Below are 115,343 nucleotides of genomic sequence, written 5' to 3' on the forward strand. Positions count from 1 at the left end.
TCAATCCCAATAAAAAAATTTGTAGAGACAATCATCCTGTTATTTTTTATGTTTGTAATAGTTACCTAATTTTTACCCCATCGATCCTAGTCCTTAATAATGGGTATTGCCCTAATTGTTATCTGGTCACTAAGGGAAAAAACGGTAGCGGATTGCATCATGCTATAGGTATAAAAACCTTGACGAAATATTAATGTGCCGCTACCGCTTTAGGTAATCTGATAATTAAGCTAAGTAAAATAAATATTAGATTTTCTTAAATAATATATCAAAACAAATCTAAAGGACGATCGTCTTAGGAATATGTGCTAAAAACAAATACAGGCTAATGTAGATGTGTCCACACGATAGGCCTGCGCGGGAATGACGACCGTTCTTTGCAATCTGTCACCCCAATCGTTTGACCTCAAAGCCCAATATCATTAACTTAAGATAAGTGTTGGATTAAGGTTTAACGACTAATGGCGATCCATTTACCATTACGTTCTCAATTTTAACATCCTGATACCTGTTTTTTAAAAAAGGTGTTTTAGTAGTCACTTCCAGATCTTTAAAAAGAAACCCCGATACTTTATCTTCAGGATTCCCATCCATTTCGCCAAATTTTGTTGCCTCAACTTTAATGTTGGCTATCTTAATGTTCCTGATCGTACCAAATGGTTTTGCCGTACTACCGCCTAAATCGAAAAATTGTTTCCAGGGGTTTAAGTCAATGATGGCGCCGCATTTCCCTGTAATATTTTCTACTGTAATATTTTCGTAAAGCTGATAAGTATCTCCACGCATTTTCATTTTTAAAATCGGGCAATTATTTTCTACCTTACAGTTGCGCATGGTAATATTTCGCGCATGAATACACTCGCTTCCCATGGTTAAAGTAGCATGTGCTTCGCCAATGGTACAATTTTCAATTAAAATGTCTTCAACAATTCCATTTTCTGGCAATTTCTGTGCATCAGGTCCTTTGCCTCCCTTTATGCAAATAGCATCGTCGTTTACCGAAATATAACAGTTCCTGATCGTTACTTTTTTACAAAAATCAATATCTATGCCATCAGTACTGGGTGCTTTTACAGGCCTAAATGGCGAACGGATATCGCAATTCTCAATTAATACATTGTTAGATTGGTACAAATGGGTTGTCCAAAATCCAGAATTACGCAATTTTACTCCCTTAATATTCACATTGTTGCATCCCCAGATAAAAAGTAACCGTGGGCGGCTCACTTCAAGGTTTGTAGATTCTCTTCCTAACTTTTTAAGCGAATCGCGATGTGCCCAAAATGTTTTCCAGAATTTAAGGCCATTCCCATCAATAGTGCCTGGACCCGAAATACTAAAACCATCTACTTTTGTGGCATTAATTAACGCTGCAAAGTATTTAAGGCTCCTCCCTTCCATCCGCGATGGGATAAAAGGGTAATCTTTTATGTTATCAGATCCTTTAAGTACTGCGCCTTCTTGCAACAGCAGCTTTGTTTTAGGTTTAAAAAAAAGTGCCCCACTAAGGTAAACGCCCTTGGGAATGACAATCGTTCCTCCTCCTTTTTGATAAGCTTTATCTATTACACTTTGAATGGCTTTGGTATTCAGTTTGGTGCTATCGGCACTTACCCCAAATTTTGTGATGATATAGTTTTGAGCCGTGGCATTTATACCAATGGCGGTAAACAAAGTGAGTATAATGAGTTTTTTCATGATAAAATGCATATTGTGGTGCAAAGCTTTAAGATTCCCACCTGCGCGGGAATGACGGTATATGATTAATTGAAAGCTGTAATGCTTACTGGGCCGATTAATCCTGAGGGCATTACATTCCAGCTTGAAGCATCAAAATCCTTATAATTAATATTTACAAAATTGATTTCGTGGTAATTCCGCCATTGAATTTTCTTGATATCCATATCACGTATGCGGTTCGCCATCAAATTAACCACTTCAATTTTGATGGTATTATGGCCTGCTTTTAAGTATTTGCCAACACGGGCCTGAAAAGGAATACTCCATAAAATACCTACTTCCTGTCCATTGATCCACACCCTGGCACTTTCATCCACCTGGTTCAGGTTTAAAATATATTCTCTGGCAGTTTTCGAACTCAGATTAAAACTTGAGGTGTAAACACCAGTACCAGAAAAGGCCTGTAATTTAGGATCGTTCAAGGTTGTCCAGCTTACCAGTTTAGCTAACTGCTGATCTGCAGGAAGCTCAGGTCCACCTTCGGTAAAATGTAAATTCCATGGTTGGTTAAGATTGATCGAATTGGCAGCTTTGTTCAAATAAACCCAAGGAGTTTTGGTTGTTCCATTCTGATCGACCTTTAAAAACAAACTCTCTCCCGATTTAAGCTGTACGCGAACCTTTTTATCGCGTATTGCCGCTAACCCTACATTCGAGCTTTGTGGATCCATGATTAAAACCTGTCCTTCATCATTTAAGGAAAGTTCAGTATCAATATCTTTAGCGGTGTGGTTAACCAGATAATAGTATTTGCCAGTTGTTGTTTTCCTCCTGATAAACTGAAGGCCCGAATCGGTTAAAGTTTCTCTGTTAATGGCTACCAAACTTAATGCCTTTTGCACATCATCAGCAAGCAAAATTAGCCCTGCTCCAACTTTAAACTGTTTAATGCCATTTGCGCCATCCGTAAAAATCAATTTAGCCAAGGTAGCTTTTAGCTGTGCTCTGCGGGCTTCCAGATTGTTTAAACCTGGAACATCTTTAGGCAATGCTTGAAAAATGACTTTTGCTCCATTGTTGGCCAGATTTATCATCTGATCTAAAGTTTCCGGGCTGAGCAATTCGCATTGCGGAACAATTAGCACCTGATATGGTGCAGCCGCTGCGTTGGTACTGATCAATGCCTTATTAACAGTTGATTGCTTTAATAACCGATCAGACGCAAAATCAAAAGAATAACCCGATTTAGAAAGCGCTTTTGATAATTTATAGAAAGCCGTTGGATGTAACCATTCGTCAACATCATGCACTTTTAAGGCCATATCTAAGCCTTTAGCCTTGTTCCAAACATCATAAATTGGCCAATAGATTAAAAGTTCGTTATCTGGCTTTCCTGATTGAAGAATAGACTGGCAACGGGCTATATAATTGTTTAAGCCTTGTGCTTGCGGCCATAAACTGTTGTTTGGGTTCATTTCTACCGAAGCGTAAAACAACCATCCCGGCCAGGGGGCATTTGTTGGCGAATTGGTGGTACCATGATAAAAAATATGGTTTATTCCTGCCAAAAACAATTGCTCCGCTTCGGGTTTACATTGTGAGAACGATGTTTTAAAATGTTCGGTTAACCATGTAAATGTTTCAGAAGAAGCCAGTTTTTTACCACCTGTATGTGCCGCAGAAGATGCAAATTTGCACATCATAGGGTCTGGATCTACATTGCGGATATCTCCTGCATCACGTCTAAGGCCTGGGATCGGGAAGTAACTCGAACCAAAGGTTTCAGTCTCGGGAATATCTACCGCTCCATAAAGATCAAGCAAATTGCCCGGCGAACCATGCGACTGGTTTTTGGTCTCCGATTTAAGCTGATGTGCCCAATTGGTCCAGTTTTGCGTAAAATTATGGAGCAAAAGTTCATCCATGGTTTCCCGGTAATCAGATTTTAAACGGGCAATATTTGCGTTGGTAGAATCCTTACCGGTTAATTCTTTAATATGGGTGGCCAGGTCGTAACCCCTGTTTTTCTTAAATTCCTGGAATAAAGTAGGTGTCCAGGTAGCGCCATACACTTCATAACTATCGTTAAAAAACGAGCGAACGCCTTGCGGCTTGCCACCAAAAGCATCAGAAAATCTTTTCAGGTAAACATCAACTGCACTTTTATCGAGGTGATCTAAGGTAAAACCTTCTCCTCCTGGGGCCGCACGTTTAACCATTTGCCTGGTTTTACCTGCAAAAGCGGCATAAATATCCCAGCTGCCACTGTTGGGCGACCAATTTAAAGATCCATCAGCCTGAACTTTTGAAGAGAGATCGATTACCTCGCCATTGGTGCCATAAGCGGTTAAAGCCTGTAACTGTGCGAAATCCTGTTTGGCTTCTTTAACCTTAATGGCTTCAGTCAACTTCTCGCCCGCTTTAAGGGTATATTGTTGGGTAATCAGTTTAGTTGCAGCATTTTCGGGCTTAATTTGCGGACCACCAAAAGGCCAGCCTGTGCCCGTGTTCATATCAACCCCCAAACCTAAAGTATTTGCTTTATTTACCGTGTAGTGTAATATATTCATCCACTCGGGCGATAAAAACTGAAGATATTGTTTTTCAAAGCCCTTGGCGCCATAAATTGGTGTAATTTCTACACCACCGAGACCAGCATCGGCATATTTCTTTAAAACAAGGTTCAAATTCTGTTCGTCTACAGCATTTCCCATCCACCACCAGCGGGTCCAGGGTTTCATCTGCTTTTCGATAACAGGCCAGCTACCGGTATTTTTTACAGGCTTTTGCGCTTTGGCCAAACTAAAAGTTAGTGTACTAAGCAACAGAACAGAACAGAATCGTTGTAATTGCATATTTTTAATCTAAATGGAATACCATTTCTAAAGGGAATGTTTTTGGAGAATTATCGGCATTGGTTTCCATAATATCGGCCATATACGCCCACCATTTTTGCACAATCTGGGTACTGCCCAAATCTTGCGAGGAGCTTCCATTTTGTTGTTGCACAGCAAAAAGCGTATTGGTTTCTTCATCTAAAAAGATAGAATAATCACTGATTCCATTTTCCTTTAACAAAGTTGATAACTCTGGCCAGATCTCATCATGGCGCTTTTTGTATTCTGTTTCAAAACCGGGTTTAAGTTTCATCTTAAATGCACTTTTCATGTTTTCAATTTTATTTTTAATGGTTTTAATCTAGTTAAACCTATATTATTTATTGGCTCGCCATGGTTCGTGTCCTTACGGACCATTTCTTAATTAAGCCATTCAGTTTCGGTCTGTGAGGACACAGACCGAGGAATTTGAGCGTTCGTCATTCCCGCGTAGGCGGGAATCTTAATGCAACCTACAAACCCCACTAGGGCAGTACGATTCCCAATTAACCCAATAGCTATCGGGTTGGGAATGACGAAGGCGCCTGATGCATCCACCGTGGTTCGTGTCCACACGAACCACTAGTTATTATTCCCTGTCAAAAAACTGAAATTTCTCATTTTCAGTATGTTAAGACACAGACCGAGGCAGTTAATTTATCGTAAAATTCAAATCAGCACTGTTATCTCCGGCTGATTTAACCCAGAGTATTTTACTCTTTGCATCGTAAAACCAGCCCTCTGTTTTATCCAAACGATCAGGCGTTTTTAAAGCTTTCAATTTAAGGTTATTCTCTAAAACGCCATTAGGACCCGCTTTCCCCGTCCAATGTATTTTGGCCAGGTATTTATGATTACTGGGTTTAAAACTTCCTGTTGGTTTAGCCACCTTAAGGGTTAAATTCGATTCAGTTAATGAAGAAGTGATCTTCGTTAAAGCAAAATTTCCTGTTTTGTAGGCAGCGCTTAAATTATCGTCTTCATACATTTCATATTTAGATTCTCCATAAGGAAAAACATCCAACGTAATCACATCAACAGGTTTTTCGCCACTGTAGGCCATTTCTGGTTGCATTGGAATGATGCTGCCTGCTTTAACAAACAAAGGAATGGTATCTAATGGCGCCACAACATGGTGATAACTTTTACCTTCGTATTTTTCGCTTGTCCAATAGTTAAACCAAGTACCCTCAGGCAAATAAACCGAGCGGGTAATGGCGCCTTTAGTGGTTACAGGGGCAACCATTAAATTATCGCCAAACATATACTGATCGCCTATTTCGTATACGTTTTCATCATCCTGATGGTTAAGCACCAAAGCCCTCATCATGGGTAAACCTTTTTCGTATTGCTGATGCATGCTCGTGTACAGATAAGGAAATAGACGGTACCGCAGCAAATCGTATTTTTTGAAATTACGCAAAGCATCTTCACCATATCTCCAGGGTTCTTTATAACCTGGATGATCCATGCCAAAAACAAGTGCAATCGGACTGAACATCCCAAACTGCACCCAGCGGATATACAGCTCCGGATCGGCCTGATGTTCAAAACCGCCCATACAATGTGCCCAGGAACCTACGCCTGAAAGACCAACATTTAAACCAGCTTTAATTACAGGTGCGAAATATTGCCACTCGCTAGGCCAGTCGCCGGCAAAAATATAAGGATACCGTTGGATGCCTGAATAACCTTCTCTGGTTTGATTTAATCCTCTAAAACCGTTAAATTTTTCGAACTCTAAAAATGGCGCTTTGGCATAAGCTATTGAGAAAAGATTGTGTAAACGTTCTGCATCTTTTCCTGTTGGACCAACCTTCTCACTTTCGTTGGCTAAAGATCCAAACGCACTGCCTTCATCTGTTTTCAGAAATTTAGCGCCCAATTTTGCTACCCGCATTACCCCGTTATCCCACCACCATTGCGTTGCCTTTTCATCGAAAAAGTTTACAAATTCGCCGGGTTTACCATTTTCGGGATAGGTGTAACCCTGCGCTCTCGCCTGATCCAATAAGTTTAATTTTTTGGCATTATCGAACCGTGGGCGGAGGTGAAGCCCCACCATTTTATAATTCATGGCATAAATGCTATCGAACATCGATTTCGGATCTTTAAAGGTTTCCCTCCATTCGAAAGAAGTTGCGCCTTTACCTCCATTTTCGCCAAATAAGCGCCAGGTTGAGTCTAACCAAAGCAGATCAACCGGAATACCTAATGATCTGTATTCTTTTGCCAGTTCAACCACATAATGATCGGAAGTTTGTGCCTCATGGCCCCATGTACCACCGCTATACGTACCTGCATGTAGTCCTAAAGCAAATTGCGGTAACATTGGCGATTTGCCTGTGATACTGGTATAATGATCTAAAATAGCCGGGAAAGTCGGTCCGTACATGAAATAATAATCCAATTCACCATCTGCTGCCTTAAAACTATACTGATCTTTTTTAGAAGCGCCCATATCCCATTCGGTAGCAAAAGAATTATGCAAGAAAATACCGTAACCCTTTGTACTCATAAAAAACGGAACCGGACAATAATTGGCTTCCAGTATATTGTAAGCACCGATGGCATGTGGCAAACCTTTACCACGGCCCACATTTAAGGTTACTTTTTTAAAGCGGCGGTCCATAAAGTCCATTCGTTCGCCAAAGCCAAAGAAATGTTCATCGGCCTGCAGTTTTTTGGTAACCCCAACCTGAGTGTTTTCTTTGCTTACCGCTCCGTTTACTTCACCGCTCAAAAATTTGCCTTTGGCATCAAAAACATCAAGCCTGAACGGGGCTTTGTATAATTTAACCACCAATTTTGAGGTAGTAAGTAAGAAATGATCTTTTTTATCCGAAACTTTAACGGCTACATTGGCCCAGTTGTAATTAATCACCATCAGGTTTTCATTGGCTTCGAATTTACCGTTCCAACTGGTTCTGATCCTGAAGATTTCTGGTGTACAGAATTCGAATTTCACTTCTCCCCTTGTGGTTGAAAAGGAAATGATGTTGCCCGTTTTCTTAAAACCAGTTTTATAATCGCCAATGCTTTGTGCCTTGGCGACTGCAAGCATAAAAATTAAGGATAGCGCAAAAGCTAAAAGTTTCTTCATCATATTTATTGTATTTCCAACTGGTTAATCACCAAACCCGGATCGAGCAGATAGATTTTAACAGTCGACTTGCCTGTTTTATTAATCTTGTGTTTGGTTAAACCTGAAGCGTAACCTTGTAGTACATTCTGTTTCCAGATGTTATTTTCTGAGGCTGGAGAAATGTTTATGATCTGTGGCTTGTCGTTATTTACCGAAATAGCATACCGAACTTTAATGCCATTATTAACACCCTGGGTAGGTAAACATTTCACTTCGATCTGGTGTTCGCCTGGCGTATTAAAATCAACATTGTAAATGGCAAAAGCAGCATTTTGCAAGTCATTTTCGCTAATAGGTTTAAAAGTAAAGGGATAAACAGAAATACCATCACCACCTAAACCCAGTCCTTTTAAGGTTTGTAGTGTTACTCCTTTTGGAACTGATTTCTCCGCATATTTTGCGGCTTGAACAATGGTTTTATTTTCAGTTTTCTCTACCGCACCTGATAGCTTTGAGACTATAGAATCAGCCACTTTTGGCATTTTAAACACCGCCAAATCGCGTGGTTTCCAGCTCATCATTCCATTCCACTTGCCACCTGCAATTTCTTCATTGTATTTTTTGGTAATCAACTGAATCCGATCAAAGCTAGCTTTCGATTTTTTTGAATAGCTTAAGGCTGATTCATCTCCATTTGCAGCTAACGTCAAACTTTTCTTTGCATATAAAATCTTTTGGTTCATCAGCATGGCGCCTTCAACCGGATATAAAATTAATTCAAAATAAGCATCTTTTAAGCGTGCAGGAATCTGATCATTTAATTTTTTAGCCTGATTATAAATCTTTTCATAAGCAGCCAACCGTTCTTCTGCCTGCTCATCGGCGAAATTAACACTGGCCATGTGCTCGGGTTTAGCAGCCTGCGCCAAACGATAATAAACAGCTTTTATTTCGGCAATAGGTTTTGCAAATTCGGCACCGAAAGTCTCAGCAGCCCAGCTTTCGGCATATTTATCAGCATTTTCTGGTTTCCATTGGTTTACATTCCAGGCGAGATCCATCGCAAACTGCGTTTCCATTTCAGCGGGTTTAATATCACCAACATTTATGACCCAAAGTCTATCTGCTTTATATTGGTATGCTTTGGTTAACTCGTAAGAAATTAATGATGGAGAAATAGACGAAAGCCAAAGGTAATCTTGTGGGGCACCCCAGTAAGAAATGTGGTAATATACCCCACTTCCGCCAGAGCGTTTTTGCTCTTCAGGGTTTGAAAGCTGACGGATATAACCATGGTTATCGTCGGCCCAAACAATCGTAACATCATCAGGCAATTTTAAACCAGCCTGGTATAAAGATAATACTTCTTTGTAAGGGCAAAAAATCTGTGGAATGGAGCTTACCGGTTTAGTAATATTCTTGCTGAGAATGGTACGCTGATCGGTAATTACCTCGCCCAATAGTTTTACTTTTTCATTTTTATTTTTCGGTCCGGGCATGCTGCCATCGTGAATGCCACGCATACCAACAGTATAAACCGATTCGTAATTTTTGGCTTGTTTTACACGGTCGGTCCAGTAGTTTGCAATTTCATTTTTATTCAGGTCGTAGCGCCACTCTCCAGGCTTCTTGCCGTATTCGTGTTCGAAATTCTCAGCCCATTCGAAAACATTATTCCTTAACATCGGTTCACAATGGCTTGAACCTAATACAATGGCATATTTATCAGCCATTACGGGGTTATTGGCATAATAATAAAATGCTTTGGTTGAAGGATGCATGCCTGGCCAGATGTAATTGGCTTTTAAGCGCAACAGCAGCTCGAATATTTTGGTATAGGTTTTTGGGCCGATATCTTTCACATCGGTATCCATCATTTTAGCAGCCCAGGGTTGGATACCCCAATCTTCATCATTGATAAAAATACCGCGGTATTTAACCGATGGCGACTCCACCAAAGGCTTAGCGGCTTTAATGTATAACGATTTTTTTAGCGCAGGTTTCACATCAGCCCACCAACAAAGCGGAGATACGCCGAGCATCCGCGACAATTGAAAAACACCATAAGCTGTTCCTCTCCTGTCGCTACCAGCAATTACTAAAGCCCTTTTTATCCCTTTCAAAGGATTTTCGATCACTGAAACCGAAAATGTTTCCCATTTACGGGATAAACTAGCACGATTAATTTTCCCTGCTTTGATTAACTGATCGATATATAACGACTGCCCCATCGTACCAATAATAATGGGATAAGTACTTAAAGCAGGATTGCTTTTCAAAACCTTTGCAGTTGTTCCCGTTAATAATTGAATGTCATCTTTAAACGCTTCGGCAGCGATTCCAACTACTTCGGCATCTTTTTCATCGATATAAATCGAAGATGCCTTTCCTCCTTCCACAATGGGAAAAGATGAAACACTGTTAATTTCAGAAACAGCAATGCCTGCCCTTTGTGCCATATTTTGTTTGGGCAGTAAGAACAACAACATCAATACCGATAAGCCTGCTAGGTTTCTGAAATTCATTTTTATTACTTTTTAAGTTTGTAAACTTCAGTTCCGGCTAATAGGAAACAACCCAAACCATAATCTTCAAAATCAGGCACACTGGTATAACTAACGGGCTGCCCGTCTTTTGGTTCCTTGCCTGTTCCCTGCATAAAACCGATAAAACTATTTTTTTGAACAGCGTCTTTGGTCATGGCGTTCCAGGCTTTCGTAATGATAGGCAGGTAAGTGGCTTTATCTAAAATACCTTGATTTACACCCCAAGCCATGCCGTAAACAAACAATGCAGTCCCTGATGTTTCTTTACCACCAAAATGTGTAGCATCATTTAAACTTACGTTCCAGAAACCATCTGCACGCTGAATAGGCACCAGGGCTTTGATCATTTCGTGATAGGTTTTTAAATATTCACCGCGGTGGGCTTCATTTTCAGGAATAATTTCTAAAACACGTACTAATGCAGCAACCACCCATCCATTTCCTCTTGACCAATAACAATCTTCTCCGTTTGGTTCTTTGTAAGGCGGTACAAAATCTTTATCGCGCCACCAAAGGCCATCTTTGGCGTTATACAAGCCACCACCCTCGATATTTTTAGAATGCATATACATTTTGTACATGTAATTGTAGTAGGTTGTGTCGTTATATAATTTACCAAGTTTGGCAAAAACAGGCATACCCATTTGTATCGCATCAATCCATGTCCAATCGTTTACCTTGCCCGATTTTATGACCAGATCGATCGAAGCTTTAATGTCTTTAATGCGTTCGGGTTGTTTATCAATCAGATAAAGATCGATATAAGTCTGTCCGCAAGCTTGATCGTCGGCATTTTTTGTAGTAATACCATTTCTTAAGCCCCAGTTATGTTTTTCGCCCCATTGAACGGCATAATCGTAATATTCTTTTTTAGGGTTAATTTTATAAAGATTCATTAATCCTTCGTAGTACACAGCCCTTGTCCAGATGTTGCTTGGCCGCTCCCTGTTGGTTATGATCGACTTTCCGGCATCAGGCCACTTATTCATAAAATAAGCATTTGTTGATTTTAATACTTTTAAAACCTCCTTTTTCTTAGGAATTTTCTGTGCCAAAAGTAGTTGGACAGATATGCTTAACAGTATAGCGGAGCTGAATATAAATTTCTTCATGGTGGTATTTCGCTTATCGATTAATTGGATTTAGGTTTTGGTTTTAACTCATCCGGACTATCTTTCGTAAAAGTATCGAACTGAATTTTCGACGGACTTTCGAAGATATCTTTCACGGTATTAAAAGCCACTTCATATTTTGGATTAAACTGGGCAGATATCATGTATTGCTGTAAACTGTAATAAAGCTGTTGTGCAGCAGGAGCATCTTTTAAATCAGGCGAGAGATTGGCACTCGAAACCACTAATTTCCCCTTGCCTACTTTTGCTTCGAAAACCAGTGCCAAACGACGGTTCAAAAACCAGGTATCGATTGGCTGAACAATTGGTTTAAATCCTGAAGGAAAGTCTTCGAGGTTCATTACCTGCGATTTGTTTACGATTTCCCACCATTGCATATCGCTGTGATAATCGGTTGGAAAACTATTAAAAGCGGCATGTTTCGGGTCGCACAAAATACCCAGGGTATGTGGCGGGCGCATTTTAAACCACGATGTATTCCAAAAAACAGGGAGAAAGGTTTGCACTACTTCTTTCCCTTTTACTACTTTGCCTGATGCATTGAGAAAAACATTGCCTCCCTCAGCCAAAACAGACTGGGCTTTGTCATCTAAACTGGTGCAGTAATACACATTGCTTTTAACTTGTGGCAGTTGGGCAGGATAAACCCAGAAACTCCAATCGTTGGCAAATTCAGTTCCATCAATCGTAACCTCCAATTTCAGTTTAGTTGCTTTTGTAATACTATTTAGGGGGAATTTAATTTCTCCAATGGCAATACAATTGGTAACAGGCAAGTTTTTAGGACTGAAATTGCCTTTGGCTACATTTGTGCCGCTTTCATTTTTGAGTGTCCACGAGAGTTTTGCATTTTCAATTGGCGCTTTTCCGAAATGCGCCACTTCTACAGCAGCTTCTAAAGTCTCATTATTGGTAAAAACAAACTTCGAAACTTTTAGCAAAGGCACCGTGCTGTTAGAAAAACGTTTGAATTCTTTAGCGGTGATATAACCTTTTTCATCCCAGAAGGCATCTAAAACACCAACAAGTGCTGTTCCCTGGCCTGGATAATCATTTAGCGACAATAACTGATAACCATTGTAATTGGGCGTTCGCAATGCTTTTTCTATTTCATTTTTATAACAAAGGGCCTGCAATTTACCCGAAGCCATTAAAAAATCGTGTCCCTGATCTGCCATATCGTGGTCTTTAAGATCTTCCTGAAACATCTCAAAGTTTTTTGCGCGATAAACACCAGTGTATTTTTTTATTTCATCGAAATTAGGAAAGGCACAATACTGCCCCATTTCGTGTGCTACAAAGGGCACGGTAAACTGTTCGATCTGTTTGGCGTAAGTAGAAATACTTTCTGGCTTTCTGCTCCAATCTAATCCTCTGGCACCTGCGCGTACCATAAATTCGTTGTTGGGGATAACCGGCCAGCTACCGCCAACTGATGCACCAGTGTACAATCGTCTCGAATCTTTGGCTTTCCAGTAATTATTAAATTTAGTAAGGTATTCTACCTGCTTACCACGTGGTTCATTTCCATAGGCCATCATACAAAAGGATGCATAATTGCCATAGTTTTTGGTCATTCGGTTGGTTTCATCGTAAATAAACTGGTCGATTGGTTTCCCATCACCAATAGATGAACCATGATTGGCCCAGCTTGGTCCTTCTGGTTGAAGATAAAAGCCGATTTGATCTGCTGCAATAAAAGCAGCTTCTGGCGGACAAAACGAATGAAAACGCATGTGGTTTAACCCATGCGCTTTCGAAATTTTAAAAATACGTACCCAAGCAGCAACATCCATTGATGGATAACCTGTTAACGGAAATTCGCAATTGTTAACCGTACCGCGTAAAAAAACCGGGCGGCCGTTAATTTCAAAAGTTCTGCCTACAGCTTTAAATTCACGCATACCGAACTGTACCTTTTTCTCGTCTTTTTTGCCATCTTTCGAAATTAGCGTGGCTGTTAAATGATATAATGCGGGATCGAACTCATCCCAGGTGGCAATTTTATCGCCCATGGGTAAATTGATTTCTAAACTCCCTACACCATTTGTAATTTGGTAAGCTGCTGTTACAGGCTTAACCTGGAGTACATTTTTGGTATTAAAAGTTGTAGCAGCAAGCGTAATTTTCCCAGTAGAGAATTGGCTAGCATTGGCTTTAAGCTGGATTTTAACCTTCGCAGATTTATTTTTTAAATCGGGATAAACCTGAATATCTTCAAAATACACAGGCGAACCGGCCACCAGTTCCATTTTACCTACCACACCGTTCCAGTTTCCTTGAGTGTGATCGGTTAAACTATGTGAATCCTGCCCTACATTTATCGCCTTAATGCGGTTATCAATCAATAAAGTAATGGTATGTTTTCCTGCTTTTAAATTTGGTGGGAGTTCAAAGTTTTGAGCGACAACAAAGGTAAATTGGGTTCCTATTTCGATATCGTCTATCCAAACCCTTGTTTCTGAATGTGGGTATTCTAAGGATAAAACTAGTCTTTTCCCTTTCCAATTGGCAGGTATTTCGATATCTTTCTGATACCATGCCGCACCTGTATAATGTTTGGCAGGGGTTAACCAGAAAGGTATTTTTAAGTTATCGGGTTTACGGTATTTTTCTAAACGGGGGTGGTAAAAGTACGAGCTATCATAAATGCTTCCAGTCCATTTCGTTTTAAGGGTTATATCATCACCTTTTAAGTTTTCGGCCATCGATCCGGGAAGCTTAACGAATTCGGGAAGAACGGTTGAATACCATTTTCCTTTTATGCCTTCATCTTTAGCATCCATTTTGAAACGCCATTTGCCTGCAAGCGAAATGTTTTGGGCATGTGTTTGCGTAATGCTTAAAAATATAAAAGCAATGCCTATCAGCACTTTGAAAACTCGGTTAACCTGTATCTGCATAAAATTGAACGGTTTATCACCGTTTGTATTTGGTTAGGCTGTTAAAATAAGACAATATCAGCAGGAAAGCATCCTGTAGTATCCTGCTCGATGGTTTATTTTAGGTAGCTATTCAGTTTATTGTTTTTTAATTTCTTCAGGCATTCTACAACCGCAGCTGTATTTAACTTCGCTCCTGCTTCGTTGGTATGGGTGTGGTCTTTCTCGGTAAAAAAAGTTTTAACCTCAGCTGCGCCTAAAGCGGCATATTTATCTTTAATGATTTGGTTCAATGGAATAAAATCGATTTTTTCGGCTTTCGCCACCTCTTCGGCCCAACCCGCATAACTATCGTTGGTTAAAACTACCGCACCATCTTTAACCGGATTGCGTGGAATCGGTGAACACACAATCGCTGTTGCGCCTTTGGCTTTAATATCGCTGATGAATTTGCGCAGGTACCAGCCATAAGTATAAACCACTTCCTGTTTTTTCTTAATCGGGTTGTAAATTTCTTTACTTTCCGTTCCGATACCTTTTATGGTACCACGGGCACGGGCGGTGTCATCTAACGGGCTGCTATCGTTATGACCAAATTGCATCATCACAAAATCGCCTTTTTTTATTTTTGCCAAAACAGCATCCCACAAACCGTTGGTTTGAAAAGTACGACTGCTGGTACCGCCAAGTGCATTATTTTCGACATTGATTTTTTCGCTGTTGAATAAATCTTCGATAAAACTTCCCCAGCCCCATAAAGCGCCATCGCCTTTGCCTTTTCCATTTTTAACGGTCGAATCGCCAATGAGGAATAAAGTTGGTTTCGTCTGCTGTTTCAAGATGATGCAGGAAGAAAATATAATGAATGTGGTTAAGAGAATGAGGGGTAGATATTTAGTTGATTTCATATTATAACGATTACACCGATTGTTGGATTACACAGATTTATATTGCCTTTGGTCTTTCAGCTTTAGTCTTTCCGCTCCCTAAAGCAAGTACTTTTTCAGTTTACAATCTTTCAATTCTTTAATCCCTTCTACAACAGATGCGGCGTTAACTTTTGCACCTTCCAAATTGGTATGGGTATGGTCGCCAGGGAAATAGAGTTTTACTTTATCAGGACCGAGCGCATCATATTTATCCGCTGTAATTTTATTCAGGTCGACGAAATAGGCATTTTCTTCTTTTGCAACTTCAGCGGCCCATTTTCCAAAATCGTTATTGGCACGTGCCACTTTACCATCTTTAAAAACGTTCCTTGGGATCATCGACAATACAATAGGTATAGCACCCTTTGCTTTGGTTTCGCGCACAAATTTGCGAATATACCAACCGTAAGTATGTACAGTTTCTACTTTTCCATCTGGCCAGGTTAATACTTTGGTTTCTTCACCAGTTCCTCTTAGCACACCTCTTCTACCGGCTTTTGTGGTATCAGGCGCACTTCCGTCATTATGCCCGAACTGCATCGTAACGAAATCGCCAGGTTTTAATGTTTCCAAAACCTTGTCCCACCTGCCTTCCGACAAGAAAGTTCTGGTGCTTCTTCCGGCCATTGCATTATTTTCTACATGGATTTTTGTGGTATCAAACAGCGAAGCAATAGGCGTTCCCCAGCCCCAGGTTTCTTTGTTCGAATTGCGAACGGTAGAATCGCCAATGGTATGCAGTGCGGGTTTATGCTGAGCGATAAAGGCAAAAAAAGAAATGATGATGATCATTCCCGCCAGGATAAAGCTATATTTTTTCATTCTTGCTTGGTTAAAATTTATTTATGGTACTCAATTAGTTTAATATTTGGCTTTGCTGGTTTATTCATATCGTCGCCCATATAAAAACTGGTGTGAGGTGGCTGGTTATAGCCCACATTTTGCCAGGCAATACTCAAACGGTATTGGGGATCGTGCATAAAGGTATAAAAACGGTGAGTTGTTGGAATTGTAGTGGTAAATATCCTCAATTCGCTGGCATCAGCAGTGCGGTAAATCACTTCTTCACGCCAATCGCCTAAAATATCAGCCGATAAAGCTGGGGTTGATTTAGTTCCATTGTTTGATAAACAGTTATACATCCTTACATTTAGCAACCTAATGTTTTTAGCGTTTTCGTAATCCCATTTATCGATAGTCGTAGCATTTAAAATTTCACTCTGGCAATCCCCATCCCAAAAAACACCGAAGTTAACACTCGGGGTGATTGACGAAATTTTATTTCCCTTGGCATCAAACATTCCGGTTATACCTGCACCTGCAACCCAACATTCTGAACCTCTATACCTTGGATCGATATTTAAAGCCAGCCCCCTACCAGGACCTTCGCCATCTTCACCAGCCTTTACTGATGCTTTTTTCCATAATATTTCTCCGGTTTTGGCATCTCTAAAGCTCGCCCCAGCATCAGAAAATTTTTCCTGAATATCAAAAACCTCCAATCCTGGCCTGTCTGGATCCAGATCGCCAACATGTAATGCATCTCCGTGCCCTAACCGGGTAGTGTACAAACCTTTCCCATTATCATCAATGGTCATGGCGCCAAAAATAATTTCATCTTTGCCATCGTTGTCTACATCTGTAATGCTTAAATTATGATTTCCCTGTCCGCTATAACCTTTATTTTCGGGTTCAACACTGTCAAAAACCCACCTCTTGTGCAGGTTTTTACCTTTAAAATCCCAAGCAGTAATGAAAGTTCGGGTATAGTAGCCTCTGGTCATAATTAAACTGGGATGTTTTCCATCAAGATAAGCTATTGCAGCCAAAAAACGGTCCATTCTGTTTCCATATCCATCACCCCAGATTTTCTTTAATTCTTCCGTTGAGGGTTCCAGATTTGGCACACGTGGGGGATTAAACTGCGTGGTGGTAATTTCTGCTCCGGTTAAGCCATCAAAAACAGTTAAAAACTCCGGGCCTGCTAAAATATATCCATTTTTGTTCCGCCAATCTTTAGTGGTATCGCCTATAAACTTACCTGTTCCGTCCATTGTGCCATCAGCTGTTTTACAGGCAACCTCTGCCCTGCCGTCTCCATCTAAATCGTAAACCATAAATTGGGTATAATGCGCGCCCTCACGGATATTCTTTCCTAAGTTAATGCGCCATAAAAATGTACCATCTAATTTATAAGCCTCTAATAAGGGATCTGTTGTGATACCCGCCTGCGAGTTATCTTTTCCTATGCCCACCTGGTGCAAAACAATTTCATATTCCCCGTCGCCATCTAAATCCCCGACTGAAATATCATTTGGGGTATAACCTGACAGTGTTTTTAAGGGAATAGATAAATAAGGTTTTGCCTCCGTATTTTGATGCAATATGAAAGCAACACTTTCGGTTTTTTCTTTCCCATTGATAACCGGTTTTACAAACCATTGGTTTTCAACAGTAAAATCTATCTTTTTATCCGTAAAAATTGTTGCTCCGGTTATTGGATTTTGATTCAATTTTACAGGATCTGAATGGTTTGTTCTCCTGTAGAGATTGAAAGAAATATTATCAGGATCAGTGCCTAAAACCCGCCAGCTCACAAAAACACTATCGCCTGGCATGTGTACTGCAACAACACCTCTGCCAAGTGTTTCCATTTCGCGTTGAGCGAAAAGCTGAGTAGCGCAGAATAAGCTAATGATGAAGCACGATGCTATAATGGTTTTAAACATAACGGCTTATAATTCTAATTAAAAAATAGGTTGGGTTCATGAATGATGTAACTGGTTATTGAACTTTATAGGCTGTTTTGGCCGATACTGCCACTCCTTTATCGGTAATTCCATCGGCTTTGATCAAAATATCTGTTTTGTTATCACCATTAAAATAAGTAATGGTTGCTTCGCCATTTTCGTTGGTTTTTACAGATGGTGTCCAGAAAACAGTGGTACGTAAATCTTTATTTGGTGTTGCCGGACTGCTGTAATTTGGAGAATAAAAAGTTCTTGCGGCATAATAACCGTTTAAATTGAGGTTCAACAAGTCTAAATTTGGTCCGCGCAAAGCCTCATCCTTTAAATTAAGACTGATCAGGTATACATCTTTTCCGGTACTGTTTAACAAATGCTGAATTTTAACCTGATTAATCTGATCCATGGTTAAACTATAGTAATCTAAGCGCTCGGTAAAGAGTTCTTCCCTGTTGTTTACTCTAATAACCGGCCTAACTTTTTTTCCATTGGCAATAAAAGTGACCCCTTCACTGCCCAGACTATCATTTTCTTCTGCCGGATAACTTCCTTTAGCCTTGGTTAACAGAAAATGCTCCAATCCTTTATAAGAATAATCGGCTGCTGTAATGTTGAAAACTTCCTCTGGATAACCAAATGAGGTAAGTATATCCTGAAACAAAACCACCTTGTTATTCTGAGCGGCCTTAATTTCAATATCGTTAAGGCTGATCGAATCGCCAAACTTATAAGTCCGGTTATAATCCATGCGTTTTCCAATTTCTACGTTCAAGGTGTTAGAAATTCCAGATGAGATTGTTTTTAATGGCGCTAAATTTAAAGGTTTAATCAGTGTATCAATCTGTAGCCAACCACCTTTTTTACCTTTATCATCTTTTGATGAAATTTTAACTGCTTGATTGCCATACCAACTGAGCCCATCCAAGAAATAATGTCCATTCTGATCAGTTTTAGTAGTAAAAATTTTATCACCTGTAAAATTGGTGCCGAACAGGGTGATATTCATATTCGGAATGGGTTTATCGGCCAGTTTCTCTCTTACTAATCCTTTTATCGTGATGCCAGGCTCTGGCAAATAGCTTATTTTAATTGCCGAATCGGCCAGTTTTCTCCAGATATAATCTCTCCAGCCCTGGGTAAGCAACAATAAGTCTAGTTGTTTTAAACGAGATGGGTTTTTAGCATCAAAATATTGTGCTGCGTTTTTAATATCTCCTTTTACTTCCGATTGTAGCGTCAAATACGACACGATATCACTTTCATCATCCGGAATAAGGCCATCAACCGCAGCTAAAGAAAATGACGTTTTAGCCGGCTGACCAAGAAAATTGGTTGCTTTTACCTTGATAACCACTTTCTCTCTTGGTTTATAAGCTGCTTTGCTTGGGCTTATCGAGAAATTGACTTTATTTTCGTCCTGTATAAAAATTAGCCGTTCACAATTTGGCCTGTTCTGATCATCTAGCAGGGTTATGCTTGCAATACCGTTCGGAAAACCTTTTATTGGGATAGATACCGATACCGTAGCTTTACTTAATTTGATCGATCCGGAATAAATATTATCGCCTGCATGTTTAACTACAACTGAAATGGACCTATCCTTCAACTCACTGAACATTAATTCGTTGGCACTAATGTTTGCTTTAATATTTAAAGAATCGGTAGTAACATGTAAGGAGAGGCCTTTTTTAAGGCTTATAGGCATTTCTGACGAAAATTTTTCTTTGCCATAAAATCCCTCAACCTTATATTTCTCATCCGCTTTGGGCGTAAAAGCAAAAATGCCCATCCCCGCATCGGTACTTTGAAAAGTAGTTACGGTATCTCCTTTTGAAGAGATTACACTTCCTATGGCTTTAACCCCATTTCCAATGTCATCATTGGTTTTAAAGGCTACAATACTGGTTAATCCTTCAACCAACGAACCGCCCTCAGGGAAAAAGGCAATCGATTTTTTCGAATTGGAAACATCGGTTTTCTTAACCGGATTTCGGGTAAAATAAGAAGCGTTTTCGATAATATTATTGCTAATGTGGATTCGTTTTTGAAAAACAAAATCCTCGCCAAAATTCCGCATCCAATTGGTATAAGCCCTAATGGCGTACCAACCAGAAGGAATAGAATCTTTCAGCTTAAAATCACCCTTTCCCAGTCCGCCATCCAACCTGATCATTTTCCTTTCCAAAACTTCCGATTTTGGTGAAATCAGCTCAACATATAGATTATTGCTGGTGGATGTTAGACTACTGCTTTTTCCATTTACCAAATAGGCGCTAAACCAAACATCCTCGCCAGTGCTGTAATAACTGCGGTCTACCTGTAGGTATGATTTCTCAAAAAAGAGCTTAACCGATTGTTTATCTGTGGCTTTTTGTTGCGCCGAACTACAAAGTGTTACTGCACTTAAGAGGCTAAGCCAAATGTATTTTTTGAGATTCATAATTCTTTTGTCAATCATGTGAACCAGTTATTTTGCATACAAAAGCCCTACAAAAAAACATAGTCAATACCAGAATATTGGAGAAACGAAGGCTCATCATGTGTTATTGGTTAGTGGATCTTAACAGCTGCCGGGTAGCGGCCATTAAATGATTCATGTCGAATGTAAATAGTATATTTTTAAGGCGCATCCTGTAGTATCCTGCTTTTTAACGATGACAATATGTTACAAGAAAGGTTTTAAAGGTTTCGACAAAATAAATTTTAAACATCAAGTAAAAAGTTACTTTACTAAACCCTTTTACTACCTCAATCGATATTTGAGATGCTTGCATCGTTTTTCCTAATGCTAAGATTGTAGAATTTATGAAAAAAACATTGATGAATAAAAAAATAACTGTTCAAATAACGTTTATTATTTTAAATATTTTACTTTTACCATTAGATCTTCCAAATATTAAACCGTATGAAATTAAATTACCCTGTAAAAAGTGTGTTTTCGGCATGCATAGCCTATGCTGTAATTGGAATTGCAGATATCTCAGATGTGCAGGCACAAACTGCAAAAGTGATCAAAGTTAAAACCGACCAATCTATTGCCAAGGTGCAGCCGAATATGTGGGGTGTTTTTTTTGAGGATATTAACTTTGGTGCTGATGGTGGTATTTATGCCGAACTGATCAAAAACCGTTCATTTGAGTTTGCAAAACCGCTAATGGGCTGGACCATACAGCGGAAAAGACCACAGGAAGGTGAAATATTGGTGGTAAACCGTAAGGAAGTAAACACCGCAAACCCCCGATATTTACAGGTAAAAAAACAAACCGACGATTTCGAACTCCTAAACGAGGGTTTTAAAGGCATCGGTGTAAAAAAAGGCCTTCGCTACGATTTTTCGATGATGTACCGTCAATCGAAGCCAGGCATTAAACTCGTGCTATTATTAAAAGATGCGAACAATAAAATCATCGGACAAGGAAGTTTAACGCCTGACCAAACGGGTAGCGACTGGAAAAAACAATCGGCAAGTTTTACCGCTACCGAAACCGATCCTAAAGCAAAATTCTCTGTTCTGTTTCAGGGAAATGGAAATATCGATTTGGATATGATTTCGTTGTTCCCTGGCGACACCTGGAAAAGCCGTCCACAAGGATTAAGAGCAGATATGGTACAATTACTGGCTGATATGAAACCGGGGTTTATCCGCTTTCCAGGTGGCTGTATTGTAGAAGGAACCGATCTGGCCAACCGTTACCAATGGAAGAAAACCATAGGCCCGATTGAAAACAGGCAGCTAATTATGAACCGTTGGAATACCGAATTTGCACATCGCCCCGCACCCGATTATTACCAGAGTTTTGGCTTGGGCTTTTTCGAATATTTCCAACTGGCAGAAGATATCGGTTCGGATGCACTTCCGATATTAAATTGCGGTATGGCCTGTCAGTTTAACTCAGCAGAAGTTGCCTCACTTGACGAACTGGATCCTTACGTTCAGGATGCTTTAGACCTGATCGAATTTGCCAATGGCGATGTAACAACCAAATGGGGAAAAATGAGGGCAGATCTTGGTCATCCAAAACCTTTTAATTTAAAAATGATGGGTGTTGGAAACGAAAACTGGGGGCCACAATACCTGGAGAGAGTAGCAATTTTCACTAAAGCCATAAAAGCTAAATATCCCGATTTTAAACTGATCAACAGTTCAGGAACCGACCCTGAAGGCGATCGTTTTAATTTATTGAATACCACTTTAAGAAATAACAATGCCGATTTTATCGATGAGCATTATTACCGCCCTGCCGATTGGTTTCTAAAAAATGCTGGTCGTTACGATAACTACCCAAGAAATGGATCAAAGATTTTTGTAGGGGAATATGCCGTCCATGCCGATAAAAATCTAACAGGAAGCAGCAAAAACAATTGGCAAAGTGCCCTGGCATCTGCTTCGTTAATGACAGGTTTAGAGCGCAATGCCGATGTAGTACAAATGGCCTCATATGCTCCACTCTTTGCACATATTGATGCATGGCAATGGGCACCCGATATGATCTGGGTAGATAATTTAAAATCATATGGCACACCTGATTATTATGTTCAGAAACAGTTTTCTACAAATAAAGGAACCGATGTAGTTTCGATTACGCTTGATGAGAAGAACATTATCGGTCAGGATGGCCTTTACGCTTCTGCCGTAACCGATCAGGTAAAAAAAGAACTGATCATTAAAATTACCAACAATTCCGATCAGGCACAAAACATTGATTTCGACCTGGAAGGAAAAATGAAATTAAAAAGTAAGGCCAGCAATGAGGAAATAGCGAACAGCAACCTGAATCAACTCAACTCTTTCGAAAATCCTGAAGCGGTTAGTCCGCAAAAAAGCACGATTAACCTAAAAGGTAAAAAGCTCAACATCGCTTTAAAGCCTTATTCTTTTAATGTTATCAAAATTCCATTTAACCGATAGATTTAACGAGATCATGATGAAAAAACTTCTCTTCTCTGCCACAATGCTCTGCTGCTCCATTTTTGCGCAGGCACAAAACGAAACGCAGTTAACCATTAAACCCGCCGCCGATCAAATTGTAAGCAAGCACATTTACGGTCATTTTTCGGAGCATTTAGGCCGATGTATTTATGATGGTTTTTGGGTGGATGAAAATTCGACTATTCCCAATAAAGGAAGAATCCGTTTAGATATTGTAGATGCCCTGAAGAAAATAAAAGTCCCTAATCTGCGCTGGCCAGGCGGCTGTTTTGCTGACGAATACCACTGGAGAGATGGCATTGGACCAAGAAACCAACGTCCGAAAATGGTAAATACCAATTGGGGCGGCGTAACCGAAGACAATAGCTTTGGTACACACGAATTTTTAGACCTTTGCCAGATGCTCGATTGCGAGCCTTATATTGCCGGGAACGTGGGCAGCGGAACTGTGGAAGAAATGGCAAAATGGGTAGAATACCTGAACTTTGATGGTGTAAGCCCGATGACAGCCATCCGCAGCCAAAATGGAAGAGAAAAACCATGGAAAGTTACTTTCTGGGGTGTGGGTAACGAGAGCTGGGGCTGTGGAGGTAACATGACACCTGCTTATTATTCTGATTTATACCGCAGGTATGCCACTTACGCACGTAACTATCCAGGTGCTCCGCTAAAAAGGATTGCAAGTGGCGCAAATTCAGGCGATTACAATTGGACAGAAACCTGTATGAAAAACATCGGCAATCAGATGTGGGGATTAACTTTACACTATTACACCATCCCGACAGGAAACTGGGGCACAAAAGGATCGGCAACTAAATTTGATGAAGCACAATACTTTTCGACCATGAAAAACTGTTTAAAAATGGAAGAACTGGTAACTAAACACTCGGCGATAATGGATAAATATGATCCTAAAAAGAAAGTGGCTTTAGTGGTTGACGAATGGGGAATCTGGACAGATGTAGAACCCGGAACAAACCCAGGTTTCTTATATCAGCAGAACAGTTTACGCGATGCTTTAATTGCTGGTACTACTTTGAACATCTTTAATAACCACTCCGATCGTGTTAAAATGGCAAATCTGGCACAAACGGTTAATGTTTTACAGGCCTTAATTTTAACCGAAAAGGATAAAATGATCCTAACCCCTACTTATCACGTTTTTGATCTTTATAAAGTGCACCAGGATGCCAAATATCTGCCGATTGCCTTTACCAGTCCTGATTATACTGTAGGCGATCAAAAAATCCCTGCTTTAAATGTTTCTGCTTCGCAGGATGCAAGTGGTGCGATCCATATTTCATTGGTCAATTTAGATCCGAACAAAAAAATTGCGCTGAGTACGGTTTTAGATGGTTTGAAATGGAGCTCGGTAACGGGACAGATTTTAACTTCGACTAAACTTACTGATGTAAATACGTTTAGCGATTCGAACAAAGTGCACAATGCAAAATTTACCGGTGCAAAAAAATTGGGCAATGCACTTAAAGTAGAACTGCCTGCTCAATCAGTTGTTGTTCTCGAATTAAAATAAACTCATGAAATACAAAATCAAAAGCATTATCCTCTTATTGCTTTCGGCTACCCAAATAGTTAAAGCACAAACCGGCTATGAGATAAAAAGCCCGGATAAAGAACTGAGTGTTTCTGTTTTTCTAAAAGACAAACAGATTTTTTATACCATAAACAGAAAAAATGTGCCTGTATTGGCAAATTCTGCACTGGGTATAATCCGTGAAGATGCCGATTTCGCCAAAAACCTTTCTATGTTATCGGTTTCTAAAAATGAACTGGTTAAAGACAATTATACCTTAAAAAATGGTAAAAGGTTAAACAATCAATACCTGGCTAACAAAAGAGTTCTACACCTGCAAAATGCATCTTCAAAAAAGATGGATATTATTTTTCAGGTTTCGAATGATGGTATAGCTTTCCGTTATTATTTCCCTGATGCCGATACGCAACTTAAAAAAATCACCGAAGAAAAAACAGCTTTTCATTTCTTCGAAAGTACAAAAGCATGGATGCAACCCATGTCGGTAGCCAAAACCGGTTGGGAAAGCACCAATCCATCTTACGAAGAACATTATCAAAAAGAGATCAGTGTAGGTACGCCTGCGCCAACCGAAGCAGGCTGGGTTTATCCGGCGCTTTTCAACTACAAAGACACCTGGCTATTGGTTACTGAAGTGGGTTTGGATGGCAGTTATTGTGCTACACGCTTAAAGCAAAATTCTCCAGAAGGGAATTATCAAATCGGTTTTCCTGATGCGCGAGAAGCTTTTACCAACCAAAATGTAAATCCCGAATCTATCTTGCCATGGTACACCCCTTGGCGCGTAATTGCAGTTGGAAGCCTTAAAAAAATAACCGAATCTACTTTAGGTACAGATTTAGCTGCTCCTGCTAAAGCAGATATTAATCCCCATCTGTTTCAATTAGGGAAGGCTTCCTGGAGCTGGATCATGTTAAAAGACAATTCAATCATCTACGACATCCAGAAAAAATACATCGATTTCGCGGCTGATATGAAATGGGAATACTGCCTGATTGATGTGGATTGGGATACCAAAATCGGATATGAAAAAATGCAGCAATTAACTGATTATGCTAAATCGAAAAATGTTGGTCTACTGCTATGGTACAATTCTGCTGGCGATTGGAACACCGTAAAATATACGCCAAAGAATAAACTAACCACTCATGAAAACCGCTTAAAAGAATTTGCCTTATTGCAAAAAATGGGCATTAAAGGCATCAAGGTCGATTTTTTTGGCGGTGATGGCCAATCAATGATCCGTTATTACCTCGAACTTTTCGAAGATGCGGCCAAATTCGGTTTAAATGTAAACTGCCATGGGGCAACTTTACCAAGAGGATGGCAACGTACCTACCCGAACTTAGTGACCATGGAATCGATCAAGGGTATGGAATTCATCACTTTTGATCAGAATAATGCCAACGAAGAGCCTTTACACGTCACCACCATTCCGTTCACCAGGAATATCTTCGATCCGATGGATTTTACACCAATGAACCTGTCTAAAATTCCAAATATTAAACGTAAAACTACCCACGCCTTCGAATTGGCTCTGCCAGTAATTTTCCAATCTGGGGTTCAGCACCTGGCCGAATCGCCCGATGGAATGGCTACGGTACCAGGTTATGTTAAATCGTTCCTACAAACCTTTCCATCAAGCTGGGAAGATACAAAGCTGATTGATGGTTATCCAGGTAAATTTATAGTGATGGCACGTAAAGCTGGCTCAAAATGGTACATCGCCGGGATAAATGGAGAAGCAGGTACAAAAACAGTTACCTTCGATATGGCTGAATATAAAGGCAAAAAGGCAAGTCTGATTACCGATGGCGACGAGCCACTTTCGTTTACTCGAGTGGAAATGACGCCAAACGCTGATCTAAAAATAAATATGAAAGCTTTTGGCGGATTTGTAATCGTTATAGAATAAATTAAAGATCATGAAAAAACTAATATGCCTTTCCGTGTTGTTGCTATCAGCATTTTTTAATGCTGAAGCACAGTCTAAAAAGGAGGTTTATCTCTTTGCTTATTTTAAAGGTAATGGCGAAGATGGTTTGCACCTGGCTTATAGTAACGATGCCTACAAATGGACAGCACTTAAAAATGATCAATCATTCCTTACTCCTACTGTAAGCAAAGATAAACTGATGAGAGACCCTTGCATTATACGTGGGGCTGATGGCTTATTTCACATGGTTTGGACAGTGAGCTGGAAAGATAAAGGTATTGGCTATGCCAGTTCGAAAGACCTGGTTAACTGGAGCGAACAACAGTTTTTGCCTGTTATGGTTAAAGAAGATGGAGCCAGGAACACCTGGGCACCCGAAATCACCTACGATAGTCGCACCAAAACCTATATGATTTATTGGGCTACAACCATTAAAGATAAGTTTAATGAAACAGCATCAACTGAAGAAAGCGGCTACAACCACAGAATGTATTACGTCACAACTAAAGATTTCAAAACCTATTCTGAAACCAAACTACTTTACGATCCGGGATTTAACGTAATCGATGCCACTATCGTAAAAGAAGGCAAACAGTTTATCATGTTTTTAAAAGACGAAACCCGCGAACCAGCTCAAAAGAACATCAAAATGGCTTATGCCGATCAATTGATTGGCCCTTACAGCAAGGCAGGAAATCCGATTACGGGAAATTATTGGGCCGAAGGGCCAACAACCTTAAAAATCGGTAATAACTGGATGGTGTATTTCGATAAATACCGCGATCATAAATATGGAGCAATCCAGTCTACAGATCTAAAAAACTGGGTTGATGTTTCTGACAAAATCTCTTTACCAAAAGGGTTACGACACGGAACCATCCTTACCATTAAAGCAAAAGAATTAAAAACCTTATTAAATCAATAATATGTTGAAGAATTTTAAAATATACGGATCAGTTTTAATGCTTTCAATTGTTCATTTCACCATCAAAGCACAAGAGAAAGTCATCGTAGCTAAAGGCAATCCAATTATTACCGATAAATACACTGCCGATCCGGCTGCTTATGTTTATGGCGATTCGGTTTATCTGTATACCGGGCATGATGTAGCACCAAAACCAAAAAACACCTACGAAATGCACGAGTGGTTGTGTTATTCGTCAGCAGATATGGTTACCTGGAAAGAACATAAATCGCCGCTTAATGTAAAAGATTTTGCCTGGGCAAAAGATGATGCCTGGGCTTCGCAAGTGATTGAACGAGATGGTAAATTTTATTGGTATGTAGCCATTACCCATGGTACTATCCATGGAAAATCAATCGGTGTGGCAGTGGCGGATAATCCAAGAGGCCCATTTAAAGATGCGATTGGAAAAGCTTTAATCACGAATGACATGACCACAGATGTTAAAATCAGTTGGGATGATATCGACCCTACCGTAATTATTGATGATGATGGTCAGGCTTATTTATTTTGGGGCAATCAACAATGTTATTACGCCAAGTTGAAAAAAAACATGATCGAATTGGACGGGCCAATCCAGAAGGTTAATCTGCCCGAATTTACAGAAGCACCATGGGTACACAAGCGCAAAGGATGGTACTATTTGTCATATGCCTCACAGTTCCCGGAGAAAATTGTATACGCCATGAGTAAAAACATCAATGGCCCCTGGGAGTATAAAGGTATTTTAAATGAAATTGCCGGGAATTCTAACACGAACCATCAATCGATTATCGATTTTAAAGGCAAATCATATTTCGTTTATCACAATGGCGCTATTAATAACGATGGAGGTAGCTTTAGGCGCTCGGTTTGTATCGATTACCTGAATTATAACAGTGATGGAACGATGAAACGTGTGGTAATGACTTCTGAAGGCGTTAAGAAAGCGAAGTAATTGGTCTCCGTGGTCTGTGTCTCCACAGACCACTTACATAAATCCCCTCGCGCGTCATGTTAAACTTGTTTCAGCATACATCATGCTTGGCAATTATCCGTCATTGCGAGGCACGAAGCAATCCTACAACTATGGGTGTGCATTTCAGTAAATAATAAAACGTAGCTACCGCCTTAAGATTGCTTCGTGCCTCGCAATGACACTTTTATCTCTTGTGGTTTGTGGGTACACAGACCATGGGGAAAAAGGACGTCAACCAACTATTTCACCAACCTCACCTCATATATATTCGCAATAGCTGATCCCTGATCAGCAACAAATTTCACTTCTAAATCTGCTTTTAACAGCGCTTTCGGAATCGTGTATTGCTGTGTATAAAAAGTATCACCTTGGCTCCCATCTAGCTTTACATTTCCAATTGCAACATCATTGATCAGGATAGAGAAGTTTCTATTCTTTTCCTTTCCGAAATAAGTTAAACTCAGTTTATTTGCAGATAAATCTTTGTTTTTAAGCACATAGCTAAACCACCCTTTTCCATTTCTAAAATGTCTTTCCTGATAAGTTCCGTTATCGGTTTGCTCACCCTTAAAATTATGATCCGATTCTGGTTGTTGTTCACCTGTATTAACCAGATCGACCGTTTGGCGCTCAATCATCATCTGCGCTTCTTCTGCTACCTTAATTGCTTTTGCGCGCTCTGGCAATGCCTCTGTGCTACTGTAAGGAAAATATACCACATATCGCTTTTCGGCCAAAGTATAAAAAGGAACCAGTTTTAAAGATTTGTATTTTGACTGATAAATCGCATTTTGAGCACTAAAGGTTAAACTGTTTTTATCAGTCAATGTAATTTCGTTTGCTAAGGTGTTTTTAGTTCCTGTAACGAGTGGTGCATCGCTGATCGGGAATAATGATCCTGAAGCAATATGCCCCATCCTGCTGCCATCGGCTGTTAAATTAGGTTGATTTAAAGTATCCATCGCTGCAGCAAGTACAATCGGACCACGGAGAAAGGCTACCCAATCAGAACCATCTGGCATAAACTCCGTAGAGGTGTGCATCGGTAAGGAAATGTTAATCACATCACCAGTATCCCAAACACGATCGATAGTGGCATAACCATTGGTTTCGCTTTTAGCGGTTACTTTCTTTCCATTCACCAAAACAGTCATTTTTCCAGGCTCAACCCAAGATGGCCGACGGAAATGTAAAGCAAAACGCTGCTTGTTCTTTACCTGAAGTTTAAGTGTGGTATTTTCTGCATCAGGAAAAAGTGTTTGCTGCGTAAGCTGAATACCTTTTTCTTTCCAGTTTAAGGCAGAGGGGATAAAAAGATTTACATAAAGATCATTCGTGCTATGGGCATAAATCAACTCTCCATATTTGCCATGATTCTCCAACCCTGAACCTACACAGCACCAAAAACTTTCCTGTGGACTCGAATAAGTACGGTAATGCCCTGGTCGCATCGGCGTAAAATATACAAAACCACCTTCTGGCCGTTGCGAAGAAAGGATATGATTATAAAGTGTCCGTTCGTAATAATCGAGGTAAGTATTTGAAGGAGCAGCCAAAAACAACTGTTTGGTCAGCTTCAGCATATTGTAAGAATTGCAGGTTTCGGGCCCTTCACGCGATTCGATCATTGATGAAAAGTTATTGGCCGGATGAAAATGTTCCCTCACGCTGTTTCCACCAATGGCTACCGTTCGATGCTTGACCACAGTTTTCCAAAAGAAAGCGGCGGCGTTGGCCCAATCGGCATCTTTATTCTGCAAAGCAATTTCCTCGAAGCCGATTACCTTCGGAATCTGTGTATTTGCGTGCAAGCCGTTTAAAGCATCCGTGTTTTTCAATAATGGATTTAGAATAGATTGATCCGAAAACCGCTTGGCCAATTGAAGATACTTTTGATCACCCGTTATTGCGTAAACATGGGCGAACGTTTCATTCAACCCACCATGCTCACTTTTCAAAAGTTCCTGCACCTGTTGATCGGATAAATTGGAAACCAGATCTACACACCAGTCGGTTAGTTTGAGCAGCATCTGCTTTGCTTTTGCATTGCCTGCAACCGCATAAGCATCGTAAAGACCTGCGTAAATTTTGTGGATATTGTACAAGGGCACCCACTTTCCATTCAGCGAAAAACTTGACGACTTAATGTTGGCTGCTTTAATCTCCTTCCAGATTTCTTTTCCCCCTGGGATACCTGCCAAATAGCCATCACCATTTTTTACCTGGCATTTATCCAGTTCAGCAATCATGTATTCCATCCGCTCTTTCACCCTTGTATCGCCAGTTGAAGCATACATTAAAGCCAGGGCCGACAAATAATGTCCACCCATATGCCCATCTAAACCCGTGTTTTCCCAGTTTCCGTAAGATGCTGCTTTGGGTTTTAATCCTGCCTCCCTCAAATAAGGAGCTAAAAGCCTATCTGCATTTAGCGATAGCATGTATTCTTTATCGGTTTCCTGCGCTTGTTTAAAAGGTCCATCGAGCAAACGGACTTCATTTAAGCTGAATGGATGTAAGATTGCCTGTCCGAAAGCAGTGATGCATAAGATGGCAAAAAATACAAGGGTAATTATTTTTTTCATTGCTGAATGATGGTCTATTTTAAATGTTTATTCATCTCTTTGGCCATTCTTAATCCCAGTTCCCATGTCCCGTTGGTACCAAAATGAATATGATCTTTTGGATAATGCGTATTTTTATCATTCGCCCTCTGGCTAAGATCATCAGTGATTATCACATAAGCATTACGGACAGATAATGATGTTTTAGCGCTCGATGCCACTTCACGCTGTCCGGTTCGAACTTCATCTATTGCTATACTCTTATTCGGTGGTGGGTAAACATAACCGTAAACAAACAACATATTGACTGTTTTTAAATCTTGTCTGACCCGAGTAATGAATTGCTTCAAGTTTTTACCGTAACTCTTGCTTATTTCCCCACCTTTATCAGCATCGGATTCGCCCTGCTGCCACAACATGCCCTTAATAACAGGTTGATAACCATGTTTGACTAAACTATCCAATCCAGTTTTAACCGTACTCATAAATACTTTATATTGCAAACCTTGGTTTAATGTATCCTTTCGATCCTTTCCCGGATTCCATTGTTCATAAAGATTGGTACCACTATGTGCATGTTTTATAATGGCGATACGAGCTTTTGGACGAAGATTTTGTAATTGTGATCCAAAACCCAGTTCTGGACCAAAGCGGTCGGGCGATTCTGATGAAGCATGTAATGGAAACCATTGATTAGGTGAAAAATTACTATTAAGATGGGCTTTTCCTGAATGATAAATCAAAACCCTATGATCAACTTTCATCGAATCATCCATATTGGACAAATATCCTTGACCAGTTGCATTCGACTGTCCACCAATTAGATAAACTTCAATCACAGGCTTTTTTTGTCCGAAACAAGAAAAACCAATAAAAGTTAATAGTAAAATTAAGTTACCTCTCATTTTAATTCCCATCAGGCTTAACCACACTACTTTTGGGGCTCTCCGGCCAATGCCAATCTGCCGGGTTATCTGGTTTTGCAGGATCAAATTTTGGCAGATCATCTACCAAATATTTGGCAATTCCCAGTTTCTGTTCTTTAATCCCCAAGATGATACATTGTGCAATTTCATAAGCACCATAAGGATTAAAGTGCGTATTATCGGCCAATGCCTTATCCTGACCAGGATAACTATTAGCAGGATAATGAACAAAGGCTTTTTTCGATGGCTCCTCGCCCAAAGCATTAAACAAAGTCGAGGTCATGGCATTCAGATCAATTAAAGCAACTTTTTCTTCCCCGGCCACTTTACGTGCTGCAGCAGGGAAATCGCCAAGAGAGTTTACAATTTTTCCATCCGGGCCAAAAGATCTTCTACTGGTTGAGGTAACCACAACCGGGATTCCTCCTTTTTTCTTCACTTCTGAAATAAATGTTTTTAACCTTTCGGTGTACGATTTATAAGCGCCATCGTTTGGACCTTTATCTTTTTGATCGTTATGTCCAAATTCGATGAACAAATAATCACCAGGCTTCATCACACTTAAAACCTTCGCTAATCGTTTGCTTCCTAAAAACGAACCCAGTGTTAATCCCGATTCGGCATGATTGGCAATGGCAACCCCTGGTTTAAAAAAACGTGGAATCATTTGCCCCCACGATGCCCATGGCTCATCATCCTGATTCACCACCGTCGAGTTCCCCGCTAAGAAAACAGTAACCTGGTCATCAACCCTGGTAATTTCAAGGGCTTGTAGTGCCGTTTGGTGATCAAATTCTAAAGTCAACTTATCATCCCAATCAAGTTTGGTAAGTTCGCGTGGCTTTAACGAAACCAATTGCCCACCAGCAATGTGTTTATCCTTAACATTTACAATAAATGTTTTGGTTAGCGATTGCCCCGCTGTGATTTTTACATCTTCGAGCATTAACCTTCTCGATTCGGCTTTTATCGTGCTTAACGTTGCCCCCTTCGGATCGCCAAGTGTTACCGTGATTTTGTAATTACCTTCAGGAACCGCAACCGAAAAATAAAATGGTTTATTGCTTTTAACCAGATCTGAAGTTAAAAGATTCTTCCGACCATAATCTATCCCTTCAACTTTCGAATCAAAATCAAAACCATAGCCTTTTTCTTTACTGTAAGCATCGTTAGGTAAAATTTGTGTATAGCCTTTAGCAACCTTTCCAGGTCCGAAATCGAATTTGTAACTGGTTTTTTCCTGTGCTTGTGACAGATTGGCCATTAAACCAAGAAAAACAAATGGCTTAATAAACTTTTGAATGCTCATATAGTTTGGATTTGGTGCACAATCTGGTTCAAAGGTTTTATCCATTCAGATCGTTTTCTCATAAAATTTGAAATCTGGCTAATTAAACGTCATAAAGACGATTATCATACGAATATATAAAAACAATTTTCATTTAAAACGATAATGAACAGATGATTTAGAATTTAAGCATTTTTTATTCCGAAACATCTCCTCATCAAATATAAAAAACAACAAATACGAAATATTAAATACTAATTAAACATACACAATTAGACAATTTAGAATGCCAAAAAAAATTCAGCAATTCTAAATTAAAAATCCTCAATACAGACAAACGCGATCATATCATATTAAAAACGCTATTCCTTAAACTAAAACGGATAAAAATTTAATATTTTTTAGCTAAAAAATTAAAAAAAATGAACTTAAAGAATAACAAATCAAGCAATTACAAAAATAAATTCATAAATTAACCCATTATTAATATTAACCCAATGTGGGGCACCTTCTTTTGTATTTAAAATATAAATAAACTATAAAAGGAAGTATAATTGAAATTATTATTGAGAATTTTGTTCATAAAATTCATTTTTGAATGAAAAACAGATTGCTTTTAAAGCGCTTGTTCAGTTCATTCATTTATAAACTTTTAAAACAATTTGACTTAATCAAGTCGTATCTTAGTCTAATTAATCATACACACTATCTTCAGCGCTAAAAAGCTGTGTTATTGCGTATTACGGCCGACATAAAGAACCATTATGTTCCGCTTAAATCATCCACCAAACAGAAGAAGTAGAATCAAAATCTAAAGCCATGAACAAACACGCCATTATTGGAGTAACGCCCTTCGAAATCCCTGATAGTAGATTGGTTTCCAATTTACAAAAAGCAGATTGCTTTCCGGTTCTCAGTCTTGGACATAGCATAGTTGACGCCGAAAATGCCATTCAATCGCTTATAGCTTTGGGTATCTCCGATTTCGGTGTAAGTATCAACTTTGCAGAAATAGCTGATATTGATCTTCCTACCCAAGTAAGTTTAATTATCACACCTTACGATTTTGCGCTAACACGTAAAACATCAGCAAAAATCATCTATCAGGTTTTTGATCTGGAGTCGGCATTAAATGCACAAGCAAACGGCGCAGATGGAATTGTAGTAAAAGGAAATGAAGGTGCTGGCCGTGTAGCATACGAATCTTCTTTTGTGCTTTTTCAGCGGATTATTAAAGCAATTACTTCCATTCCGGTTTGGGTTCAGGGTGGTGTAGGCATCCATACCGCGGCTTCCTTAATGGCCCAAGGAGCAGAAGGAATTATTTTAGATAGTCAACTGGCATTATTCCCTGAATGTTCGGCTCCTGAAGAATTAAAAGTTATTTGCGGCAAATTAAGCGGAACAGAAACAAAACTGATCGATAACTGCCGCGTATTGGCCCGTCCAAATTCGCCTGCCCTTGCTGAAAACATTGACTACAAAGGTCTTCAGCAATATTTTAAAGGTTACGATCTGGAAACAAACTATCTTCCAATGGGTCAGGATATTGCTTTATCTATTGACCTGGTTAGCAAATACAAAAAACTCGATAAATTAGTTTTCGGCATAAAGGAAGCCATTTACGGTCATTTAAAACAAGCCAAAGCCATCAATATCATAAAGGCAAACAATTCGTTGGCTAAAGATTTAAATATCACCTATCCTATTGCGCAGGGACCAATGACCAGGGTAAGCGATGTCGCACCATTTGCTGATGCCGTTTCGGAAGCTGGTGCCTTATCATTTATTGCGTTATCCTTATTAAAAGGAACATCAGCAAAAAACCTGATTGATGAAACCAAAAAGCTTGCGGGCGAGAAAACCTGGGGTGTAGGCATTTTAGGTTTTGCACCACAGGAACTTAGAGATGAGCAACAGGAATATATATTAAATGCAAAACCTCCAGTTTTGTTAATTGCTGGAGGAAGACCATCGCAGGCTAAACCTTTTGAAAAAGCAGGGATTAAAACCTTTCTGCATGTGCCATCCGCTTCTCTTTTAGATATGTTTTTAAAAGAAGGTGCTAAACGTTTTGTATTCGAAGGGCGCGAATGTGGTGGTCACGTTGGTCCACTATCAAGCATGGTACTGTGGGAAAAACAGATCGAACGGTTATTAAAAGAAGAAAATCCCGAAAGCATCAGTGTTTTCTTTGCTGGTGGCATTCATGATGCTTTTTCTACAGCTTTTATTTCAGTAATGGCTGCTCCTTTGGCAGCCAAAGGAATGAAAATCGGCGTATTAATGGGCACCGCATACTTATATACCAAAGAAGCAGTAAGTACTGGTGCCATTTTAGATAAATTCCAACAGGAAGCAATGCAGGCGAACGAAACTGTTTTGCTCGAAACTGCCCCTGGACACGAAACCAGGTGTTTAAATTCTTCATTTGCCACTTTCTTTAATGAGGAAAAAAAGAAACTTCAGGTAGAAGGAATGGATAAAAAAGAAATCTGGGCAAAACTGGAAACGCTAAATGTTGGTCGTTTACGCATAGCTGCAAAAGGAATTGAAAGACGCGGCGATGAACTGGTAAAAATCGATGAAGCTGAACAAACTGATCTGGGTATGTACATGATCGGTCAGATTGCACCGATGCATAAAGAAGTGATGTCATTGCTCGATCTTCATCAAGATGTAGCCGACAATAACTATTCACATATTTTAAACGCCACACTTTCTTCACCTCCTGAAAATAAAGCCAAAGCACTGGATGTTGCCATTGTGGGTATGGCCTGTATTTTCCCTGGGGCCAAAAACCTCGAAGAATACTGGCGCAACATCATTTTGGGTAAAGATTCGGTAACCGAAGTACCAGATGAAAGATGGAATAAAGAGCTATATTATAATCCTGATTCTACTGCAGGCGATATGTCGCACTCTAAATGGGGCGGTTTTATCCCGAGGATAGATTTTGATCCTTTAGAATTTGGTATTCCGCCACAATCGCTTGCGGCCATAGAGCCTACCCAATTGCTCACCTTAATGGTGGCCAAACAAGCCATGCAACATGCAGGTTATGCTGATGGTGGTGTCGACAATGAAAATGTATCTGTAATTATTGGTGCCGAAGGTGGAAACGACCTCGCCAACAGCTATAGTTTTAGAGGTTTTTACAAACAGGTTTTTGGCGAAATGCCAGCAGAAGTAGATGCTGTATTACCAAAAACAACAGAAGATTCGTTCCCGGGTATTTTGGCGAATGTGATTTCGGGCAGGATCACCAACAGGTTAAACCTGGGCGGCAGAAACTATACGGTTGATGCAGCTTGCGCTTCATCTTTGGCAGCAATTGACCTGGCCTGTCAGGAGTTATTTTTAGAAAAATCGGATATGGTTTTGGCCGGCGGAGCAGATCTGCATAACGGTATTAACGATTACCTGATGTTCTCGAGCACGCACGCACTTTCTAAAAAAGGAAGATGTGCCACTTTCGATGCCGAAGCAGATGGAATTGCACTTGGCGAAGGTATTGCCATGATCGTGCTAAAAAGATATGACGATGCTTTGCGTGATGGTGATACCATCTACTCAATCATTAAAGGCGTTGGTGGCTCAAGCGATGGCAAAAGTCTTGGTTTAACTGCTCCACGCAAAAACGGACAGGTAAATGCTTTGGAAAGGGCTTATAGCCAGGCAGGAATTACCCCATCACTGGTCGGGTTAGTAGAAGCACACGGTACAGGTACTGTAGTTGGCGATAAAACAGAAATCAGCGCGCTGACCGATATGCTCAACCAATCAGGCGCTATCGCCGGACAAACACATTTAGGCTCCGTAAAAACGCAGATTGGCCATACCAAATGCGCCGCCGGAATTGCAGGTTTAATCAAAGCATCACTCTCGGTTTACCATGGCATTAAACCCCCAACAATCAACTTAAAAACACCAAATAGTTTCTACAATGCCCAAACCAGTCCATTTGCTTTCCATACCGAGGCTGGTTTATGGATGGAAGAAAAACGATATGCTGGCGTAAGTGCTTTTGGTTTTGGCGGAACAAATTTCCATGCGGTATTAGAAAGTGCTCAAAATACCGAAAGCAAAAATTCGATCTTAAAATCGTGGCCTTCTGAGCTTTTTGTTTTCAGAGGAGATACTTATGAGGAAGCTAAAACACGTATAATCTCCGTAAAAAACCTTTTAGAACTGAACGATCAGATCGAACTAAAAGATATTGCCTATAGCCTGGCAACTGCTGACACAAAACCTGTTCAATTAAGCATCGTTGCCAATCATGCTGAAGATCTGGTGATGAAAATCGACCTTGTTTTATCTGGCGTAGAAAGTAAAGACACTTACCTTACCCAAAAACAGGAGGGCAAGGTAGCCTTTATGTTTCCAGGTCAAGGTAGCCAAAGGGTAAATATGGCAAGAGATCTTTTCGTTGTTTTTCCAGAAATGAGAAAACTCCTGAAAGCTTATCCTGAATACGAAAAAGTCCTTTTTCCAAATACAGTATTTAATGATGCTGATGCAAAAGCACAAAAAGAGCGCATCAAAGATACCCGCATGGCACAACCGTTATTGGGTATTGTTGATCTGGCGATAGCTAACTTCTTAAAATCATTGGGCATTTTGCCTGATATGGTTGCTGGCCATAGTTATGGCGAATTGCCTGCACTTTGTTTTGCAGGTGCTTTTGATGAAGAAGTTTTGGTTCACTTAAGCGCAGAAAGAGCAAAATCTATTTTAAATGCAGTAGAAAACGGTGATCCGGGTACTATGCTTGCTGTAAGTGCAAAACAAGAAGACCTTGCCAAATACCTGGGCGACATCAAAGATGTGTATCCGGTAAACTTTAATGCGCCAACACAATGTGTAATTGCAGGTAGCACTGCAGCTATTGGCCAATTAGCGGCAGTTTTAAAAGAAGCCAAAATATCTTTCCGTCCGCTTGAAGTAGCCTGCGCATTCCATAGCCCTTTGGTGGCCAAATCGAAACAGCTTTACCAGCAAGTGCTTTCAGGTGTAAACTTTAATGATCTTACAATCCCGGTATGGTCTAACACTACGGCAAAAGAATACCCTGTTAAAGCTGCAGCAGTTAAAGAACGTTTAACCGACCATTTGATAAAACCTGTCCTTTTTGTTGAAGAACTAAGGGATATGTATGCTGCCGGAGCCAGGGTTTTCGTAGAAGTTGGCCCTGGCAAGGTGTTAAGCGGTTTAACCAAAGCTTGCATCGGCAAAGACGAAGTGATTTTACACACCGAAGATCAAGGTCAGAACAAACTCAGCAATTTGTTGGGTACTCTGGCGGGTTATATGGCAACTGGCCGCGAAATCAAGCTCGAAAAATTATTCGAAGGCCGTTCAGTTAAAGTCATCAAATTGGATGAACCTTCAATTTATAAAAAAAGTCCGGCAATCTGGTACGTGAACGGCCAACATGCTGTTCCATCAACAGGTAAACTTCCGGCAAATGGTGCCTCCCCTATCACTAAACCGATTATCCTTATGAATAACACCTCTACACCAACTGAAAATCAACAGGTTAATGGCTCAGCTAAAGATTTGATGATGCAGGAGTATCTGCACAGCATGAAAATGTTGATTCAAGCACAACGCGATGTGATGCTTTCCTTTTTAGGACAGGCACCTGCAATGCCTTCGCAAATCATTAGTCAACCTTTAACATCATATCAGGCACCTCAACCTGTCCGTATTGAAAATCAGATTACGATAAAACAGGAAGTACCACAAGCGCAAACTATCGAAATTACGCCAGTAATTGCACAAAAAGACTTAAAACTGGTGCTTTTGCAAATTGTGAGCGATAAAACTGGCTATCCACAAGAAATGCTGGGCATGGAAATGGATCTTGAAGCCGATTTAAGTATCGATTCGATTAAACGTGTAGAAATTATTGGTGCTTTACGCACCGAATTGGGTGGTTTTTCTCAACTAAACCTTCCAGAAGATAAAATTATGGAACAGCTTGCCGGCCTTAAAACCTTAAGCAGCCTGGTAAACTGGATTAAAGAAAACACTACTCAACCAGCTGCTCCTAGTGCGTCCGCTCCGGTAGCGATGCCAACAAGTCAGCCTGAACAGACGAAATTCTCATTAGATCAGTTAAAATCGGCCATTCTTGATGTGGTGAGTGAAAAAACCGGCTATCCAAAAGAAATGCTGGGCATGGATTTAGATCTTGAAGCGGATTTAAGTATTGATTCGATTAAAAGGATGGAAATTATCGCCTCTTTAAAAGAAAAAATCGGATTTGGTTCGCAAGGCGACCAGGCTGATGATTTAATGGAAAAACTGGCCGCAATCAAAACCTTAAATGCCCTGATTAACTGGATTGCCGATGTTGAAGCAGAAAGCTCGGAGGTGCTTACAGCAGCAAAAAAGCTTATTGAGGAGAGCATCGATGATCAAACGGCTAAAGAAAAATTATCCCGTTTAAGATTTGAGCTAACTCCTGCTGCGCTTACCGTTACAGAAGCAGCCATTTTAAAAGGTCAGCGTTTTGCCTTAACCAATGATGGTGGCGGGCAAGCGATTAAAATCAAGAAAGTTCTGGAGAAACATGGCGCCATTGCCGATCTGGTGAGCTTTGAAGATTCATTGGATGGCTACCAGGGACTCATCATTTTGAACATGTTCGAAGCACAGCAAAAAGTGGGCATACTTGATCATTTCGCAACCATTAAAAAACTAAACTTTGATACTGTAAAATGGGTTTACCTAATTGCAGATACCAAACAGTATTTTAACGATCAATCGGATATCTCTTTCTTAAGAAATTACCAGGGTTACTCGGGTTTCTTTAAAAGTTTAGACCGTGAATATGAGCATACCAAATGCCGTTTTATCAGTCTGGAAACAAAAATGTCTCCTGATGAAATTACCAATATTACCTTAAACGAGATCTTGAATCCGGATAAACCTTCGGAGATTATTTACAACGACCATAAAAGGCATATTATGGAGCTTGTGCCTCATCAATTAAGCACTGAAACTGATGCACACATCCATTTGGATAAAGATGCAGTAGTGATGGTTTTAGGTGGTGCGCAAGGCATTACCGCCGAATTGATGATCCATTTTGCGAAAGATTATCCTTGCAGGTATATTTTGGTGGGCCGTTCTGCAAATCCAATAGCTTCGGCAAACGAAGCCAGTTCTTCGCTGAAAACCAAAGATGAGATCAGGCAATATGTGATTAAACAGGGTGAAATTAAAAAACCTGCAGAAATAGAGCAAGAAACTAACAGGATTTATAAAAACAACCAGATTTTACGTTGCATCACAACCTTAGAAGAAGGTGGATCTACTGTGGTTTACGAATCTTTAGATCTTAAAGATGAAGAAGCACTGACCCGTTTGATCAACCAGGTTTACGAAGATTATGGCCGTATTGATGGTGTAGTACATGGCGCAGGTTTACTGGAAGATAAACTCTTCCATAGCAAAACTTCTGAATCATTCGGACGTGTTTTTGACACCAAAGTAACACCGTTAAGGGTATTGGCTGAGCAATTAAGACCAGAAACACAATTTGTGATCCTGTTCTCGAGTATCGCTTCTGTTTATGGAAACCGCGGACAAACCGATTATGCCGCAGCAAACAGTGTAATGGATAAATATGCCTGGGCCTTAAAACAGAAAATTCAAGGCAAGGTAATGGCCATTAACTGGGGGCCATGGAAAGGCGCAGGTATGGTTTCGCCAACATTGGAGAAAGAATACCAACGCAGGGGAATTGCCTTAATCCCTTTACAAGATGGAATGGAAACTTTCTTGAACGAACTTAAATATGGTAAAGAAAGCCAGGTATTAATCATGGCTGGAAACACCTGGACATAGAATCCCGTAACCAAACAGCAGATGAAGAAAAGCGATGTAGCAATTATTGGAATGTCATGCATTTTTCCTGGTGCGAAAGATATGCAGACCTTTTGGGAGAATATTATCAACCGGGTAGATTCTACGCAGCAGGTTCCGACCGACCGGATAGACCCTGTACATTTCGATAAGAACTTGAGCGGGGTAGATCGTTTTTATTGCAATCGGGGCGGTTTTATCCCCGATCATCAATTCGATCCACAACGCTTTGGCATTTTACCCTTAGCTGTTGAAGGTACCGAGCCCGATCATCTGTTAACCTTAGATCTGGTTCATCAGGCGCTGGAAGATGCTTCGGTATTTGAAAAAAAATACTCCCTCGATAAAACAGGGATCATCATCGGCAAAGGCAATTATGTGGGGCCTGGTGCAACACGTGCCATCGAAATTGTACGTACCGGCGAACAGATTTCAAGCGTTTTGAAAGATTTGATGCCACAACTTACCGAAGCAGAAATAGAAAAAGTAAAGCGCGAATTTCAATTGCGTAAAGGCCGTTTCAGTGCCGATACCGCTATGGGATTGATCCCTAATTTAGTGGCTTCATTAGTGGCTAATCGTCTTAATTTAGGCGGATTGGCTTTTACTTTAGATGCCGCATGTGCCAGTTCGCTTATCGCAGTTGATCATGGTGTACAGGAATTAAATAGTGGCCGTTGCGATATGATTATTGCTGGCGGTGTACATTTAGGTCAGAATGCGGCTTTTTGGAGCATATTCTCTCAGCTGGGTGCCTTATCCAAACAGGAAAAAATAAAACCATTCGATCAAAATGCAGATGGATTAATTATAGGCGAAGGTTGTGGCTTTGTGGTACTTAAGCGCCTCGAAGATGCCATCAGGGATCAAGATAAAATCTATTCGGTAATTAAAGGTGTGGGCATTAGCAGCGATGGCAGTGGAACCAGCGTAATGAGTCCATCGGTTAAAGGCCAGCTAAAAGCCATTACCGAAGCCTGGAAAAACGCAGAATTAGAAAGTAAAAATATTGGCTATTTAGAAGCCCATGGAACAGGTACCCCACTTGGCGATAAAACTGAGGTAGAAACTTTAAAACAGTTTTTTGGTCAGGATGCAGATCTGCCAAAAGCGGGTATTGGTTCTGTTAAATCGAACATCGGCCATGCCATGCCTGCAGCAGGAATTGCCGGTTTGATCAAATCGAGCTTGGCTTTGTACCACGGCATCATCCCTCCCACTTTACATTGCGATGAACCCGTAGCTCAATTGGCCGAAACTCGTTTTTCTGCCGTGCAAAAAGCAATAGACTGGAACCAATCGGGTTTACCAAAACTGGCGGCCGTAAATGCATTTGGCTTTGGTGGCATCAATGCCCATGTGGTGTTAACTGCCTACGATACGCCTAAAAAAGATGAAGTATTGGTCATCGCAAGACCAAGTCATGAGGCTTTGATCGAATCGCTCGAAAATGGAGATTATAGCATTGGTAATGGCAATTTCCGCTTGGTGTTGTTCAATCCAAATCCCGAAAGGATCAAAAAAGCCTTAAAAATTGTAGCTAAAAATTCTACCTGGAGAAATAAACAGGATATATGGTATACCAATTCGCCGTTATTGGCGAATGATGGAAAAATAGCTTTCGTTTTTCCGGGTTTAGACGGACTTGCAGGTGGAGAATTTAAAACCGTAGCCGATTATTTCAATATTAATATCGACGAAAACGACAAAGAGGATGGCCTTTTAAGCGAAGCACTCAACATACTGAACAAAAGCAGTGTTTTAGATCAGGCCTTAAAACAATTGGGTGTTAAATCTGATATGAACGCAGGTCACAGCCTTGGCGAATGGCTTGCAGCAAGATCTTCAGAACTGGCAGAAGAAAGTTCGGTAATGAATTTACTGAATGTGCTTAACCCCGAAACATTTGAACTGAAAGATTCGCGTTTTATTGCCGTGGGTTGCGGTTTAGATACACTTCAACCCATAATCGAAAGTATACCCGATTTATACCTTTCAAACGATAACTGCCCGCAGCAAGTCATCCTCTGCGGTAGTAAAATTGCATTGGATGAACTCGTACCGATATTAAAAGTGAAACAGATTTTTCATCAGATTTTGCCTTTTCAATCAGGTTTCCACTCCCCATTTGTAGCCGATAAACTAGGCTTGATCCTCGAAGGTATGCAGGATATGCAGTTCCGGAAAACCACCACACCGCTTTGGTCTGCCACTACATTAGAAACCTATCCCGAAGGTTTCGAAGCCATCCGCCAGTTAAGTGCCGAACATTTAATTAAACCTGTACGTTTCCGTGAGCTTACCGAAAAGTTATATGCGGAAGGCGCACGTGTTTTTATTCAAGTTGGTTCAGGTGGTTTGGTCGGTTTTATCGATGATACCTTAAAAGGAAAAGAGATCAGCACCATCAGTGCCAATGTGCCGATCCGTTCGGGCATTACGCAACTGCAAAGGGTTTTGGCTGCACTTTTTATCGAAGGAAAAGAAATTGGCTTGTCTTATTTGGGCAATATCAAATCAAATCCTCCACAAAAAAACAAAGGCATTAAACTCGAACTGGGTTCGCCGATTATTCATAACCTGCAAACACTTAAAGGCTTAACCATTAAGCAGCCTCAGCCATCACAACAAAAAACACTCGTTGAGGCCAAACATCCCGTTTTACAGGCTTTTAATGAGAATGTAATGGAGATGATCAACATGCAAAGCGAAATGATCGAACTATTCGAAAATGCTGCATTACAGGTTGATCAGCCAAGCAATTGGGCACCAGCTAAACCAACAAAACCAGCTAGGCAGCCTTTTAACAAAACGCTTGATGTAAGTTTGGATAACTGTCCTTACCTTATTGATCACTCACTATTAAGGCAGCCAAAAGGCTGGCCAACGGTTGAAGATATGGATCCGGTGATACCGATGACCATGATTTTTGAAGTGTTTGCTGAAATCGCCAACGAACAATCGCCCGAAGAAAAAGTGCAGAAAATCATGAACATGCGGGTTTTCCAATGGATGAATGTAGTTAAACCTTTTCAGGAAACCGTAACTGGCGAATGGAATGACGAGCAAAGGGTTTATCTTAATTTAGAACGTTTTGCCAACGCAGAAGTGCAGTTAGCTGCACAGTTAAATCCTGCTCCAAACAGAACTTTCGATATTGGAAAATTACTGGATATTGATCGTACTTCCGCACAGATTTACGATGCCCACATGTTCCACGGACCAGATTATCAAGGGATCAAAAAACTGACCGCAGTTGGTAAAAAAGGAATTACAGGCATCATTGAAGCATCAGGCGGAAAAGGTTCATTGCTCGATAATGCTGGTCAGTTATTTGGTTTATGGCTTCAGCTCACTTTAGAAAAAGATCGGATTGCTTTCCCGGTTAAAATTCAGGAAATCGAATTTTTCGGTGATATGGCCGATCAGAAAGGTACGTTCGAATGTACCTGCGTACTCACCGAAATCAACGATGAATTTGCCACTGCCGATATCGTCATGAAAAGAGACAGCATAACCTGGCTCATTATATCAGGCTGGCAAAACCGTAGATTGGAAATAGACGAACCGCTTTGGAATGTCTCGATGTCGCCACTGCACAACCGTTTATCAGAAGAAGTTGCACCAGGTGTTTTCCTTTTTGGCAATGCTTATTCGCGTGTGGTATCATGGGATTTTATCCTGAAGAGATATTTCAACCAGACAGAGAAAAAGCACCACCAGAACCTCTTACCCAATAAAAGAAAAACCTGGATGATCAGTCGAGTGGCGGCGAAAGATGCCGTTCGGAATTTATTGAATACACAGAAAAACCAGGCCTGTTATCCCATCACCTTCGAAATTTATTCGGATGAATTCCGCAAACCTTACGTTAAAGGTGGTTTAACAGATAACATCAATATCTCTATTGCCCATAAAGGTACCGATGCTGTTGGCATAGCACGTTTTAACGAACCGGTAGGCATCGATATCGAACATATTGAAGAGCGAAGTGCAGGCTTTTTCGATCTTGTGTTTAACGACCATGAAATGGCTTTGCTCGAAAGTCGGGATAAAATAGAATGGGCAACCCGCTTTTGGGTAGCTAAAGAAGCCTATGGAAAATACCTGGGCAAAGGTTTACAAGGCAATCCAAAAGCCTATACTGTTGAAACAATTAACGGCGAAGAATTGCGCATCAACAACATCAAAATCAAAACAATCAAACATAAAAACTATATCATCGGATGGACACTATAACTACAAAATTAAGCAGCGAAGAAATCTTTAACCTCATGAAACAATTCATCACCGAAGTAATCGGCGAAGAATTTGTTGAAGAAATGGATATCACCCCTGAAAGTTCTTTCACCAAAGACCTTGAAATGGACAGCATCGAAATTGTATCCTTCTCTGAAAAAATTAAAGCACACTTCGGCGAACAGATCGATTTTACGGGCTGGCTATCATCAATGGATCTAGATCAGCTGATCAACTTAAACCTGGGTATGATCATCTCTTATATCGAAGAATGCCAATCATAACGGTAAACGGCAAATCGGTTCACATTCAGGAGCTCAATAAAGAAGCTGCTGAAACCATCATCCTGGTTCATGGGATGTTCAGCAACCTGTCTGTCTATTATTTTAACATCGCGCCGCTCCTGGCCACAAAATATCATGTGGTACTTTATGACCTTAAAAGTCATGGCATGAGCGAAAAGGCTTTAATGGGATACGATCTGGAGAGCATGACTAACGACCTATTTGCATTAATGGAGGCATTAAATCTACAGCAGGTACATTTAGGTGGTTATAGTTTTGGTGGACTAATCGCCTTAAAAATGGCCATCCGCTTTCCCAAACGCATTAACAAACTGGCGATAATTGAAGCACCAGATCCGAATGACGATAAAACAAGGGGGATTATTGATGAGTACAGCCGTGAATTTTTGGAGCATTATGTCGAAAACTTTACCGATACCACAAAAGTGAAAATGGGTAAAAGGCAAATGGAGCGCAACCACCGTATGTACGAGTATCTTTTTTATCAAACTTCGATTAAAACCGACATGGAACTGGAAAAAGACTTTTTCGGCAGCCCTGCAATCGAAACCATAAAACAGTCTACCCTATTGCTATATGGCACCGATTCCAATTGCCTTAACGCAGGTAAACATTTAGATGGAATAATTGAAAATGCCTCATTAATTGCTTTACCTGGAGATCATAATATCCCAATACAACAACCATTGGTAATCGCCGAAGCATTGTTAAACTTCTTTCAGGAAATATAAAATTAAACACACATGGCAAAATTCGTATTTGTTGTTCCTCCCCTAACCGGCCATATTAACCCAACATTAAGTATGGGCACAGCTTTGCTGGAAAGAGGTCACCGTGTTGGGTGGATTACTTTAGATGAATCATTAGGCGATAAACTTCCTGTTGGAGGTGAATTGCTGTTGATCAGCTACGATCAAAACGACCAGCAGAAAAAAGATTCAGAAAAATACCTCGATATCATTACCAAAAAGATCGTTTACGGCATTGATAGCATTAAATTTTTGTACGAAGAAGTATTGATTCCGCTGAACAGGCACAGTTACGAAGGCATTGCTGATTTATTGGATCAGTTTAAGCCAGATGTGGTGATTACCGATCATCAGATGTTTGCCGGGGCCATTGCCGCAACCAATAAAAACTATCCATACGTAACCTCAGTTACCGCACCCGCAGCCATAAAAGTAATGGATGAACTGCCCAAAGTGCATGAGTGGGAAGTAAACCAGATTGTAGCCCTGCAAAAAGAATTCGGTATAGATACCACAGATTCTATTGCCTGCTCCGATCTGTTAACCATGGTATTTACCTCTAAAGATTTTTTTGGGGAGATGGATTTACCCGAACATTTTAAATTTGTAGGCCCCGTATTTAATCGCCGCAATACTACAATTCCATTTCGCTGGGAAACATTTCATACCAGCAAACCCAAAATATTGGTCAGCATTGGCACCACTTTCGATCATGAGCATAAGAAAGCTTTTTTTGCCAAAGTAATCGAAGCCTTTGCCGATGAAGACTTGCATGTAGTAGTGGTTTCAGATCCAGCCTTATTTGGGCAATGGCCTGATAATTTTACGGTGCAGCGCCAGGTACCACAATTAGAACTTTTACCACACCTCGATGCGGTGGTTTGCCATGGTGGGCACAATACCGTTTGCGAAACCCTAATGAACGGACTGCCTATGGTGGTTATTCCAATAGCTTACGATCAAAGCCATGTAGCCGGACGCGTTTTTAGGGTAGGTGCCGGAGAACGCTTAAACTTTAACCGTTTTAAAGCCAATCACCTTAAAGAAGCCGTAAACAAGGTGCTGCAAAACAATAGTTATAAAATTGCTGCAGAACAAATTAAACAATCCTTTATTGAGGCAGGAGGAACAGAAAGTGCCGCCGATTTACTGGAAGCATTAAGCAACAAAACATCAAACGTATTCATCACTTAAATTATACATTATGTCAAAATTCCTTTTCGTTGTCCCGCCTTTTTTCGGCCATATCAGTCCAACATTAAGTATTGGCGCAAGTTTATTGGCTCGTGGCCATGAGGTAAAATGGCTTGGCATCACTCCACTCGCACAGGTGCATTTACCTGAAGGTGGCGAATTTATTTACCCAGCTGAAGATTTGGCTGAGTATGCTGATGAAATACAACGCATTTTAAAACGTCAGGATGATGGCCCGGCCTGTTCAGGCCCTGAAGTGATGAAACTGGCCCTCGAAGAAACTTATGTGCCTTTTGCCAAAATGATGATGAAAGGGCTGAACAACTTTGTTGATACCTGGAAACCCGATGTAATCATTAACGACTGTATAACTTTCGCTGGTGCATTAAGTGCACATTTAAAAGGCATACCATCTGTTACCACTACCCCCGTGCCACCAGATGTGATGGGCGATACCGCCAACAGTGCACCTAAAATATTCGAATGGCAACAAAACCTGATTAAAGGTTTACAAAGAGAGGTGGGCATTTATAGCGATGAGATCCACATCCATTCTCACCAGCTTAATATGGTTTTTACCTCACAGGCTTTTGCAGGTTTTGAAGAAAAACCACCGCACATGCATTTTGTCGGCCCTGTAAAAGGAAGACCAAATTTAGCCCCATTCGATTGGGAAAGGTTAAGCCAGGCTACCACACCAAAAATATTTGTCTCATTGGGTACCTTGCTGGTTGATATCCGTAAGGAATTTTTCCAAAAGCTGATTACTGCTTTTGAAAACCAACCTGTAACCATTGTGGCTGCAACTAATCCCGATATTTTCGAACAATGGCCTGATAACTTTATCGTAAATGGCTTTGTTCCGCAATCAAAGTTAATGCCACACATGGATGCGGTAATCTGTCACGGAGGTTTTAATACCGTAAACGATACTTTCACCAATGGCTTACCGATGTTGATCACGCCTATTGCCTATGATCATTTTCATACGGCTAAATTAATTGAGCAAGCAGGTTGTGGGGTAAGTATCCGTTACAAACGACTACGCATCAGCGACTTAAGAGATACCGTTTTCGAACTTTTGGAAAACCCAAAATACCGTCAGGCCGCACAAAAAATAAAAGAAACATTCATCGCCGCTGGTGGTAACGATAAAGCTGTGCAATTGTTGGAAGATTTTGCTGAGGTTCATAGAGTTGTCAACTTTGATGGCCCACTTGCTTAGAAGTTGACAACTCTGGGCCTAAGTGAGTTATCAACTTTAATAATACTGTTGCCAAGAACGGTCGTCATTCCCACGCAGGTGGGAATCTTAAAGCACATGCATTACGATTCCCAATCAAGTTGGGAATGACGAACCGCATATACCACAAAAAAAATGAAAAGAAAATTGCTATTCGGTGAAAGAATGTTATACGGGGATGGGAACAGTCCGTTTAACATTGTAATACCTTTCAAAATCAGGGGAGAAATCAAGGAAGATGATTTAAGGTTTGCCTTATTTAAAATCCAGAAAAAACACCCTTGGTTAACCGCGGCAATACGTTTCGACGAAGATAAAAGGCCCTGGTTTGTAACCAACCTTACCGAAACTTTTAGAATTCCCATTCGCATTGTAAACCGGTTAAACGATGAACATTGGGAACAGGAATCTACCTATGAGTGGAAAACAGTTTTTGATGCTACAATGGCACCACTTTGCAGCATTGCATGGATTAAGGGCGAAGGTGTTTCTGAATTTTTGATGGTATATCACCATTGTCTTTGCGATGGCACTTCGGCACTTTCTATATTAACAGAATTGCTTCAGCTTTTGGATAATCCTGACACCGATATTGGGAAAGAGATTCCAATTATGGGTGTAAAGGATGTGATTCCTAAAAAGGTATTAAACAGCTACCGCAGCAGGGCCAAAAACGGACTAATCGGCAAAATTGCTATTTTAGCACTTTGGATTATTCCAATCAAAAAAGTAGCTGTAGCGCGAAAAAAAGATTTTATGCTCCGCTGGAAACTCGATCAGGATTTCACTACACAGCTAATCCAGTTTTGCAAAACCAATCAGTTTACGGTAAATACACTATTAAGTGCCGCGGTTTTAACCGCATTTAAAGCGGTAAGGAAAGAAAAAGCATTTAACAAAATATCATTACCGGTCGACATCAGGAACTTTAACCCGATTATTAAAAAAGACCACATTTTTGCTTTCGGATTAATGATTGTGCTTTCACTATTGCCAGAAAAAGACTTTTTAGAGAATGTTAAGGCCTTACAAAAGGATGTGAACGATAAATCGGCCAAACTAAATCCTTACAGCTTAATGATGATGATGGAAGCCTGCCATCCAGCGCTTAAGAATTTCACCAATTTCTTAAAATACGGAAAATCGAGCAACGACTGTATGTTTTCAAACCTTGGCAAAATCAATATCCCATACCAATATCAAAACTTCGAAGTAGAAACCATATTCAGCCCTTCTGTAATGGGGCCATTGGGCAACACCACCACCATGATCGCCTCCACCTACCGCAATCAAATGGATTTCACCTTTGTGGCCAGCGAAGGTTATGTTCCTTTTGTAGAAGCAGAAGCCATAAAAGAAAAAGTAATAGCCATCCTTAAAGAACAGATTGAAAAACCTATTGAGATTTTAACTGCGACCGCATGAAAAGAAGATTAATTTTAGGAGAAAGAATAATGCATGTAGATGCCAAAACACCATTAAATTGTGTTTTCGGCGCTAAAATTTCAGGCAAATTCAACGCAGAAAATTTGCACAAAGCTCTGTATAAAATCCAGCAGAAACATCCATTGCTGCAAATGAATATCGATGCTACAGGCAAAACACCATATTTTGTACGGAACGAAAACATTGGAAAAATACCCGTTAGAATTGCTGATCGTTTAACAGACGAGGATTGGTTAAAACAATCAAAAATAGAATGGTATAAACTTTTTGATGCCCCAAACGAGCCATTAGCGAGGTTAGTCTGGGTAAAAGGCGAAACTGAATCAGACCTTTTGCTCGTACTCCCGCACTGTATTTGCGATGGAACTACCATTTTAAATTTAATGCGTGAGCTAATGACCCTGATTGATAATCCTGAACAAGATCTGGCTCCTTATCCCTCGTTTCTTTCCGTTCGGGATCTCTTACCCAACGATTTTGCAATCACTAAAGTGGCCCATTTTAAAGGGAAAATTTTCGCAGCACTTGGCCGTTTGTTTTTCTTTTTTAAAGCTACTTCTAATAATAATGTCGACCGGAGCAATTACGCCGTTCATTGGAAAATCAGCCAAGAGGATACCAAAAACCTATTAACTAAATGTAAGGAAGAAAACACTACTGTTCATGCTGCAATCTGCGTGGCCTTTATGGAGGCTTTTAAACATGTACAAGGCACCAAAGCTCATGGTAAAGTGATCTGTCCTGTTGATATCAGGCGTTTTGTTGAAGCCATAAAACAAGACACCATGTTCGCCTTCGCACCCATTGTAGAGTTAAAACTTGATCAGACAAAGAACGATTTCTGGACAAAAACCCGAAAATTAAAAACTGATCTGGAAGCAAAAGTAGCTGAAATGAAAGTCTACGATCTGCTGAGTATGAGTGAGTATTTCCATTCATCCGTAAATAAAATGATTGGTTTTTTGAAAACAACGAAAGGCACACACGATGTAACGCTCAGCAACATGGGACTTTTAAACGTACCTAAAGACTATAAAAACTTCACCTTAGAAACCATTTATAGCCCTACGGTTGCTTTCCCATGGAAAAACGCCAATACTTTAGTATGCAGCACTTTTAACGGACAACTGGATTTCTCTTTTATGTCGAACGAATCGTTCCTTAGAGAATTTGAAGCCTGGCAGATAAAAGACAAAGCTATAGAACTGATTAAGGAAAATTTAAACGAGTTGGCCAATGTCTGATGATGTGGAATACGATGAGCAGACAAAGGTTTCTAACTGGCGGAAGTTTGTACGTAAAAACCTGCTTTTACACCTTATACCGAATACGGTATTAAATACTGTAGTGCCTTATTTTGCTTTTAAGGCACAAAATTCGGTTCATTTATTTAGTGGGGAGCAAAATCTGGCCAGGTTCTTATTGCCCATGTCTTTATTACTGCCGTTTATGATTACTCTCGATATTTTGAAGAAAATAAAACTAATGCAACACTCCGGTGCCATCAACTATAAAATAGATGAAAAAATTACAGGTTATCCTTTTATATTGAAAAAAGCAGGCTTAAATGGCTTGTACAGTATTGTAGCGGTATTTGCATTGATGCTCGCGCTACACTTCTCTTTCCCTAAAAATCACGATTTCGGGATTACCCCATCTGCTGTATGTGCGGGATTGTTGGCTGGCTTATATTCAATCACCTTTTTCTACCTCGCAATCAGAAGGTTTAAAGATGATGCAGTATAGTATTATTTTGAAAACTGCTGTCACTCTGAACGAAGTGAAGAATCTGTCTCACATCATCACTACTGTTTAATGAACATACCAACTTTACTTAGCGTACACGTCACAACTTGTGTTTCGTCGGTCAGCGATTCTTCGCTGCGCTATCAATGACAGAAGACAAAAATCCGACGTCATTTCGACTGAAGCGCAGCGCAATGGAGAAATCTTTGAACTATATTAAAAGATCTCTCCACTCCGGTCGAGATGACGATTCCTCGCAGCTATTGCTGCAGAAAAATCCCCCTTGTCACTCATATTGATTTTTATACAATAAATTATCCCTCAGAATGACAGCAGCACTTAAAACAACCATTATTCCAACCAAATCATTTGCGTAAAAGCACCATTGGTTGCAATATCCCAGGCCTCTACCCTTACCCAATGCCGACCTTTTAAATTGATCGCCCAACTAAAATCCTTTTTCCCAAAAGCCTGGGTAGCATTCAAATTAATGCGGTTACGATAAACCTTTGCCCCATCACCTGATACAATTTCGACAAAGCTTAAGGGAAATGTCCAGTTGAGTTGCACATTTATCTTTGCATTCCCATTATTATCAACTTTCAAAGTCTCTCCTGCACCTTTTCCATTAATATTAAAGCTCGGGATCAATACTTCACCCGTAGACACAAAAAACTTTCCTTTCCGCATTACATCTAATACAGGTTCCCAGCCATCAGCATAATTTGGCACCTTATCCAGCTGCAAATAGTTTACGTTTAAGTGTGCATACATTTCATTTTGCTCGGTAATGGTAAAGATATCGGCTTCAGAAATCACATGTTTTTTCAAACCCCAGTTGGCCATATCATCCATCAGGTTTAGCACTCTTTTACTTAAGGTTGGTAAAGAAAGATCGCCGGGAATGGCTTTCCAGGCAGCCCCCATAAAGGTTTCTGATTTAAAAAAGTCTTCTTCTTTATATTTGTCTGGATAACCTGTCGAAGCCTTTGTTCGGGCATGGGCAGTCCAGGCTAAGCCATGTTCTTGTTCCAATAGTTTAAGCATTTCTGCTTTATCATTAATCCGGTAAACTTTACCATATTTCGGATCGTTGGTTTCGAAAGGCAGATCGCTTTTTCTCGACATAATCCAATAAATTGGTTTAGGAAAAAATGCCAGCCAATGTCCTCCATAAAAATTATTGGCTTCTTCTCCCGGTAACATTAAAAAATTAGGATCAGATAACCTTTTGGTTTGTTTAAACAAAACATCTAATTCCTTTAAACGAACCGAATCCGGCCCCTTTGGGTGACCTGGTCCGTGAAATTCGGCAAGCTTAACAATATTTAAACCTGCCTTTTTCAGTACCTCAACAAATTCGGGCTTTTCTGGAACGGCTTTTCCGCTTAGCACTACATCCGAAATAAACTCATTATGGAAATGGCTAGCCATTGTTTTATAACCCGCCAACGGTACATACGTATCGTTATGCGTAAACTTTTTAACTTCTCCTAAAGCCGTATTTGCTTTTTCACCACTCAATAAACAGAAAAAATTAAGTCGCTGCTGGGTATTTGGCGGTGCATTGAACCAAGGCACATAACGTTTATCTCCCAAAGGATCCTGACGGATGCCTATACCAAAATCGGGAATCATATTTAAGTAGTTACTCCCTTTCCATGTAAATTTAAGGTTAAAAGCTTCATCTAAGGGATAGAAATATTGATGAGGTGCAGGAAAAACGGCCAAACTTCCGCCATTATTTTCGCCGATAACCGTTCGATATTTTACTTCCAAATTTTTACTCGGATCGGCTTTAGCTCCTTTTTCGCGCTGAATATCTCCCTTTACATCAGACCAAGCTACATTAGACCAGATATCTTTTTTACTAAGCAACCCGGCATCGTACAAAATAGCAGTTGAATCTTTTGGGGTAGATACTACAGCAGCCACATTAAATAAGGGGCTTCCATTGTAAAGGGTTATTTCTAAAGCACCGCTAAATGTTTCGCATTGAACTCCATTAATTCGCACTACAGTTTGTGAGCCCTTCGTAGAAACACTGGCCGCTCCTTTCTCGAACTTTACAACATTTGTAGTATATGGTTTTGTTGGAACCCGGTCGAAAAAAACATCCCAGCCTCCACTGTTTGGACTTAAGGCGCGTTTACCTATTCTCAGCACAAATGCAGGGTCAAGATGAGCAGCAACTTCTTTTAAAGCACCTTGTTTACCCAATAACAAACTTTTAAACAATGGTTTGGTACGATCAAGATCTAAAATCATTTTACCTAAAGTCCCTTTACCAGCTGGCCAGGTAAGTACAAGTTCTTTTTGATTGGAAGAAACGGTAGCTCCGTTTTTTTTAAATGCTTTTAGGTTTACCTGGCTTCGCGCACAAAATGAAGAAAAGCATATTATCAATAATATAGAAAGACAGTTTCTCATACAACTTAATCGTTTTAGTAAAGATATACCGCAAGATAATAATTAAGTGCAAAACATAAACTATTCTCAAAATTAGTAATGCATTTCGTTCATTATTTATTTTCTAAAATAAAACAAATAACATTACTTAACTTGATAAAGAATTAAAGCCAAACATTTTGCATCCTATACTCATCAGAAATAACGTAAAAATCCTTGGCGAAGGTAGCCAGGTAATTGTATTTGCCCATGGCTTCGGCTGTGCGCAAAGTTCTTGGAAATTTGTTACAGATGCTTTTCTCAATGACTACAAAGTAATACTATTTGATTATGTTGGATCGGGTGATTCAGACCTAAGCCAATACGACCAACGAAAATATGCTACACTCGAAGGATATGCCTGTGATGTAATCGATATTATAGAAGCGCTTGATTTGACCAACATTATATTTGTTGGGCACTCGGTAAGCAGTATGATTGGCATGATTGCCGCATTACAGATGCCTGAAGCATTTAAAAAATTAATTTTTATTGGCCCTTCACCAAGATATTTAAATGATCGCGATTATATCGGTGGATTTAATGCAGAAGATATTGAAATCATATTTGAGCACATAGCCGATGATTACATAGCCTGGAGCAAACAATTGGCACCAGTGGTGATGAATAGCCCTTTTAAACCCGAACTAGCTGATTTTTTACAGGAATGTTTTGAAGCTACCAACCCAAGTGTGGCCCTGGCCTTTGCAATGGCCACCTTTAAGGCCGATTATAGAGACAAATTAAAAAACCTCGAAGTGCCAAGTCTTACCCTACAAAGTTCGAACGATATAATGGCTCCTTTATCGGTCGGCGAATTTATCAATAAAAATACGCCAGAGAATTTTTTGGTTGTAATGAAAGCCACAGGTCACTTTCCGCACATTAGCGAACCAGAAGAAACAATAAGAGAAATAAAAGATTTTATTGAAGATATCAGTTTAAAATCAGCATCTGATCACCTGTATGCCTCCTGAAAATTTGACCCATTAATAGTTAAAAGCCTATAACAAAGAAAAGTACAGGTTATCGTTCTAAAAACACCTGTGCTTCTTCTTTAGCCTTTTCGCAGATCATGGCAATCAATTTTACCCGATACCTATATTGATCTGTAGTTAAATTATCATCCTCAATAGATTGCAGGTGTGCGCTCAGTTTTAGCCTCAAGCCCATTACATAAATGGTTGAAAGCATTTTATGTGCACACGTCTTAGCTTTTCATAGTCCCCAGCAGCTAAACACTTATTTAATTCATCAATTCTTCTGATACAATTTCAATAAATTTTTCTGTTATTTCCCGTTCATAAGTTATATCTCCCATACTTACTTCTTTCAGATAGCCTAATACCCTTCTCCCTCATTTTTAACCTGAATATTTTTGGTCGGCAATGCTTCTTTAGGTAAAAACTGGGTCAAAACACCAACCAGCTCGATTCTCGAAATTGGTTTAGTAAAACAGCCATTTAGCCCTGCAGTAAAGCATTTTGATTTTAATTCCTCTAAATCTTTTTCTATTATGGCTACAATGGAAATATCAGAAGACCAATATGTTCTTATTTTCTGTACAATATTATACGAATCATTTTCCAATAGGTCAGCAGCGATCAAGATGAGCTTGAAAGTGTAATCTGCTAAAGATTCCATAGCCTCATTAGCATTCCCAGCTACCGCAAAACTAACATCGTATTCTTTAAGATAATCTGATAAGCGCTTTTGATCCATCGCCTGATCATCCACAATTAAAACGTCAATTATGCTGTTCAACTTCATATCGTTTGTTTTATTCCTTTCTATCAATGGCTTTGGTCATAATATTTGCATTCTTTTATTCAAGATCATTTTATAAGCTTCGGATATAGTTGCAACTAAAACTAAGCATAACCCACAGGAATATTTTCACAAATAAATAATGAACAAAATGAATAAAATATATCTTTGTAAAAACCGATCCCCTTTTCATCACGTATATACGCCCGTTCGTCTAGGTTTTATGCCGTTCTAAAGACTAGATATAGTCAAAATAAATACCCAAAAGGTAAATTTGGGTAGCATTAAACAGAAAATCATCAATCATAAAAAAATAAAAAACAAAATGAACAGAATTAAAACAATTGCATTCGCTGCATTAAGTATCTTATCCGTTTATAGTGCGAAAGCTCAAAACTTTAAGGAGCCTGTTAGCTATAAACTTAAGAACGGCATGAATATTATTATTTCGGAGAATGAACGTTCGCCAAAGGCATATTCTAGCTTTACATTAGATACTAAAGCTTTTCAAGACAAAAAAGATGGTATAGTGGAGTTGTTAAATGCCGTGTTAAACGAAAACTTAAATAAAAACTCAAATATTAGCTTTAAGGATAACAGCGGTAAGCTGGCTACATTACATGCAGATCTTGATAAAGACCTGGCAACAATGGCTTCGGTAATTCAACATGCAAGCTTCGATCAAAAAACTTTTAATACCGCGAAAGCTAAATTAATTGCCAGTATAAAATTGCAGGATTACGATTATGACCAAACGGTAAATGAAAATTCGATTAATGCATTAACCCTGGCGGATGTTAAAACCTTTTACAGCCAGATTTCTCCAGAAAAAACTTTTTTAACCATTGCGGGAGATGTTGAATTAAATACAGCCAAAGCATCAGCTAAAAAAGCTTTTGGCAACTGGAACCGAACACAAGAGTTTGCATTAACTGTGTCAAGGTAACATTAAAATTAAGCATAAGCCCTTTGATTAGTTTCAAAGGGCTTTTTTATGCCCAAAATGTTACAAGGGATTAGATTTTAGTTATCCTTATTCAAAAAATCATTCAATATATTCGTTTTAAATAAAATCAATATTTCTGAAAAAACCTACAGATGAAAAAAATCTATATACTCATACTTTTTGTTGCAATAAGTTTATCTCTAGAGGCTCAAATTGTTGTTAACCGAAATCAGGATATTGATAAAATGGTTAAAGCTGTAAACCAGGATTCACTAAAATCATACATCAGTAAAATGGTTTCTTTCGGAACAAGAAATACGCTTAGTGATATTAAGAGTAAAACGAAAGGAATTGGAGCCGCAAGAAACTGGGTAGTGAATAAGTTTAATCAATTTGCAAAGCAAAGCGATGGCAGGCTTACCGCCTACCTGGATACCACTACATTTAAACCTGATGGCAAAAGAGTAGACCAACCTACACTTTTGGGCAATGCTGTAGCTATACTAAAAGGCACTGATGCAAACGACAAACGAGTTTATGTGGTGAGTGGACACCTCGACAGCCGTGTTACCGATGTAATGAACAGAACCAGTGATGCACCCGGCGCCAATGATGATGGCAGTGGTGTCGCAGGTGTAATTGAGGCTGCAAGGATTATGAGTCAATATAAATTTTCAGCAACTATAATTTTTGTAGCCGTTAGCGGTGAAGAACAATCCTTATTAGGCTCTGGTTTTATGGCTGCCAAAGCAAAAAAAGAAAACTGGAATGTAGATGCCATGTTAAACAACGATATGATTGGCAGCAACAACAGTAGCGAAACACAAATCATCGACAATACGAGGTTACGTGTATTTAGCGAGGGTTTACCCAGCCTCGACCTGGATAAAAATGCGAAGAGCATCCGCCAGTTTGGTTTAGAGAACGATGGCAAAAGCCGTCAGTTGGCACGATATGTTAAAGAAATAGGCGAGCGTTATGTAGATCAGTTAGAAGTTAAATTAATTTACAGAAACGACAGGTTTCTCCGCGGCGGAGACCATACCCCATTTGTAGAAAACGGATTTACTGCGGTGCGCATAACTGAAATGAACGAAAACTTCGATCACCAGCACCAAGACCTTAGAACGGAGAAAGGAGTTAGATATGGCGATCTGCAAGAATTTATGGATTTCGAATATTTACGTAAAAATACAGGTGTAAATATTGCGGTTTTAGCCAATCTGGCCAAAGCACCCTCAAGCCCTACCGAAGTAAAAGTTGATGTAAAAAACCTGAGCAACTCGACCTTTTTATACTGGAAAGCCCCTGTTAATGGCGCAGTAAAGGGCTATTATGTTTTAATGCGCGAAACCAGCAGCGCCGTTTGGGAAAAGAAATTTTTCACTTCTGCCACCGAATTAAGATTGCCTTACAGTAAAGATAATTATTTGTTTGCGGTTCAAAGTATTGGAAATGACGACAATGAGAGCCTACCTGTAGTGCCAGCTATTGGCAGATAATAAAACATTTAGGATTTGCCGTTGTTTAAACTCAAATTTAGCGCATGAAATTTAAACCTTTAGCTTTAATTGTTAATATAGCCATCCCACTGGGTGTTGGTGCTTTAGGAGGATGGGCAACCGCGCAGTCGGTTAAAACATGGTACCCAACCTTAAACAAACCATCCTTTAATCCACCAAACTGGCTCTTTGCTCCTGTTTGGACTACACTTTATGTACTTATTGGGATTGCAGCTTATTTGGTGTGGATAAAACGCGATAAAATTGTTCATTTCCCACGAACAGTTGCCATTTACCTTATTCAGTTAATTTTAAATTTAGGCTGGTCTTTCATTTTCTTTTACCTGCATGAGGTAGGCTTTGCCCTGGCTGAAATTATTTTATTGTTGATTTTCATTGTCATCAATGCATCCATGTTCTATAAAATAAATAAATGGGCGGGTTTAATATTTATTCCCTACATCCTTTGGGTAACTTTTGCATCATTTTTAACGTACAACATTTTCATATTGAACTAATTTAAAAGAAAACCTTATTTTTAGGGAGTGGTAGCTTTTAAAAGATCTTTGCTGATACTCTTCGTTTTGTGCTGTAACCAATTGCAGGCGCAAAAGGTAGGTCTTGTGTTTAGTGGTGGTGGCGCAAAAGGATTAGCGCACATTGGTACGTTAAAGGCTTTGGAAGAAAACCATATCCCTATCGATTACATTACAGGCACATCGATGGGTGGTATTGTTGGCGCCATGTATGCTGCAGGTTATAGCCCTAAGCAGATAGAAAAAATTGCACTAAGTAACGACTTCCAAAATTGGTTAAATGGGCGATACACCAGCGATTACACCTATTATTTCCAAAAAAATGCGCCCAATGCCTCCATGCTTACCGCAAAAGTGGCTATTGATACGGGTTTTCATTTTAGTTTTCGCTCTAACCTGATTAATGATATTCCATTAAATTTTGCCTTTCTTGAACTTTTCGCTCAGGCTTCTGCCGTTTCTAAAGATAATTTCGATAATCTTTTTGTTCCCTATCGCTGTATGGTTGCCGATGTGCTTTCGCAAAAAAGTATTACAGTAAGCAAGGGGAGTTTAGCAGAAGCAGTAAGGGCAACCATGACGGTTCCTATTATCTACCGTCCGATTAAACTAGATGGAAAATATGTATTTGACGGGGGCCTGTACAATAATTTCCCTGCCGATGTAATGGAAAGAGAATTTAAACCTGATTTTGTAATCGGCGCCAATGTTTCTTCAAAAACCTACAACGAATACCCTAAAAACATCGACGATCGTTTAATGAACCGTTTTTTGGTATACATGTTTCTATCCAAATCGGATTCTACCATGATCGGGAAAAATGGTGTATACATACAGCCCAATTTGGCTACTTACAGTGTAACTAATTTTGCACCGGTAGAAGAGCTGATAAAAAAAGGCTATGATGCAACAATAGCCGATATGCCAAGAATTAAAGCTTTAATCAGCAAAAGAGTGAGCGATGAGGAACTGGCACAAAGAAGGGAAAAATTTAATTCAAAAAAACCAGATCTAAAATTCAGCAACATCATCGTAACAGGTGTAAACAGCCAGCAAAAAAAATATGTAGAAAGGCTTTTTAAGAGCGATAAAGTTACTTTTAACCTGCAAGATATTAAACGCGGGTATTATAAGCTGGTTGCCGACCAAACTTTCGAAACGGTGTATCCTAAAATTTCTTATCAAGCTGCAACAGATAGTTATACTTTTGAGGTAGTAGCACAGCCGAAAAAGAGTTTCAAACTCGAATTAGGTGGCAATATCTCTACAAGACCCATCAGCAATGTTTTTTTGGGTGCCCAGTACAATTACCTCAACCGAAAATCTTACACTTTTGGAACTAGCTTTTACTCTGGCCGTTTTTACGAGTCGGTACAGGTAAATGGCCGGGTAGATTATCCAACCAAACTCCCCTTATTTCTAGCTGCCGAGTTAACGTATAATCACTGGAATTTCTTTAATACCAGCCAGATATTTATCGAAAACCCCCGCCCTATTTACATCGAACAATCAGACCGGAAAATTGATCTCATGATGGGAGTGCCCTTAAATTACAACACCAAAATTGTTCTTCATGCTACCTTTATCAACAACAATGACCGTTACAGCCCAAATAAAACTTTTGCCGTAGGCGATTTATTGGATCAAACCATATTTAATGGTTTCAGAGGCTCGTTAAACTTCGAAAAAAATTCGCTGAACAGAAAACAATATGCCACCAATGGTCAAAGCTTTTCGTTAAGTTTTAATTACACTACCGGCCGCGAAAATTATAATCCAGGTAATATTTTCCGCAACACCGCTGGTTTTGTGAAAATTCCGGGCAGTAGCCGGTTGCATCAATGGGGCAGCATAAAGCTTACTCAGGAAAACTACTTTTTACACGTTAAAAAATATACTTTGGGCTATATTGTTGAAGGCGTTATTTCGAACCAACCGTTATTTAGCAATTATTATGCAACACTTTTAACCGCTCCTGCCTTTTACCCCCTGCAAGATAGCCGCTCGTTATTTCTTGATAAGTTTAGAGCAACCACCTACGCGGCTGGTGGAATAAAAAACATTTATAATGTCAAAAAAAATCTAGACTTTAGATTAGAAGGTTATTTATTTTTACCGCATAAAGAGTTTGAGCTGAATAATTTCCAGGATATAAATTATGCGAAGCCCATTACAAAAATACGTTATGCAGGTACTGCTGGCTTAGTTTATCACTCACCTCTGGGGCCTGTTAGCTTAAGTTATAATTTATATAATGATGCCGTTAAAAGAAATGGTGTATTATTGCATATCGGTTATTTAATTTACAATAAACGTTCTATCGAATGAAACGAATCTTACTCATGCTTTCACTGTGTTTAATCGGGCTTTTCAGCTTTGCACAAACCGCAGCAATTAATAATTTTCTGGTAAAAGAGAATTTGCTTAAAAACAATAAGTTGGCCATTATAGCCGCCGATTCGTTAAACAACCCGAACGAAAATATAAACGGAACCTACACTTTTAGTGTAAGTGGTTTTACACAGGTATTAAAATTTAACGATGGCATAGCCGTGCTACCGTTGCCAATTGATAAATCTACTTTCGTTTATATTAAACATCAAAACGACTCTGGCACACACAGCAAACTGGTGTATGTTTACAAAAAAGATACCGATTTAAGTCCATATGCAATAAATAGTTTATGGCTCTTCCTCATTCCTATTGTACTGGTTATTATTGCCTTTGCTTTCCGCAAACTCATCATATTTGTGGTAATTGTTTTTCTGGTATTTGTGTATTTTAACCACAGCAATGGCTTAAACCTTTCTACCTTTTTCGAAAGTATATTCGATGGGTTAAAAAATCTCCTGTGATGTTTTTGAACTAATTTTTACCATGAATCGTCATTGCGAGGCTGGATAAGCGCGTGCCGAAGCAATCTTATTCCATAAATTCTATTATTTTTTTTAGGAAAGCAATACTTGTGTTACTTCGGTTATACCCGTCCCGCCCTTTGCTTAATCCCGATAGATAAACTGGTAAATAAAACTATACTCAAATCGGGATAACGCTGTCGGTCGGGTTTATCTTGGTTAGTTCCTTTGTCAAAACCGTCATCGCTGACGCTTTTTCAGCCGACGAAGCGATCTTATGCCATAAATCTTATTACTTTTTTAGAAAAGCAATACCTGTGGTGCTTCGGTTATATCAGCCCCGCCCTTTGCTTAATTCCGATAGATAAACTGGTAAATAAAACTATACTCAAATCGGGATAACGCTGTCGGTCGGGTTTATTTCACCACAGATAGCAGCACTATTGTAGCTTCCTAAGCCGGATCGAAGCGAGATGCCGATATTTCAATCGGCAGAAGCGGGAGCGGGACTACAGAGGATGAGTAGCTTCTGCAACTGCCTTCCAAAAAAATAAAAATCTAGTTTCATAGGCCTGCGCTCACGCTCGTTTCTAACGGGTGTGAAAATAACAAATCGTTTTTTAACGATTCACCATTACCTTTTTACTAAAATTTTTAGTAAATTTGATTTATGGAAAATCTATTTTTAGTGTGTTTAGTCCCTCCTGTTTCTATTACGGAAGACATCGATGAAATTAGAACATACATTTCAGAGAAATTTAACGTACATGAATCATTAAAACGGCCTGCACACATCACCTTATACCCTCCGGTAAAGCTGTCGGCATACGAGGCAGAAAAAAGCTTTTTTAAAGCTTTAACAGATGCTTCTTTCAGTCAGCCCTTTATACAGGTACTCAGAAACTTCAACTCATTTCCAGAGCATACCTTTTATCTCGACGTTGAGCAAAATGAGGGACTTATGACGCTGGAAAAACAGATAAGTAAAGCATTACAACCTTTAAAATTGCTAGAGAAAAAAGAAAAATTTAATCCGCATTTAACTTTGGCATTCAGAGATGTAAAACCACCCATTTTCAAACAGATTGCTACCGAATTTAAAGACCGTAAATTTAAACGCGAATTCTCGGTTTCATCCTTTTCTGTTTACAAACACATGGATAAAAAATGGCAACCCTTTAAAGAATTCTCTTTTAAAAATCCCGATACAAAACCTAAAGCATTAAGCCTTTTTGGTTAATTAGAATGGCATACCAATACCAAAGTTGTATTGTATAAAACGATAGGTATCAGGCCCGTGTGTTGAGTTATAACTATTTTTAAAATCTCTGGCTCCAGATAAAAATTTGCTGATTACCCATTGGTCTGATCCTACAAACTGAGGGTCTTTAAGTTTCAGTCCAACATCAAACCTGAAAACAAAATACTGCACGTCATATCTTAATCCAACACCAGTACCAATAGCAATTTGCTGGGCTAATTTACTCAGCTTAAACACGGTTAGTTCATCCAGTTCTGGAACTTCTAGCGTAATCGACTCACCCCTGCGGATATTCCAGATATTACCGGCATCAACAAACGCGGCTCCTTTTAAAGTTGCACCGAAAAATTTTCGGGCAACCGTAAATCGGTATTCGAAATTAGTTTCAATCCGTAAAGTACCCAATTGATCTAGTCCAAAAACTGCCTTTCGCACTTCATCACTTGCAAGTACCTGTCTATTATAGTTACCAGGACCAATCGTTCTGGCCTGCCAGGCCCTCAAGCCGTTTGATCCACCAGCGAAAAATTGCTTTTCGAAAGGAATACCAGTTAAAACTGAATTACCATAAGCATAGGCTATTCCAGTGTTTAAACGTGCAATAAATTGCCTTTCGCCACCCAAATGTTTATACCACCTAATATCTACCTCTGGCCTGGTGTACTGATTAAAAGGCAAGCCTAATATCTTTGCCGGATCTCCGTTTGCCGGATCATGTTTAGCACCGGTTAGTTTAGATATGCCTTGCAACATATTGCCTGCGATATCTATTCCTGCCCTTAAATAAACAAAAGTTCTCAGCTGGTTTAACTTATCAGCATTCAGCGTGTACGTATATTTCATCCCCAGTGTTAAATCTTTACGATCGAGCAATGACGAATAATAAAGGTTATTAAACCTTGTAACTGCATCCACATTTGTAGTATCGAGGTTACCAAAACGGTATTCAAAATTTAATGGGGTAAAGGAGTGCAGCTTAGATTTAGTTTCAAACCAATCATAAGTAATGGAGTTGATAAAAATCCTCCTTACCGAAACATCTTTTTGTAAGGCATAAATGTAACTCGTTGCAAAGGTAGTGTGCGGCATTCCATTTCCACCTAATACCGGGTTATAGAAAGGGATCATCAATCTTGGTACCGAAATACTGGCACTTATTGAAAAATCGCGCTGATAAATATCACTAAAAACCTTAGCCCCGTTACCGATACGCGATTGCAAACCACCCTTTACCTGAAGTTCAAATCGCTCTGCTCCTCTGAAAATGTTGTTATTGGTATAAGTATTTCCGATGGTAAATCCTACTGTACCTCCATTAAACGGTACCTCGCCCTCCACGCGGTTACTCATTACCTTTTGGGGGGTAAGCAAAATAATAGCGTTGATTTTATTAGAGGTACTATCTCTTCTGAAATAATCGATCTTTACATTTTTGAAAACATTTAGCTCATATAAGCGATCGTAAGTGAGGTTTTCATTGCGGATATCATAAAGGTCACCTTGCTTCAGAAAATCGTAACGAACGATCGGATTACGCCTGTACCGCTTAGAGAAATCGGTATAAATAATCCCATTCAAAGTATCTTTGCTTAATTTATATCTTGCCGAATCAGGCAAACCATCAGGATTTGGCGCAATTAACAAATGCGTATAACCAATGTTAAACTGCTTATGCGGGCCATTTGCTGGATCTGTTACATTAAGATTTAAATCTATTTTGTTAGTTTTAGAGCTTGGTTCGGCACCATATACATCAAAATTTACATAAGGTCTTAAGAAATAGAAGTACCCATTTTCTTTCATAATGCGATAAATCTGCTCTCTCTCATAAGTTAAAGAGTCTTCATCGTACTGCATTCCCTTGTGCAAATGCGTCATTTTAGCCTTATTCGATTCGTAAAGGTTTCTAATATTTGCATTTGGGATAGAATCGGAAAGTTTCTCAATAAAATAAGCAGGCCCAGGTTTTGCACTGAATACAACTTCGGCCTTTTTATCTGCAATCTTTATGGCAGAAGTTACTTCAGCCTGGCGGTAGCCCTTACTTTTTAAAAACTTCTGTATCTGTGTTCTGGAAATTTCGACCAATGTACTATCCAAAATAGCTGGCGGTGTACCAAATGGCTTAATATCACTGGTTTTATACCGACCATCTTTTGTATTAAACAAATTGTACAAAGGCACATTGATGCTCAACTTCGATGCTGGCCTGATATCTTTCTGAACATAATTGTAAGCCTGTTCTTCAAATTTAGTATCAACACTATCAATAGTTACCTTTTTCACTATCGATTGATAGTCGGCAATGTATTTAGTTGATGAGCAGGCCTGAATTAAAACAATAATAAATAGTAATATTGCAGTGCTTTTCAGTTTAATATTTATTGAGTTTTGGTATGCTTTCAAAATCACAGATTAGTTTTATAAAGTCGTTACATCAAAAAAAATACCGTAAAGAGCATGGTTTATTTATTGTTGAAGGTATAAAATCCATAAAAGAATTTTTTCAATCAAGCTACCAGATCCATACTATATTTTACAACAGCGAACAATACAATTTGTTACCCAAATTGCCTGCAAATATAAACTTATTTGAAGTAAAGAACGCTGAATTAGATAAGATTAGTACGCTGCAAACGCCACAAGGCTTTTTAGCGCTGGTACATATCCCCAAAAACAAAGAATTAGCATTAAAAGCGCTAAAAAATCAGTTCACTTTGGTTTTAGATGGTGTTCAGGATCCGGGTAATATGGGCACCATTATCAGAACGGCAGATTGGTTTGGCTTTAAAAATATCATCTGCTCTGCAGACTGTGTAGAAGTATTTAATCCAAAAACCGTACAAGCTACGATGGGCTCTCTGGCCAGGATAAATATTTACGAAGCAGATTTACCAGCATTATTGGAGCAAAATACCATTCCTGTATTTGGGGCATTATTAGATGGCGTATCGATTTACAAAACGCAATGGGGAGCTGAAGGATTGGTGATTTTAGGCAATGAAGGAAAGGGAATATCGGCAGAAGTGATCAAAAAAATAAATAAGCCGGTAACCATTCCGAGAATTGGCGAGGCCGAATCGTTAAACGTGGCCGTAAGTGCGGCAATCTTTTGTGCTGAGTTAGTGCGAGTTCGAAATTAAATTGAGATATTATTTGCGGGCTAACTAATAATTGCTATTTTTGCAGCCTTGAATTTAAGGGTCGAGTGGCCGAGTGGCTAGGCAGAGGTCTGCAAAACCTTCTACAGCGGTTCGAATCCGCTCTCGACCTCCATTTGTACAAATAAAATAATTAAAAGGTTATTACCATGGCAGTTACCAGATTAAAAAGAAAAGACAGAAGAAATAAAAATACAGCTCACCAAGAGGTAGCATTTTTAAAGAGAGCAACTAACATTGAGTTAGGAAGCCGCTCTGCACAACCTAAAAACGATCAATTAGCTAAAAACAATGCTGTTTTAGCTGCTTTGGCAAAATAGTTTTTAGAAATTTCTTCTTAAAGAATTTAAAGCATCCTTCTGATCAAAGGATGCTTTTTTTATGACTGAAAAATCGGGATAATCTTTAAATTTGAAAACAGCGAAAGGTAAAACCATGAATCTGACAGAAACGCTTTCAAAACTAGAATCGCTCGGCGAAGAGAAAATCCGTGCCATGCACATTAAAAATGGCGCAAGAGAAAACATTTTTGGCGTTAAAATGGGCGACATCAGGGCTATGGCCAAAAAGATCAAAACAGATCATGAACTTGCACTTCAACTCTGGGAAACTGAAAATATCGATGCAAGATTACTTGCCATCTTAATCTTGAAGCCAAAAGCACTATCTGCAGCACAAATAGAGCAGATGGTAGCCTCAGAAAATTTTACCTGGGCAGCTGATTGGTTTTACAATTACATCGTTAAAGAATACCCCGATAAGGAACAATTCAGGGAAAAGTGGATGAATTCGGGAAATATTATGCTGGCCCGTGCAGGCTGGAGCCTAACTAGCGGCAGGGTAACCAGAGCGCCTGAAGGAATAGACATCTCGGGAATTCTTGACCGGATTGAAACGGAAATTACAGATACTGCGCCTGAAGTACAATGGACCATGAATTCGACATTGGCTCAAATTGGAATTAACCATCCGGAATACAGAAAACGGGCCTTGGAAATAGGTGAAAAACTGGGCATATACCGTGATTATCCAGTTTCAAAAGGTTGCACCTCGCCCTTCGCCCCCATTTGGATTAATGAAATGGTAAGCCGGCAGAAGTAGTTATTTAGCCCGTAGCGCAACATGTTTTCGATTAGTGAAGGTCTTCGATAGGCTATCAATTACAGACTCCAATATAGTGGTCGTCTTTCCCGCGCAGGCGGGAATCTTAAAGCGCTTGCATTACGATTCCCAATCAAGTTGGGAATGACGAACCGCCAAAACCTGTCATCCAACTCCTTTGTTTTTGGCTAAAAACTGATCCCTGCCAACAACAAACCCACTTAAACAACTGAAAATCAAATGAATACAAAAAAAGCATTGTATTGATTTATAAAATAATTAACTACAAGGATGGCTTGAAAAGCATATTACCAGCACAAACCTTTCATTATAAACCCGATAGTAGCGTAAAACCCGCAGGCGAGGAACGAGCCAAGGCTTTGAAGCGATAGCGGGACTATCACAGCCCATGGAATGCTGACATTCATTTCCAAAACCTGAAAATTAAAAATAGTCTGGTTACAATGCTTTCAAATAATCAGTTTAAAGCATAGATTACGTTTAAACTAACTCTTTACAGATATTTTTGATCAAACCTGGTCCTTCGTATATAAAACCAGTATACAGTTGAACCAAAGATGCACCAGCATCTAATTTCTCTTTAGCATCTTTTGCTGAGTGTATTCCGCCTACACCGATAATAGGAAATGCTTTGTTCGATTTCTCTGAAAGATAACGGATTACTTCCGTAGCGCGTTCTTTAACAGGTTTACCGCTCAAACCACCGGTTTGGGTCGTCAGGTCTTTTTCTGTAGCTAAATTTTCTCTACTAATGGTTGTATTGGTTGCAATAATGCCTGCAATTTTGGTTTCTGCAACAATTTCGATGATATCATCCAATTGCGCATCAGTTAAATCAGGTGCAATTTTTAATAAAATCGGACGCGAAATATCGTTTTTACGGTTGCGTTGCTGTAAAGTATTGAGGATTTTTTTTAGCGGTTCTTTTTCCTGTAGTTCGCGTAAACCCGGGGTGTTGGGCGAACTTACATTCACCACAAAATAATCGACCACATCAAATAAGCGGTCGAAACATTTAATGTAATCGCTTACTGCATCTTCATTTGGGGTAGCCTTGTTTTTACCGATGTTTCCACCTACCACAATATCGGGATGTTTATCTTTTAGCAAGCGCAAACGCTCGGCCATTACATCTACACCTTTATTGTTAAAGCCCATACGGTTAATTAGGGCTTCATCATTAGGTAAGCGAAACATCCGGGGTTTATCATTTCCAGGCTGAGGCATTGGTGTTACCGTACCCACCTCGATAAATCCGAAACCTAAATTGCTAAGCGGCTCCACATATTCACCGTTTTTATCAAACCCAGCGGCCAAACCAACAGGATTTCTGAATTTTATGCCGAAAACCTCGCGTTCTAAACCTTTAATATGCACATCAAAACTGCTACGGATAATGGTTTTACCAAGTGGAAATTTATCATTAAACCATTTTAACCGCTTAACTACAAAATAATGTACGTTTTCAGGGTCAAATTTGAAGAATATTGGTTTAATTAGGCGATACATGGCACGAAGATAAGAACTTAATGGGAAAAAGGAAAATGAGACAGTCTTCAGTTATCAATTTTCAGTTCCCAGTGAACTAATGACCAAAGACCATACTCCACCAGACTATCGACCAAGAATCATCCAATTATGCCCTCTCATCCATTTTCCCTCTCCCATCTTCCATCATTTAGTATGCCGCTGTAAACTGCTCCTGGTGATGTGCGTTATTCTCCAGTTCATCAGCAATAACGATCGCCAAATCTTCTACTGATAAGATAGAACGGCCTTCTTCATTAAAAACAGGACTTGTTTTACCCAAACGGTATTTTCCGGTGCGGCCAGTAGTGATGCCCTGATGCATCTCAATAGCTGGACTAAAAAACAACCAATCCAATTCCTTCTCCTGCTTTAACGTATTAAAATAATCTCTTACTGCTGTTGCGCCTGGCTTGTATTCGGCAGGAAAGTTCGGCCCATCTACGATTTGGTGACCATCAATCTGCAAAGTACCCGCTCCACCGATAAAAATGTAACGTTTAACACCCGATGCTTTTACAGCAGTTTGAATAGCTTCCGCTCCCTGTACGGTATCGTTATATAAATTTGGATTGGTCCAGCCGGCGTTAAAAGCACTTACCACGGCGTCGGCACCTTTTAAAGCTGCTGCTAATATTTCAGTGTCCAAAACATCAATAGCAATTTTACTCACATGATCATTGTTATTTTCAATTTTAGCGGTATCGCGTGCAATGGCCATCACTTCATTTCCACGACTTACTAATTCGTTCAAAATGGCTTTGCCTACAAACCCAGAGGCTCCAATTAATGCTACTTTCATGTTATTTAATTTTTAAAATTTATTAATCTATTTAAATTGTAATATTTTTTGTTACAGTTATATTCAAAATTTTTTATTTAAAACCTGCACTAAAATCTTTTAATGTTTTAGATGATAAACTTTTAACTAAAGCGGTTTCGGCTTCATCATATAAATCGGTCAGGTGTTTAGTAATCTGTTTCCCTACCGGACAATCGGGATTGGGTTCATTTTTGCTTTCGCCCAACAGGCTTTTTTGTTTAACCGCCCTATACACATCGCCCAGATTAATATCTGCAGGATTTTTCGCCAAGGTAGAACCCCCACCCTTTCCTTCCTTGCTCTGCACAAAACCATATTTATGCAAATTGGCCAACTCCTTTCTCACCAGAACAGGATTACAGTTAATACTACCAGCAATGTATTCAGAATTCAATAGCTGCCCCTTCACCTGATCGAGGAGTGTAAGGATGTGAAGCGATATAGAAAAATGACTGCTATTCATACTGTAACTATTTTTATTACAGAACAAAGGTATGATAATTTTTATACTTCATAAAAATTTAACATCATTTAACCCTGCACTGACAATTGTAATGCCTTACTGTTTTATAGATCAATTAAAATTTTAGGATATTGAGCAGATAAGCGTTATATCGAGTATCAATTTAAAACAGTAATAATTATTAAACAGGCACTTAAAAGCTTTTGTTTTTACAAAAATTGATTTTTAATGTTACTGTGATACTAATTAGCAAGTATTGCTTTACTTAAGCACCCATTAATGTTGTTGGCTTATCCTATTTGACTTTCCATCTGAAAAAAGCCTTTAAATTTCGTACTTTTGCAGCCGAAATGATTTCAATAAATAATTTAACCTTCCTAATTGGCTCAAGGGCCTTGTACGATGACGCGAACTGGCACATTAAACCTGGCGACAGAGCTGGTTTAATCGGCGCGAACGGAACAGGAAAATCAACACTTTTAAAAATAATTGTAGGCGAATATGCACCGAGTTCGGGTACTGTTTCCATGTCTAAAGACCTGAAAATTGGCTACTTAAACCAGGATTTACTTTCTTACGATTCGCACCATAGCATTTTGCATGTAGCCATGGAGGCATTTGAGCGCCAAAACCAATTGCACGATGAGATTGAAGAACTGCTAAAAAAAATCGAAACTGATTATAGCGAAGAGGTTTTATTTAAATTAAGCGATAAACAGCAAGAGTTTGAAGCTTTAGACGGTTATAACATCGAATATAGGGCAAACGAAATTTTGGCTGGTTTGGGTTTCAGTACTGCAGATCAATTGCGTCCGCTAAATACCTTCTCTGGAGGTTGGCGTATGCGTGTAATGCTGGCGAAAATATTATTGCAAACACCCGATATCTTACTACTGGATGAGCCAACCAACCACATGGATTTACCATCTATTAAATGGTTGGAAAACTATTTAATGGGTTTTGAAGGTGCCATTGTAATTGTATCTCACGATAGGTATTTCTTAGATAAAATTGTAAACCGTACCGTAGAATCACGTAAAGGAAAACTAAACGTATACGCTGGTAATTATAGCTTCTATGTTGAAGAAAAAGCTTTACGTGGCGAAATACAAAAAGGCGAATTTAAAAACCAACAGGCTAAAATTAAGCAGGAAGAGCGTTTAATTGAGCGTTTTAAGGCGAAAGCGAGTAAAGCTAAAATGGCACAATCGCGGATGAAGGCTTTAGATAAAATGGAGCGTGTTGATGATGTAGATGATGATAACCCAACGGTAAACTTTGCGTTTAAATTCTCTAAACCATCTGGCCGGCACGTGGTGCGCATAGAGCATGCCAATAAGAGCTATCCTAATGTGCATATTTTAGATGATGCTGAAGGTGTGATTGAAAAAGGCGATAAAATTGCGTTGATCGGTGCAAACGGTAAGGGTAAATCTACTTTATTGAGAATGATTGCAGGTGCTGAAAAATTTGATGGTTTTTGCGAGACCGGTCATAATGTTACCACCACCTTCTTTGCACAGCACCAATTAGAATCGCTGCACTTAAACAATTCGATTTTAGAAGAACTGCAAGCATTTGCCCCAAAACATTCTGACACCGAATTGCGAAGCATTTTAGGTTGTTTCTTGTTTACCGGTGATGATGTTTTCAAAAAGATCAAAGTGCTTTCTGGAGGGGAAAAATCGCGTGTAGCATTGGCAAAATCTTTAACTACAGATTCGAATTTCCTGATTCTGGATGAGCCTACCAACCACTTGGATATCCAATCGGTTAACATCCTAATCCAGGCTTTAGATCAGTTTGAAGGTACTTTTATTGCCGTATCTCACGACAGGTATTTCTTAGATAACGTAGCCAACAAAATCTGGTTTATCGAAGGTGAAAAAATTAAACAATACCCTGGTACTTATGCCGAATATGAAGAATGGAATAGCAAAAGGATCATTCCGGTGGCCAAACCTATCCCGGTTAAAATGCCAGAAAAACAAAAGGAACAGCCAAAACCGATTACACCAAATACAGCTAACCAATTAAAAAAGCTGAACGACGAACTGCAAAAAACAGAAAAGTTAATTACCGAACTGGAGCAAAACGTTAAAAACATTGAAGCAGAATTGGCAGATGAAAATGTTTACGCCAAAGCCGATAAATTAGCAGAAGCCAACAAACGTTATTTAGCGACTAAACAGGAGTTAGACAATATCCAAAATAAATGGGAAAGTTTAGCTGCTGAAATTATGGAGCTGGAAGGTTAGTGTAATGAGAATTTATTTAGATATAATGGCCGTCCCGATTAAAATCGGAACGGCTTTTTTGCGTCATGAATATTTTTTACCACGGAACACGGATTAATATCTGGGTTATATCATGCTGAGGCGCGGAAGCATCTGTTTCATTGACTGTAGATGCTTCGTATCTATCAATGACAGACACTTCATTTATCTGATAATAAGAATTTTACATATATCAGTTACGAATCTGTCATCAACCCTCCATTGTATTTGAAAAATTCTAACCTCTACCATTGACGTTATTTCACAAATCGTTATTAATTAGAATCTATCTGTTTCGCATTTCCATCCAGCTAGGCCATAGCACGGTATCCCCGTTCTACTTTAATCCGGCCTAACAAATTTTTCGGGCTACACTGTTCTTGCCGCACAACTGGCTTCAAAAGAAAAATTTTCAGCCGGCATTTTTTGTTTCTTTTTGATGCCAAAAAGAAAGAGCCCTTCGGCGGCGGCGAGCCGAAGCAAGACCGTGGAGTATCGCAAAAGAATCAATTATTCGTCACTAATATTGATTTATACAATAAATTATCCCTCAGAATGACAGCGTATTCAAGGTTGCTGTAAACAAAAAAAAATCATTGTATCATTAGCAATTACTTCCTTCCTAGATAGATCCCTCCACTACGGTCGGGATGACGGCACGCTGGGAATCTTCCGTGTCAATCCGTGCCTCCGTGGCCAAACTTAAAGATGTGATTTTGCCACTTCCCAATAAAACTTTACTTTTAACCATGCAGAAAATACTATTCCCGATTTTATTTTTCATCTCTACCCTGGCCTTTGCGCAAAACGACAAAACGTTTACCAACGAGAATAAAATTTATCTTCCAAATATTAAAACTGTACTTTGTTATAACAGCAATAAAGAGCAGAGTTTACCTGTAATTATGCTCAATTCGTCAGAAACGATAACTTTTTCGTTCGATGATCTACTGGCGGGCACCCAAAATTATTGGTATACCATTGAGCACTGTACCGCAGAATGGGAGACTTCGAAAATTTCGAGCATCGATTATTTAGGAAGTTTTAATGATGACCGCATCATTAATTATCGTTATTCTTCTAATACCACCCGAAAATATACACATTACGAAATCAGCTTACCCAATTCCCAGATCCAACCCAAAATTGGGGGCAATTATGTGTTAAAAGCCTATTTAGATGGAGACAAAAACAAACCTGTTATTTCACAACGCTTCTACATACTCGATAGTCAGGTTGCTGTAGCAGCAGAAGTAACCAATTCCATGCAGGTTGAAAACAGGAATTATAAACAAAAAATCAACTTTACCATTAATCATGCCTTCCCTATCCCAAACCCCTACCAGGATGTAAAAGCTGTGGTGATGCAAAACTTTAATGCCAATACTATTCAGGTTAATACCAAGCCCTCCTTTGTAAGGCCAAACCAATTGGTTTATAACGACCTCAACACTAATGATTTTTGGGGAGATAATGAATTCAGGAAATTTGATACCAGGAGTTTAAGGTACAAGGCTGATAATGTTAAAGATATTTACCGCGATAATCAATCCGTAAACGTGATGCTTTTTCAGGATGCAACCAGAACAGTCGGTGCGTTTGCCAACCAGTACGATGAAAACGGAAACTTTTTTATCCGCAATACCGATGGGCGGGACGACAAAACAGAAGCAGAGTACATGAGTGTTTTATTTACCTTAAATGCCCCGGCACCCAGCCCGAATGGCGATGCTTATGTTATTGGCAGATTTAACAATTATACCATGAGCAACGAAAATAAACTGCTCTATGATGTCAACAGGAAACAGTTTTATGGCAATGTGATACTTAAACAAGGCCTCTACGATTATGAATTTGCCTGGTTTAATAAAGATACCAAGGTAATGGAAACCAAGCCTTTTGAGGGTGCATTCTTCCAGACCGAAAACAGCTATCAGATTTTCGTTTATTACAGGCGCCCAGGCGCTCGTTGGGATACCCTCGTTGGTTACACCAATTTAAGCAATAAGGTTTCAGACAGAAGATAACCACCTGAACCGAAGCTTAGTATTAATTGTCGACTTGACTTTTAATATTACAATACTTACCTTTATTGTTACATAAATTTTCTTTGTTTTAGATGTGGTTATTTACTTTAGCGTTTCAGAAAGCAACCAGATAAACACCTAGAAAATAAGTGTATCTAACCAAAAATTATGTTTAAAAAGTTAATTGCCGTAGCATTAATAGCCTATCCTTGTGCACAGATTTCAGCACAAACTTCTAGTGATTCGTACACCCAATCCATTAATGGAACAAAATTAAAATTCGATATGCAGGCTATACCAGCAGGCAAATTTAAGATGGGAAGTAAAACTGGGAAACCAGATGAGCAACCCGTTCACGAGGTTAAACTCGATGCCTTCTGGATTGGAAAACATGAAGTTACCTGGGATATTTTTGAGCCTTTCCTCTATCGCGATTATGAAAAACAAGCCAGCGTAAGTGCTATTCCAGCTGAAGTGGATGCCGTTACCAGGCCTACAAAACCCTATCTCGATATGACTTTTGGCATGGGCAAAGAGCATCAACCAGCGGTTGCAATGACCCAATATAATGCCATCCAATTTTGTAAATGGCTATATGTACGTACAGGTATTTTTTATCGTTTACCAACAGAGGCAGAATGGGAATACGCCTGTAAAGCAGGTACGGAAACCAATTATTCTTTTGGCAATGATGCGGCCAAGTTAGGCGATTATGCCTGGTATAAAGATAATAGTGATAACAAAACACACCAGGTAGGACAAAAAAAACCAAATGCCTGGGGTTTATTTGATATGTACGGCAACGTTAGCGAATGGACCTACGACCAATATATCGCTGACTTTTACAGTCAAAGCAAAGATAAAACTGCAGAAAACCCAGTGGCAATACCCGAAAAACTTTATCCAAATGTAGTTCGTGGTGGCTCTTATGATGAAACACCAAACAACTTAACTTCAACGGCTAGATTAGCGTCTGATCCATCCTGGAAACAATTAGACCCACAAATCCCTAAAAGCAATTGGTGGTTCCCTGAAGCTCCGTTTGTAGGGATGCGCCTGGTACGACCAGCTAAAACACCATCAAAAGCAGAAATAGACACTTATTACAATAAACAACCTATAAAAGACTTTTAAACAACACAACCAAACCACAACATGAAAACACCAAAAATTAATCTACAAGAACGCCGCGATTTTTTAAAGGCAACTGCAATGCTCGCAGGTGGAGCAATGTTAAGCAGTATCCCATTAGCCGGCGCCTATGCTTCAGGATCAGACACCATTAAAATAGCCTTAATTGGCTGTGGCGACCGTGGAACAGGAGCCGCTTTCCAGGCGTTGAGCACTAAATTCAATATTAAATTAGTAGCTATGGCCGATGCTTTTCAGGATCGCTTAGACAGCAGTTACCAATCGTTAAGTTCGAAATTTGCAGCAAAGATGGATGTTCCAAAAGAACGCCAGTTTGTAGGTTTCGATGCTTATTTAAAAGCCATTCCATTAGCCGATGTAGTGCTATTAACTACCCCTCCGGGCTTCCGTCCTATCCATTTCGAAGAAGCTGTTAAACAGAACAAACAAGTTTTCATGGAAAAACCTGTTGCAGTAGATGCACCGGGCATTAGAAAGGTATTGGCAGCAGCTGAAGAAGCAAAAAAGAAAAAGTTAAATGTTGTAGTAGGCTTACAGCGCCGTTACCAGACCAACTATCTCGAATCGATGAAACGCATTAACGATGGTGCCATTGGCGATATTATGTCTGGCCAGGTATACTGGAACAGTGGTGGCGTTTGGGTACGTCCGCGTAAAGCAAATCAAACCGAAATGGAATACCAAATGAGAAACTGGTATTATTTCAACTGGTTATGTGGCGATCATATCGTTGAGCAACATGTACACAATATCGATATTGCCAACTGGATAAAAAATGGACATCCGGTTTCGGTACAGGGAACAGGTAGCCGCGCCTGGAGAACAGGGAAAGATTATGGAGAGATTTACGACAATCACTCTATCGAATTAACTTATGCAGATGGCGCGATAATCAATAGCCAGTGCAGACATTTCGAGGGTATCAGTAACCGTGTGGATGAATCTTTCCAAGGTACCAAAGGCAAGATTTATCTTTCAGGCAGCAATCAGGCCATTATGAAAGATTATAGTGGCAAAGAACTATATAACCACAATACCAAAGGAAACGCAAATCCTTACCAAACAGAACATGACGAACTTTTCGATGCTGTTTCTAAGGGAGAATATAGATTTAGTAATGTAGACTATGCCGCAACAAGTACATTCTCTGCAATTATTGGTCGTTATGCTACTTATTCTGGTCAAACCATTAAATGGGATGAGGCTTTGGCTTCGAATATCAGTTTAATGCCAGAGCGTTTTGCATGGGATGCCAACCCAAGGTTAATGCCTGATGAAAAAGGACTGTACCCTATCGCCATGCCTGGACAAGCAAAGGTGATCTAAAACTAAATTGATGCGTTATAGGTTTTTGCTTTTCCTTTTACCACTGATTTCCGCTTTCTCCTTCAAAAAGGAAGTTAGGCAATACAAAATTAATGGTTTTGCACAGGGAACTGATTATGCTATAATGTACTATGCGACTGATAGTTTAGCCACTAAGGCAGGCATAGATAGTTTATTAAACGAAATTGATTTATCGATGTCGCTTTACAAAAAGGGATCATTGATAAATCAATTTAATTCGGCAGAAAAAGAAATCAAAACCGATCGTTTGATAAATGACGTGCTCAAAAGGAGTTTCGAGATCAATCAGGATACAAAAGGTGTTTTCGATATTACCGTTGCCCCATTAGTACAGGCCTGGGGTTTTGGGCCAAAAGAAGCAAAAGTCGATCCAGGTCCATCAGTCATTAAATCGATACTGGCCTGCGTAGGCATGAAAAACCTAAAACTAAAGAATGGCTTGTTGACCAAACTAAAACCCTGTGTGCAAATCGATTTAAACGGAATTGCCCAAGGTTATAGCGTCGATTTAATTGCCGCTTATCTCGAAAAAAAAGGAATTAAGCATTACGTAGCTGAATTAGGAGGCGAAATTCGCATTTCAGGACCTAAACCCAATGGCGAAACCATGAAGATCGGTATTGAAGGCCCCGATAAGGATGGAACTCCTGTGATCAGGCATATCGCCGCCATAAATTCAGGGGCAATTACCACCTCTGGTAATTACCGGAAATTCCACCAAAGCGGAAAGAAAAAGATTTCTCACCTGATCGATCCTAAAACAGGTTATCCTTTAGATAATGAGATGATCAGCGTAACGGTATACGCCAATGATGCCATTACAGCCGATGGATATGACAATGCCTTAATGGCGATGAACCTTAGAGATGCTATTGCCTTTGTAGAATGCAGAAAAAACCTCGAAGCTTATTTCGTATACCACCAAAAAGATGGCAAAGTAGCTGATACCTTAACTACGGGTTTTAAAAAATTAATTACACAAAATACCTATCGTTTAAAAACAAACCGATGAAAAGAAGTGAATTTATAAGAAACAGCTTATTAACTGCTGGTGCAATAACTACAGGAGCCGGAATTACCAATACTTTTGCAGCCGAAAAACCAAATGCAGCATTAAGTGATCAGGTTTTTAATATGGATTATGCACCACACCAGGGCATGTTCGAAAATCATGCAGGCAAGAGTTTTTTAGATCAGATCCAATTTATGTACGATAAAGGTTTCCGATCTATCGAAGATAATGGCTACCTAAACCGCTCTATAGAAGAGCAGGAAAAAATTGGAAACCTACTCGCTAAACTGGGCATGCGCATGGGTGTTTTTGTAGTAGATGGTGGCGATAACTGGAAAACCTCTTTAACCACTGGCAAAAAGGAATTTAAAGACAAATTTGTAGAAACCTGCAAAAAATCGGTGGAAGCGGCAAAACGCTGTAACGCCAAATGGCTTACCGTAGTGCCTGGTTTTTATGAACGTAATTTACCTTATGGCAATCAATTTGCCAATGTAATTGATGCCATGCGTGCCGGAGCAGAGATTTTTGAACCCCACGGTTTGATTATGGTTTTGGAAACTTTGAGCGATACCCCAGAGCTTTTCCTTCAAAAAACAAATGAAACCTACGCAGTTTGTAAAGCAGTAAAAAGTCCTTCGTGTAAAATCCTGTACGATATTTACCACATGCAACGTACAGAAGGCGATTTAATTAAAACCATCGACCGTTGCTGGGATGAAATTGCTTACATCCAGATTGGTGATAATCCGGGCCGAAAAGAACCTACAACCGGAGAAATCAATTATAAAAATCTATTCAAACACCTGCATAAAAAAGGTTATAAAGGGGTTATGGGTATGGAGCATGGCAATTCAAAAGGTGGAAAGGAAGGCGAACTGGCTGTTATTTCGGCTTATAGAGCGGAGGATAACTTTTTGTAGATAATAAAAAATCGTCATTGCGAGAAGGAACGACGAAGCAATCTTTCATACTAGTGATCCTTACTATAAAGATTGCTTCGTCGGCTGAAAAAGCCTTCTCGCAATGACGATTTATCGAGGGTACTGCAAAGGAAATGACGAGCTACCTACCCCACTTTCAACACCCACACCGATACACTTCCGGCATTGCAGTGAAACTCCGCCCAGCCATTTTCATCAATGGTTACTTCCTGCTCCCTATAGCCTAACGCATCAACAAACGTCTTTCCGGCAAAATGTTTACCAATTTCCATTTCTTTAAAGCCTTCTTCTCCTGTGCTCAGCAATACAGCCAGGCCACTATTTTCATGTTCCTCATCACCTGCACGTGTCCACCCTACGCAAATGGCATGATCAAAATAATCGCGCTGCTCACCGTAGGCTAAGGTTGTACGGATTTTACTCATGGTTTCTACTACAGGAATTGCGACCAACTCCACATGTACCTCATCGCCTTCTTTGTCTTTATCATCATAAATTCCGCCATACAGATCAGGAAAGAACAAACACGGAATACCCTGTACACGCAACAGGATCATGGCATAAGCTAAAGGTCTGAACCAAAAATCTACATAAGATTCCAGTGCCTGCAAAGGTTGCGAATCATGATTATCAACAAATGTTACGGCCAAATCTGGCTTCACCTGAACCAGGGTTCCATCAAAAATCGTCCGCATATCAAATGTTTCATCCTTACTGGCCAGGAAAAAATTATGGTGCAAAAGCGAATCGAATATTTGCGTCCTGCCGCCAGTAGTCTCAATATATTTCAACTGCCCCTCTCTATCCACCACATTCCAATCTTCGGCCACGATAAAAAATTCGCGGTTAAATTTTTGATTTAGGTGATCGATCCACTCTACAATAAAATCCGGATTGATGTGTTTAACTGCATCTAATCGAAAACCGTCTACTTTGGTGGTTTCGACTATCCATTCGCCCCAGTATTTTAACTCTTCAATTACAGCCCTGTTGCGGTAATCAATATCGTTGAACATCAGATAATCATAATTACCAAATTCAGTAGATGGAACCTCTTCAAAACCTTCTCCTAAATAATTCTGAATCGAATAAATAGCAGTTTTTTTGAGGTCTTCAGCCCAATCTACCCCACTAAAGCACTCATGATTCCATATAAATTCAGAATATTTTCCCTGCCGCCCAGGGAAAGTAAACTTCGTCCAGGCTTCTATTTCAAAAACATCGCTGGTAAATTCGTTTCTATCTTCTGGATTTACAGTTCTAACCGCTATTTTTTCGAGTTCATCGCCACCTGCTTTGTGGTTAAAAACCGCATCGGCTAAAGCACCAATCCCATTATCGTGAAGTGCTTCAATAGCTTTGATATACTCATCTTTCGAACCATGTTTGGTATTTATACTTCCTTTCTGATCGAACTCGCCCAAATCGAATAGGTCATAAACCGCATAACCAACGTCATAAGCCGCATTGTTCGATTTATATGCCGGAGGTAACCACACAGACGTTATCCCAATTTCTTTTAGATGACTGGCTTCGGCAGCTACTTTAGTCCACAAATTTTGTTCTTCGTTATAATACCAATGAAAAAATTGGATCAGGGTCTGATTTTGCATTAATTCGATTTTTTTTAAGGATAACATGATTTTTTACGAATTGTTTTTTTGGATTTACAGGAAAAACCTTGCATGCTCGTTTCCCACTGATTTCGCTGATACCCGCAGAAAACTAAAATAATAAATCTGCGAAAATCTGTTGAATCTACGGGAACAATCTTGCACATGCTTTTCCCGCTAATTGCGCAGATCACCGCAGAAAAACATCATTTTAATCCGCTAGAATCCATTTACAATACCATTTTAACCACATTTTACTTACTTTTGCGCTTAAATGAGTTTAAAAAAGAAATTTGCCAGAGAAAGTTTTACCATCATGAATGAATTGGTATTACCAAATGATACCAATACATTAAATAACCTAATGGGTGGGCGTTTGCTTCATTGGATGGATATTGCAGCGGCAATTTCGGCTCAAAAACACTGTAACCGTATCGTGGTAACCGCTTCGGTTGATAACGTTTCTTTTAAACATCCCATTAAATTAGGCGATGTTATTACCATTGAGGCCAAAGTGACCAGGGCTTTTAATACTTCAGTAGAAGTTCGTTTAGATGTTTGGGCAGAAAACATTCCAAGTGGTGCACGCCAAAAAAGTAACGAGGCTTATTATACCTTTGTTGCGGTTGATCAGAGTGCCCGTACCATTCCGGTACCAGAACTTTTTCCCGAAACGCCTGAAGAAGTGGATTTGTTTGATGGTGCTTTACGCCGCAGACAATTGCGTTTGGTTTTAGGTGGAAAAATGAGTCCGGATGATGCCAGCGAACTAAAGGCACTTTTCTTTAAAGCATAATTTTTACATTAAATCTCTTTCTGCTTAGCACGATTGTTTTATTTTAGCGGTTTACCCTACGCTGAAAAATATGACAACTTATACCATTCTTATTGTTTTAAGCGGATTAGTAATTTTCTCTTATCTGTTTGATTTAGTGGCGAGTAAAACCAAAGTACCATCGGTTTTATTGCTACTTCTTTTAGGCATTGGTTTACGTTTGCTGGTAGATAACCTGAAGATACATACCTTCAATTTCCTTTCTATCCTGCCAACATTGGGTACGGTAGGCTTAATTTTAATTGTTTTTGAAGGCTCTCTCGAACTTAAATACGACCGGCATAAAAACAAGGTAATTCGCAGTGCCTTTTTCTCTGCCTTAAGCATTTTATTGGGCACCATCGTCGTAATCACAAGCATTATTTACCAGATCACCCACCACAATTTATATACCTGTATTGCAAATGCCATTCCTTTCAGTGTAATCAGCTCTGCTATTGCCATCCCTTCCGCAGCGGCATTAAACAATACCGACAAAGAATTTGTAATTTATGAATCTTCTTTCTCTGATATTTTAGGAATTATCATCTTCAATTTTGCCATTACCAACCATTCGATAAATACATCTGCTTTTATTGGCTTAGGTTTAAGTACATTCCTGATCCTTTTACTTTCGGCCATTGCCTGTGTCGTTTTGCTGTACGTAATGGGAAAATTGGTGCATCACATTAAATTCTTTTTAATTATAGCCATACTGATACTGGTTTATGCCATTGGTCAGTCTTACCACCTATCCTCACTGGTGTTGATTTTAAGCACAGGCCTTTTCCTCAACAATGCCGACACCATTGAGAATGCCTGGTTTAGAAGTGTCTTTTTATATAAAAATTTAACAGCCGATTTATCCCAACTCTACCAATTATCGGCTGAAAGTGCTTTTATTCTGCGTACTTTTTTCTTTGTTATTTTTGGCTTTACCATGAATATTGGCGACTTGAACAACAAAATTATATTAGCCAATGGTTTTTTCATTTTGATATCGATATACCTCATCAGAGTAGTATTTCTCAAAATATTCAAAAAAGAAAACCTTAGTCCAATTTTATACATTGCACCCCGGGGCTTAATTAGTATTTTGCTTTATTTCAACCTGCCAGCTTCTTTAAAAATACCTGAGGTAGGCACTCCATTTTTGTTCCTGGTGGTATTGGGATCGAGTATAGTAATGACGTTGGGAATTACCTTGAGCAAGAGAAATATTGTGGTTCATTAATTATTGGTTCATTGGTCATTAGTTTATTGGTCATTAGTTTATTTGGTTAATTGTACAAACTGTTTAACCGGTTAATTGAGGCCAGGGCATTAGTTCATTGGGCATTAGTTTATTTGGTTAATTGTATAAACTGGTTAATCCTCCAAACGCCCAGCGCAATACGCCCTACACCAAACGCCTAAGGTTTAAATGAAGATGAAATGGTTTTTAGTTGGTGCAGTTCGGCCAGAACATTTGGGTTGGCCTGATAGTAGATGGAATAATAACTGAGTTCGTTTAACTTATTTTCATCTATCTTATTCAAGTTAAAACGTGCAAGATTCGGATTAATGGCATGAATGGGTAGTGCAACAGCATTTGCAAGTGCTGTAAAAACAACAGAAAATACAGTGGCAGAAGCATACCCTTCTAAATCTGGCGCTTCATGTCCCCATTTATCTACGCTTTTACCATGGGCATTTATTTTATATTCATCTGGATTATCATCTCCTACTTTAATAAAATTCGTTCCTTTATAGCCTTTTTTAATCGTTCTTATCTGTGCTGTTTTAATTTCATTTATCGGAACCTTAATAAATTCGCCATCATGATTTAAAATAGCATTTACCGAGTCTACTTTATACAAAATCCCTTTGTATTTGCCATTTTCGGTTTTAAGAATGGCGATGTAGGGTTTTATACTTTGAGCCTTTGCTAACGTAAGGGAGAGGAAAAAGAGGAGCGTAAAATAGATGGTTTTCATATTGAAGTATTAAGAGACAGTTTAAATTTAATGCAATATTTTAATATTTAACATTTCTGTCACGGTGAGGGCTTAAAAATCAATACAAATAACAGATGATTTTTATTGCAGTGATTTTTGAGAGGAATCGTCATTGCGAGAAGGCTTTTTCAGCCGACGAAGCAATCTTACAACTATCGCTAGTAGCGACCGCATTAAGATTGCTTCCCCGAAAAAGTCGGGGCAGGCTCTCGTTCCTCCTCGCAATGACGATTCTTTTTATTGTAATCTGTTAATGCCGGGGAATCGAAATGCTAGGACAAATAGAATACCCCTCGGATAAATCGGGGAAGAATTATACAGACGCTAAGGTTTATCAGTATAATAAGCTTTTGAATATTTTTGAAGTTTCTGATACTCGGACGCAAAAAGCTTTGTGTCTTTATTGATTCTGAGCATCATTTTATTGGCCAAAACCTCACAAGCTAATCCATAACCTACACCAGCTATAACCCCAGCAGATGTTATACTCGCTAAAATAGTCAACTGCGAATCATCATGAAGGTCGCTCAAAAATGCTGCAGAACCAATAGCTGCCCCGCAAATGGTTCCGTACAATAAACCCTGCGCGGTTGTAAAACTATTTTTCTTCAAACGAATACTCACGATGTTTTGCGCCTTGATCACCACAGATTTTCCATGATGGTTAACCGTAAGTCCTTCAGGGTTAATTTGTTCCAGAACACCTTTATGCGTACCTAAAGAATCGGTTCTTACCTTTACCTGATAATTGATATATTCCTGCGATCTGCTTTCGCTTACAAACAGGCAGGTAACCAGAAAAATTATAGTGGCGATTATTTTAAACTTCATATTGAGGGCGTTATAATTAAATTGTCAACTGAAAACTGCTAACTGAAAACTGATCAGCTTCCCATTTCCAAAATCTTATCAAACTCAGCAGCTTTAAGCGGCATTACCGATAAACGTCCTTGTCTAACCAATGAAATATCAACCAAACTTGGCTCAGCTTTGATCTGCTCTAAAGAAACCGGATTTTTCAGGCTTTCTACAGGCGATAAATCAACCACTACCCAGTTAGCATCATCGGTAGTTGGATCCTGGTAAAACTCCCTTACTACTTTTGCAATGCCCACTACATTTTTACCTTCGTTACTATGATAAAAAAGCACCAGATCGCCTTCTTTCATGGCTTTTAGGTTATTTCTGGCCTGGTAATTACGAACACCATCCCAAAAGGTACGGCCATCCTGATTAAATTTTTCCCAACTGTACTTAAAAGGCTCTGATTTTACTAACCAATGATTCATCTTATTCTTTATTTAAAGCTCAAAACTAACAAAACAGAACGGATTAGAAAATAGGTTGGAAAGAATGGAGGAGGTATAAGGATATTAAGCGCTGCGCTTCATCCTGGATAAATCTAGTCAGGCTCCACTTCTCAGCTCATCTGCGTAATCGAAAATGCTGCGCTGCGCTTGTGTTAAAACATAGATCGAACTCGCTGCTTCGCAGCTGCCAGTTCTCACACATTTTCTCAGTTCGCAGTTGGTGAGCATATAATTTTTAGCTTTGCAGATAATTGATTTACATCTATTTTAGCTAAATTGAATAATTCTTAGACACTATTTCACAGCCCTAAAATTAGATGATTTTTTGAGAGTCTAGAAATGCTTAGAAAGTAAAAACATTTCAAATTTCACTACTTTACATGGGATATCAAATAAATGAGCAGTAATTAATGAGGCGATTCTTCAGTATATTAATTTTAATTGTCTTGACTTCGTGTCAAGAGAACAACTCAACCTTTGTTTTTGACCCTTCAGTTCCATACCCCCTCTTAAACCCAGGAGACTTTTGGCTAGACAAGTTTGATCAAAGAGGATTGCAGCATGCAACTATCTATCAGGATAGAATATATTGCAACACAATTAACATTGGAGGCGACAATTTTCTTTATTGCTTAAACCCAAAGAATGGACTCGTTGAATGGCGTGGTAGCATTGACGCTTTTGCAACCCAATCAGCATCATTTATAAATGATAGGGTGGTTTATTGCTCGTACCTGGGCAACATTTCTACTTTTAATAAGCAAGGAAAAGTTATTTGGAAAGCCAAGTTCAATCATCCTTATGGAGGTCATTGCCTTGACACAATCAATTCAAAGGTATTGGTTAAGACTGTTTATTGGAAGAACGTTTCTGAGTACGATTTAAAATCGGGAAAACTAATTTCAGACAATGAAAACGACTCTTTAACAAAACTTATTGAGAAGAATGTAGATCAAAAAAGATTTTTAGAAAAACATGAATATCGGTTTAAAAGAAATGGCAAAACTTACACCATTAAATCCAGACCGTCCAGATCTGATGAAGTCATAATTAAAATAGAATATAATTAAAACATAGATCGAATCCCGTTGCTATGCAACTGCTGATTCTCACAAATTTTCTCAATTCGCAAGCGGTGAGCGTTGCTAAAATACTTATCTTACGGACATAATCAATTAGCACAAATATGACTTTGGAGTACTTTAAAAGACAAGTGGCAAGCCCGATAGTCTCACTAAATAATTCATTGACATTCACATTTATCTACAAAACAGATATTACTGGTATAGTCAATGCCCATGATTCTGACCTAGGAGTAACCTTAAAAAGCGATTTTGAACTCCTCTATGATGAGGCGAAAAACCTAATTATATATTTAAAGGATTATAATGTTAAACATGGCAATTGGGTTGGCCGAGGTCTTTCATGCAATGTAATCTTTCTTGTGGATAACTTGAAGAAGTTTGAGTCTGCTTATGACCTAGTTGGAGAATAACCATATACTGATAAACATATCGTTGCACCGTTCTGCGAACTTTACTGCAACAACCTTCGTTCCATACACATGTCGGTACGCAACCAGTTTAATGTCTCTTTTATTTCCAAAATAGATCCTCTATTGATTTTTATGTTATCTTTTATCACTAGCCAAAGCCTCACTAGCGCAAGTCTTAGCGGGCAAGGCGGTGCGCTGTATGACTTGTGCTTTTAAATGCTTTATTATCTCTTGTAATCATTTATCTTTAATCATGAGTATAAAATATAAGTTTCATGATTCAACAGCAATATACTTTGTTTCTTTTGCAGTTGTGGGCTGGATTGATGTTTTTACACGTACGGTTTACAGAGACCTCCTAGTGGAAAGTTTAACTTATTGTAGAAGAGAAAAAGGCCTTAACCTGCATGCCTGGGTAATTATGAGTAACCATGTACATTTAATTGTGAGTAGCAGAGAGGGATACTTATTGGCCAACATTATGCGCGATTTAAAGAAGTATTCGGCAGTTAGGATCTTAAAAGAAATAAAAGACTGTGCGATTGAAAGCAGAAAAGAATGGATGCTTTACTTGTTTGCTAAAGCCGGGCAACAAAACAGCAATAATAAAAACTTTCAGTTTTGGCGGCAGGATAATCATCCCATCGAATTAGATCCTTATTCGAATATGTTCGAAGAACGGATTAATTATCTGCATAATAATCCGGTTGAGGCTGGGTTGGTGGCAAATGCCTCAGACTATTTATACTGTAGTGCTATAGATTACGAAGGAGGGAAAGGATTGATTGGCATTGATCTATTGGTTTGACCAAGGCACAAGTCGGGCCGCTGCTTAGGGCCGGGACGCTAAGACTTGCGCCAGAATGGGGAATCCCCAGCCATACCCTAAAATCTGTTGATGGTAGAATCCGAAGCAATTAACATGAAGTTTTAATTCCGAAAGCCGTAGACAAAAAGCACATGAGTAATACTATGGGGACAATGAACGTGACGATACAGCTGGGGAGAGACCAGAGGGAAATCAAGAAAAAGACGACTTTAACATACGGGAAAAACCAACCGTTGGAACAGACAGAAAAACTAGAGAAACAGGAGAAACAACAGAAAGAGAAAGTTGTGGAGAAAAAAGAAACGGAGATAGAACTTATGTAAAGAAAAGTTTATACTTTTGCTAATGATTCGGAAACAGGAAAGACCTGGAATAATCAAGGATGCAGCGGCGTCAAAGTCCTTGCACTATACAACCACTTCCACGTGGAGTTACCCTAATTATCCAAGTCTGGCGAGAACCTAAATCCTGAATTCAAAAATGTGCTACTGGAGGTGTTTCTCCTTACCCAGACATCATCTTCGGTATTAAAGTAAGCCTATTAGTAGTAGGCTTATTTTATTTTGTAAATATAAGGCTTTAAAACCTATAAGTTTTAACAGACCTTAAATTGTTGATAAATTGCATCATAAATCCACAATAATTTCAACCTATAGGCTGAAATTTATTTCATTAGGCTCAAATATTGACATGTGCCCAACCAATATCTTAGCGTCACTAAGAGCCGTTAAGGTCGAATCCAGATCATTCCCAAAGTTTGGCGTTTCAATCACCTTGTCTCCGACGATTGCCATATACTTCCTGATATCAACCTTGGTCCCATTTTTCAGAATTTTTAAAGTGAAAATTATTTTTTCATTTAGCATCCCATTAAAAGGATAATCATACACACCCAGGGTTATATTATTCACCAATGAGTTCAGCGAATCGAAATCTTTTGGCTTAGCTTTTTCCATCAATAATTCCAATTGCTGCACCTGCTTCATCAGGCCAGCTTTTATTTTGTATAAATCAATATAGGTCACTAAATCGGTTTCCATCTAACAAATATACAAATAAATCAGAAAAATGTTACACAAAACATTTTTTTTGTAACAAAAATTGTTTTTAATGTTACAATATGGTTCGCAATAGTTAGTAACCCAACTGATTCGCAAACAGAATACTTAATTACGAAGTACTAACCACACTTATACTTTCTGTTGATAAACAATACAGTCAAGCCATAACCTCTAAACTATCACTGCAAAGTCTGAACTACCGACCGCAACGTCTGAACTATCGACTGCAAGTATAGAACTATGAACCGCAAGTATAAAACTATCAACTGCAAGTATAGAACTATGAACTGAAAGCATAGAACTACGAACTGCAAGGTCTGAACTATCGACTGCAAGTGTAGAACTATGGACTGCAAGTATAGAACTATGGACTGCAAGCATAGAACTACGAACTGCAAGTACAGAAATATGAACTGCAAGTATAGAACTATGAACTGAAAGCATAGAACGGCGAACTGCAAGTATAAAACTGCCTTCATTCATGCATTATTTGAGCAACATATTTTGTAGATTGATTTATTGTGCCTATATTGCCTATGCAGATTAATAAATAACATATTTTTTCACCTAACTAAGAGAGATCAATTTTCACAATTAAATTCTAAAAATATTCCTGGACGAGCGTTTTAGAAACGCATTTTCTAATTTCTCTGAAAAGAGTTATTTGTTAGTCTGCAGCGTCCAGGAACTTTAATTTTAATGTTATGCAGACTAACAATTGTAAAAACCCAAACACACAGCTCCCAAATCAGGTAGCAGCTGTAACAGAATTCCGGAAACTGATTGAAGCCTATTTCGATATGATTAGTTTATCGGATGTGAATCAATTCCTTACTGAAATGCTTAGCGCAGCTATCGGGCCTGATCCGCGCTCTGGCAAGCACAAACCCATTACCATTGCCAACGCCCTTTATGATGTAAACAATATCATCAATCTGCTTACGAAAACAAAACTTTTGGCCAATAAAGAAACCTTTCAGCGTTATGCCATAAACCTGGATTATCACCTACAAGCTGTTGGCCAATTTGATGTGGAGCATCTATCTGAACTATTATATGTTGGATTAAATGTCTACATCTTTCAGGATGATGATTTTGAAGGCGCAACCTTAAAATTTTCTGCCGAAATTACTGCTGCATATAAAATGATTTATGATTGGTTGTCAGACTGCTATGCCTGGTGTAATGCTGTTGAGTGTTATGAATATAATAAAACTGCCGGTTTAGCAGCTACACAATAAACGTTCAAATTTTAATTGGCCATTTAACTTATACAGCTATGAGGGAAAACTCCCCTCCTAATTTAGGAGGGGTGCCTTAGCCTCTTCATAAGTTTATTATTCATCACTTCCAGTTGTTGCATTGGTATTCATGAGCTCGCAAACTCGGTTCATTGTGTTTCGCGAGGTAAACTCATGATGGTATATCTTAATTCTATAACTATTTTTAGTAAAAATTTAAAGTTTTGCCATAATGTCTTTGGCATCCTGGTCTTCATATTGATCAATTAGATTATTTAATCTGCTCTTTAATTGAGCCGTAATATTTTCGTATCCTTTTTTGCCGTATAAATTATTTTCCTCTGAAGGGTCATTTTTTAGATCATACAATTCCCAGGTATTCACACGTTTGTAAAAGCGGATTAACTTATACCTTTCGGTTCTGACGCCAAAATGAGGAGATACCGAATGTTCTCCATTTTCATAATAATGATAAAACATGGCATCTCTAAACGCCACTTTTTTTGATTGAAACAAAGGCAGCATCGATTTCCCCTGCATAGCCTGTGGTATTTTAAGTTTTGCGGCATCAAGCAAAGTTGGCGCAATATCAAGATTCATTACAAATGCTGCACTTTGGCTTCCTGGTTTAATTACACCAGGGTAACTCATCACCATTGGTGTTCTGAAAGATTCTTCATACATAAAACGTTTATCAAACCAACCATGTTCGCCTAAATAAAAACCTTGATCTGAAAGGTAGATAACAATGGTATTTTTGGTAAGGTTATGTTTTTCAAGGTAATCAAGTGTACGTCCAATATTTCGATCGAGTGATGCTGCCGTGCTTAAATAATCGCGCATATAACGCTCATATTTCCACGCTACTAAAGCTTTGCCTGTTAAATTCCGGCTTTTTAAATCTGCTTCAATTGGTTTATAGTAGGCATCAAACCTGGCTCTTTGTGCTCCGTTCATTCGGTTAACGCTACCCTCTCCATTTTTACTATAAGAAAGCATTTTCAGATCGTAGCCCATTATCATGGTTTTATCAATGGTCATATCCTGAACTTTTGCAGCTTCACGGTTTACATAATTGTCGTAAAAATTTTTAGGTATAGGAAATTTCACTTTATCGAATTTTCCCATATCAGCCGTATCAGGAAGCCAGGTACGGTGCGTGGCTTTGTGGCCAATAACCAAACAGAAGGGCTTCGCTTGGTCTCTATTATCCAACCATTGTTCAGCCGCATCTTCAATTAAATTGGTTACATAACCTTCCTTATGCACAGTTTTACCATCCATATCGATAAAATCGGGGTTGTAGTATTGCCCCTGATCTGGCAGGATGCTGTAATAATTAAACCCCTGAGGCTTGTTACCCAGATGCAACTTGCCTATCCAAGCGGTTTCATATCCCCCTGCCTGAAGGTGTTTAGCAAAATTATCCTGACCATGATCAAAATGAGAGGTTTCATTATCTTTAAAGCCATTTTTATGACTATACAATCCTGTTAATATGACTGCCCTGCTTGGCCCGCAAATAGAATTGGTTACATAAGCTTTGTTAAAGGTTACACCAGATTGAGCAATACGGTCGATATTTGGTGTTTTAGTTAATTTACTACCATAACTACTAATCGCCTGAAAAGCGTGATCATCAGAAATAATGATTACAATATTAGGTTTTTGCTGGGCATAGCTTAGTTTGCAGAGTAACAGGCAACTGATTAATATTATTTTTCTCATTGATGGTTTAATTGATATAAAAGGTTTGTTATTAACGTTTTGCGTATTACTAAAGCTGGCTTATCGTTATGTTGCTTAAAAACGATCTTTTTTACATCTCCAAATACTGTAACGTGTGGTACAAAATATACCTTAATTTATACCGATGCACCGTATTTTGGGCGTGCCCCCAAGCTGAGCAAGGGGTCGGGCTATGCGCTGCAAGTCCTCGCTCGTGCCTCGCTGTGGGCTTTCCCCTTCTATCCCTCACGCTTAATAACATCAGTAATAGTCATTTACTTACTTTGCGAAACCTTTAGCGTTCTTTGCGGTTAATTCATTATTCTAATAACGAAATTATTCATATCCATTTTCAAAAACGATGGTCTGTTGTTTTTTCAGGTTCACTTCGGCAATTCCATCATCGCCCATTTTTACACTTCCGGCAGGTACATCTTTTGCCACATAGGTTTTAAAAGGAAGTTTAATTCTAAGTACACCTGCTTTTTCTGCGTATACTTTTACTTTTGTCGGCACACCGTTTTCTTTATTTCCACTTACTAAAAAGGCACCTTCAGCACGTAGGTTATTAAAAGTAACATCCTTCCAGCTTCGCGGTACAGCCGGAAATACCTGTATATAACCATTTCTGCTCTGTAATAATAGTTCCTGTACACCTTGAGCAAAAGCAAAATTGCCTTCTAAGGTAAACGGACGATAGGTAAAGTCAGAGTATTGCCCTCCTTTTTGATCGCCATTTAAATGAAAGCTATTTGGAGAGCAGAAATTTGAAGCAAAAATTTCCAATTGTTTTACCGCTTTATCAGCTTGGTAAGCCCTGGCATATAAAGAAGCCATCCAGCTGAAGGAATAACCACACCAGGCGCGTGTACCAATTTCTTCTATACGCTTTAAGGAATTATCAATAATGGTTTTATCTTTTTCGTGGTTAACATCTAGCAAATCGAGGGGATAAATGGCCATATATTGCGACATGTGCCTGTGTGAGCTGGTTAGATTCAATCCATTAGCAATGGCAAAACCTGTTTCATTCGTTTCATAATCCGGTAACTGATTTAAGATCTCTAACCAGTGTTTATTTTCTTCAACCTTCCCATTTGCCTTACTTACTTCGGCCGCCGCTTTAAATAAAAATTTAGCCAGCGATAAATCGTAATTGGTCCAGCTTAAAAACCATGCTTTTATGCTGTTATCGTTAAATTCCGGACTAGAGCTCAATGGCAATGTACGTTTACCACCCTTTAATCGGGTTATATTTTCCAGATAGGTTGCAGCTTCGTGGATATAGGGGTAAGCTCTGGTTTTAAGAAACACATCATCCATACTATATTTCCACTGCCAATAAAAATGCTGCGAAGTCCAGGCACTTATAGTTGGCGAGAACGAGTATTGGATCCACCCGCCCATCGGATCGCCATTTAAGGTTATTACCCCCGGAACATTTAAACCCGCTACCCCAAAATATTGTTTAGTATAATTAAGGTTCCGTTCTCTGATTTTCCACAGCCAATCGGTAAATGTGGCACCTTCTGCAAGGCGATTAGCCGTGTAAGTAGGCCAATAACTTAACTGCGTATTTAAGTCATTATGAAAATCGCCTTTCCAGGGTGGTAAACTTCCGTTATCTGCCGTCCAAACGGCTTGCAACGTAATGGCTGGTGCACCTTTTCTGGCCACGCAGCCCAATTTGTACATTTCCAGATAATATTGTTTTTGAATAAGCTGATCAGGCACTACAATGCTCGATTTACTCCAGAAATCTTTCCACCATTTGCTATGCGTGGCCCACCCGGTTGGTTCTTTCGCAGTGGCAGAAATAGCAGGTAATGTAGCGGTTTTATCGTCACTGATTGTCCAGGAGCCAATAATCTTGCCATTAGCTGTCTTTTTCCATTGCACCAATACTTCATAATAATGCCCCTGGTAAGTAGGTTGATGATAACGGATGCTGTTTGCGGTATTGGTAACAGTTCCTTTTGCATAACCTAATTTTTGCAAACCTTCTCCCGCATGGCTATTATCTCCTTTTTCTGTTAGCCCATTACTATAGTTGTGAACAATTAATGCAGGTAATATTGCAGTAGATTTAAGGTTTTCGAAACTAAAATAACCCTGCGCTCCTACCGCATGTATGTAACAGTTAAAAATAGCTCCATTTTCGAATTTTACCGTGTTTAGGGCAGTTTCGATATCCAATTCATTCGACACTACTTTTCCTAATTTGGCAATATCAAATTCCATTGCCGCTGCAGGCAGTTTGGTGGGATACGGACTTGTATCGTAAGGCTCATCACCTACTTTTTGCACCGCAGCATAGTTATTTTTGTGTACCTGCTCTTCTACCCATTTAAAATTAAGTTTTGAAATATCCAGCGCTTTCCTTTCGTCCCATAAATCGGCACGGTCTAAAGAAAGGCGAAGTTTATTGTTCTTTTCCCAGATTAGAACGCCCAACATGCCATTTCCCAGCGGCATGGCTTCATCCCACTTATTAGCGAGTTTAGGGAAGGATAGATTATAAGGTTTTAATGATTGCGCAAAGCTTACCGTAGAAAAGCAAAGGAGTAATAATAGGATGGTAATTTTAGTTTTCATTTGTGTTTAGAAATGGTTAGCACTTGTATGGTGTATCAATTTCTAAAATAATGATATTAAACTACAATAAAACCCCTAAAAATTGCGCAAACGTTTGATGGGTAATATAAAACAGGCTTTTGCAAAAATAAGATTAGTGCACAATTTTGAAAACGAGTTCTTTTAATAATTCTCCATCATCAACATTGCCAGTACTATCTAAACCTTTGCTTTTTAAATCGTATTCTCGGAGTAAGCTGATCACCTGGAAAACTTTTCCTGTGTTATAATTTCTTGCCGCTACCTCATAATCTTTGATAAAGAATGGAGGCACCCCCAAAGCTGATGCCGCATCGGCCTTATTTGGGATATAGTGGTATTTTAAAAGTTTGGTAAAATAACCGCCTAAATTGGCCAAAACCATTACTGTTGGATTGGCTTTAGGGTTGCTACCAAAGTAGTTGATAATTTTATTGCATTTTAGCACATCGCGGATGGCCAGTGCTTTCTGCAATTCGAAAACGTTATATTCTTTACTAATGCCTATATTTTTCTGAACCAGATCGGTATTAATGGTTACCTCCTTGGGAACATTGAGCATTAACTTTTCGATCTCATTGGCAATTTTAGAGAGGTCGGTCCCTAAATATTCGGCCATTAATGCCGATGCCTGCTGATCGATCTTGTAACCTTTATCTTTAATAAATTCCTCAATCCAAGGCACCAATTTATAATCGCGAACAGGATCTGACTGAAAAATCAGTCCACTTTTATTAATTGCCTTATAGATTTTTTTGCGTTTATCGAAGTTCGCATACTTAAAAGCCAAAACCAAAATGGTACTCGGTAAAGGTTTTTCAAAATAATTAAGCACAAATTCGCCCTCTTTACTACTCGAATCTTCTTTACCCCATTTTAAATCCTGCGCTTCTTTAACAATTACCACCTGATAATCAGACATCATCGGGTATCGCTTCGCAGCGCCCAAAACTGTAGCCATATCCGTATCTTTTCCGTATAAAACAGTTTGATTGAAGCCTTTTTCGGCATCGTTCAATAGTTTATCCTCAATATAATCCGTTACTTGATCGATATAGTAAGATTCTTCTCCATGTAATAAGTACACAGGTTTGAATTTTCGGGCTTTAATATCTTTAATAATTTCGGCAGCAGTCATTGCCCGTAAAATTACGATTTAGGTTTAACGATTTGGTTAAATGTTTATAATTTAGGAGATATGAGATCTGAGACGTTAGATAGGAGATTTTCTTGGATATCTTAAATTTAAACTAACTTTAAAGCCGCTGGGTTTTATAATGGATCAGGATACTGCAAAATACATCGTGGATTATTTTTCTAATCTCCTTACGACAGAAGAGAGGTTAGCAATTCGGCATACGCATTCCATAATTAAGCTGGGTTTAGATACAGCCCAAGTAAATAACCCAAAGGCTATTAATGTTTATAAAAAAGCTGGCTGGCTAAGCGAAGATCAGAATATTTTAATGCTGTTACAAGATGGATACGATGCGTTTGAGCTTAATGTTGCCGAAAGAATTTTACTCCAGAATCCAGAAGCAGTATTCCTAAATAAATGTCCTAATTGTGGTAAAGTAGCAAGAACACCTTTAGCCAAACAATGTAGATTCTGCACGCATAACTGGCACTAAAATATCCGAAAGCTATCACCGAAAACCGCTAATTGATAAAATGTTTACCCCTACTCCGCTTAACCTTCCACCCTATCCTTTTAAAATCAGCAAAAAAGATGATGTGGTTTTTATTTTCGATGAACTCAGAAAAAAACACCTTGTACTTACGCCTGAAGAGTGGGTACGTCAGCATTTTATACAGCACCTGGTTTTGGAAAAGAAATTCCCCCGCACATTGATCCAGATTGAAGGTGGTTTAGTACTTAACCAATTACAAAAGCGGAGTGATATTTTAGTGTACAATACTGCTGGCGAAAAGCTGATGTTAATTGAATGCAAGGCACCTAAAGTAAAGATTACGCAATCGGTTTTCGATCAGGCATCACGGTATAATTCTATCCATCAAGCGAAATGGATTGTGTTAACCAATGGTTTGCAGCATGTTTATGCAAAGATGGACATGGAGAAAGGCAGCTTTAACTTCGTGCAGGAAATGCCTGATTTTTTGGGGTTGTAGCGCAGGGGGTTGCCATGGAAATAAGCTTCCTTATGTCATCCTGAGGCACAAAGGATCTTTATAGAATAATTTTTGGATTCTTTTTTGGAAAGCAGAAACAGAGCATTTAGGTTTGTTCCTGCCCCGCTCCCGCTTCTGCCAATTGATCCCGATGTAAAATCGGGAGGCATCTCGCTTTGATCGGGTTTAGGTGGCACGGCCAGCAAAACGATTAGGGGTTGCAGGGAGCGGGAATAACATCTTTTTTCTGAATCATGCTATTCAACCTTCAATAGTTGCAAAAACCCTCCAATTTTAAACCTGATTGAAATGTAAAGCCCACAGCGCAGCGAGGACTTGTAATGAAAAGCAGGACTAACTTTAAAACAAATTACAACAATTGCTTTCCAATAAAAATTAGAAGCATTAAAAATTCTTTCTTTTTCCGTCACTGCGAGAGCCTGCTCCGATTTCTCGGAGAAGAACGACGAAGCAATCTTTATCTATCGGTTGGTGTCCCACCGACCGAAACTTAATCGGCATACACAAAATGAAGTAGAATAATAGCTATCTTCTTAGTCGGTAAGACACTAATAGAAAAACGCGACCTACAAGCCTAACCAAAGCATTACGATTCCCAATCAGGTTGGGAATAACGAATCTTACCTAAACACTATATTATCTTCTTGGTCGGTGAGACACCAACCAATAGAAAAATAAAATTAAGGGCATTAAAATTCTTTCTTTTTCATCTATCGGTTGGTGTCCCACCGACCGAAACTTAAACGCAAACGACAAGCCCAATCAAAGCATTACGATTCCCAATCAAGTTGGGAATGACGAAATCTATCTACACACTATATTCCGACTTCCAGACCTGTTTATTACCGCTATAAATCGCCTCATTACACATGGCAACGCAAATAGCCGCCTGGGTTCCGGTATTGATATTTGAGGCTGGTTCTTTCTTGGTTGTTATCGATTTATAAAATTCATCCAAGGCATAATTTGTACCGTCTATGGTACCTTTATCCAAAATCGGGATTCCACCGTCTTTGTTCACTACAATCTTTGTAGCCCCAGTTACCCCATCAACTATGCCCAATTCTTTTTTAGCACTTTCTTCAGGATAAAACAACCCAGTATTGGTGAGCAAAGAAACAGAACCTTTGGTGCCTTTTATTTTAAACAGGTAACCATCATGTGCATTGCCGCAGGTGGCGCCAAAGTTGCCAATCATGCCTTTTTCGTTGTAGCGGAGAATAGCTTGAATATTATCGTATGTTTCGCGCCCATCTTTAAATACATCTATCCCACCCGATCCCATAATTTCATCAGGCTGCGTTTCGAAAGCCCAATTAATAAAATCAATCTGGTGCGATAAAAGTTCGGCGGCTAATCCGCCAGAATACTCCTTATACATCCTCCAATTGATCTTACGTTCTAAAGCTGGCTCTGGCACCGCCCTACGCCAATTGCCATTACGGTCCCAACGGCAATCGATCTGGCTAACCTTGCCCAAATAACCACTTTGGATCATATCCTTAACCTTAAAATACAAAGGCGAATAGCGATACTGATAACCCACCTGAAAAACCTGATTGGGATATTGTTTTACCAGTTTTTTAAGTTCGAGTGCCTGTGCAATATTATATGTCATGGTTTTTTCTACATACACATGTTTGCCAGCCAATACCGCATCTTTCGCAATTCTGAAATGTTCACTTAAAGGTGTGGCAATAAAAACCGCGTTAATTGTTTTATCGTCTAAAACTTTGTGATAATCTTTTATGGCCTTTGCATCAGCAGGAACATACTTTTCGGTTTCCTTAAGCCTAAAGTCGAGTAAATCGCAATAAGCTTTTATTTTATACTTTGCAGGCATTGATTTAATTACCGACAAAACGCCTTTACCGCGATCGCCACAACCAATCATTGCCACATTAATAATTTCATCGGCTACTAAATTGGCAAAGCCCTGATTGCCTAAAAGTAAACCAGAGCCTAACAAAGCCGATGTTTTAACGAACGATCTCCGCTGCATCTATAACGTTTTAATTTTAATGGTTCTGAAATCTACTTTATTACCATGATCTTGAAGGAGAATATGCCCTTTTGGTGCTTCACCAAAGTTTTTCCAATCTTTATATTTACTAATGGCTACCAGTTTTTTAAATTCTTCTGAACCACGCGTATATTCCAAAACTTTTACGCCATTTAAATAATGTTCTACTTTGTTATTTGGGTATACTACCAAACGGCCATTGTTCCAGCTTCCAATTGGGCGCAGGAAACGAGCTTCTTTTTTCGAAGTCATTAAATCGTATAATGAGGCTAAAGTGCGGTTTCCATCTCTGCCTAATTTTGCATCGGGATGTAACACATCATCTAAAACCTGATACTCAAGACCAATAGCGGAACCTGTATTTTTTTCGCTCAGGGTAACAAAATATTTTACGCCACTGTTGGCACCAGGGGTAAGTTTAAACTCGAAAGATAGATCAAAAGCCGTGTATTCTGCTTTGGTTACAATATCACCTCCATTTGTCGACTCAGCACCTCCTGATGGCTCTACACTGATTACACCATCAGCAATTTTCCATCCTTTGGCAGGGAAAGTAGTTTTATAAGCGCCAACCCAACCTGCATTACTTTTACCATCGAACAATAGTTTATAACCTGCTGATTTTTCGTAGGCCGATAAAGTATTCGGTGTTAAATTAACGGTATAAATTCCTTTTGGAAAAGCTTTGACTTTTAAACCTTCTGTTTGTATGTTGATATTTTTGAAATAAACTTTCTTACCGTCATTATCGAGGTTACTGCCAATGCCATGAACCTGCAAACCGATAAAACCAGATTTATCCAAGGTATCGATCACATAGGCAACTGGCGTTCCATTTACCCAGGTTTTGGTTTCATTACCAATACATTCGATTTTGTAATGGTTAAACTCATTCTTTTTATACAATGGTTTTGCTGATGGATTAAGTTCTAAAGGATACAGCCACAATCTTCTGGCTTCGTCGTAAATTCCACCTGTCCATGCCCGTGGTGTAGGGTCTATATCTAACTGCCGTCCAAAAACCAACCCTTTACCATTATTTCCTTCTGGTTTAATATGGCTGCGTGTTTGTACACCTGAGTTGGTGGTTTCACCTTCGAGTTTTACATCCAGTTCTAAAACGAAATCGCCATATTCTTTTTCAGTGATTAAGAACGAATTTGGTGTGCCTTTGGTCATCGTTCCGATAATCATTCCATCCTCAACTTTGTACGGAGCAGCACCTGCAACGGCTTTCCAACCGGTAAGCGTTTTACCGTCAAACAATGGTTTTGCTTTTTGGGCAGCGGCTGATAAACTGATTAGCGAAAGGGCTAGAATACTATATTTTTTAAAACTTAACATGATTGGTTTAGGGATTTGTTTCGTCATTGTTCATTCTTCACAATGATGAGTTTATTATTAATATTTAAATACTTTTCCGTTTGCGATTACTTCTTGTCTGTTTTCATCGAAAATTGCTTTTGCACCCGTCCGCACCGCAGCATTGGTCATGATATTGGCAATAGAGTGTGAATAACCAGCTTCAACAGGTGCATTCGGTGTTTTACGACTACGCACACATTCCATCCAGTTGCGCATATGGCCAGAGGTTAACGCATCACCGCCCATATTGGCTCCTGTAGCCGCTTTAATCTCGGTTTTACTTAAATCAAACTCAGGCAAAAGATTGGCTTTCAATCCCATGGCTGCAGCCTCTTTTTCCTTTAAACCACCTTTTGGCGATACTTTATTAGTAATTAAATTCAGCTCGCCACCGTTCGAATAGTAAACCTCGCCAACATCACCCACACTATTCTGCATTCTTGAAGTAAAAGTAACCTGAAAACCATCGGTTGTATCGGGCTGACCATAATCGAATACGGCAACCATCGAATCCCAGTTTCTGCGACCATCTTTCCAGGTGTAAATACCTCCGTTTGCCACTACACTTCGTGGATGTTTTAAATTGGTAAACCAATGCACGGTATCAATCTGGTGCGACATCCATTGCCCTGGCATTCCCGATGAATAAGGCCAGAACAATCTGTATTCTAAATACTTTCTTGGATCGAAGGCTTCAGTTGGGCGGTTCAACAAGAATCGTTTCCAATCAATATCTTCTTCTTTTAATTTAGCTACCAAATCTGGTCTGCGCCACCGGCCCGGCTGGTTTACATTCCAAACTAAATCTACTGCGGTTATCGGCCCAAATTTTCCATCCTGTATAAATTTTGCTGCATTGGTATAATTCTCTCCACTCCTTCTTTGCGAGCCAATTTGTACAATCTGCTTGCTTGCTTTAACGGCTTTAAATGCCGCTTTGGCATCGTCCATGGTTTCGGCAAAGGGTTTTTCTACATACGCATCGCAACTGGCTTTTACGGCCTCAATGGTGTGAAGCGCATGCTGAAAATCGGCGGTGCTGATAATTACCGCATCAAGATCTTTAGTTGCATAAAGCTCATCATTGTTCCGGCAGGCTTTAATATCGTGACCAAACTTCGCTTTTAAATGGGCAATCCCTAAATCTCTCCGATAGTTCCATAAATCAGAAAGGCCAACAATATCGAAGTTTAGCTCCTTATTGTGGTTTAAAAAACAAGGCAACAGCGTTTCTTTAAAACGATCAGAAAACCCAACAACACCAACACGTACCCGATCATTTGCGCCAATGATACGACCATAACTTTTAGCACTCATACCCATGGTACCCGCATAGGTTGCTGCAGCAAATATTGCTGATTGTTTAATAAATTTTCTTCTGGAATTTTCCATTTGGGGATATTAGGTTAGATTATATCTTAGTTTGCTAATCTGACAAACCGATTTAATAAACCTAAAATATGGTTAATAAAAACAAACCTTAAATTTTAACAAGTAATATTTTTGAAACCTTATATTAAAAATAATGGCTAACGATCATGCTAACCTCAAATAAATAGCCAGAAGGCCAGTATTTAAGGCAATAACACATTTTTATAGATATGTAGGAAAACGTTTGAAATAATTTATTCCTAATGAGATAATTTTAATTAACTACTAAATAAAAAGAGGTTGTATCATAAATATAGATTTGTCATCCTGTCCAAAGGACTCCTACGGAGAGCTTGTCGAAGGACCTGTTTAAATACTCTTTGAGGTGTTTCGACAGGCTCAACATGACAGCATCTGGGCTGAAATCGCCTTTATGACACACCCTCTTTTATGGAGACTCGTCACCCTGTCCCGAATGTTCGGGATCAGGGTCTAAATATAATAGCAGGAAAGATACTGATCCCGATGCAAAAATCGGGACAGCATGAAGATCGCAGTGTTTATAGAGTTATTATTATCCTAAAATAGCCAAACTTTCTTCAATAATCTTGATTTTTGCTTCAGCATCGGCTTTTTTATTACGCTCGTTAGCTATAATTTCAGGCTTTGCATTTTGTACGAAACGTTCGTTGCTCAGTTTCGAATCAACTGATTTTAAGAAACCTTGTAAATAAATCAAATCGGCATTTAAACGTTCGCGTTCTGCTTCTATATCCACGTTTTCGGTTAATGGAATAAAGAATTCATCTTTACCGGCCATAAAAGCAGTTGCACCAACAATTTTATCATTTATAATTTCAGCTTCTGATACATTGGCCAATTTAAAAACAATGTTTAACCATTTCTCGTAATCCAGATCAGAATTTACTTTGATACTTAACGGTAATGCTTCTTTAGGAGAAATCTGTTTCTGGTTCCTTAAATTTCTAATTTCGGCTACAACCGTTTTAATTACCTCTGCATCTTTCAACAATTGCTCATTAAAGGCTCCTCCTTTCGGGAATTCGGCAACAATACAACAGTCCATTTCTCCACGTTCGGCAAACAGATCATCATGCCACAATTCTTCAGTTAAGAAAGGCATGTTAGGATGCAATAATTTGATAATGTTTTCGAAGAAGGCAATAGTCGCTTTATAACTCTCCGCATCAATCGGTTGTTGGTAAGCCGGCTTAACCATTTCTAAATACCAGGCACAGAAATCATCCCAAACCAATTTGTAAGTGATCATTAATGCTTCTGATAGGCGGTATTGCTTAAAGTTAGCTTCAATTTCTACCAAAGCTTCGTTAAAGCGGTTTTCGAACCAGGATATAGCCTGGGTATTCGGATTTATTAATTTTTCGTCAACTTCCCATCCTTTTACTAAACGGAAAGCATTCCAGATTTTGCTGGCGAAATTACGCCCCTGTTCGCAATAACTTTCATCGAACATTAAATCGTTACCGGCAGGTGATGACATTAACATACCCACGCGAACAGCGTCGGCGCCATATTTTTCGATCAATCCAATCGGATCAGGTGAATTACCTAATGATTTAGACATTTTACGGCCTAATTTATCACGTACAATACCCGTTAGATACACATTCGTAAATGGTTTTTTGCCCATAAACTCATGTCCGGCCATAATCATACGAGCCACCCAGAAGAACAAAATTTCAGGCGCTGTAACCAGATCGTTGGTTGGGTAATAATAGTTGATATCTTTATTTTCAGGATTTTTAAACCCATCGAAAACCGAAATTGGCCACAACCATGATGAAAACCAGGTATCCATTACATCGTCATCTTGCCTTAAAAACGGTTCCAACTGATGTTTGAATCCAGCTTTTTCACTCTCTGCGCAGCTTTCGTCCAGGTGTTTTTTCTTCCAGAATTCTTCTAATGCTTCATCTTTAGTTTTGGCAACAACCCAATTTCCTTTGTCATCGTACCAGGCTGGGATTCTCTGTCCCCACCATAACTGTCTGCTTATGTTCCAATCGCGAACATTTTCCATCCAGTGGCGGTATGTATTTTCAAATTTATTTGGAATCAGGTTTACTTCTCCATTCAATACATCATCCAAAGCTGGCTGGGCCATTTCTTTCATCTTCACAAACCATTGCATCGAAAGTTTAGGTTCGATAGCGGCATCGGTACGTTCAGAAAAACCAACCTGCGATTTATAGTCTTCAACTTTCTCTAAATGACCAGCCTCTTCGAGCATTTTGGCTATTTTTTTACGGGCAACAAACCTGTCTTCGCCCACCAAAATAACTGCCAATTCATTTAAAGTTCCATCATCATTTAAGATATCAGTAACTGGTAAATTGTGTTTAACACCCAGTTCATAATCGTTTAAATCGTGCGCTGGTGTAACTTTTAAGCAGCCTGTACCGAATTCGATATCTACATACTCATCTTCAATAACCGGAATTTCGTGGTTAACCAAAGGCACGAAAACTTTTTTGCCTTTTAAATGCGTAAAACGTTCGTCGTTCGGGTTGATACAGATTGCCGCATCAGCCATAATCGTTTCAGGACGTGTAGTCGCAATTGTTAAAAACTGATCTTCCGTTCCCGAAATCAGGTATTTAATGTAATATAGTTTTTGATTTACTTCCTTACGGATTACTTCTTCATCAGAAACAGCAGTTTTACCTGCCGGATCCCAGTTTACCATACGAATACCACGGTAAATCCATCCTTTTTTATATAAATGGATAAACGAATCGATCACCGCTTCAGAAAGATCCTCTTCCATGGTGAAACGGGTACGGTCCCAATCGCAACTTGCACCTAATTTCTTTAACTGTTCTAAGATAATACCTCCGTATTTCTCTTTCCACTCCCAGGCATATTTTAAAAATTCTTCCCGCGAAAGATCTTTTTTGTTAATCCCCTGCTCCTTTAACATGGCCACAACTTTTGCTTCTGTAGCAATAGAGGCATGGTCAGTCCCAGGTACCCAGCATGCATTTTTACCCTGCATACGGGCTTTACGGATTAAAACATCTTGAATGGTATTGTTAAGCATATGCCCCATGTGCAGCACACCCGTTACATTTGGCGGTGGAATTACAATAGTGTAAGGCTCGCGTTCATCGGGTTCGGAGTGAAAAAATTTCTTCGATAGCCAATAGCTATACCATTTATCTTCTGTTTCTGCAGGATTGTACTTGGTGGATATGCTCATGAATGATATTAAAAGTCCAAAAATAGCTAATTAAGCTGAAAGACCAAAGCAGACTAAACCGAAAGGTATATCAATGTGATTAATTAATTCCCCTCTTTTAGAGTGCCTGTTCCGATTTTTTCGGAAGGTGTCCATAAGACGAGGTGTTTCTTTTTTGGAAAGCAAGGACAGCATTTCATTTTAAGGTTAGTCCTGCTTTCCATTTTACTTCTCCCGATGAAGAATCGGGCTCGTATTAACTACAATCAGGTTTAGAAACACTGGTTTGTGCTACTTTATATGCTAATGCTTCAATAGCTTGTGTTTTTAATACTCCTGATCAAAATAGAGAAGTAAACTAACCCAGATCATCAAAAACATCATCCAAAATCAATTCAAAGCCTGGCAATACCGATGAAGTGATTTTTTCGCTGTGGGTAAATATTTTAGAAGGCTGAAATTTGCCCGTATCATTAAGGGTGTAAATGAGGATGCTTTGATCACTTTGGCTAACCACCCAATATTCTTTAACGCCAAATTCTTCGTAAACCTTATACTTATTGAGCAGTTCCATTTTTGTATTGCCAGGAGACAAGACCTCTACAACAAGATCGGGTGCGCCTATACAACCGCGGGCATCTAATTTACTTTTATCACAAATCACACAGATATCAGGTTGTAATACGGTAAAGACATCCTTATTAGCTTTGCTTTCTTTAGGAAAACGGACATCAAACGGAGCGGAATAAACCTTACAAGGTTTGCCATCTAAAAAATTACCTAGTTTCAAGAAAATATTACCAGCAACTTCCTGATGCACTCTTGATGGCGCAGGACTCATTTTAAAGATTTTACCTTTAATCAGTTCTACCCTTTCAGGAAAAAGCCAGTTTAAATAATTTGCATAGCTATATGTTAATGATGCATCAAGTTCATTGAACTGCCTAACGGGCTCATCATCTAATATTGGATATGGAATAGGTTTAGACATAAACGAATATACTAATTTTTATAGTAATCTGCCTTTCTATTTATCAACATATCATACTTACCATTAAGAAGTTTTCAGTTGGCAATTGGCAGTTATCATTGAACTAATAAAGAAGGAAATCAATGTTTTAATCTAAAGTCGCTACACCAAGGTCAGTTAACCGATTACCCAATTTAAACCATTAACCAATTAAGGAAACTTCATTTTCTGTATCCTCACTGCATTCAAAATAGCCAAAAGCGCAACACCAACATCAGCAAAAACGGCTTCCCACATGGTGGCAATACCACCTGCCCCTAAAATCAAAACCAGCGCTTTTACAGCGAATGCCAATGAGATATTCTGAATCACCACATTTTTGGTTGCCTTACCTATTTTAACTGCAGTTACAATTTTAGAAGGTTGATCGGTTTGAATAACTACATCTGCTGTTTCAATAGCAGCATCGCTACCCATTGCACCCATGGCAATACCAATATCGCTGATGGCTAATACAGGGGTATCATTAATTCCATCACCAACAAAAGCTACCACCTTACTTTTGTCTCTTTTAATTTCTTCTAGCTTGGCTACTTTATCTTCAGGCAATAAATCACCAAAGTAAGTATCGATGCCTAAACCTGTTGCTACTTTTTTAACAATTGAGGTTTTATCACCGCTCAACATCACTACTTGTTTTATTCCGTTTTCGTGAAGCTGTTTGATGGCTTCGGCAGCATCTTCTTTTATTTCATCGGCAATGAGAACATAGCCAGTATATTTTTGGTCAACAGCAACCACAACAATGCTTTCTTCGATATCCTTTATTGCAGCATCAAAATCAATATTAAATTTCTCCAACAGTTTAATATTGCCAGCTAAAACCTCTCTACCATTAACCAATCCCTTTAAACCCATTCCGGCTATTTCCACAATGTTTTCGGCCGGATGAATTTCTTTTTGGCCTGCATATTCTACAATAGCCTTAGCAATTGGATGGGTTGACTTGGCTTCAATAGCGGTTAATAAGTTCAGAAATTCTGCTTCATCGATATTACTTTCTACTTTTTGAACGTTAAAAACACCTTTTGTCAAGGTTCCCGTTTTGTCCATTACAACAGTATTCAGTTTAGTAATTAAATCGAGGAAATTAGAACCCTTAAAAAGAATACCATTTGCAGATGCTGCGCCAATTCCACCGAAATAACCCAAGGGGATAGAAATTACCAACGCACAAGGGCAAGATATAACCAGGAAAACCAGCGAACGATATAACCAGGTTTGGAAGTGATATTCGCTCCCTAAAACCAAAATTGGAATAGTAACCAATGCAAGCGCTAAAAAGAAAACAATTGGTGTATATATTTTCGCAAACTTGCGGATAAAAAGTTCAGTTTTAGCTTTACGCGTAGTGGCATTCTGAACCATTTCCAAAATTCGCGACAATGCACTATCGGCAAAAGCTTTGGTCACTTTTACTTCAATTACTTTATCCAGATTAAGCATCCCCGCTAAAATCGATTCGCCTTTATTAATCGTACGCGGTTTGCTTTCGCCTGTTAAAGCGGCGGTATTAAAACTGCTTTTATCACTAATCAGTTCTCCATCCAAAGGGATTTTCTCACCAGCCTTTACTTGTATGGTTTCGCCAATTTCTACCTTTTCGGGATTAAGATCTTCGTATTTTCCATTGCGGAATACGTGCGCTGTATCTGCACGAACATCGAGTAATGCTTTAATATTCCTTTTGGCACGGTTTACCGCAGCCATTTGAAACAGCTCGCCAATAGTATAAAAAAGCATCACCGTTACCCCCTCCGGATATTCACCAATGGCAAAAGCACCAATAGTAGCGATAGACATTAAAGAGAATTCGGTAAAGAAATCTTTTGCCTTAAAAGTTTCCCAAACCTCGCGTAAAACCGGAATACCCACAGGCAAATAAGCCACGATATACCAATAAGGCCGGATGATCTGAAATGCGGGAACCGTAAAAAGATTGTCAAATGCAATTCCGATCAACAGCATAACCAATGTTATTATTGCTGGCAAATAAGTTTTAAATACCGATGGATCTCCACCATGGTCGTGGTCGTGTTCATCGCCTTCTCCATGAGCGTGATCATGATTATGTTTTGGTGCTGAATGTACTTTACTGCTGCAACAGCTATCTTCTTTATCGTGGGAGTGGCTCATTATTATATTATTATAACATCATTTATCAATTGATTAAACCTCATATATTTCTTAAAACCTGTGAGGTTTAGATAACCATTTTCAAATTTATGGAAAATATAATGCTTTATCCCGAATCATTCTTGATAGCAATAATTTTTACAACAACACAATAAATAGTGTTAAAAAATGTTAATAGTGTATAAAAGATTTAAAATCATGAAATCTATTAAAATTTCTTTTTCAGCGTCCGAACTTATCAGACGGCTTGGTTTAGCAAAAATTTACTACTGGTTTAACAAGTAATATTCTTAATATATAGCACCAGTATTAATTAGTATTTCATAAATTTCGCACAATTACTAACTTATTAAGCGAATGAAATACCAAAATTTGAAAAGATGTTTTGCGGCGCTAGGTATAGTCGCTGCTGGCTTTTCTGCAAATGCACAAACCAAAAAATTTATCGACCCTGCTAACATGGATCTTTCCGTTAAGCCGGGTGATGATTTCTATACCTACGCAAGTGGTACTTGGGTAAAAAACAATCCAGTTCCTGCTAAAGAAACACGTTGGGGTTCGTTTAACGAACTTCGCGATTTCAACATCAATGCAGTAAAGTCTTTAGTTGAAGATGCAGCTGCCGATAAATCTGCTCCTGTAGGTTCGGTTAAGCGTAGGGTTGGCGATTTTTATACGGCTGCCATGGATAGTGCAACCATAGAAAAGCTAGGCTATACACCAATAAAAACCGATTTAGAAAAAATTAAACAGGTTAAAAACATTCAGGGCGTGCTAGACCAGGTTGCTTATATGCGAACCAATGGTTTAGGCGGTGGAATGTTTGGCCTGGGTGTTGGCCAAGACCGTAAGAATGTAAACAAATACATGGTGAATATTGGTCAGGGCGGCACAACACTTCCCGATCGTGATTATTATCTGAAAGATGATACCCGCAGTGTTAAAATCCGTGAGGCTTATAACACTTATATGGTTACTTTATTTACCTTAACTGGAAGTACTCCGGATGAAGCTAAACAAAAAGCAGCAACAGTTTATAAAATTGAAAAAGCTTTTGCCGAAGCGCAGATGAGCCGTTTAGAAATGCGTGACCCTTACGCCACCTACAACAAACTTACTGTTGCAGAACTGAACAAAAAAACTCCAGATATTAACTGGACAACTTACTTACCGAAATTCAAAATTAAAAATCAGGATACCGTATTGGTATCGTCGCCTAAATTTATGGCGAGCTTGGATGGAATGTTAAAATCGGTTCCAGTTACCGATTGGCAAACTTATTTAGAGTGGAACATTTTAAAAGGTTCTGCTTCTAGTTTAAGTTCTCCATTTGTTAAGGCAAGTTTCGCTTTCACACAAGCACAAACTGGTCAGAAAGTACAAACACCACGTTGGCAACGGATGTCATCTTTAACAGATGGCACGATTGGCGAATTATTGGGTCAGCTTTATGTAGCCAAGTATTTTAAGCCAGAAGCTAAAGAACGCATGAACCAGATGATTGTGAACTTGCGGAAAGCATTCGAAATCAGAATTAATGGTTTAGAGTGGATGAGCCCTGAAACCAAACAAAAAGCATTAGCTAAATTACATGCATTTACGCCAAAAGTGGGTTATCCTGAAAAATGGAAAAACTATGATGGTTTAGTGGTTAATAAAGATACTTATTTCCAAAACTTACGTAATGCAAGTGTTTGGGGTTATAACGAAATGGTTGATCAGTTAGGTAAGCCTGTCGATCGTGAACGTTTTGGCATGACACCTCCAACGGTTAATGCTTATTATAGCCCCACTTTAAACGAAATTGTTTTCCCTGCCGGTATTTTACAGTTTCCTTTCTTCGACCCAAATGCTGATGATGCCGTTAATTACGGTGGTATCGGTGCAGTAATTGGTCACGAAATGAGCCATGGTTTTGATGATAGCGGAAGCCAGTACGATGCTGCCGGTAACTTAAAAAACTGGTGGACAGCCGAAGACAAAGCAAAATTTGATGCTAAAACAAAAGCTTTAGGCGAGCAGTTTGATGGCTATACCGTATTAGATACTGTTCATGTAATCGGTAAATTAACTATGGGCGAAAACATTGGCGATTTAGGCGGCTTAAATGCTGCTTATACCGCTTTTAAAATGACCAAACAAGGCCAAAGCAACGAGAAAATTGATGGTTTTACACCAGATCAGCGTTTCTTCCTGGCTTGGGCGCAGGTATGGAGAGGTAATATTTTACCAGAAAGTGCTGCTCAGTTAATTAAAACCGATCCCCATTCTCCAGGCCCGTACCGTACGATTGGTGCACCTGTAAATATGGATGCCTGGTACAATGCTTTTGATGTTAAACCTGGCGATAAATTATATAAAAAACCAGAAGACAGAATTAGAATGTGGTAGGTTGAGGTAGAAGGTTGAAAGGTGGAGGGTGTAAGGCTTTTCCACTTAATAGTTAAAATCAATTATTTATCATCCCTATATTACAAGCGCCTCGATTTATTCGGGGCGCTTTATTTTATAAGTGTGCTGTCAGATGTTGCCGTTTGACACTGGCTCAAATTATCAATTCAATTCGGCGAATTAATCAATTCTTTATAGATATTAAACAAATCAGTCAGATGGTAACATCCGACTGCACGATTATTCACGCGCCTTGGTTCGTGTCTTCACAAATCAATAATTAAACTAAGCTTAATAGTTCTCCCAAATCAAAAATTAATCAATCTCCCTTCAACAATTCTTAATTATCATTATATCTTTGGAAAAACATAAGCCCCTTTTTCATGAGAAGCGCATTCAAAACAATCTTCATCTTAAGTTTAACTTTATTCTCTTCAATAACCTTTGCTCAAGATAATAAGTTAATCAGTCTTGAAGCATTGGTAAATAAAACCGATCCGGCCTGGCCGTTGGTGAAAAAATGGATCGACTCTGCAAAAAATAAGGTGGAGATCCTGCCTGTTGATTCTGTAAAAGCAAAGGAAGTTTTATATCACTCGCAAATGACTACCTATGCTACCCTGGGATCGGTAATTTACAATACCGGGGGCATTATGGTTGATAATGGCTGGATTAGAATTTTAGGTTCTGGCAGCGAAAGATTGAGCCGAAATGTTGCCGAATGGAACAAAGGAAAAACCATAAAAGAGTATGGCGATAATATTCCTTACCTTTTAATTGCCGATGATGCGGTTGGCGGTTTCTTCGCCATTAATTACGGAGGTTTGGGCAAAGACATTAAAAATGTGTATTACCTGGAGCCTAACAGCCTAACCTGGCAACCACTTGGTGCTGGCTATGGCGAGTTTCTTGTTTTTTGTTTCGATAGTGATCTTTCTAAATTTTATAAAGGTTTACGTTGGAGCAGCTGGAACCAGTTTATTGCAAATCTAGATGGCACCAAAACCTATAGCTTTCGCCCTTATTTATGGGAAGAGGGAACCGACATCGATAAGTGCACCCGGAAACTTGTAGGGATTGAAGAAATGTACCGTTTTAATATTATGAAATCGAAAGAACTGAATGCTGATAAGGGTATAAAAAAAGACGAATCCCAAAAGGACGAAACGAAAAAAGAGGAAACCAAAAACGAGCAATAAGTCATCGAGTATAAAATAATTAAATGCCTAATACACCCGCTATCATTGCCCAGATTAAAAACACCAGGGCTTTTGTTTTAGAATTGGTAAAAGATCTAAGTACCGAACAGTTAAATAAAATTCCCTCAGGATTTAACAATAACATCATCTGGAATATTGCCCATTTAACCGCTGCGCAGCAAAATCTGTGTTATGTAAGATCGGGCTTAAGGGTAACCATTAGTGAAGAACACTTTTCGCCATTTTTAAGCGGAACAAAACCAGTTAAATTTATCGAAAAAGAAGAAATTGATTCGATTTTCGAGGTACTGTTAAATAGTATGGAGCGTTTGGCAGCAGATTATACCAGTGGGATTTTCGTAGAATTCGATCCTTGGGACAAACGTTACGGCATGAAGTTAAACACGATAGAAGATGCAATAAATTTTATTCCCTTTCACGAAGGGATGCACATTGGCTACATTATGGCATTGAAGAAATTGGTGTTAACCTATCTTTAGTTCTAAAAAATTTAAGCGTACTTTGCCTGTGTTTTCTTAGGTAATTTAGCTAAAACCATCGCTCTCGAATCGGCAACTCTGCTTTTCAACTCTTTATCGTTCAAAACATCTAGGTTTTCGATCTGGATCCATTGCCTTTTCGCCATATGGTAGGCCTGCGCAATGCCATCTCGGGCAGTGAGCTCTTCAAATTCATCGGGATCACATTTAATCGAAAAACGATTACCCTCATCAATAGCAATGATGACATAAATTTTTTCCTCTATCATAAAACATAAATGTTCCCATTTCATCCCTTCTGTGGTGCCGGGCAAACTCAAACAATATTCTCTGAAAGATTCGATATCCATTTTTAGGGTTTAGGGTAAGATCAAAGCTAATAACAAAAGATTAAAGCTGAAAGGCCAAAGAGAAAAGTCAGAGGTCGGGAGTCTGAAGTCCGAAGATTAAAGCGAATTAACTTTTCTCTCCTATCCCTGGCTAATTTATCTTGAAATTCAAAAATCATTTTGATGCTATGTCTATATTTGCACCACGATCTTAAAATCCAAAAATCATATTAATCCTATATCTATATTTGTGCCTTGATTTTGAAATCCAAGCATCCCTTAAAATCCTAGCTCATGAATATTATAACGCCTACTGCTGATGGTTCGAATACACTCTATAATGAAACTATAGGCGAACATTACCACAGTAAACATGGCGCATTACAGGAAAGCAAACACGTATTTATTGATGCAGGATTAAAATTTGCCTCCACTAATTTAACTGAGATTTCCATTTTGGAAGTTGGTTTCGGCACCGGCTTGAACTTTATTTTAAGTTTCGAATATTGTGCGGCAAACAGCCTTAACCTTAATTATACCAGCATTGAGGCCTTTCCGCTTACTACAGATCTAATTGAGCAAACAGGTTATGCAGCATATGTGCCAGAGACAATCTGGGGCGATTTTATTTCAAATTATCCTGAGGCATTAAAAACACCTCAAAAATTAACTTCGCTTTGCACATTAGAAATTCCGCATACCACCTTAGCCGAATATCAGAGCGAACAAAAATTTGATCTGATTTATTATGATGCTTTTTCTGTGCAACACCAGCCCGAAATGTGGAGTGATGAAATAATTGCTCATGCCTGCAGTTTCTTAAAGCCCGGTGGAACTTTTGTAACCTATGCCATTACCGGAAAATTGAAAAGAGCCGTTAAAGCCTGTGGATTTACCATTGAAAAATTACCTGGTGCCCCCGGAAAAAGAGAAATGCTGAGAGCGACCAAGGCGGAGGTAGGAGGTTTAGGGCTTAGCATGTAAGGGTTAGGCAATCTGTAAAAAAACGTTAATAGTTGCACCTCCAGAAGTACCTAAACCTGGGTGCAGCGGCAGCCTCCGTTTTTTCTACGGAGCTACAGCGTAACACAGGATTAACGATAAAAGAAACTATTGATTGCTTTCCAAAAACCTTCCTCATCATTTGACATAATTTCGATCTCGCCAAAAAACCGCTGGCTCCAAGAATCACAGCGCCAATTGCAAGTGTTACCCATTTAAGCCAGTTAAACTCCTTCGCTGAGGCAGCAAATCTAAAATTAACCGCTGAAGACCTTTCTCTTTTAGCTAAAGCAACTATCTATTAAAAAATAATCTCTTATATTTAAATGCCCGATTAATGAAACAATTAATCGGGCATTTTGTATTAAACAGAATTTAAAATATATGAAAGACAAATTATCGTTTCTACCAAAGCTTGCGCTGGTTCTTTTCTGTTTAATTAGTTTAACCTACATCGCCATTTTAGGACAATCGCTGTTAGCTCCTTTACTTTTCTCGTTTTTGATGGCGATTTTATTATTGCCTATAGGTACCTTTTTAGAACGGAGATTAAAGTTTAAACGAAGCTTATCTACCATTGTTTCGGTAATCCTGATGATCGCGGTTATTGGAGGCATTATCTATTTCTTTGGCAATCAACTAAGCGATTTATGGGCAGATTGGCCTTTGCTTAAAGAGAAAGCCAATGTTTCGTACCATGAACTTCAAAAATGGATTTCACACACTTTTGGCGTAAATTCTCAGAAACAACTCGATTATTTAAATGATAGCACAGAGAAAGCTTTGGCTACTAGCGCTGCAATTGTAGCTACCACCTTGGCCACCCTATCTTCTACCCTGTTGTTTTTAAGTTTCACACTACTTTTCACGTTCTTTATTTTAAACTACCGCAGGGTTTTATTTACATTTTTAACCTCGGTTTTTAGAGAAGAGCACAAAGAAAAAGTTTCCGAAATTGTCAGTCAGATTCAGTACATCATTAAAAAATACATCATCGGTTTATTTCTACAGATGCTTATTGTTACGGTATTAATGATTACCGTGCTGAGTTTGTTAGGTGTTAAATATGCCGTTCTGTTAGGTCTGGTGGCTGGTATTTTTAATGTGGTTCCTTATTTGGGGATATTCTTTGCCCTCTTAGTAAGCTGCCTGATTACCTTTGCAACAGCAGGTGCAGGTAAAGTACTGCTGGTTTTGATCGCTTTTGTTGGCGTTCATGCCATAGATGGAAACGTACTAATGCCACTGGTGGTGGGTTCGAAAGTAAAAATAAATGCATTATTTGCCTTTATTGGTATTATAGTTGGCGAGATGATTTGGGGAATTTCGGGTATGTTCTTATGCATCCCTTATCTGGCCATGTTAAAAATAATCTTCGATAGAGTGGATAACTTAAAACCCTGGGGCATTTTAATGGGTGAAGAACATAAGCCCGATAAAAAGAAGCGTGTTTACCGGATTACAAAAAGGATTAAATTAGAAGAAAAAGATTAATATGGCCGAAAATAGATCGCCCCATATTTTAAGCACTTCTGCCAATCTCTTGGGCATCTGCTTTATTGTACTTACTTCTTTAAAAAAACTTGCACTTACGGATGGTTCCTTAATTGATGAATTTGCCGTAGCTGCCGTAATGTTTTTTATGACCAGCTGTATCTTATCTTTTATCTCGATGAGACGACAAAAAACAGCTAGCCAGCGGCTAGAAAAAGTTGCCGACTTCGTATTTTTATCTGGCTTATTGGTATTGTTTGTTGCAACCATTTTAATTGCCTTTAATTTAATAAAATAGATTAAATATACCGTTCATGAAACCCTTATTCGTACTCATCATCGTTTATGTTGCGCTATTGGCTTTTGGTGGCCATACTACTTTTGATAAAGGAAATATTTTTGCAGGCAATATTGCGATGGGTGTGATGTTACTTTTTACTGCTATCGGGCATTTCAAGTTTAAAACCAGTATGGCTGCTATGATCCCGCTATTTATTCCTAAAAAAGTAGAAATTGTAATTTTAACAGGGGTTCTGGAAATCTTATTTGCGATTGGCTTGGCAATAGCAAGCACCAGATATTTAACCGGAATAGCATTGATTATTTTCTACATTGCCATTTTACCCGCAAATATTTATGCAGCCAAACACCGCATTAATTACGAAAATCTGTATAAACCAGGGCCAGGGCCAAAATATTTATGGTTCAGAATACCTTTTCAGCTTTTCTTAATCGCTTGGGTTTGGTACTTTAGCGTTCGATAAATATAGTTCAATCATAAAACATGCCTAACAATCCAATTCCGGCCATTGCCAATAATCCAGCTGATGCCTTTACACGTTTACTCACCGTTTTAGATACGCTGCGTACTCAATGCCCATGGGATAAAAAACAGACCATGGAAACACTGCGCCATTTAACTATAGAGGAAACTTACGAATTGAGCGATGCCATTTTAGAGGGCGATTTAGACGAAATTAAAAAGGAACTTGGTGATGTGATGATGCACTTGGTTTTTTATTCAAGAATTGCTTCCGAAACCGGTGATTTTAATATCACCGATGTTTTAAACGGAGTTTGCGATAAACTGGTAAACCGACATCCACATATTTATGGCGATGTTGAAGTGCAGAACGAAGAAGATGTAAAACGCAATTGGGAACGGATAAAACTAAAAGAAGGCAACAAATCGGTTTTGGCTGGTGTTCCATCTTCACTACCAGCGCTGGTTAAGGCTGCCCGCATTCAGGAAAAAGCCCGTGGCGTAGGTTTCGATTGGGAAGATAAAAACCAGGTTTGGGAAAAAGTAGAAGAAGAACTGCAGGAATTTAAAACGGAATTTAATGTTGCTGATAATACGGCCATTGATATCGAAAAGGCTGAATCAGAATTTGGCGATGTACTTTTCTCTTTGATCAATTATGCACGTTTCATTAACATCAATCCTGAAAATGCATTAGAAAAAA

84 protein-coding genes and 1 tRNA gene (1 of these 85 running past the window's edge) are annotated in these 115,343 nt (G+C 39.1%); 48 read left to right on the forward strand and 37 right to left on the reverse strand.

The features are described from left to right. Nucleotides 1–444: 444 nt before the first annotated feature. The 11 genes from EZ456_RS18465 to EZ456_RS18515 all read right to left on the reverse strand — a co-directional run bounded on the left by EZ456_RS18465 (nt 445) and on the right by EZ456_RS18515 (nt 20,318). Entirely contained in the window at nt 445–1,698 is a 1,254-nt protein-coding gene (locus EZ456_RS18465) for a glycoside hydrolase family 28 protein (protein ID WP_131532686.1), read from the reverse strand. A 65-nt stretch (nt 1,699–1,763) separates the two neighbouring features. After that, nucleotides 1,764–4,535 (reverse strand): glycosyl hydrolase, encoded by a 2,772-nt coding sequence (locus EZ456_RS18470; protein ID WP_131532688.1) that lies wholly within the window; start codon nt 4,533–4,535, stop codon nt 1,764–1,766. A 4-nt stretch (nt 4,536–4,539) separates the two neighbouring features. Then, nucleotides 4,540–4,848 carry an L-rhamnose mutarotase gene (gene rhaM, locus EZ456_RS18475; protein ID WP_131532690.1) on the reverse strand — a complete coding sequence of 103 codons (309 nt, stop codon included), beginning with the start codon at nt 4,846–4,848 and terminating at the stop codon, nt 4,540–4,542. Between the two features lie 360 nt (nt 4,849–5,208). Next, on the reverse strand, nt 5,209–7,659 hold the full coding sequence (locus tag EZ456_RS18480; protein ID WP_205945129.1) for a glycoside hydrolase family 31 protein: 2,451 nt from the start codon (nt 7,657–7,659) through the stop codon (nt 5,209–5,211). Nucleotides 7,660–7,664: 5 nt separating this feature from the next. After that, entirely contained in the window at nt 7,665–10,166 is a 2,502-nt protein-coding gene (locus EZ456_RS18485) for a glycosyl hydrolase 115 family protein (protein ID WP_131532694.1), read from the reverse strand. Between the two features lie 5 nt (nt 10,167–10,171). Then, nucleotides 10,172–11,299, reverse strand: a complete 1,128-nt coding sequence (locus tag EZ456_RS18490) for a glycoside hydrolase family 88/105 protein (RefSeq protein WP_131532695.1) — start codon at nt 11,297–11,299, stop codon at nt 10,172–10,174. 20 nt (nt 11,300–11,319) lie between these two features. Beyond that, entirely contained in the window at nt 11,320–14,223 is a 2,904-nt protein-coding gene (locus EZ456_RS18495) for an exo-beta-1,4-galactosidase (protein ID WP_131532696.1), read from the reverse strand. A gap of 95 nt (nt 14,224–14,318) precedes the next feature. Continuing rightward, complete coding sequence (locus EZ456_RS18500; protein ID WP_131532697.1) at nt 14,319–15,110, reverse strand: rhamnogalacturonan acetylesterase; 792 nt, start codon at nt 15,108–15,110, stop codon at nt 14,319–14,321. A gap of 78 nt (nt 15,111–15,188) precedes the next feature. Beyond that, nucleotides 15,189–15,953 (reverse strand): rhamnogalacturonan acetylesterase, encoded by a 765-nt coding sequence (locus tag EZ456_RS18505; protein WP_131532698.1) that lies wholly within the window; start codon nt 15,951–15,953, stop codon nt 15,189–15,191. Between the two features lie 17 nt (nt 15,954–15,970). Continuing rightward, nucleotides 15,971–17,860: a rhamnogalacturonan lyase gene (locus EZ456_RS18510; RefSeq protein WP_131532699.1), complete on the reverse strand. Its 1,890-nt coding sequence runs from the start codon at nt 17,858–17,860 to the stop codon at nt 15,971–15,973. A 55-nt stretch (nt 17,861–17,915) separates the two neighbouring features. Next, nucleotides 17,916–20,318 carry a carboxypeptidase-like regulatory domain-containing protein gene (locus tag EZ456_RS18515; RefSeq protein ID WP_131532700.1) on the reverse strand — a complete coding sequence of 801 codons (2,403 nt, stop codon included), beginning with the start codon at nt 20,316–20,318 and terminating at the stop codon, nt 17,916–17,918. Between the two features lie 465 nt (nt 20,319–20,783). Between EZ456_RS18515 and EZ456_RS18520 the strand changes: the two genes are divergently transcribed. From EZ456_RS18520 to EZ456_RS18540, 5 genes are read left to right on the forward strand one after another with little or no spacing between them, the layout of a single operon-like run. Next, complete coding sequence (locus EZ456_RS18520) at nt 20,784–22,787, forward strand: alpha-L-arabinofuranosidase C-terminal domain-containing protein (protein WP_131532701.1); 2,004 nt, start codon at nt 20,784–20,786, stop codon at nt 22,785–22,787. 16 nt (nt 22,788–22,803) lie between these two features. Further along, nucleotides 22,804–24,342 carry an alpha-N-arabinofuranosidase gene (locus EZ456_RS18525; RefSeq protein WP_131532702.1) on the forward strand — a complete coding sequence of 513 codons (1,539 nt, stop codon included), beginning with the start codon at nt 22,804–22,806 and terminating at the stop codon, nt 24,340–24,342. A 4-nt stretch (nt 24,343–24,346) separates the two neighbouring features. After that, a complete protein-coding gene (locus EZ456_RS18530; protein ID WP_131532704.1) occupies nt 24,347–26,278 on the forward strand; it encodes a glycoside hydrolase family 97 protein in 1,932 nt (643 codons plus the stop codon). Nucleotides 26,279–26,288: 10 nt separating this feature from the next. Next, on the forward strand, nt 26,289–27,224 hold the full coding sequence (locus EZ456_RS18535; RefSeq protein ID WP_131532706.1) for a glycoside hydrolase family 43 protein: 936 nt from the start codon (nt 26,289–26,291) through the stop codon (nt 27,222–27,224). A gap of 1 nt (nt 27,225) precedes the next feature. Beyond that, nucleotides 27,226–28,200: a glycoside hydrolase family 43 protein gene (locus tag EZ456_RS18540; RefSeq protein ID WP_131532708.1), complete on the forward strand. Its 975-nt coding sequence runs from the start codon at nt 27,226–27,228 to the stop codon at nt 28,198–28,200. Between the two features lie 260 nt (nt 28,201–28,460). On the opposite strand, the gene EZ456_RS18545 is transcribed toward EZ456_RS18540, so the two are convergent. From EZ456_RS18545 to EZ456_RS18555, 3 genes are read right to left on the reverse strand one after another with little or no spacing between them, the layout of a single operon-like run. Continuing rightward, nucleotides 28,461–30,806: a glycoside hydrolase family 127 protein gene (locus EZ456_RS18545; protein ID WP_131532710.1), complete on the reverse strand. Its 2,346-nt coding sequence runs from the start codon at nt 30,804–30,806 to the stop codon at nt 28,461–28,463. 14 nt (nt 30,807–30,820) lie between these two features. Continuing rightward, on the reverse strand, nt 30,821–31,690 hold the full coding sequence (locus EZ456_RS18550) for a sialate O-acetylesterase (RefSeq protein ID WP_165501376.1): 870 nt from the start codon (nt 31,688–31,690) through the stop codon (nt 30,821–30,823). A 1-nt stretch (nt 31,691) separates the two neighbouring features. After that, a complete protein-coding gene (locus EZ456_RS18555) occupies nt 31,692–33,065 on the reverse strand; it encodes a rhamnogalacturonan acetylesterase (RefSeq protein WP_225876569.1) in 1,374 nt (457 codons plus the stop codon). Nucleotides 33,066–33,818: 753 nt separating this feature from the next. On the opposite strand from EZ456_RS18555, the gene EZ456_RS18560 reads away from it, so the two are divergent. The 9 genes from EZ456_RS18560 (at nt 33,819) to EZ456_RS18600 (ending at nt 51,796) form a co-directional block, all read left to right on the forward strand. Further along, entirely contained in the window at nt 33,819–40,856 is a 7,038-nt protein-coding gene (locus EZ456_RS18560; RefSeq protein ID WP_131532714.1) for a type I polyketide synthase, read from the forward strand. Between the two features lie 21 nt (nt 40,857–40,877). Further along, nucleotides 40,878–45,113 carry a type I polyketide synthase gene (locus EZ456_RS18565; RefSeq protein ID WP_131532716.1) on the forward strand — a complete coding sequence of 1,412 codons (4,236 nt, stop codon included), beginning with the start codon at nt 40,878–40,880 and terminating at the stop codon, nt 45,111–45,113. Nucleotides 45,114–45,148: 35 nt separating this feature from the next. After that, a complete protein-coding gene (locus tag EZ456_RS18570) occupies nt 45,149–45,397 on the forward strand; it encodes a phosphopantetheine-binding protein (protein ID WP_225876570.1) in 249 nt (82 codons plus the stop codon). Beyond that, nucleotides 45,385–46,149, forward strand: a complete 765-nt coding sequence (locus EZ456_RS18575) for an alpha/beta fold hydrolase (RefSeq protein WP_131532718.1) — start codon at nt 45,385–45,387, stop codon at nt 46,147–46,149. Before EZ456_RS18570 ends, EZ456_RS18575 begins: the two co-directional genes overlap by 13 nt. 12 nt (nt 46,150–46,161) lie before the next feature. After that, the gene (locus EZ456_RS18580; RefSeq protein WP_131532720.1) at nt 46,162–47,361 is read left to right on the forward strand and encodes a glycosyltransferase; all 1,200 of its coding nucleotides are present in this window, start codon (nt 46,162–46,164) and stop codon (nt 47,359–47,361) included. A gap of 10 nt (nt 47,362–47,371) precedes the next feature. Beyond that, entirely contained in the window at nt 47,372–48,586 is a 1,215-nt protein-coding gene (locus EZ456_RS18585; protein WP_131532722.1) for a glycosyltransferase, read from the forward strand. A gap of 153 nt (nt 48,587–48,739) precedes the next feature. Beyond that, the gene (locus EZ456_RS18590; protein WP_131532724.1) at nt 48,740–50,029 is read left to right on the forward strand and encodes a condensation domain-containing protein; all 1,290 of its coding nucleotides are present in this window, start codon (nt 48,740–48,742) and stop codon (nt 50,027–50,029) included. Then, on the forward strand, nt 50,026–51,294 hold the full coding sequence (locus EZ456_RS18595) for a condensation domain-containing protein (RefSeq protein WP_131532726.1): 1,269 nt from the start codon (nt 50,026–50,028) through the stop codon (nt 51,292–51,294). Before EZ456_RS18590 ends, EZ456_RS18595 begins: the two co-directional genes overlap by 4 nt. Continuing rightward, nucleotides 51,287–51,796: a hypothetical protein gene (locus EZ456_RS18600; protein WP_131532728.1), complete on the forward strand. Its 510-nt coding sequence runs from the start codon at nt 51,287–51,289 to the stop codon at nt 51,794–51,796. The genes EZ456_RS18595 and EZ456_RS18600 overlap by 8 nt, the downstream gene beginning before the upstream one ends. Before the next feature lie 351 nt (nt 51,797–52,147). Here the strand turns inward: EZ456_RS18600 and EZ456_RS18605 are convergent, their stop codons facing one another. Continuing rightward, on the reverse strand, nt 52,148–54,226 hold the full coding sequence (locus EZ456_RS18605) for a CehA/McbA family metallohydrolase domain-containing protein (protein WP_131532730.1): 2,079 nt from the start codon (nt 54,224–54,226) through the stop codon (nt 52,148–52,150). A gap of 158 nt (nt 54,227–54,384) precedes the next feature. Between EZ456_RS18605 and EZ456_RS18610 the strand changes: the two genes are divergently transcribed. Next, nucleotides 54,385–55,221: an alpha/beta fold hydrolase gene (locus EZ456_RS18610; protein ID WP_131532732.1), complete on the forward strand. Its 837-nt coding sequence runs from the start codon at nt 54,385–54,387 to the stop codon at nt 55,219–55,221. Between the two features lie 49 nt (nt 55,222–55,270). On the opposite strand, the gene EZ456_RS25165 is transcribed toward EZ456_RS18610, so the two are convergent. Continuing rightward, nucleotides 55,271–55,438 carry a hypothetical protein gene (locus tag EZ456_RS25165; RefSeq protein WP_165501377.1) on the reverse strand — a complete coding sequence of 56 codons (168 nt, stop codon included), beginning with the start codon at nt 55,436–55,438 and terminating at the stop codon, nt 55,271–55,273. Nucleotides 55,439–55,585: 147 nt separating this feature from the next. Beyond that, nucleotides 55,586–56,014: a response regulator gene (locus EZ456_RS18615; RefSeq protein WP_131532734.1), complete on the reverse strand. Its 429-nt coding sequence runs from the start codon at nt 56,012–56,014 to the stop codon at nt 55,586–55,588. A 322-nt stretch (nt 56,015–56,336) separates the two neighbouring features. Between EZ456_RS18615 and EZ456_RS18620 the strand changes: the two genes are divergently transcribed. From EZ456_RS18620 to EZ456_RS18645, 6 genes are all read left to right on the forward strand, one after another. Further along, a complete protein-coding gene (locus tag EZ456_RS18620) occupies nt 56,337–56,957 on the forward strand; it encodes a peptidase M16 family protein (protein ID WP_131532736.1) in 621 nt (206 codons plus the stop codon). Between the two features lie 152 nt (nt 56,958–57,109). Continuing rightward, nucleotides 57,110–58,459: a M28 family metallopeptidase gene (locus EZ456_RS18625; RefSeq protein WP_131532738.1), complete on the forward strand. Its 1,350-nt coding sequence runs from the start codon at nt 57,110–57,112 to the stop codon at nt 58,457–58,459. 44 nt (nt 58,460–58,503) lie between these two features. Beyond that, nucleotides 58,504–58,977: a TspO/MBR family protein gene (locus EZ456_RS18630; protein ID WP_131532740.1), complete on the forward strand. Its 474-nt coding sequence runs from the start codon at nt 58,504–58,506 to the stop codon at nt 58,975–58,977. Between the two features lie 48 nt (nt 58,978–59,025). Continuing rightward, the gene (locus EZ456_RS18635) at nt 59,026–61,323 is read left to right on the forward strand and encodes a patatin-like phospholipase family protein (RefSeq protein WP_225876571.1); all 2,298 of its coding nucleotides are present in this window, start codon (nt 59,026–59,028) and stop codon (nt 61,321–61,323) included. After that, nucleotides 61,320–61,850: a hypothetical protein gene (locus EZ456_RS18640; protein ID WP_131532741.1), complete on the forward strand. Its 531-nt coding sequence runs from the start codon at nt 61,320–61,322 to the stop codon at nt 61,848–61,850. Before EZ456_RS18635 ends, EZ456_RS18640 begins: the two co-directional genes overlap by 4 nt. Before the next feature lie 670 nt (nt 61,851–62,520). After that, a complete protein-coding gene (locus EZ456_RS18645; RefSeq protein WP_131532742.1) occupies nt 62,521–63,090 on the forward strand; it encodes a 2'-5' RNA ligase family protein in 570 nt (189 codons plus the stop codon). Here the strand turns inward: EZ456_RS18645 and tamL are convergent, their stop codons facing one another. Beyond that, the gene (gene tamL / locus EZ456_RS18650) at nt 63,091–65,517 is read right to left on the reverse strand and encodes a translocation and assembly module lipoprotein TamL (RefSeq protein WP_131532743.1); all 2,427 of its coding nucleotides are present in this window, start codon (nt 65,515–65,517) and stop codon (nt 63,091–63,093) included. On the opposite strand from tamL, the gene EZ456_RS18655 reads away from it, so the two are divergent. The 4 genes from EZ456_RS18655 (at nt 65,508) to EZ456_RS18670 (ending at nt 67,373) form a co-directional block, all read left to right on the forward strand. Then, nucleotides 65,508–66,254 (forward strand): TrmH family RNA methyltransferase, encoded by a 747-nt coding sequence (locus EZ456_RS18655; RefSeq protein WP_131532745.1) that lies wholly within the window; start codon nt 65,508–65,510, stop codon nt 66,252–66,254. The genes tamL and EZ456_RS18655 overlap by 10 nt on opposite strands. Nucleotides 66,255–66,313: 59 nt before the next feature. Continuing rightward, a tRNA-Cys gene (locus EZ456_RS18660) sits at nt 66,314–66,387 on the forward strand. 34 nt (nt 66,388–66,421) lie between these two features. Further along, nucleotides 66,422–66,592 carry a hypothetical protein gene (locus EZ456_RS18665; RefSeq protein WP_029275070.1) on the forward strand — a complete coding sequence of 57 codons (171 nt, stop codon included), beginning with the start codon at nt 66,422–66,424 and terminating at the stop codon, nt 66,590–66,592. A 91-nt stretch (nt 66,593–66,683) separates the two neighbouring features. Then, nucleotides 66,684–67,373, forward strand: a complete 690-nt coding sequence (locus EZ456_RS18670; RefSeq protein WP_225876572.1) for a DNA alkylation repair protein — start codon at nt 66,684–66,686, stop codon at nt 67,371–67,373. A gap of 501 nt (nt 67,374–67,874) precedes the next feature. Here EZ456_RS18670 and EZ456_RS18675 read toward each other — a convergent pair. The 3 genes from EZ456_RS18675 to EZ456_RS18685 all read right to left on the reverse strand — a co-directional run bounded on the left by EZ456_RS18675 (nt 67,875) and on the right by EZ456_RS18685 (nt 70,207). Continuing rightward, the gene (locus tag EZ456_RS18675; protein WP_131532749.1) at nt 67,875–68,903 is read right to left on the reverse strand and encodes a quinone-dependent dihydroorotate dehydrogenase; all 1,029 of its coding nucleotides are present in this window, start codon (nt 68,901–68,903) and stop codon (nt 67,875–67,877) included. A 169-nt stretch (nt 68,904–69,072) separates the two neighbouring features. Further along, the gene (locus EZ456_RS18680) at nt 69,073–69,723 is read right to left on the reverse strand and encodes an NAD(P)-dependent oxidoreductase (protein WP_131532751.1); all 651 of its coding nucleotides are present in this window, start codon (nt 69,721–69,723) and stop codon (nt 69,073–69,075) included. Between the two features lie 73 nt (nt 69,724–69,796). Beyond that, entirely contained in the window at nt 69,797–70,207 is a 411-nt protein-coding gene (locus EZ456_RS18685; RefSeq protein ID WP_131532753.1) for an RrF2 family transcriptional regulator, read from the reverse strand. A gap of 350 nt (nt 70,208–70,557) precedes the next feature. Here EZ456_RS18685 and EZ456_RS18690 point away from each other — a divergent pair, with 350 nt between their 5' ends. The 6 genes from EZ456_RS18690 (at nt 70,558) to EZ456_RS18715 (ending at nt 78,944) form a co-directional block, all read left to right on the forward strand. Next, nucleotides 70,558–72,465, forward strand: a complete 1,908-nt coding sequence (locus EZ456_RS18690; RefSeq protein WP_131532755.1) for an ABC-F family ATP-binding cassette domain-containing protein — start codon at nt 70,558–70,560, stop codon at nt 72,463–72,465. Between the two features lie 767 nt (nt 72,466–73,232). Then, complete coding sequence (locus EZ456_RS18695) at nt 73,233–74,510, forward strand: type IX secretion system plug protein (protein WP_131532757.1); 1,278 nt, start codon at nt 73,233–73,235, stop codon at nt 74,508–74,510. Between the two features lie 168 nt (nt 74,511–74,678). Beyond that, nucleotides 74,679–75,644 (forward strand): formylglycine-generating enzyme family protein, encoded by a 966-nt coding sequence (locus tag EZ456_RS18700; RefSeq protein WP_131532759.1) that lies wholly within the window; start codon nt 74,679–74,681, stop codon nt 75,642–75,644. Between the two features lie 21 nt (nt 75,645–75,665). Further along, nucleotides 75,666–76,988 carry a Gfo/Idh/MocA family oxidoreductase gene (locus tag EZ456_RS18705; RefSeq protein WP_131532761.1) on the forward strand — a complete coding sequence of 441 codons (1,323 nt, stop codon included), beginning with the start codon at nt 75,666–75,668 and terminating at the stop codon, nt 76,986–76,988. A 10-nt stretch (nt 76,989–76,998) separates the two neighbouring features. After that, nucleotides 76,999–78,021, forward strand: a complete 1,023-nt coding sequence (locus EZ456_RS18710; protein WP_131532763.1) for an FAD:protein FMN transferase — start codon at nt 76,999–77,001, stop codon at nt 78,019–78,021. Then, nucleotides 78,018–78,944, forward strand: coding sequence for a hydroxypyruvate isomerase family protein (locus EZ456_RS18715; RefSeq protein WP_131532765.1), 927 nt, complete (start codon nt 78,018–78,020; stop codon nt 78,942–78,944). The genes EZ456_RS18710 and EZ456_RS18715 overlap by 4 nt, the downstream gene beginning before the upstream one ends. A gap of 146 nt (nt 78,945–79,090) precedes the next feature. On the opposite strand, the gene EZ456_RS18720 is transcribed toward EZ456_RS18715, so the two are convergent. Further along, a complete protein-coding gene (locus EZ456_RS18720; RefSeq protein WP_131532767.1) occupies nt 79,091–80,578 on the reverse strand; it encodes an alpha-amylase in 1,488 nt (495 codons plus the stop codon). A gap of 274 nt (nt 80,579–80,852) precedes the next feature. Here EZ456_RS18720 and EZ456_RS18725 point away from each other — a divergent pair, with 274 nt between their 5' ends. Together EZ456_RS18725 and EZ456_RS18730 are read left to right on the forward strand one after the other, a co-directional pair. Then, a complete protein-coding gene (locus EZ456_RS18725) occupies nt 80,853–81,374 on the forward strand; it encodes an acyl-CoA thioesterase (RefSeq protein ID WP_131532769.1) in 522 nt (173 codons plus the stop codon). A 70-nt stretch (nt 81,375–81,444) separates the two neighbouring features. Then, complete coding sequence (locus EZ456_RS18730; protein ID WP_131532771.1) at nt 81,445–82,626, forward strand: cation:proton antiporter; 1,182 nt, start codon at nt 81,445–81,447, stop codon at nt 82,624–82,626. 178 nt (nt 82,627–82,804) lie between these two features. On the opposite strand, the gene EZ456_RS18735 is transcribed toward EZ456_RS18730, so the two are convergent. The 3 genes from EZ456_RS18735 to EZ456_RS18745 form a co-directional block, all read right to left on the reverse strand. Beyond that, entirely contained in the window at nt 82,805–83,368 is a 564-nt protein-coding gene (locus EZ456_RS18735) for a hypothetical protein (protein WP_131532773.1), read from the reverse strand. 345 nt (nt 83,369–83,713) lie between these two features. Continuing rightward, nucleotides 83,714–84,220: a hypothetical protein gene (locus EZ456_RS18740; RefSeq protein WP_131532775.1), complete on the reverse strand. Its 507-nt coding sequence runs from the start codon at nt 84,218–84,220 to the stop codon at nt 83,714–83,716. 53 nt (nt 84,221–84,273) lie between these two features. After that, nucleotides 84,274–84,678 (reverse strand): EVE domain-containing protein, encoded by a 405-nt coding sequence (locus EZ456_RS18745; protein WP_131532777.1) that lies wholly within the window; start codon nt 84,676–84,678, stop codon nt 84,274–84,276. 431 nt (nt 84,679–85,109) lie between these two features. Between EZ456_RS18745 and EZ456_RS18750 the strand changes: the two genes are divergently transcribed. From EZ456_RS18750 to EZ456_RS18765, 4 genes are all read left to right on the forward strand, one after another. Continuing rightward, complete coding sequence (locus EZ456_RS18750; RefSeq protein WP_131532779.1) at nt 85,110–85,769, forward strand: hypothetical protein; 660 nt, start codon at nt 85,110–85,112, stop codon at nt 85,767–85,769. 116 nt (nt 85,770–85,885) lie between these two features. Then, nucleotides 85,886–86,194, forward strand: a complete 309-nt coding sequence (locus tag EZ456_RS25385; RefSeq protein ID WP_131532781.1) for a hypothetical protein — start codon at nt 85,886–85,888, stop codon at nt 86,192–86,194. A gap of 253 nt (nt 86,195–86,447) precedes the next feature. Further along, nucleotides 86,448–87,002, forward strand: a complete 555-nt coding sequence (locus EZ456_RS18760; protein WP_131532783.1) for an REP-associated tyrosine transposase — start codon at nt 86,448–86,450, stop codon at nt 87,000–87,002. A 152-nt stretch (nt 87,003–87,154) separates the two neighbouring features. After that, nucleotides 87,155–87,346 carry a hypothetical protein gene (locus EZ456_RS18765; protein WP_131532785.1) on the forward strand — a complete coding sequence of 64 codons (192 nt, stop codon included), beginning with the start codon at nt 87,155–87,157 and terminating at the stop codon, nt 87,344–87,346. Nucleotides 87,347–87,673: 327 nt separating this feature from the next. Here the strand turns inward: EZ456_RS18765 and EZ456_RS18770 are convergent, their stop codons facing one another. Continuing rightward, entirely contained in the window at nt 87,674–88,063 is a 390-nt protein-coding gene (locus tag EZ456_RS18770; protein ID WP_131532787.1) for a hypothetical protein, read from the reverse strand. A 192-nt stretch (nt 88,064–88,255) separates the two neighbouring features. Then, nucleotides 88,256–88,567, reverse strand: a complete 312-nt coding sequence (locus EZ456_RS25390; protein WP_205945130.1) for a hypothetical protein — start codon at nt 88,565–88,567, stop codon at nt 88,256–88,258. Nucleotides 88,568–88,788: 221 nt separating this feature from the next. Between EZ456_RS25390 and EZ456_RS18775 the strand changes: the two genes are divergently transcribed. Then, nucleotides 88,789–89,325: a hypothetical protein gene (locus tag EZ456_RS18775; RefSeq protein WP_131532789.1), complete on the forward strand. Its 537-nt coding sequence runs from the start codon at nt 88,789–88,791 to the stop codon at nt 89,323–89,325. 216 nt (nt 89,326–89,541) lie between these two features. On the opposite strand, the gene EZ456_RS18780 is transcribed toward EZ456_RS18775, so the two are convergent. The 3 genes from EZ456_RS18780 to holA form a co-directional block, all read right to left on the reverse strand. Beyond that, nucleotides 89,542–91,053, reverse strand: coding sequence for a sulfatase family protein (locus tag EZ456_RS18780; protein WP_131532791.1), 1,512 nt, complete (start codon nt 91,051–91,053; stop codon nt 89,542–89,544). 336 nt (nt 91,054–91,389) lie between these two features. After that, nucleotides 91,390–93,648 (reverse strand): glycosyl hydrolase family 95 catalytic domain-containing protein, encoded by a 2,259-nt coding sequence (locus tag EZ456_RS18785; RefSeq protein WP_131532793.1) that lies wholly within the window; start codon nt 93,646–93,648, stop codon nt 91,390–91,392. Between the two features lie 133 nt (nt 93,649–93,781). Further along, on the reverse strand, nt 93,782–94,804 hold the full coding sequence (gene holA / locus EZ456_RS18790) for a DNA polymerase III subunit delta (RefSeq protein WP_131532795.1): 1,023 nt from the start codon (nt 94,802–94,804) through the stop codon (nt 93,782–93,784). 139 nt (nt 94,805–94,943) lie between these two features. Here holA and EZ456_RS18795 point away from each other — a divergent pair, with 139 nt between their 5' ends. Beyond that, entirely contained in the window at nt 94,944–95,297 is a 354-nt protein-coding gene (locus EZ456_RS18795; RefSeq protein WP_131532797.1) for a hypothetical protein, read from the forward strand. 40 nt (nt 95,298–95,337) lie between these two features. Further along, nucleotides 95,338–95,796: a type I restriction enzyme HsdR N-terminal domain-containing protein gene (locus EZ456_RS18800; protein WP_131532799.1), complete on the forward strand. Its 459-nt coding sequence runs from the start codon at nt 95,338–95,340 to the stop codon at nt 95,794–95,796. Nucleotides 95,797–96,625: 829 nt separating this feature from the next. Here the strand turns inward: EZ456_RS18800 and EZ456_RS18805 are convergent. The 6 genes from EZ456_RS18805 to EZ456_RS18830 form a co-directional block, all read right to left on the reverse strand. Beyond that, nucleotides 96,626–97,819 carry a Gfo/Idh/MocA family protein gene (locus tag EZ456_RS18805; RefSeq protein ID WP_131532801.1) on the reverse strand — a complete coding sequence of 398 codons (1,194 nt, stop codon included), beginning with the start codon at nt 97,817–97,819 and terminating at the stop codon, nt 96,626–96,628. After that, nucleotides 97,820–99,184 (reverse strand): 3-keto-disaccharide hydrolase, encoded by a 1,365-nt coding sequence (locus tag EZ456_RS18810; protein WP_131532803.1) that lies wholly within the window; start codon nt 99,182–99,184, stop codon nt 97,820–97,822. A 57-nt stretch (nt 99,185–99,241) separates the two neighbouring features. Then, nucleotides 99,242–100,597, reverse strand: a complete 1,356-nt coding sequence (locus tag EZ456_RS18815; protein WP_131532805.1) for a Gfo/Idh/MocA family protein — start codon at nt 100,595–100,597, stop codon at nt 99,242–99,244. A 553-nt stretch (nt 100,598–101,150) separates the two neighbouring features. Beyond that, nucleotides 101,151–103,817, reverse strand: coding sequence for a valine--tRNA ligase (locus EZ456_RS18820; RefSeq protein WP_131532807.1), 2,667 nt, complete (start codon nt 103,815–103,817; stop codon nt 101,151–101,153). A gap of 337 nt (nt 103,818–104,154) precedes the next feature. Beyond that, on the reverse strand, nt 104,155–104,787 hold the full coding sequence (locus EZ456_RS18825; protein WP_131532809.1) for a Uma2 family endonuclease: 633 nt from the start codon (nt 104,785–104,787) through the stop codon (nt 104,155–104,157). A gap of 189 nt (nt 104,788–104,976) precedes the next feature. Beyond that, entirely contained in the window at nt 104,977–106,962 is a 1,986-nt protein-coding gene (locus EZ456_RS18830) for a heavy metal translocating P-type ATPase (RefSeq protein ID WP_131532811.1), read from the reverse strand. Between the two features lie 357 nt (nt 106,963–107,319). Between EZ456_RS18830 and EZ456_RS18835 the strand changes: the two genes are divergently transcribed. From EZ456_RS18835 to EZ456_RS18845, 3 genes are all read left to right on the forward strand, one after another. After that, entirely contained in the window at nt 107,320–109,353 is a 2,034-nt protein-coding gene (locus tag EZ456_RS18835) for a M13 family metallopeptidase (protein ID WP_131532813.1), read from the forward strand. Nucleotides 109,354–109,736: 383 nt separating this feature from the next. After that, complete coding sequence (locus EZ456_RS18840) at nt 109,737–110,552, forward strand: DUF2625 domain-containing protein (protein ID WP_131532815.1); 816 nt, start codon at nt 109,737–109,739, stop codon at nt 110,550–110,552. A gap of 23 nt (nt 110,553–110,575) precedes the next feature. Next, complete coding sequence (locus EZ456_RS18845; RefSeq protein WP_131532817.1) at nt 110,576–111,052, forward strand: DinB family protein; 477 nt, start codon at nt 110,576–110,578, stop codon at nt 111,050–111,052. Between the two features lie 11 nt (nt 111,053–111,063). Here the strand turns inward: EZ456_RS18845 and EZ456_RS18850 are convergent, their stop codons facing one another. Further along, nucleotides 111,064–111,402, reverse strand: coding sequence for an MmcQ/YjbR family DNA-binding protein (locus tag EZ456_RS18850; protein WP_131532819.1), 339 nt, complete (start codon nt 111,400–111,402; stop codon nt 111,064–111,066). A gap of 273 nt (nt 111,403–111,675) precedes the next feature. Between EZ456_RS18850 and mnmD the strand changes: the two genes are divergently transcribed. From mnmD to mazG, 5 genes are all read left to right on the forward strand, one after another. Continuing rightward, nucleotides 111,676–112,365: a tRNA (5-methylaminomethyl-2-thiouridine)(34)-methyltransferase MnmD gene (mnmD, locus tag EZ456_RS18855; RefSeq protein ID WP_131532821.1), complete on the forward strand. Its 690-nt coding sequence runs from the start codon at nt 111,676–111,678 to the stop codon at nt 112,363–112,365. A 402-nt stretch (nt 112,366–112,767) separates the two neighbouring features. Then, nucleotides 112,768–113,877 (forward strand): AI-2E family transporter, encoded by a 1,110-nt coding sequence (locus EZ456_RS18865; RefSeq protein ID WP_131532823.1) that lies wholly within the window; start codon nt 112,768–112,770, stop codon nt 113,875–113,877. 1 nt (nt 113,878) lies between these two features. Further along, on the forward strand, nt 113,879–114,175 hold the full coding sequence (locus tag EZ456_RS18870; RefSeq protein WP_131532825.1) for a hypothetical protein: 297 nt from the start codon (nt 113,879–113,881) through the stop codon (nt 114,173–114,175). 16 nt (nt 114,176–114,191) lie between these two features. After that, entirely contained in the window at nt 114,192–114,641 is a 450-nt protein-coding gene (locus EZ456_RS18875) for a DoxX family protein (protein ID WP_131532827.1), read from the forward strand. Between the two features lie 20 nt (nt 114,642–114,661). Continuing rightward, nucleotides 114,662–115,343: the 5' portion of a nucleoside triphosphate pyrophosphohydrolase gene (gene mazG / locus EZ456_RS18880; RefSeq protein ID WP_131532829.1), read on the forward strand. Its footprint extends 125 nt past the window's final position; 682 of the gene's 807 nt are visible here — the first part of the coding sequence; the start codon lies at nt 114,662–114,664; its stop codon lies beyond the right edge, outside the window.

This window comes from Pedobacter psychrodurus (assembly GCF_004331735.1).
In the GTDB taxonomy this organism is placed as follows: domain Bacteria; phylum Bacteroidota; class Bacteroidia; order Sphingobacteriales; family Sphingobacteriaceae; genus Pedobacter; species Pedobacter psychrodurus.

Bases quoted from the DNA above. Each gene is read 5' to 3' on its own strand.
- EZ456_RS18465 (WP_131532686.1), bottom strand. From the start codon at position 1,698: ATGAAAAAACTCATTATACTCACTTTGTTTACCGCCATTGGTATAAAT.
- EZ456_RS18470 (WP_131532688.1), bottom strand. From the start codon at position 4,535: ATGCAATTACAACGATTCTGTTCTGTTCTGTTGCTTAGTACACTAACT.
- rhaM (WP_131532690.1), bottom strand. From the start codon at position 4,848: ATGAAAAGTGCATTTAAGATGAAACTTAAACCCGGTTTTGAAACAGAA.
- EZ456_RS18480 (WP_205945129.1), bottom strand. From the start codon at position 7,659: ATGAAGAAACTTTTAGCTTTTGCGCTATCCTTAATTTTTATGCTTGCA.
- EZ456_RS18485 (WP_131532694.1), bottom strand. From the start codon at position 10,166: ATGAATTTCAGAAACCTAGCAGGCTTATCGGTATTGATGTTGTTGTTC.
- EZ456_RS18490 (WP_131532695.1), bottom strand. From the start codon at position 11,299: ATGAAGAAATTTATATTCAGCTCCGCTATACTGTTAAGCATATCTGTC.
- EZ456_RS18495 (WP_131532696.1), bottom strand. From the start codon at position 14,223: ATGCAGATACAGGTTAACCGAGTTTTCAAAGTGCTGATAGGCATTGCT.
- EZ456_RS18500 (WP_131532697.1), bottom strand. From the start codon at position 15,110: ATGAAATCAACTAAATATCTACCCCTCATTCTCTTAACCACATTCATT.
- EZ456_RS18505 (WP_131532698.1), bottom strand. From the start codon at position 15,953: ATGAAAAAATATAGCTTTATCCTGGCGGGAATGATCATCATCATTTCT.
- EZ456_RS18510 (WP_131532699.1), bottom strand. From the start codon at position 17,860: ATGTTTAAAACCATTATAGCATCGTGCTTCATCATTAGCTTATTCTGC.
- EZ456_RS18515 (WP_131532700.1), bottom strand. From the start codon at position 20,318: ATGAATCTCAAAAAATACATTTGGCTTAGCCTCTTAAGTGCAGTAACA.
- EZ456_RS18520 (WP_131532701.1), top strand. From the start codon at position 20,784: ATGAAATTAAATTACCCTGTAAAAAGTGTGTTTTCGGCATGCATAGCC.
- EZ456_RS18525 (WP_131532702.1), top strand. From the start codon at position 22,804: ATGAAAAAACTTCTCTTCTCTGCCACAATGCTCTGCTGCTCCATTTTT.
- EZ456_RS18530 (WP_131532704.1), top strand. From the start codon at position 24,347: ATGAAATACAAAATCAAAAGCATTATCCTCTTATTGCTTTCGGCTACC.
- EZ456_RS18535 (WP_131532706.1), top strand. From the start codon at position 26,289: ATGAAAAAACTAATATGCCTTTCCGTGTTGTTGCTATCAGCATTTTTT.
- EZ456_RS18540 (WP_131532708.1), top strand. From the start codon at position 27,226: ATGTTGAAGAATTTTAAAATATACGGATCAGTTTTAATGCTTTCAATT.
- EZ456_RS18545 (WP_131532710.1), bottom strand. From the start codon at position 30,806: ATGAAAAAAATAATTACCCTTGTATTTTTTGCCATCTTATGCATCACT.
- EZ456_RS18550 (WP_165501376.1), bottom strand. From the start codon at position 31,690: ATGAGAGGTAACTTAATTTTACTATTAACTTTTATTGGTTTTTCTTGT.
- EZ456_RS18555 (WP_225876569.1), bottom strand. From the start codon at position 33,065: ATGGATAAAACCTTTGAACCAGATTGTGCACCAAATCCAAACTATATG.
- EZ456_RS18560 (WP_131532714.1), top strand. From the start codon at position 33,819: ATGAACAAACACGCCATTATTGGAGTAACGCCCTTCGAAATCCCTGAT.
- EZ456_RS18565 (WP_131532716.1), top strand. From the start codon at position 40,878: ATGAAGAAAAGCGATGTAGCAATTATTGGAATGTCATGCATTTTTCCT.
- EZ456_RS18570 (WP_225876570.1), top strand. From the start codon at position 45,149: ATGAAACAATTCATCACCGAAGTAATCGGCGAAGAATTTGTTGAAGAA.
- EZ456_RS18575 (WP_131532718.1), top strand. From the start codon at position 45,385: ATGCCAATCATAACGGTAAACGGCAAATCGGTTCACATTCAGGAGCTC.
- EZ456_RS18580 (WP_131532720.1), top strand. From the start codon at position 46,162: ATGGCAAAATTCGTATTTGTTGTTCCTCCCCTAACCGGCCATATTAAC.
- EZ456_RS18585 (WP_131532722.1), top strand. From the start codon at position 47,372: ATGTCAAAATTCCTTTTCGTTGTCCCGCCTTTTTTCGGCCATATCAGT.
- EZ456_RS18590 (WP_131532724.1), top strand. From the start codon at position 48,740: ATGAAAAGAAAATTGCTATTCGGTGAAAGAATGTTATACGGGGATGGG.
- EZ456_RS18595 (WP_131532726.1), top strand. From the start codon at position 50,026: ATGAAAAGAAGATTAATTTTAGGAGAAAGAATAATGCATGTAGATGCC.
- EZ456_RS18600 (WP_131532728.1), top strand. From the start codon at position 51,287: ATGTCTGATGATGTGGAATACGATGAGCAGACAAAGGTTTCTAACTGG.
- EZ456_RS18605 (WP_131532730.1), bottom strand. From the start codon at position 54,226: ATGAGAAACTGTCTTTCTATATTATTGATAATATGCTTTTCTTCATTT.
- EZ456_RS25165 (WP_165501377.1), bottom strand. From the start codon at position 55,438: ATGCTTTCAACCATTTATGTAATGGGCTTGAGGCTAAAACTGAGCGCA.
- EZ456_RS18615 (WP_131532734.1), bottom strand. From the start codon at position 56,014: ATGAAGTTGAACAGCATAATTGACGTTTTAATTGTGGATGATCAGGCG.
- EZ456_RS18620 (WP_131532736.1), top strand. From the start codon at position 56,337: ATGAACAGAATTAAAACAATTGCATTCGCTGCATTAAGTATCTTATCC.
- EZ456_RS18625 (WP_131532738.1), top strand. From the start codon at position 57,110: ATGAAAAAAATCTATATACTCATACTTTTTGTTGCAATAAGTTTATCT.
- EZ456_RS18630 (WP_131532740.1), top strand. From the start codon at position 58,504: ATGAAATTTAAACCTTTAGCTTTAATTGTTAATATAGCCATCCCACTG.
- EZ456_RS18640 (WP_131532741.1), top strand. From the start codon at position 61,320: ATGAAACGAATCTTACTCATGCTTTCACTGTGTTTAATCGGGCTTTTC.
- EZ456_RS18645 (WP_131532742.1), top strand. From the start codon at position 62,521: ATGGAAAATCTATTTTTAGTGTGTTTAGTCCCTCCTGTTTCTATTACG.
- EZ456_RS18655 (WP_131532745.1), top strand. From the start codon at position 65,508: ATGCTTTCAAAATCACAGATTAGTTTTATAAAGTCGTTACATCAAAAA.
- EZ456_RS18665 (WP_029275070.1), top strand. From the start codon at position 66,422: ATGGCAGTTACCAGATTAAAAAGAAAAGACAGAAGAAATAAAAATACA.
- EZ456_RS18675 (WP_131532749.1), bottom strand. From the start codon at position 68,903: ATGTATCGCCTAATTAAACCAATATTCTTCAAATTTGACCCTGAAAAC.
- EZ456_RS18680 (WP_131532751.1), bottom strand. From the start codon at position 69,723: ATGAAAGTAGCATTAATTGGAGCCTCTGGGTTTGTAGGCAAAGCCATT.
- EZ456_RS18685 (WP_131532753.1), bottom strand. From the start codon at position 70,207: ATGAATAGCAGTCATTTTTCTATATCGCTTCACATCCTTACACTCCTC.
- EZ456_RS18690 (WP_131532755.1), top strand. From the start codon at position 70,558: ATGATTTCAATAAATAATTTAACCTTCCTAATTGGCTCAAGGGCCTTG.
- EZ456_RS18695 (WP_131532757.1), top strand. From the start codon at position 73,233: ATGCAGAAAATACTATTCCCGATTTTATTTTTCATCTCTACCCTGGCC.
- EZ456_RS18700 (WP_131532759.1), top strand. From the start codon at position 74,679: ATGTTTAAAAAGTTAATTGCCGTAGCATTAATAGCCTATCCTTGTGCA.
- EZ456_RS18705 (WP_131532761.1), top strand. From the start codon at position 75,666: ATGAAAACACCAAAAATTAATCTACAAGAACGCCGCGATTTTTTAAAG.
- EZ456_RS18710 (WP_131532763.1), top strand. From the start codon at position 76,999: ATGCGTTATAGGTTTTTGCTTTTCCTTTTACCACTGATTTCCGCTTTC.
- EZ456_RS18715 (WP_131532765.1), top strand. From the start codon at position 78,018: ATGAAAAGAAGTGAATTTATAAGAAACAGCTTATTAACTGCTGGTGCA.
- EZ456_RS18720 (WP_131532767.1), bottom strand. From the start codon at position 80,578: ATGCAAAATCAGACCCTGATCCAATTTTTTCATTGGTATTATAACGAA.
- EZ456_RS18725 (WP_131532769.1), top strand. From the start codon at position 80,853: ATGAGTTTAAAAAAGAAATTTGCCAGAGAAAGTTTTACCATCATGAAT.
- EZ456_RS18730 (WP_131532771.1), top strand. From the start codon at position 81,445: ATGACAACTTATACCATTCTTATTGTTTTAAGCGGATTAGTAATTTTC.
- EZ456_RS18735 (WP_131532773.1), bottom strand. From the start codon at position 83,368: ATGAAAACCATCTATTTTACGCTCCTCTTTTTCCTCTCCCTTACGTTA.
- EZ456_RS18740 (WP_131532775.1), bottom strand. From the start codon at position 84,220: ATGAAGTTTAAAATAATCGCCACTATAATTTTTCTGGTTACCTGCCTG.
- EZ456_RS18745 (WP_131532777.1), bottom strand. From the start codon at position 84,678: ATGAATCATTGGTTAGTAAAATCAGAGCCTTTTAAGTACAGTTGGGAA.
- EZ456_RS18750 (WP_131532779.1), top strand. From the start codon at position 85,110: ATGAGGCGATTCTTCAGTATATTAATTTTAATTGTCTTGACTTCGTGT.
- EZ456_RS25385 (WP_131532781.1), top strand. From the start codon at position 85,886: ATGACTTTGGAGTACTTTAAAAGACAAGTGGCAAGCCCGATAGTCTCA.
- EZ456_RS18760 (WP_131532783.1), top strand. From the start codon at position 86,448: ATGAGTATAAAATATAAGTTTCATGATTCAACAGCAATATACTTTGTT.
- EZ456_RS18765 (WP_131532785.1), top strand. From the start codon at position 87,155: ATGAGTAATACTATGGGGACAATGAACGTGACGATACAGCTGGGGAGA.
- EZ456_RS18770 (WP_131532787.1), bottom strand. From the start codon at position 88,063: ATGGAAACCGATTTAGTGACCTATATTGATTTATACAAAATAAAAGCT.
- EZ456_RS25390 (WP_205945130.1), bottom strand. From the start codon at position 88,567: ATGAATGAAGGCAGTTTTATACTTGCAGTTCGCCGTTCTATGCTTTCA.
- EZ456_RS18775 (WP_131532789.1), top strand. From the start codon at position 88,789: ATGCAGACTAACAATTGTAAAAACCCAAACACACAGCTCCCAAATCAG.
- EZ456_RS18780 (WP_131532791.1), bottom strand. From the start codon at position 91,053: ATGAGAAAAATAATATTAATCAGTTGCCTGTTACTCTGCAAACTAAGC.
- EZ456_RS18785 (WP_131532793.1), bottom strand. From the start codon at position 93,648: ATGAAAACTAAAATTACCATCCTATTATTACTCCTTTGCTTTTCTACG.
- holA (WP_131532795.1), bottom strand. From the start codon at position 94,804: ATGACTGCTGCCGAAATTATTAAAGATATTAAAGCCCGAAAATTCAAA.
- EZ456_RS18795 (WP_131532797.1), top strand. From the start codon at position 94,944: ATGGATCAGGATACTGCAAAATACATCGTGGATTATTTTTCTAATCTC.
- EZ456_RS18800 (WP_131532799.1), top strand. From the start codon at position 95,338: ATGTTTACCCCTACTCCGCTTAACCTTCCACCCTATCCTTTTAAAATC.
- EZ456_RS18805 (WP_131532801.1), bottom strand. From the start codon at position 97,819: ATGCAGCGGAGATCGTTCGTTAAAACATCGGCTTTGTTAGGCTCTGGT.
- EZ456_RS18810 (WP_131532803.1), bottom strand. From the start codon at position 99,184: ATGTTAAGTTTTAAAAAATATAGTATTCTAGCCCTTTCGCTAATCAGT.
- EZ456_RS18815 (WP_131532805.1), bottom strand. From the start codon at position 100,597: ATGGAAAATTCCAGAAGAAAATTTATTAAACAATCAGCAATATTTGCT.
- EZ456_RS18820 (WP_131532807.1), bottom strand. From the start codon at position 103,817: ATGAGCATATCCACCAAGTACAATCCTGCAGAAACAGAAGATAAATGG.
- EZ456_RS18825 (WP_131532809.1), bottom strand. From the start codon at position 104,787: ATGTCTAAACCTATTCCATATCCAATATTAGATGATGAGCCCGTTAGG.
- EZ456_RS18830 (WP_131532811.1), bottom strand. From the start codon at position 106,962: ATGAGCCACTCCCACGATAAAGAAGATAGCTGTTGCAGCAGTAAAGTA.
- EZ456_RS18835 (WP_131532813.1), top strand. From the start codon at position 107,320: ATGAAATACCAAAATTTGAAAAGATGTTTTGCGGCGCTAGGTATAGTC.
- EZ456_RS18840 (WP_131532815.1), top strand. From the start codon at position 109,737: ATGAGAAGCGCATTCAAAACAATCTTCATCTTAAGTTTAACTTTATTC.
- EZ456_RS18845 (WP_131532817.1), top strand. From the start codon at position 110,576: ATGCCTAATACACCCGCTATCATTGCCCAGATTAAAAACACCAGGGCT.
- EZ456_RS18850 (WP_131532819.1), bottom strand. From the start codon at position 111,402: ATGGATATCGAATCTTTCAGAGAATATTGTTTGAGTTTGCCCGGCACC.
- mnmD (WP_131532821.1), top strand. From the start codon at position 111,676: ATGAATATTATAACGCCTACTGCTGATGGTTCGAATACACTCTATAAT.
- EZ456_RS18865 (WP_131532823.1), top strand. From the start codon at position 112,768: ATGAAAGACAAATTATCGTTTCTACCAAAGCTTGCGCTGGTTCTTTTC.
- EZ456_RS18870 (WP_131532825.1), top strand. From the start codon at position 113,879: ATGGCCGAAAATAGATCGCCCCATATTTTAAGCACTTCTGCCAATCTC.
- EZ456_RS18875 (WP_131532827.1), top strand. From the start codon at position 114,192: ATGAAACCCTTATTCGTACTCATCATCGTTTATGTTGCGCTATTGGCT.